The organism is Streptomyces sp. SM11, assembly GCF_002910905.1.
GTDB lineage: Bacteria > Actinomycetota > Actinomycetes > Streptomycetales > Streptomycetaceae > Streptomyces.
The window spans coordinates 57,219-150,281 of the sequence record NZ_NEUE01000228.1 but is presented as its reverse complement, the minus strand read 5'-3'; the positions used below and the strand labels follow the sequence as shown (position 1 = coordinate 150,281).

Below are 93,063 nucleotides of genomic sequence, written 5' to 3'. Positions count from 1 at the left end.
GGCTGGCGTGGGCCGGGGTCCGCGGGGCCCGCGGGCGGTACACGGACCGGCAGGGGACCGGTCCGGGCGGCGCGCTCGGCTCGGTCGGGGACTGGCTCGTGCTCATCGGCCTGCTCGCCGTGCTGCACACGGCGGCGGGAAGCCCGGTGGACCCGGCCACGGCCGTCGTGGCCGTCGCGCCCGGGCTGCTCGCCGCCATCGCGGTGGCGGGGCTGCGGCGGGGCCACCGGGTCCGCAAGGTACTGCTGGTCGGTGAGGCGGCGGGCGTGGACCGGGCGGCCGAGCTGCTCAACTCCCGTAAGGACCACGACTATCGGGTGGTCGCCGCCATACCGGTGGGCACCGCCCTCTTGGAGCAGGACAGTGTGCAGGTGCCGGGGCGCCTCGCGTCCTGCCCGGCCGACGACGACGTGACGACGGTGCTCGGCGGGGCCTACGCCCACGCGGCGGACCTGGTGCTGGTGACTCCCGGGCCCCGGCTGACCGGCGACCGGCTGCGCCGGCTCGGCTGGGGGCTGCACGACGGAGGTGTCGCCCTGTCCGTGGTCTCGGAGCTGTCCGGGGTGGCGGCCGAGCGGGTGCGTCCCGTCAGTGCGGCCGGGCTGACCCTGCTGCACCTGGCTCCGCCGTTGCGCGGGGGCCCACAGGCGGTGCTGAAGAGCATGCTGGACCGCACGGGCGCCCTGTTCGGACTACTGGCGCTGGCACCGCTGTTACTGGCGGTCGCGCTGAGCGTCCGGCTGTCCTCGCGGGGTCCGGTCTTCCACCGGCAGGTCCGGCAGGGGCAGCACAACCGGCCGTTCACCATGTGGAAGTTCCGCACGATGGTGGCGGACGCGGAGGAGCTCAAAGCACAGCTCGCCGCGGCCAACGAGGTCGATGGACCGCTGTTCAAGATGCGCAGCGATCCCCGGGTGACACCGGTCGGACGGATGCTGCGGCGCACCTCGATCGATGAACTCCCGCAGCTGGTGAACGTGATGCTGGGCCAGATGTCGCTGGTGGGACCGCGGCCGCCACTGCCGGAGGAGGCCTCGCGCTACGACGAGCGGGAGCGACGCCGGCTCGCCGTGAAACCGGGACTCACGGGCCTGTGGCAGGTGAGCGGCCGCTCCGACCTGAGCTGGCAGGAGACCGTCTCGCTCGACCTGTGGTACGTCGACAACTGGTCCGTGGCCGCCGACCTGGGACTCCTCGCCCGCACCGTGCGCGCCGTCACCGACGGCCGCGGGGCGTACTGAGGGCGGCGGGCATGCGGATGCGAGGAGCACCACCGGTGTGCCGCCGCGGGACATCGCCCGGCGGCGGCGAACGCTCACTGTCCGGACGGGAGCTGTCCGAGCCACCAGGCGTAGGTGCGGGCGATGCCGTCACGCAGCGGGATCCGCGGCGTGAAGCCGAGGGAGGAGAGGCGGGTCACGTCGAGCAGTTTGCGGGGCGTCCCGTCCGGCTTCGACGTGTCCCAGCCGATGCTTCCCGGGTAGCCCGTCACCTCCCGTACGGTTTCGGCGAGTTCGCGGATCGTGAGGTCCTCACCGCAGCCGATGTTGACGGGTTCGTCACCGTCGTAGGCCTCCAGCAGGCGTACGCAGGCGGCGGCGAGGTCGTCGACGTGGAGGAACTCGCGGCGCGGGGCGCCGGATCCCCACAGGGCCACCTCGGGGGCGCCGTCCCGCCGCGCCTCGTGGAAGCGGCGGATCAGCGCGGGCAGGACGTGCGAGGTCTCCAGGTCGAAGTTGTCGCCGGGCCCGTAGAGATTGGTGGGCATCGCGCTGATGTAGGAAGCGCCGTACTGCCGCCGGTAGGACTGGGTCTGGACGATTCCGGCGATCTTGGCCAACGCGTACGCCTCGTTGGTGGGCTCCAGTTCGCCGGTGAGCAGCGACTCCTCACGGATCGGCTGGGGCGCGAGCCGGGGGTAGATGCACGACGAGCCGAGGAAGAGCAGCCGCTCGGTCCCGGCCTCGTGCGCGCCGGCGATCACGCTGAGCTGGATGCGCAGGTTGTCCTCCAGGAACTGCACCGGAAAGGTGCTGTTGGCCATGATCCCGCCGACCTTGGCGGCGGCCAGCACCACGGCGTCCGGGCGGACCTCCTTCAGATACGTCCCGGTCCGCGCGGCGTCGCGCAGATCGAGGAGGTCGCGGCCGCGGGTGAGCACCTCGTGGCCGTCGTCGGCGAGGCGGCGGGCCACCGCCGAGCCGACCAGGCCGCGGTGTCCCGCGACGAATATGCGGGAGCCGGGCCGCAGTAGGGGACGGGCGGATTCCTCGGGCGGGACAGGGAGTTCGGTCGTCATGGCTCGGATTGTGCCAGCAGAAAGGGGCTGCGGTGACACTGTGCCGCAGAACGCCCCAATTCCGATATATCAGTGAACGTCGCCGAGGCGATCAGCAGAGAAGGGGGAATCGTGGCGAAGACCGCGCTCATCACCGGAGTGACCGGCCAGGACGGTTCGTATCTGGCCGAGTTGTTGCTCGACAAGGGGTACACGGTGCACGGGCTCATACGCCGTTCCTCCAGCTTCAACACCGAGCGGATCGATCACATCTACCAGGGCCCCGAGGAACCGGAGCGCTCCTTCGTCCTGCATCACGCGGACCTGTCCGACGGTGTGGCGCTGGTGAACCTGCTGCGCGACATCCAGCCCGACGAGGTCTACAACCTGGGCGCGCAGTCGCATGTGCGGGTGTCCTTCGACGCCCCGCTGTACACCGGTGACGTCACGGGGCTCGGCACCGTCCGGCTCCTGGAGGCGGTCCGGGCCAGCGGCATCCAGGCCCGGATCTACCAGGCCTCGTCCTCCGAGATGTTCGGCGCCAGCCCTCCCCCGCAGAACGAGAACACTCCGTTCCACCCGCGCAGCCCGTACAGCGTGGCGAAGGTCTACGCCTACTGGGCCACGGTCAACTACCGCGAGGCGTACGGCATGTTCGCGGTGAACGGGATTCTCTTCAACCACGAGTCGCCGCGCCGGGGCGAGACCTTCGTGACCCGGAAGATCACCCGGGGCGTCGCCCGGATCAAGGCCGGACTCCAGGACCGGCTGCACCTGGGCAATCTGGACGCGGTCCGGGACTGGGGGTATGCGCCGGAGTACGTGGACGCCATGTGGCGGATGCTCCAGTGCGACACCCCCGACGACTACGTGGTCGCCACCGGCGAGGGCGTCAGCGTCCGGCAGTTCCTGGAGTTCGCCTTCGAGCACGCGGGCCTGGACTGGCGCGAGCACGTGCGCTACGACCCGAAGTACGAACGCCCCAGCGAGGTCGACGCGTTGATCGGCGACGCGTCGAAGGCCGAGGAGCTGCTGGGCTGGAAGCCCGAGGTGAAGTCGCGGGAGCTGGCCCGCATCATGGTCGACGCCGACATCCGGCAGCTGGACGACCAGCTCACCGGGGCCGCCGTCCGGGTGGACAGATGACCGGGCCGGGCGGCGCGTCCGCCCGCGACCGCCGTGCGCGCGCCTCCGCTCCGACGGCCGGCTCCGCCGGCAGCCACCGTACGACTCCCCCACGGCGACCGGACCCGCGGGCCGCCATCCACACTTCCCGGCAGGCGCCCGACGCGTCCGTGCTCGGGACGGTCACCGGCGCTACCGCCGTCTCCACCGACCACTCTGTGGAGCTCTCCGCGCCGGCACTGGGCGGGGCCCTGGGCCCCGCCTACTCACTCGCCCTGACCAGCAGCGGGACGGACAGTCCGCGCGTCTGGTCGAGCGAGGCAGGATCCGCGGCCTCCCGGCCGCAGCTCGAACCTCACCTTCGGAGCTGAATGATGAACGGAAGTACGGGGCAGAGAACCGGAGGGCGCGGCCGTGTGCGGGCCGTCTCCGCCGCTCTCGGCCTACTGGCCGGAGCCCTGACCGCGACCGCGGCGGGGACCTCTCCGGCGACGGCGCTGACACCACCGGTCGCCATCACCGCGGACGACCTCACCACCTGGCAGACCAACGGCATCGTCTGGTCGATGGCCGCCGGCGACGGCGTCGTCTACGCGGGCGGCACCTTCTCCACCCTGCGGCCCCCCACCGCCGCTCCCGGCACCGACGAACAGCCCGCGGTGAACTTCGCCGCGTTCGACGCGGCGACCGGGGCGCCCACCGACTGCTCGCTGTCCTTCACCGTCTCCTCGGGCACCGCGACCGTACGGGCCCTGGCCCTGTCCCCGGACGGCGAAACCCTCTACGCGGGCGGTCGGTTCGGGGCGGTGAACGGGGTCGGGGTGAGCAACATCGCGGCGATCGACACCGCGACCTGCACCCCGCTGAACGACTTCAAGATCTCCGTGACGGCGACCGTGCGGGCACTCGCCGTCACCTCCGGCACGGTCTATCTGGGCGGCGACTTCAACAGCGTCGGCGGACAGACCAGGAGCAAGTTCGCCGCCGTCACGACCGGGGCCTCACTGCTGCCCTTCACGGCCAACGCCGACGAGGTGGCGCGGGCCGTCGAGGTGACGCCGGACGGGCGGCACGTTCTGCTCGGCGGCGACTTCTTCCGGATCAACGGCACGAGCACTCACGCACTGGCCGTGGTCGACGCCACCACCGGACAACTGACCACCTCCTACCCGGGGTTCATTCACAACAACTCGACCGTCCAGGACATCACCACCGACGCCACCGGCTTCTACACGGCCAACGAGGGCACCGGCGGAGGGGTGTTCGACGGCCGGATCGCCCTGAACCTCAGCGACTTCCAACAGCGGTGGCGCGACACCTGCCTGGGCGCCACCCAGTCCGTCGCGGTCTACTCCGGTGTGCTCTACAGCGGCAGCCACGCCCACAACTGTGCCAGCATGGGGGCGTTCCCGGACCAGCCGCGCAAGCACCTGCTGGCCCAGTCGGTCGACGACCCGAAACTGCTGCCCTGGTTCCCGGACACCAACGACGGCATCGGCGAGCCCGTCGGACCGCGCGTGATGGCTCAGACGAGCAGCGGCGGCCGCCACTACCTCTGGGTGGGCGGCGAGTTCACCACCGTCAACAGCAAGCGGCAGCAGGGTCTGACCCGGTTCGCGGACGGCCCGGACACCGGCGCGCCCTGGGTGCCCAACGTCAGCCTGTCCACGCTGACTCCCGGGCAGATCGACGTGAACTGGCAGACCAGCTTCGACACCGACGACGGTGAGCTGACCTACCGGATCTACAAGGACGGCTCCAACACCCCGGTCCACACGACGACCGGCTACTCGGTCTTCTGGGACCGGCCGCAGCTGACGTGGACGGATACCGACGTCGCCCCGGGCGAGACCCACTCGTACCGGATCACCGCGAGCGACGGCACCAACACCAGCGGCAAGTCCCCGGCCCGGTCGGCGACCGTGGCGAGCACGACGGAGACGTACCCGGCCCGGGTCAGGTCCGACGGGGCGAGCCTCTACTGGCGCTACGACGAGGGCACCTCCACGTTCGCGCACGACAGCAGCGGCAACCTGAACAACGGCTTCCTGCGCAACGGCCCCGCCTACCGGCAGACCCCGGCGGCGGTCTCCGGACCTTCGACGGCGATCGGCTTCAACGGGACCAACGAGTACGCGTACAGCAACCGGCAGCAGGCCGCACCGGACCGGTTCTCGGTGGAGACCTGGATCAGGACCACCACCACCCGGGGCGGCAAGATCATCGGCTTCGGGAACCTGACCCAGCAGAACAGCACCCGTCACGACAAGCACGTCTACATGCGCAACGACGGACGGCTCGTGTTCGGCGTCCGGAGCGGTTGGGCACGCACCGTCACCACCTCGGCGGCCTACAACGACGGCCAGTGGCACCACGTCGTCGCCACTCAGGGCCCCTTCGGGCAGGGTATGGCGCTGTACGTCGACGGGCAGCTTCGCGCATCGAACATCCTGGTCTCCGACAACGAGGACTCCCCGGGCTACTGGCGGGTCGGCGGGGACAACCTGTCCGGCTGGCCGAGCCGCCCGGACAGCAACTTCTTCGCCGGGCAGATCGACGAGACCGCCGTCTACCCGACCACGCTGAGCGCTTCCCAGATCAGCGCGCACTACGCCCTGAGGAACGGCTGATCTCATGAGGAATCCGTTCCCGGCCTGCGTCGCCGTCGTCCTGACGGCGGCGGCGCTGGCCGCCTGCGGCTCGTCCGCGGACGGGAACGGTCCGGAGGCCGCCGGCGCCCAGCGCCCCGCGGCCTCCGGGCCCGCCGTCCCCGGCACGCCCACGACACCCGCCACGCCCACAGCGGAGCAGCCGGAGGAGCCGGCGGCCGCCGGTCCGTCCGCTCCCGCCGCCACGGGCCCGAAGACACCGTCCGACGCGATCACCCCGGCCACCGGGACCTTCACGAAGAAGCAGAAGGAGTATCTGGCGGACCGGGTGCCGAAGGGCATGGACCCGGCCGCCGTGCTCCAGACCGGCCAGGAGACCTGCGACAAGCTCCGCTATCTGGTCAAGGCCGACCGGGACACCGCCGTCGGAGCCATCGCGACGGACGAGATCCCGGACGCGGCGGACGCGGTCGCCGGACTCTGCCCCCAGCACCAGGACCTGGTGGACGAGGCCACGTACGCCTACCCGGACGGCACGCACACCGGGAAGGCGCTGCGGCCGGGCGGTTACCGCTCCGCCTCCCCCACCGCGAGCTGCTCGTGGCGGATCACCGGGGCGGGCGACAAGGAACTGAGCTCCGGCACCTCCGGCTCCGGGGAGTCCCGGACGATCACGATCCCGAAGTCCGCCCGCACGTTCACCTCAACAGGCTGCTACGCCTGGCTGCCCGAAGGAGCCGAGGAATGACCGCAGGAAAGCCACTCCCCATAGCCGTGGCGATCCCCACCAAGAACGAGGGCCTGAACATCGCCGAGGCGGTGAGATCGGTGCTCGGCCACTTCGAAGCGGTCGTGGTGGTGGACTCCCACAGCACCGACGACACCGTCAGGATCGCCGAGGAGTGCGGGGCCGAGGTGGTCACGTACACCTGGGACGGCGGCCACCCGCGCAAGAAGCAGTGGTGCCTGGAGAACGTCCGCACCGATCTGGACTGGATCCTGCTCCTGGACGGCGACGAGCGGCTGAGTCCCGGGCTGCTGGCCGAGCTGCGGGAGACCTTCCGCGACCCGGCGGCCCCGAAGCCGGCCGCGTACGACATCCCGCTCGGCTACTGGTTCTCGGGGAAGCGGCTGCGGCACGGCTACACCATCCGCAAGCGGTCGTTGACCGACCGGACCCGCTCCCACTACCCGGAGGTCGGGGACCTGGACGCCCCGGGCATCGGTGAGGTCGAGGGCCACTACCAGCCGGTCGCGGCGACCGTGGGGACGCTCACCCACCCCATCGAGCACCAGGACCTCGACCCGGTGACCGCCTGGTTCGAACGGCACAACCGCTACTCGGACTGGGAGGCGTGGCTGGAGCAGCACCCTCAGGTGAAGGAGCAGGTGCGCCAGGTGAAGTCCCGTCAGGGGCAGTTGTTCCACAAGGCGCCGTTCAAACCGGTGGTGTCCTTCGCCTACATGTACCTCTACCGGCGGGGCTTCCTGGACGGCCGGGCGGGCTTCGACTTCGCGCTGGCGATGAGCTTCTACCGCTGGCAGATCGCCCTCAAGTCTCGAGAGAAGCACCTGCGTTGACGGCTCCGGCGCTCACCCTCGCCTCCGGCGGACCACGTCCTCGTAGGTCCGCCGGAGGGTGGTGGTGACGGCATCGATGGTGAAGCGGTCGTTGACCAGCTCCCAGGCGGCCTTGCCCGCCTGCTCGGCGGCCTCCGGCTCCAGGAGCTCCAGGATCGCGTCGGCGACCTTGCGGGCGTTGGCCGCGTCCTCGCCGACGCGGCTGTCGATCACCCGGCCCGCCCCCGCCTCCGCCACATCGGGGGCCTGCCCGCAGGTGCGGGTGATGACGACGGGGGTGCCGACCGACATCGCCTCCAGGACCGAGACCGGAAACGGCTCTTCGATCGCCGGCAGCACGTACACATCGGCCTCGCGTCCCGCGGCGAGGACCTCGTCGTGCTCCAGCGGCCCCACATGGTCCAAGGAGTCCATGACGCCCAGTTTCCGGGCGAGGGCGAGGGTGCCGGGCAGCGCGCCGGTGTCCGGCCCGGCCAGGACGAAGCGGGCGTCCGGGTGACGGGCGAGGATGTGCGGCATCGCGGCGACGAAGTCCTCGGGCCGCTTGCGCTGCTGGATCCGGGCGAGGTAGAGCACGGTCGGCGGCCGGCCGGGGGCGCGGGCGGGCTTGCGCTCCTGCGGGCGGACGCCGTTGACCAGCCGTACGGTGCGGGTGAGCGGGACGGGGGCGGCGACGGCGTTCACATCGAGCCGCTCCATCTCGGTGAGGTGCAGGACGGCGTCCGCACCGCGCAGCACCCTGCGCACCCCGAGCAGGTCGGTGAGCTGGGCGACCTTCTTCTCGGTCGGGTCGATCATGCCGTGGGTCTGGACGACCAGGGGGGTACGGGTCGCGAGCGCGAGGAGGGCGGCGGGCAGGGTCACCAGGTCCCGCATCAGATGGACGTGCACGAGGTCGGCGCCGCGCATCATGCGGCGGGCGGTGTTCAGCAGTGCGGCGGAAGTGATCCCGCTGACCTCGAACATCGGGAGCAGGTGCCGGGCCTGGAAGAGATGGACCGGAACTCCCTCGACGTGGCTGGGCAGCTCACCGTCCGGGAAGCCGTCACCGAGAGCCATGATGCGGGCGTCGTCCCCGGCGGCCCGCTGGACCCTGGACAGGTTGAGCGCCACCCGGGTCGGACCGCCGAAGGCGTGGTCCGGGGTGTGGAGCGTGACGACGTGCAGGATTCTCACCAGAGTCCCCTCGACTGCGGCCAATTGTTCACAGGGTAGCCATCGGCCCTCCTCAAGTGGGCTGATTCGTTAGAGTGTTCAGCGATTCACTGATCCCCGGGGGGCGCATGACGTCGGTGCACACGTCGGCGCACGGACCGGCCGACGACACGGCCGCGCGGCCGATCGCCTGGGCCATGCTGTCGCGTGCGCTGGCGGTGCCGCTGATCCTGGGTCTGGTCTGCTTCCTGCCCGCGGTGATCGCCGCGCAGCCCGGCAGCGGCGTCCGGGACACCGCGTACTGGCTCCAGCTGGTCCTGACCTGCTACGCGGGGGCCCGGCTCGCGACGATGATCCTCTCCACCCGGCGGCGGCTGCTCCAGGGCGTCATCTGGATGTTCGTGTACATCGCGATGGGAGTGGCCCCGTTCGCCCAGGTGGTGATCGGACAGACGCCGACGCCGATGGTGGGGCCGCGCCAGGACCTGGTCACGGCCGTCGCGATGGTCCTGGTGGGGTGTGCCGCCTTCGACCTGGGGGCGCTGCTGGCCTCACGGCGCCCGCTGCGGCGGCGCAGGCCCTCCCCGCGGTCCACCGGCGGGCCCGCACTGGCGCATCCGCTGCGACTGCGGCTGCTGGTGCTGGTGGCCTTCGCGGCGAGCGCGTTCTACGTGATGAAGCTGGGCGGGCCCGCGGTCTTCTTCTCCAGCCGGCAGGAGATCAACGAGACCGTGGCGGCGAGCGGGGTCGCCTCGGAGGGCTCCCAGGCCGGCTCGGCGTTCCTCAAGGGCTTCGGGCAGGTCCCGGCGCTGCTGGCGCTGCTCTTCTACACCCGCCGCCTGGCGACCTCCTACCGGGCCCGGCGCACCCCGTCGACGGTGCTGGTGTGGGTGGCACTGGCGGCGCTGAACCTTCTGGTGAACAACCCCGTGTCCAACGCCCGTTACTGGTTCCTGACGGTGCTGGTGGCGTTCGTGTTCACCGCGTTCCCGAGCAGCGCGGCGGTCTACCGCACGGTTCTGGCGACGGGGGTGGTGGGGGCGCTGGTGGTGTTCCCGTACGCGGACAAGTTCCGGTACGACGAGGGGGGACAGCGGACCGTGCAGTCGACCTCGGTCTTCGAGCCGCTCGTGACCAAGGACTACGACCAGATGGTGATGTTCGCCAACACCATCTCGTGGGTCGACACCCGGGGCCACACCTACGGCCGCCAGCTGACGGGCTCGGCCCTGTTCTTCGTGCCGCGCGCCGTGTGGAGCGGGAAGCCGGAGGACACCGGCGTCCGGGTCGGCCAGTGGATGGGGCTGCGGATGACCAACCTCTCGGCCCCGCTGTGGACGGAGTTCTGGGTCGACTTCGGCGCGACCGGGATGGTCGGCGGGATGGCGCTGATCGGCTATGCGGCGGCCCGTACCGACCGCCGGTACGCGCGGGCCGTCACGCGGGCGGGGCCCGGCCCCGGAAGCGTGCTGGCCATCGCCGCGCCGCTGATCGCCGGATACACCTTCATCCTGCTGCGCGGCCCGCTGCTCCAGGCGGCGGGGAAGCTGGCCATCGCCGCGCTGTGTCTCCTGCTGATCAGCACGTTCAGGGAGCAGGGGGCGAAGCGCCGGCGGTGACGGTCTCCTCCGGAGCCGGGGCGCGGCGGCGCAGCCGGGCCACCCTGATCCAGGTCGCGACGGCCTTGCAGAGCGACCCCAGGAACAGCCCCCAGGCGGCGCCCGGGACGCCCCCGACGACGTAGCCGCCCGCGAGGAACGCCACGGCGGTGAGCGAGAAGACGACCTGGATGGAGAGGGTGGTGCGCGGGTCGAGCATCCGCAGGGCGAGCAGTCCGCAGGTGCCGACGGCCATCGCCGCGTACTGGCTGCCCGTCGCCGGGAGCAGCGCGGCGGCCGTGGGCCAGGTGTCGCCGAGCAGCTCGCGCCCCGCGCTGTCGGGCAGCAGGGCGAGCACGGTGGCCCAGAGCGCGGCGGTCGCCGCGAGGACGGCGGCGAGGAGGGCGGTGGCCCGGACCCGGCGGCGCTCGTCGCCGATCCGGCCGAGCAGCGGGGGGCCGAAGGAAGTGGCCGAGGTGTAGAGCACGTTGAGCGGCCCGAAGAGGGTCGTCGCCCCGCGCAGAGCGCCGACCAGGAGCGGGTCGCCGACCGCGCCGAGGCCGAGCACGGACAGCTGGCCGGTCGCGTTGCCCACGCCGAACTCGACGGTGAAGCGCTGCCCGAGGTGGCCGCGCCGCAGCATCGGGCGCAGCCGCACCGGGGCCCCCGTCGTGGCCCGGTGGAGGAGGGCGGCGGACAGGAGCAGGGCGGGCAGGGCGGACAGGCCCCAGACGGCGGTCAGACGGGCCGGGGACGCCCCGTAGTCCTGGGCGGAGAGCGCCCCGACCGCGCAGCCGAGCCGCAACAGGTCACAGACCAGCGCGAGATGGGGCTGCTGGAGCGTGGAGAAAGCGTACCGCACGGCGTCCTGCCCCAGCACCACGGGGAGCACGAGGCCGAGCATCATCAGGGCGCGGGCGGTGTCGCCGGGGACGAGGACGCAGACGGCCCCGAGCAGGGCGCCGAGCGCGGTGGCGGCGAGCACGGTGAAGGTGACGGCGGACCGGCACGCGCCCCGGGTCTCCTCCCCCGCGCCGCGCTTGAGCACGAGGGGCTGCCCGGTGTACGCGCCCGAGACGCCGAGAAGCACCGTGAAGACCAGGTAGACCGCGGAGAAGCGGGCGAAGTCGGTGACGGTGGAGAGCCGGGCAGCTGCGACCAGCACCAGGATGTTGGTGAGCGCCGCCACGCCCTGGTCCATGACCGAGCAGAGGACGGCGGTGCGGGCTCTCACCTGCGCGCGGCCGGCAGGGTGACGGAGCGCAGGCCGAGGGTCTCGGCGGGATCGCCGGTGCGCTCGGGAGCGTCCGCCCCGGTCGCCGGGGCTCCGCCGCCCCCACCGCCGCCCCTGCCGCCGCCCCCACCGCCGTCCCTGCCGCCGTCCCTGCCGGTGGAGCGGCGGCGGGAGGACTTGGCGCCGCGGTCGGCCCCGCGCAGCCGGCTGCGGCCCGTGTGGAGCAGGGCGCCGAGCACGGAGCCCCCGGAGGCGCCGATGATCTCGCGGATACGTTCCAGGTCGCCGCGGTGCACCTCGCGCGGATCGCAGACGATCATGACGCCCTCGACCCGGTCGACCAGGGCGACCGCGTCCGCGTAGGACAGGACGGGCGGGGCGAGGACGATGACGACGACGCCGGGCCGGTCGGCCTCCGCGACGATGCGGCCGACGGACGGGGAGGTCAGGGCGCGCGGCACGTTGTCGACGGTGGTGCCGGGGATCAGCGCGAAGGCTCCGGAGCCGGGGACGTCGACGTTGGAACGGCCACCGGTGGGCCAGGGGCCGTCGCCCTCCTCGCCGGCCCAGCGCGGCGGGCGCACCTCGTGGGCGGCGGAGCCGAGGTCGTCGGCGAGGGACGGCGTGCGCAGATCGGCCTCGACGAGCAGCACGTCGCGGCCCATCTCGGCGAAGGCCGCGGACAGGTTGGCGGCCGCGGCGGCGGCCGCTGTGCTGTCGCCGCGCGGGGCGGTGACCAGCAGGCGGCGGCTCTCGGCGAACGACGGGTCGTAGGCGAGCCGGAAGGCGACGGCGCGGTACTCCTCGGCGAGCCGGGAGCCGCCCCGGCCGATGGCGAGCAGGCTGCCGGCGGCGGCACGTTCCCTGGGCAGGGTGCCGAGCAGGGGTGCGCCGAGCGAGTGGACGAGCTCGCGGGTGGAGCGTACGGCGGGGTCGAAGACGAGGCGCACCCAGGAGAGCAGCAGCCCCAGCGCGAGGCCGACGACGCCGCCGAGCCCGAGGAGCAGGGGCAGTCCCGCACCGGTGGGCGTGGTGGGGGCGACGGGCTTCTTGTTGAGGTAGCCGGGAGTGGTGTCCAGGGCCTTCAGCTCGGATATCTTCCGGGTCAGCTCGGAGATGGCGACGATGATGTTGGCGCGGGCGCTGCTGACGTCGTCCGCCGCGCCCGCGCCGATCTGCTTCTCCAGCAGGTCTCGTTTCTCCTCCAGCGGGTCGAGCTGGGCGCGGTAGCCGTCGGACATGTTCTTGATGCTGTCCTCGGTGCGTGCCTTGCGGTGGGTCAGATAGGCACCGGCGAGAGCTTCGGCGCGGGCGCGGGCCTGCTCGGGAGTGGCGCCGGTGTAGGAGAAACGGAGCGCGAGGGTGTTGGGCGGGTTGGTGACCTGGAGCCCGGCGAGCAGCTTGTTGGCGGTGACGTCGTCGCCCGCCTTGAGGAGGGTCCCGGCGGCCAGGGTGCCCACGGTGTCGCTGACGGCGGTCTGGCGCTCGGAGCCGATGTTGATGCCCTTGTCCGCCGAGGCTCCGGCGGCGAAGGGGTCGGAGATCGCGGACCGGACGAGCACCTCGCCGGTTGCGGTGTAGGTGTCCTCGCCGCCGAGGGCGAGGTAGCCGCCGCCGAGCAGGCCGATCGCGACACCGGTGGCCAGCAGAGGTCGGTAGCGCAGGAGTTGGCGGAACTGGTCGCGCAGGAGCGCCGGCTCGTCCTGGTCGTCCGGGGCGCGGTGCTGTGCCGTCATCGGCGGGAGCCCCCTTGTGCGCCCGGCAGGACCTCGCCGAGCAGGTCGTCGAAGCGGGCGAGGCCCGCCTCCCGGCTCAGATGGCGTGCGACGTAGCGCGGGCCCTCGGCCCCGAGGGCGTCGGCGGCGGCCGGGTCGGCGGCCAGTTTCCGTACCGCTTCGAGCAGGGCGGCCGGGTCCTCGGGAGCGACGAGGACCCCGGCCCGCGAGCGGCGGACCTCGTCCGCGGTGCCGCCCTCGCCGGCGACGGAGGCGATCACGGGGCGTCCCGAGGTGAAGTAGGAGGTGAGCTTGGAGGGGACGCTCATGTCGAGGACCGAGGCGCGCTGGGTGACCGCGAGGACGTCGGCGGCGGCGAGGACGTCGGTGAACTCCTCGGCCCGCGCCGGCGCCAGGAAGTCCACGTTGGGCAGCCCGTCGGCACGGGCGCGCAGGGCGTCGCGCTGATTGCCGTCGCCCATCAGGACGATGCGGACGTCCGGTGCCGAGCGGGCGGTGTCCACCAGGACCTCCAGGCCCTGCTTGAGGCCCATGTTGCCGGAGTGCAGAAGGACCGGTGTGCCCTCGGACCAGCCGAGCCGGGCCCGGGTCGCGGCCCGGTCGGCGGTGGGGGCCTGCACATGGGTCCAGTTGGGGACGAGGCGGATGCGGCCGGGGTCGACGCCGAGGGCCCTGACGCCGGGGACGAAGCTCTCGTGGATGACGCCGACGAGGGCGGCCCCGCGCAACGCGTACCGCTCGGCCGCCGCGGCGACGGCTGCGGCCCGGCCGCCGCCCCGGATGCCGCTCTGCGCGGCGGCGGCGCCCATCAGGTCCTGGACGACCGGGAGATGGGGGACGCGGTGGTGTCGGGCGAGGCGGGCTCCGATGACACCGCCGGCGAGACTGGGCATCTGGGAGATCACGGCGTCGGGCCGTCCGGGCGGTGGGGCGAACAACCCGGTGGCCAGGACGCTCGCCTCGAACGCGGCGCGCTTGAGGGCGGTCTGACGGATCGGCACGTAATGGCGGCGCCGGTGTACGCCGACACCGTCACGTATCTCCACCGTCCGCCAGACGCCCCGGTAGCTCTCCTCCAGCCGCCAGGCGGGGTAGTGCGGCATGCCCGTGAGCGCCCGGACGCGGGCTCCGGACGCGGCCCAGTGTTCCGCCAGCTGGGCGGCGTACGGGCCGATGCCCGTGAGCTCCGGGGCGTAGTTGGTCGAAACCACCAGAAGCCGGCGGTCTCGCAGCGGACCTGGCCTTGACGCTTCGGACATCGGACGATCGCCTTTCCCCCACGACAGCCGCTGTCCCACCGGGGAACAGCCCATGCCGAGCTTATCCGTTCACGGCCTGCACAAGTGTTCTTCACAGTAAGGTCGTTGAACGTCACCGGATCACGTTCACCGTGGGGGGAGAGATACGGATGGTGCAGCACAGGGTGGGTTACGCACCCGGGGTGTACGACCTGTTCCACGTCGGGCACCTCAACATCCTGCGGCACGCCCGCAGTCAGTGCGACTACCTGGTCGCGGGGGTGGTGTCGGACGAGATGGCCGCTCTCGCCAAGGGGCACACGCCGATGATCCCGCTCCGCGAACGGCTGGAGATTGTCCGCAGCGTGCGCTTCGTGGACGCCGCGTTCGTGGAGACCGTGCCGGACAAGGTCGAGACCTGGCAGCAGGTCCGCTTCGACGTGATCTTCAAGGGCGACGACTGGCGGGGCACGGAGAAGGGGCAGAAGCTGGAGCGGGACTTCGCCGAAGTGGGCGTGGAGGTCGTCTACTTCCCGTACACCGTGCACACGTCCAGCACCCAGCTGCGCCGGGCGCTGGACGTGCTCGTCAGCCGGCCCGGAGCGCTTTCAGCTCCCTGAACCACTTGGCGAGGAAGGCCGCCAGGAACAGCGTGTGCACCGCCGCGAGCACGGCGTACCCGGCGCGGAAGGCCTCGGGTGCGCCGAGCAGCAGGAACACCAGGCAGAACACCCCGTAGTCGGCGGGCAGCAGCGCCACGGCCCGCACCCGGGAGACGGGCGCCGCCGGGGGCTCCGGTTCCGCCCAGGACGGACTCCGGGCACCCGGGCCGTTCGCCTTGCCCAGATGCTCACGCAGCAGCCCCGCGCAGAAGGTGAGCACGGCGGCCAGCTGGAAGCCCAGCGGCAGCAACAGCCAGGCGTCCGACGGCAGCTCGCCGAAGCGGTGGAAGGAGATCAGGACGGCGGTGTGGACGAGCAGCAGTTTCCCGCAGTCCACGACATGGTCCAGCCACTCCCCGTCGGGCCCGCCCCGGCCGGTGAGCCGGGCGAGCTGTCCGTCGGCGGAGTCGAAGGCGAAGCCGACCGCGAGGGCCGCGTAGACCAGAACGGCGAGTGTCCACGACGGCTCGACGAGCGCGACCGAGGCCAGCGCGCCGTAGGTGAACAAGGCGCTGGTCAACGTCACTTGATTGGGTGTCAGGTGCGCCCGGTACGCCCCGGCCGCGAGCACCCGCCCGGCGGGCCGGTTCACGTACCGCGAGTAGAGCGAGACGCCCTTGGCGCTCTTCTGTGCACCGCGCAATTCGCGCAGCACCGTACCCGTGCTTCCCACTTGCCCCCCAGCGTCCGGCATTGCCCGCATCATGGCATGCGGACACCGGCTCGGGGCGTGTTTGCTTCCCTTACCTCCGGAGTAATCGACGCCTCCGGGGCCCTCGCGCCAGGGTGGGGACACCGCCCCGGACCGCCGGGGCGCCGGAGGAGAGGGCACACCATGACCGCGTACGACGAGGCCGTTCAGCGCTACTTCGCCGCCTGGAACAGCACCGGGGCCCAGGAGCGGGCGGAGGCGGTGGCCGCCGCGTTCGCCGCCGACGCCCGCTACACCGACCCGCTGGCCGAGGTGCGCGGGCACGAGGGGCTGGTGGCCGTGATCGGCGGCGCGCACGAGCAGTTTCCCGGTTCCCGGTTCACGCCCACCGGCACACCCGACGGGCACCACGATCTGGTCAGGTTCGCCTGGGAGCTGGTCTCCTCGGCGGACGGCTCCGCACCGGTGGCCGGGTTCGACGTGGTCCGGCTGACCGGGGACGGCCGGATCAGCTCGGTGAGCGGGTTCCTGGACCGGGTACCGGGGGCGTGAACACGGTCGGCCGCGCGGTCACTTGCCGTCGGTGAGCTGCTCGTCGAGCTCGTCGAAGAGCAGATCGCCGTGTTCGACCTGGCCGGTGCGGTACGCGGACCGGGCCACCAGGTGCGAGGCCACCGGGCCGGTGAGCATCTGGAAGAAGGCGATGAGGGCGAGGGTGGCGAGTTCCATGCCGCCACGCAGCCGCAGCGCGACCCCGGCCAGCACCAGGATCAGGCCGAGGGTCTGCGGCTTGGTCGCCGCGTGGCTGCGGGAGAGGACGTCGGGGAGCCGGATCATGCCGATCACCCCGAGCAGGCAGATCGCGGCGCCGACGAGAAGCAGCACGGCGCCGGCCGTGTCGGCGATCTGGTGCCAGAGATTCACCGCGGGCCCTCCTGGGTGGCGTCGGGGTTCGGGGAACGGGAGGTGCGGGGCCGGTCGCGCACGGCGATGAAGCGGGCGATGCCCACCGATCCGGTGAACCCGAGGAACGCCAGCACCAGCATGATCGAGAAGTAGAACGGGTCCCGGGTGAACGCGGACTTGGCACCCAGACCGGCGATGATCAGGGCGGCGCAGACGTCCAGCGAGATCGCCCGGTCCAGCATGGAGGGGCCGCGCCAGATGCGGGCCAGCAGCAGCCCCCCGGCGACGAGGATCAGCACGACGGCGGTGGTCAGCAGGATCCGGTCGACGTGTTCGGGTGCGGTCATGGTGCGGGCCTCCCGGCGGCGAGCTGGGGCGGTGGCGGGGGTTCGGCGACCCGGGCGATCTCGTCGGGGGTGCCGAAGGCCCGTACGGTCAGCTCCTCCATCCGCCACACCTTGCGCCGGGCGGCTTCGAGCTCCTCGGGCCGGTCGGCGTCCAGGACGTGCAGGAAGACGGTGGCGGTGGCCCGGCGCACCTCGATGATGGAGCCGCCGGGGACGTTGGAGACGGCGACGGCCGTGGCGGCGAGCATCAGATCGCTGCGGCAGCGCAGGGGGACGCCGATGACGGCGGCCCGGTGGGGCAGACCGAAGAAGATCTGCCGGGTGACCTTCACCCCCGAGGTGTACATGTCGTGGAAGAGATAGCAGGCCAGGCACAGGATGCCCCAGAGGTGGAGCCGCAGTCCGAGGTCGACCCGGGGCAGCGGGAAGGCGAGGCAGACGACGACGGAGACGACCAGGCCGGTCAGGACGTTGGCCCAGGTGAGGGTCGACCAGAGCAGGACCCAGATGACGGTGAGCCAGGCGATCAGTGGCAGGTCCAGCACCCGTCGGCGGCGGGTGCCGAACTCGCAGCTCAGCGGCGGCAGATCGGCGTTGCGGAACGAGAACCGCAGGATGCGTTTCACCGGCCGAGGACCTCCTGGATGTAGGGGGCCCGCTGGAGGAGTTCGGCGGCCGTGCGGTCGGTGTAGGCGGTGAGCGGGTCGGCGAACACCGTGAAGGCGAGACCGATCGCGATGGTCGCCGCGGTGGCCGCGACCATCGGGCGGGGCAGCCGGCTGGTGGTGATGACGGCGCGTCCGTGCAGGGTCGCGCCGACGGCCCGGCCCGCCGGGTGGTGCGCCGGTGCGATGCCTTCGTCACCCGTGCCGTGGATCCGGTCGGGGCCCGCGTCCGCGTCGTAGTCGCTGTCGTCTCCGGACTCCAGGACCGTGCCGGCGGCGGCCTGGCCGGGCGGGGCGGCGCGCCAGAAGGCCAGGTTCCAGACCTTGGCGACCACGTACAGCGTCAGCAGGCTGGTGGCCGCCGAGCCGGCGACCAGGACCCAGGCCCAGCCGCCGCCGTCGGCGACGCCCGCCCGCATCAGCCCGAGCTTGCCGATGAAGCCGGACAGCGGAGGGATCCCGGCGAGGTTCATCGCGGGGACGAAGAACAGCAGTGCGAGCATCGGCGCGGCTCTGGCCAGACCGCCGAGCCGGGTCAGCTCCGTGGTGCCGCCCCGGCGTTCGATGAGCCCGGCGACGAGGAACAGCGTCGTCTGGACGGTGATGTGGTGGGCGACGTACACGATGGCCCCGCCGTACGCCTCGCGGGTGGCGAGGCCGATCCCGAAGACCATGTAGCCGATGTGGCTGATCAGGGTGAAGGAGAGCAGCCGCTTCAGGTCGGTCTGGGCGACCGCGCCGAGGATGCCGATGACCATCGACGCCAGCGCGACGGCCATCAGGAGGTCTCCGAGGCGGTTGCCGGGGAAGAGCAGGGTCTCGGCGCGCAGCATGCAGTAGACACCGACCTTGGTGAGCAGTCCGGCGAAGACGGCGGTCACGGGGGCCGGGGCGGTGGGGTAGGAGTCGGGGAGCCAGGCGGCGAGCGGGAAGACGGCTGCCTTGATCGCGAAGACGGTCAGCAGCATGGCATGGATCAGTGTCTGCACGCCGATGGGGAGTTCGGTCAGCCGTACGGCGAGCTGGCCGAAGTTCGCGGTGCCGGTGGCCGCGTACGCCATGGCGATGGCGGTGAGGAAGAGCATCGAGGAGAACAGCGAGATGATCACGTACGTGGAGCCCGCCCGCATCCGGGGTCCGGTGCCGCCGAGGGTGAGCAGGACGAAGCTGGCGACCAGCATGATCTCGAAGCCGACGTAGAGGTTGACGAGGTCGCCCGCGAGGAAGGTGCAGGAGACGCCGGCGACGAGGATCAGATAGGCGGGGTGGAAGACGGCGAGCGGGGTCTCCTTGTCCCGGTCGGTCATGCCCTGGCCGAGGGAGTAGACGAGCACGCAGAGCGTGACGGCCGAGGAGACCGTCAGCATCAGCCCGGACAGCCGGTCGGCGACCAGGGTGATGCCGAGCGGCGGGGCGAAGTCGCCGAGGTGGACGGAGAGCGGGCCCTGCCGGTCGGCGGCGACCATGAGGATCGCCGAGAGCGCGGTGACGGCGGTGAGCACGGCCACGCTGATGAAGCGCTGGAAGCGCCCCAGGCGGGTACCGAAGGCCAGGCTCAGGCCGGTGGCGCACAGGGGCAGCAGCACCGGCAGCGGGACGAGCGCGTTCATCCGTCGGCTCCTCGGTCGCGGGGGTAGCGGTCGTCCGCCATGGCGTCGCCGTCGCGTGCGTAGTCCTCGGGGTCCGTGCCCAGCACGTCGTTCCAGAGGTCGCCGGAGGCGTCGCGGCCGCGGGCCTGGCGGGCGCGGTCGGCGCGGAGCCGGTCGCGGAGCCGGCGGCGCTCCTCCCGGTAGCGTTCGCGCTCCTCGGCGGTGGGTTCGGCTCCCGACCGGAACTGCTCGCGCAACTGGGCGCGTTCGCCGAGGACTTCGGCGCGCAGCACGATGCGCCGGTCCTCCAGGTCGTCGTGGACCTCGTCGGTGCCGGTGATCTGGTGGCTGCGGTAGGCCATGGCGAGCAGGAACGCGGTGGTGGCCAGGGTGATGACGATGGCGGTCAGCGCGATGGCCTGCGGCAGCGGGTCGGTGACCCGGCTCAGGGACACCCCGTACAGCAGGGGTGCGGCCCCGGCCCGGCCGGTCGAGGCGAGCACCAGCAGGTTGATGCCGTTGCTCACGACGACGGCGCCGAGCAGGATGCGGGTCAGCGGGCGGGTGAGCATGAGGATGCCGCCGACGGCGCAGAGCACGACGGCGGTGGCGATGAGAGAGGCGCTGACGGTCATCGCAGGGGCACTCCCGCCTCGGGCCCGCCTTCGGGGGTGAGGACGCCCGCCGCCCGTTCGATCTGCCGGTCGACCTTGGCGCCGAGGGCCCGCACGATGTCCAGGACGACCCCGAGGACCAGCAGGTAGACGCCGAAGTCGAAGAGGACCGAGGTGCTCAGGTGGTAGTCGCCGAAGACCGGCAGATGTCCGTAGTACGTGAAGGCGTGCAGGACGGTGCCTTCCGCGAGTCCGAGGAGCGCCACCCCGGTGGAGATGAAGAGGCCGAGGCCGGTGAAGAGGCCGGGTTGCAGGGGGGCGGCCTCGGCGAGTTCGAAGCGGCCGCCCGCGAGATAGCGGGTGATCAGGGCGACCCCGGCGACGAGTCCGGCGACGAACCCGCCGCCGGGCAGGCTCTCGGCGCAGAACAGCAGATAGACGGAGAGCACCAGGATCGGGTGGAACAGCAGCCGGGCCACCACTTCGAAGACGATCGAGCGGTGCTCGGGGGCGAGGGTGGCTCCGGCGGCCAGCCAGCTGCGTTCGGGGGCCGCGTCGTCGCCCAGCGGCAGCCGGGAGGAGTGGTGCGCCGAGAGGGACCAGGCGGTGCGGCCCCGCAGCTCCTCCTGGGCCATGGAGCCCTCGCTGCGGCGGTGCAGGTAGATGAGGCTGGTGACGCCGACCGCGGCGGCCGCGAGCACGGCGGACTCCCCCATCGTGTCCCAGGCGCGCAGGTCGACGAGGATGGTGGCGACGACGTCCTTGTACCCGTGGTCGGCGACTTCCTGGACCATGGCGGTGCCCGCCGGTTCGGCGGTACGCGCGGCGGCGACGACCCACATCCCGACGCCGACGGTGGCGGCCGCCGCGAGGGCCACCGGGACGCGGACGGCGCGCCGCCAGGTGCTCACGGTCTCCTGGAAGTGGACGGGCATCCGGCGCAGCACCAGCACGAAGACGATCATCGCGACGGTCTCGACGCAGAACTGGGTGAGCGCCAGGTCGGGTGCTCCCTGGACGACGAAGAGCAGCGCGGTGCCGTATCCGGTCAGGCCGGCCAGGACGACGGCCTTCATGCGCCGTCGTACCGTCAGGCACAGCAGGGCGGCGGCACAGGTCAGGGCGGCGACCGCGCCCTGGAGTGGGTTGTCCCAGAGCCGGGGGCGCACGGCCCCGTCCCAGGGGGTGTCGACCATGAGGACGGCGAGCTGTCCGCCGAGCACGACGAGCAGGGTGGTGGCCAGGTACACGGAGAGGGAGCCGCGCTGGATGAAGCCGGTGACCTGGAGGGCGAGGCGTTCCTGCCCGAGCAGCAGATGGCCGAAGACGCTGTCGGCGGTGGGCCAGGCGATCCGGCGGGAGAGCCGGGTGACCCGGGCGCGGCCGAGGAAGAGCACGGCGCCCGCCCCCCAGGCGAGGGCCGAAAGGAGCAGCGCGAGGCCGAATCCGTGCCAGAGGGAGAGGTGGTACGGGTCCGGGTCGGCCGGGACCGTGTCGGCGTACGCGCCCAGCAGCCGGTCGGTCCAGCCGACGCCGGGGCCGAGGACCAGGCCGAGGACGGCGAGCAGGGCGGGCGGGGCGAGGAAGGCCCATCCGACGCGGTGGACGGGGGTGTCGGGGACGCCGGGCTTGCGGGCGAACGCGCCCCAGACGAACCGCAGGGTGTACGCGGTGGTCAGCGCGGAGCCCGCGACGACGACGCCCAGCGCCCACCGGTCGGCCGCGGAGCCGTGCAGCAGCGCCTCGAACGCGGCCTCCTTCGCGGCGAAGCCGAGCAGCGGCGGCAGGGCGGCCATGGAGGCGGCGGCGAGCACCGCGACGCCGGTGACGTACGGCAGGGAGCGGCCGACCCCGGACAGCTTGCGCAGGTCACGGGTGCCGGCGGCGTGGTCGACGATGCCGGTGACGAGGAACAGCGGGGCCTTGAAGAGGGCATGCCCAAGAATCATGGCGCCGGCGGCGAGCGAGGCGTTGCTGGTGCCGATCCCGGCGATCAGGGTGAGGAAGCCGAGCTGGCTGACGGTCCCGTAGGCGAGAACGAGCTTGAGGTCGTTCAGGCGCAGCGCCCGCCAGCCGCCGAGCAGCATGGTCGCGCCGCCGAGGACGAGGATGACGGGTTTCCAGACGGGGACGTCGGCGAAGGCGGGGGCGAGCCGGGCGACCAGGTACACCCCGGCCTTGACCATCGCGGCGGCGTGCAGATAGGCGCTGACGGGGGTCGGCGCGGCCATGGCGTTCGGCAGCCACATGGAGAACGGCCAGATCGCGGACTTCGACAGGGCCCCGCACAGCACCAGGGCGACGGCGATGGACACGGCGAGCGTCGTCTCCGGCGGATCAGCGACGATCGCGGAGATCCGGTACGTGCCGGCGGCCTGACCGATGATCAGGAAGCCGACGAGCATGGCGAGGCCGCCGAACGTGGTGACGACGAGAGCCTGGAGGGCGGAGCGGCGGCTGTGCCGGTGTTCGCTGCCGTGGCCGATCAGCAGATAGGAGAAGACCGTGGTCAGTTCCCAGAACACATAGAGCGTGATCAGGTCGTCGGCGAGGACCAGGGCGAGCATCGCGCCCGCGAAGGCGAGCAGGTTCCCGGCGAAGCGGCCCAGTCGCGGGGTGTCGTCGGTGAAGTAGGAGGCGCAGTAGAGCAGGACGAGCGCGCCGACCCCGGCGGCGAGCAGCACCATCAGCTCGGCCAGCGCGTCCAGGCGCAGGCCGAGGGTGACGCCGTAGTCCGGGATCCACAGCCAGGACCAGGTGTCCGCGCCTCCGGAGGCGGCGGTGTTCCAGCGGGTGAGGGCCCAGACGGTCGCGGCCGCCGGGGGCAGCGCGAGCACGACGAAGGCCCGTCGGCCGATCCGGTGCACCAGCGGGCCCGCGCAGGCCGCCAGCGCGAAGTGGGCGACGATGAGCGCGATCACAGCGGGGTGTCCGGTTCGGGCGGCGGGGCATCCGGGATAGAGGGCACTAAATACAGATATATCCCCCACGCCGATTCACCCGACCGGCGCGCCGCGCACCTCCGGGCCGCTGTGCCCGCCTCAGCCGGGTCCGGCGCAGGGCCCGCTGTGGTCGCAGTACGGGGTGTTGCCGGTGGCGCCGCAGCCGCAGAGCATCACCCGGGTCTCCCGCCGGGGGCCGTGGGGCGTGGCGACCTCCAGGTCCCCGCGCACGTGGAGCACCCCGTCCGCGTGCAGCGACACACGGGTGGGGACGTCGGGACCTCGTCGGGCATGCCGCCGGTGCGGTGGTACTGGAGGGCGCCGCTCGGGCAGCGCCGGATGACGTCGGCGACCTCGTCGGCGGGGGCGTTGTCGGGCTGGACCCACGGGCGGCGGCCGGCGTCGAAGACGGCGGGGAGCCCGCGCACGCACTCGGCGGCGTGCAGGCAGCGGTGCGCGTCGAAGCCGACGACGATGCCCTCGCCGTCGTAGGACCGGGCGGCTGGGCGCGGGGGCGGCTGGCTGGGCACCGCTGACTCTCCTGGGCGGCTCGGCATCCGGACCCCTTCAGCCTCGCCCCGCCGGCCCGCCGCCGCTACTCGGGCTGGGCGGCGGGGCGGCGGGAACCGCCGGGGGAAACCGCCGGGGGAACCGGCTCACGGCAGGACCGCGACCCCGTCGATCTCGACCATCGCCTGCTCGTCCCAGAGCCGGGCCACCCCGATCACGGCCATCGCCGGGTAGTCGCGCCCGGCGAGCCTGCGCCAGATCCGGCCCAGCTCGGCGGCGTGGGTCCGGTAGTCGGCGAGGTCGGTGGCGTAGACGGTGACCCGGGCGAGGTCTGCGGGGGCGCCGCCGGCCGCCTGGAGAGCGGTGAGCAGATTGCCCAGTGCGACGGCGAACTGGTCGGGCAGGGTGGCCCCGACGACCTTGCCGTCCGGGTCGAGCGCGGTCTGCCCGGCGAGGAAGACCAGCTGCCCGCCGGTGGCGACGACCGCGTGGCTGAAGCCGGTGGGCGGGGAGAGTTCGGCCGGGTTGATCCGGTGGGACGGACTCATACGGGCGGCTCCTCGGTGAGGCCCACGGGCGCCACGGGCTCTTGGGCGGTGGGCTGCCGGGCGGCGGACGCCGTCCGCTCGGCGGCGTTCGCGTACAGCTCCTTGGCGATGATGGTGCGCTGCACCTCGCTCGCGCCCTCGTAGATCCGCGGCGCGCGGACCTCGCGGTAGAGGTGTTCGAGCAGATGGCCCCGGCGCAGGGCCCGGGCGCCGTGCAGCTGGACGGCGGTGTCGACGACGTACTGCGCGGTCTCGGTGGCGTACAGCTTGGCCATCGCCGCGCGACGCGGCACGCCGCTCTCCCCCGCGTCGTACGCGGCGGCCGCCGCGTACACCAGGAGGCGGGCGGCCTCGGTGCGGGTGGCCATCTCGGCGACCTGGTGCGAGACGGCCTGGAGGTCGCTCAGCGGGCCGCCGAACGCGGTGCGCCGGGCGGTGTGCTCCAGGGTCGCGTCGAGTGCGGCGCGGGCCATCCCGACGGCGAAGGCCCCGACGCTGGGCCGCAGGAGGTTGAGGGTGTTCATCGCGACCCGGAAGCCCCGGTCGGGCTCGCCGAGCACATCGTCGGCGGTGACCGGTACGCCGTCGAACTCCAGGGTGCCGATGGGGTGCGGGGAGAGCATGTCGAGGGCGGAGCCGGTGAGTCCGGGCCGGTCGGACGGGACCAGGAAGGCGGTGATGCCGCGGGATCCCGCGCCGGGGGTCGTGCGGGCGAAGACCACGGCGAAGTCGGCCTCGGGGGCGTTGGAGATCCAGCACTTCTCGCCGGTGAGCGCCCAGCCGGCCGGGGTGTGCTCGGCGGCCAGGCTCAGGGCCGCGGCGTCGGAGCCCGCACCCGGCTCGCTCAGCGCGAACGCCGCGACCGCCCGCCCGGCCCGGACCTCGGGGAGCCAGCGCTCGCGGTGGGCGGGGGTGCCCGCCTGGACGATCGGGGTGGTGCCGAGACCCTGGAGGGCGAGCGCGGTCTCGGCCTCGGTGCAGCCCCGGGCCAGGGACTCGCGCAGCAGGCACAGGTCCAGCGCACCGGAGCCGAACATCCGCTCCAGCAGACCCAGCTCGCCCAGGGCGGCCAGCAGCGGGCGGTTGACGCGCCCGGGCTCGCCCCTCTCCGCCAGTGGGCGCAGCTTCTGTACGGCGAGGGTGCGCAGCTCTTCGCACCAGGCGGTTTGTTCCGGTTCGAGGGAGAATGCCGTCATGGCGGCGCCTCTCTTGTCGCGTGTGGTCGCGTGTCCTGTCGCGTCGCGTGGCATCTCGTCGCGTTGCGTCGCACGTCATGCCTTATCGCGGACCGTTGACTACCGTCACCCAAACGATACGCTCCAGAGGCGACAAGGGGGCGATCCTTCATGGAGCCGAATTCCTCGCCGAACACGCCCACAGCCGCCGACGACGCGTCCGTACGCGTCCCCGGCGCCCATTCCGAGCCGTCCGGCCGCGCCGCGGGCGCCCACGCCGACACCTTCACGCGCGACCGTCTCCCGCCACCGGAACAGTGGCCGGAGCTCCTCCTGGAGGACCCCGCGCCGCGCTACCCCGACCGGCTGAACTGCGGGCACGAACTGCTGGACCGCACCGTGGGGGAGCGGGGCGCCGACCGCCCGGCGCTGCGCTCCGGCGACGGAAGCGTCTGGAGCTACGGCGAGCTGCGGGAGACGGTGGACCGTATCGCCCACGTGCTGACGGACGACCTGGGCGTCGTGCCGGGCAACCGGGTGCTGCTGCGCGGCCCGACCACACCCTGGCTGGCCGCCTGCTGGCTCGCCGTCATGAAGGCGGGCGCGGTCGCCGTCACCGTACTGGCGCAGGCGCGCGCGAACGAACTGTCCACGATCTGCTCACTGGCGCGCATCAGCCACGCCCTGTGCGACGCCCGGTCGGTGGCGGACCTGGCGAAGGCGGACGTGGACGGCCTGCGGGTCACCCTGTTCGGCGGCGCCGGGCCCGGGGACCTCACCCGGCTGGCCGAGCGCAGGTCCGGCCCGTACCGGGCGGTGGACACCGCCGCCGACGAGGTCGCGCTCATCGCGTTCACCTCGGGGACCACCGGGCGCCCCAAGGGCTGCATGCACCTCCACCGGGACCTCCTCGCCATCGCCGACACCTTCTCCCGGCACGTCCTGCGCCCCTCGGCCGACGACGTGTTCGCGGGCAGCCCGCCACTGGGCTTCACGTTCGGCCTGGGCGGGCTGCTGGTCTTCCCGCTGCGGGCCGGGGCCTCGACGCTGCTGCTGGAGCAGGCGGGCCCGCAGCAGCTGCTGCCCGCGCTGGCCCGCCACCGGGTCTCGGTCCTCTTCACCGCGCCGACGGCGTACCGCACGATGCTCGGACAACTGGACGGCCACGACCTCTCGGCGCTGCGGCGCTGCGTCTCGGCCGGGGAGAACCTGCCGGCGGCGACCTGGCGTGCCTGGTACGAGGCGACGGGGCTGCGCATCATCAACGGCATCGGAGCCACCGAACTGCTGCACATCTTCATCTCGGCCGCCGGCGACGCGATCCGGCCGGGCACGACGGGGGTGCCCGTGCCGGGCTGGCAGGCCCGGGTGGTGGACGAGCACGGGGACGAGCTGCCCGACGGCGAGGCGGGACTGCTCGCCGTGCGCGGCCCGGTCGGCTGCCGCTATCTCTCCGACCCGCGGCAGACGGAGTACGTCCGGCACGGCTGGAACATGACCGGCGACACCTTCGTCCGCGAACCGGACGGCTACTTCCGCTACGTGGCCCGCGCCGACGACATGATCATCTCCTCCGGCTACAACATCGCGGGCCCCGAGGTGGAGGACGCCCTGCTGCGCCACCCGGAGGTCGCGGAGGCCGCCGTGGTGGGCCGGGCGGACGAACTGCGCGGCGAGGTCGTGGTGGCGCACGTGGTACTGCGGGAGGGCTCGGAGCAGACGGCGGACTCGCTGCGCGCCCACATGAAGGCCAGTCTGGCCCCGCACAAGTGCCCGCGCGTCTTCGTCTTCCGCTCCTCGCTCCCCCGCACGGCGACCGGCAAACTCCAGCGGTTCCTGCTGCGGGACCGGCCCGACGCTCGCCCGGCCGGGCCTCTAGAGTGATCACGTGGCCGAGTTGCGCACCCCCCGTTCCCTGATCATCACGCTCTACGGCGCCTACGGCCGTCCACCGGACGGCGCCCCGTTCGCGGTGTCGGAGCTGATCCGCCTGCTGCACGCCGTGGGCGTCGACGCCCCGTCGGCACGTTCCTGCGTCTCGCGGCTGAAGCGGCGCGGGCTGCTGGTGGCCGCCCGCGCGGCGGACGGCTCGGCGGGCTACGCGCTGTCGCCGGACGCCCGGCAGCTGCTGGACGACGGGGACCGGCGGATCTACCGGCACCCCGCACCGCGGCTCGCCGACGGCTGGGTGCTCGCGGTGTTCTCGGTGCCCGAGGCGGAGCGCAGCAAGCGCCACCTGCTGCGCTCCCGGCTGGCCCGCCTCGGCTTCGGCACGGCCGCGCCCGGGGTGTGGATCGCCCCGGCCGGGCTGTACGAGGAGACCCGGCACACCCTGGAGCGGCTCGAACTCGCCCCGTACGTCGACCTGTTCCGCGGCGAGCACCTCGGCTTCGCCGCCACCCGCGAGGCGGTGGCCCGCTGGTGGGACCTGGCGGCGGTGGCACGCCTGCACCACGACTTCCTGGAACTGCACGAGCCGGTGCTGCGCGACTGGGAGGCGTCCGGGGAGTCCGACGGCGAACCCCGCCCGCAGACCGCCTACCGGGACTATCTGCTGGCGCTGGACTCGTGGCGGCAACTCCCTTACGCGGACCCGGGTCTGCCGCCGGAGCTCCTGCCCGGGGACTGGCCGGGCGGCCGGTCGGCGGAGGTGTTCGGCTGGCTGCACGAGCGGCTGCGGGACGCCGGGGAGCGGTTCGTGCGGGGGTGACCCCCGCACGGACGGGAAATCCGGGTGCCCCGGGGACGGCGCGCGGGCAGGATGAGGCATGACCTGGACCTTCACGCACGACACCGGCACGTTCCCCGCCGCGGCCGGCGCGTCACTCACCGCGCGGCCCGTCGAGCACACGGTGGCGCTCACGGTCACCGAGCGGCTGGGACGGGCCGGCGCACATCACTGCGGTGAGGGCGATCCGGTGCTCGGCTGGTGGCGCGGGGCGGACGGCGGGGTGGCGGGAACCCCGGTGCGCACTCCGCCCCGTCCGGCACTGCTGAACGCCGTGCCCGCGGAGGCGGTGGGACCGCCGGCGGAAGCCCTGGGAGCGGGTCCGGACCTGGAGGCCGTCAACGCGGACCGGGACACCCCGGCGCTGCCGGCCGCCCGACTGCCGGGCTACCGGACCGAGCGGGAGAAACGGCTCTACCGGCTGGGCGCCCTGCGGCCGCCGTCGCCCACGCCGGAGGGCCGGGCCAGGGCGGCGGCACATGCGGACCGGGCGGTGCTCGTGGAGTGGATGCACGGGTCCACCGACGCGACCGGGCGGTCCAGGTCGTCCGCACCCCGGCTGGTGGACGAGGGCACGGCACGTGGGGCGCTCACCCTCGGGGAGAGCGGCAGGGCGCCGGTGGCCCTGGCGGGGCGCTCCCGGATGCTCGCGGGCACGGTGCGGGTGACGTTGGTCTGCACGCCGCCGGAGCATCGCGGCCGGGGGTACGCGGCCGCCGTGACCGCCGAGGCCTCCCGGGCCGCCGTGGCGGCGGGAGCGGCGGAGGTCGTGTTGTTCGCGGACATCGCCAACCCGACGAGCAACGGCGTCTACCGGCGCATCGGTGGCGAGCCGGTGGCGGACCGGCTGCTGCTGAGGAGGGCCGCGTGACGGCGGAGGGAGACGTGACGGCCGAGGGACGAGGGACATCGGAGGAGGGCCCCGCGGCGCCCCAGCCGCTCTGGCTCGTCGCCGCGAACGTGGTGCGGTGGCGGCGGTACGGGGACGACGGGCAGGAGCTGCGGCCGGGGGCCATGTCGCACCGGGGCGGGGCCAAGGCGCACGTCGTGGGCACCCACCCGGGCATGGGGCACGAGCAGTTGACCACCGTCGGGCGGGGCCGTCACACCCGTGCGTACATCACCATCGACATGGCGACCCGCAATCTGCACACGTTCCGGCCGACGGCGGTCCACAGCCCGGCGGTGCTGCGCCGCACGGCCGCGGTGGGCATCGACGGGTCATGGGCCACGCGGGAGTACGCCGAGGAACTGGCCGCCCTGCTCGGGGGCCTGGCCGTGCGGTACCGCGAGGAGCACTGGGGTGGCGTGCCGCACCCTGTCCCGTGCCGCTGCCACGACTGCCTCACCCCAGGGTGAGCCGGGGTTTCGGGGCGTCCGTGCGGCCCGTCGGCGGGGGGCGGCTGCCCGCGCGGTACGGGAGCGGCCAGGGCGCGCCCGGTCCCGTGTAGCCCTGTTCGGCCGCCGCGTGCAAGGTCCAGTGCGGGTCGTACAGATGGGGGCGGGCCAGGGCGCAGAGGTCGGCGCGGCCCGCCAGGAGCAGGGAGTTGACGTCGTCCCAGGAGGAGATCGCGCCGACCGCGATCACGGGGACGTCCACGGTGTTGCGGATGCGATCGGCGTACGGAGTCTGGTAGGAGCGGCCGTACTCGGGGCGCTCCCCGGGCACGACCTGGCCGGTGGAGACGTCGATGGCGTCGGCCCCGTGGGCGGCGAAGGCGCGGGCGATCTCCACGGCGTCCGCCGCTTCCGTGCCGCCCTCGGTCCAGTCGGTGGCGGAGATCCGCACGGTCATCGGCCGTTCCCGCGGCCAGACTTCACGTACGGCGTCGAAGACTTCGAGAGGGAAGCGGAGCCGCCCCTCCAGCGACCCGCCATAGCCGTCGGTGCGGTGGTTGGTGAGCGGGGAGAGGAAGCCTGAGAGCAAGTATCCGTGGGCGCAGTGGAGTTCGAGGAGGTCGAAGCCGCTGTCGGCGGCGCGCCGGGCGGCGGACGTGAACTGCTCGCGCACGGCGTCCATCCCGGCCCGGCCCAGCTCCTCGGGGACCTGGCTGACGCCGGGCTCGTACGGGAGCGGGGAAGCTGCCGTCAGCGGCCAGTTGCCGCGATCGAGGGGCTGGTCGATGCCCTCCCACATGAGCTTCGTGGAGCCCTTGCGGCCGGAGTGGCCTAGCTGGACGCCGATGGCGGCGCCGGGCGCGGAGGTGTGGACGAAGTCGGTGATCCGCCGCCAGGCGGTGGCCTGTTCGGCGTTCCACAGGCCTGTGCAGCCGGGGGTGATGCGGCCCTCGGGGCTGACGCAGACCATCTCGGTCATGGTGAGTCCGGCGCCGCCGAGCGCACGGGCCCCGAGGTGGACGAGGTGGAAGTCGGCGGGGAGCCCGTCGACGGCGGAGTACATGTCCATGGGCGAGACGACGACGCGGTTGCGCAGTTCGAGGCCTCGCAGGCGCAGCGGGGTGAACATCGGCGGGGTGCCCGGCGGGCAGCCGAACTCCTCCTCGACGGCGGCGGTGAACGAGGCGTCGCGCAGCCGGAGGTTGTCGTGGGTGACCCGGCGGCTGCGGGTGAGCAGGTTGAACGCGAAGCGCCGGGGCGGCTGGTCCACATAGGTGGCCAGCTCCTCGAACCAGCGCAGGCTGGCGGCCGCGGCGCGCTGGGTGGAGGCGACGACCGGGCGGCGCTCGGCCTCGTACGCGGCCAGGGCGGCGGGCAGGTCCGGCTGCTCCCCGACACAGGCGGCCAGCGCGAGGGCGTCCTCGACGGCGAGCTTGGTGCCGGAGCCGATGGAGAAGTGGGCGGTGTGGGCCGCGTCGCCGATGAGCACCGTGTTCCCGTGGGACCAGCGGGAGTTGGTGACCGTACGGAAGGCGAGCCAGGAGGACCTGCTGCCGCGCAGGGGGCGGCCGTCCAGGGCCTCGGTGAAGAACTTGGCGCAGCGGGCGGTGGATTCGGCCGCGTCACAGGTGTCGAGCCCGGCGGCACGCCACACCTCCTCGCGCATCTCGACGATGACGGTGGAGGCGTCCGCCGCGTACGGGTAGCCGTGCAGCTGCATGACACCGTACGGGGTTTCGGCGATCTCGAAGCGGAAGGCTGCGAGCGCGAAGTCGGCGGCGAGCCAGATGTAGCGGTTGCGGTGTCCGGTGAGGGACGGGCCGAAGGCCTCGGGGTGGGCGGCGCGGGTGGCGCTGTGCACCCCGTCGGCGGCGATGACCAGGTCGTGGTGGGCGGCGAGCCGGCCGGCGGGCGGGGCCGCGGTGCGGAAGCGGAGGTCGACGCCGAGGCCGGTGCAGCGCTCGTGCAGGATCTCCAGGAGCCGTCGGCGGCCGAGTGCGGCGAAGCCGTGGCCGCCGGAGGTGTGGGTCCGGCCCCGGTGGACGATGTCGATGGTGTCCCAGCGGACGAATTCGCGGCTCAGCGCCCGGTAGACCTCGGGGTCGGCGTGCTCGATGCCGCCGAGGGTCTCGTCGGAGAGGACGACGCCGAAGCCGAAGGTGTCGTCGGGGGCGTTGCGCTCGAAGACGGTGACCTCACGGTCCGGATCGAGCCGCTTGAGGAGGGCCGCGGAATAGAGCCCGCCGGGGCCGCCGCCGATGACCGCGATCCGCCGCACGCGGTCCGGCACGGCGGCGTCCGGGCGCCGGGTGGTTTCGGGGCCCTGCACGGCTACCTCCCCTGCCATTTCGGCGGCCGCTTCTCGGTGAAGGCGGCGTGGAACTCGGCGTAGTCCTCGCCGTGCATCAGGAGTGCCTGGGTGTTGGCGTCCAGCTCGACGGAGGCGGCCAGCGGCATGTCCAGTTCGGCGGTGAGCAGGGCCTTGGTCTGGGCGAGGGCGAGGGCGGGGCCGTCGGCGAGGCGGCGGGCCAGCTCGGCGGCCCGCTCGTCGGCCTTCCCCTCCTCGGCCAGCTCGCTGATCAGGCCGATCCGCTCCGCCTCGGGCGCGCGGACGGCGTCCCCGAGCATCAGGAGGCGGGTGGCGTGGCCGAGGCCGACGACCCGGGGCAGCAGGTAGGCCGCACCCATGTCGCCGCCGGAGAGGCCGACCCGGGTGAAGAGGAAGGCGAAGCGGGCCGACGGGTCGGCGACCCGGAAGTCCGCGGCCAGGGCCAGCACGGCTCCGGCTCCGGCGGCGACGCCGTGGACGGCTGCGACGACGGGGAAGGGGCACTCCCGCAGGGCCCGGACGACCTGCCCGGTCATCCGGTTGAAGTCGAGGAGCTGTGCGGTGTCCATCGCCAGGGTGGCGCCGATGATCTCGTCGACGTCGCCGCCGGAGCAGAAGCCGCGCCCCTCACCGGCGAGGACGAGAGCACGGACGGAGCGTTCCCGGGAGAGCTCGGCGAGGAGGTCGCGCAGATCCGCGTAGCCGCCGAAGGTGAGTGCGTTGAGTTTCTCGGGACGGGCGAATGTGACGGTGGCCACACCGTCGTGGCGGGTCAGCCGCAGATGACGCCATTCCTCGGTGCTCGGGGCCGAGCTGGGAAACGGGCTCATGGAGGGGTCCCCTTCAGCGATCGGGCTGGTGCCGGCCGTGCGCGGGTCGCATTCCGCCTCCGAAGTTATCACCCTTACGTGACCGCCGTCACGAGGTCGCAATACAGCTTCCATGAGGCTGTTGTGGCGAAAGTCCCCTTTGCTCCGGCCGACCGCCTCTATGGCTGGACCGGAGCGGTTCGTAAGGTTGAAACCAGGAAGTCCCGACACGAGTACGACGTGAACGCCGCATGTCGAGACCTCCCGCTTCGAGGAAGACCCGCTCCCGAACGGAAACCCTGCCGTGCCGCCCGACGTCCCCGTCCCCGCTTCCTGGCGCATCGCCCTGCCGCACTCCACCGCGGCCGTGCCGATCGCCCGCGCTCTCATCCGTACGGCGCTGTCGGACATCGACGCCCCGGCCGACAGCGACACCGCCGAGCTGCTGACCGCCGAGCTGGTGGCCAACGCGGTCGAACACACGCTGGGCGGTGAGCCCATCGAGCTGGTCGTGGAGCTGCTGCCCACCGGCTGCCAGGTCGAGGTGCACGACCGCGACCCCGCCCCGCCGGGCGACCTGTCCCGGCCGCAGCCGGGCTGTGAGGTCGATCCCTGGCAGGAGCACGGCCGCGGCCTGCTGCTGATCCGGACCCTCAGCGCCGCGTGCGGTCACCGCACCACGGAGCACGGCAAGGCCGTCTGGTTCACGCTTCCGGCGATACCGGCGCAGCCGGGTCCGTCCCCGGGGAGCTGACCAGCCGGGAACGCTTGCGGCCGTAGCCGGCGTACAGCAGCGAGCCGACCGTCAGGAAGACCGCGAACTGGACCCAGGTCGTCCAGCCGGTCCCGTACATCAGATACAGGCAGAACACGACGCCCAGGAGCGGGCTGACCGGGTAGAGCGGCACCCGGAAGGTCCGCTTCAGCTCGGGGTTGCGGCGGCGGAGCACCACCACCGCGATGTTGACGGCGACCATCGTGGCGAGGGTGCCGATGGTCGTCAGGTTCACGACGACGTCGAGCGGGACGAAGGCCGCCGGGACCGCGAAGACGCCGGCGACGATCCAGGTGTTGGCGACCGGGGTGTGGGTCTTGGGCGAGACCCGCTCGAAGACGCGCGGGATGAGTCCGTCACGGGACATCGACATCAGGATGCGGGTCTGCCCGTACATCACGGCGAGCACCACCGAGGCGATGGCGACGACCGCGCCGAAGGCGATGATGCCGCCGCCGACCGTGGAGTCGGTGACCTGGTTGACGGCGATCGAGAGGGCCGCGCTCTTGTTCGCGACGGCGTCCGAGCCGATCGCGCCGATGGCTGAGAGGGCCACCGCGCAGTAGAGCAGCGTGACGACGCCGATGCAGATAAGGATGGCGATCGGGATGTTCCGCCGGGGGTTCTTGACCTCTTCGCCCGCGGTGGTGATGGCGTCGAAGCCGATGTACGAGAAGAACGCCAGCGAGGCGCCCGCGGTGATCCCGCCGAGCCCGTGGGTCGCGAACGGCATGAGGTTGTCGTCCTGGAACGCGCTGAACGCCACGGCGCAGAACGCGACCAGGATGCCGATCTTGAGGACGGCCATGGCGGCGGTGGCGGTGGCGCTCTCCCGGACACCCCGCACCAGCAGGGTGGCCGCCATGGCGATCACCACGACCGCGGGCAGGTTGATCACCCCGCCGTCACCGGGCCCGGAGGACAGGGCCTCGGGGAGTTCCCAGCCGATCACGCTGTTCAGCAGCTCGTTGACGTACTGGCTCCAGCCCACCGCGACGGCGGAGACCGATACGCCGTATTCCAGCAGCAGGCACCAGCCGACGAGGAAGGCGGTGCGCTCGCCGAGCGCCGCGTACGCGAAGGAGTACGAGCTTCCGGAGACCGGAATGGCGCTGCCCAGCTCCGCGAAGGACAGGGCGGTGAAGATGCAGGTGATCGCCGCGAGGACGAACGAGATCACGACGGCGGGGCCGGCCTCGGCGACGCTGTCGGACAGTCCGACGAAGATGCCGGTGCCGACGATCGCGCCGACCCCGAAGCAGACGAGCTGGAAGAGGCCCATCGTGCGCTTGAGGCCGTGACCCTCCAGGTCCCCGCCGGACTCGGCGATGAGCTGATCGGGGCTCTTGCGGCGCAGGCCCGGCTTCGAGGGGCCGGGGCGCTTCGGGGTGCCGGAACGCGGCAGACCGGGGCTCATGCGGGACGTTCTCATCTCTGGTGGCGCAGTGGGGGGACGTTTCCCTGTGCGCAGGGCGGCCGTGGGGGCCCCGGGCGACATGGGAAGGGGTCCGGGCGTTGCTAGGGGGTGTCTGACAATTCCCGTCTGCCTCACGACGCCATGCACGCACTCTCGCCGCACCGACTCCAGAGCCAAGTACGTCCAGTACGAGGGCCTGGGGCCGGCACCCCGAGAGCACGCACCTGACGCCGCGCGGCCGCCCTGCGGGCGACGACGGGAATTGTCAGACACCCCTAGCCCGAACCCCACCAAGAGGCGACATCGTAGCCACCACCGCGCATGTTCACCCAATCGGGTGTATGAGCATGCGAACCTCTGCCCCGTATGCGTACCGAGGGGCTACTTCAGGCGTACCGGGGGCTACTTCCCGGCCAACGTCGCCACCAGCACCGCCTTGATCGTGTGCATCCGGTTCTCCGCCTGGTCGAAGACGACCGAGTGCACGGATTCGAAGACCTCGTCGCTGACCTCCAGCTCGGTCAGCCCGTACCTGGCGTGGATGTCCCGGCCGACCTGGGTGCCGAGGTCGTGGAAGGCGGGCAGACAGTGCAGGAACCTCACGTCCGGGTTGCCGGTGGCCCGCAGGACGTCCATCGTCACGGCGTACGGCCCGAGGGCGGCGATGCGCTCGGCCCACACCTCCTTGGGCTCCCCCATCGAGACCCAGACGTCGGTGGCGACGAAGTCGGCACCCCGGACGCCCTGGGCGACGTCGCCGGTGAGGGTGATCGTCGCGCCGCTGATCTCGGCGAGCTCCCGGGCCCGCGCCACGACGGCCTCGTCCGGCCAGTAGGCCTCGGGGGCGACGATCCTGACGTCCAGGCCGAGCAGGGCGCCGGTGATCAGGTAGGAGTTGCCCATGTTGAAGCGGGCGTCACCGAGGTAGGCGAAGGTGCTCTCCGTGACGGGCCCATCGCCGTGCTCGGTCATGGTGAGCACGTCGGCGAGCATCTGGGTGGGGTGCCAGTCGTCGGTGAGCCCGTTGAAGACCGGCACCCCGCCGTACGCGGCCAGCTCCTCGACGGCCTGCTGGCTGTCGCCCCGGTACTCGATCCCGTCGAACATCCGGCCGAGCACCCGGGCGGTGTCCTTCACGGACTCCTTGTGGCCCATCTGGGAGCCCGAGGGGTCGAGATAGGTGGTGGAGGCGCCCTGGTCGGCGGCGGCGACCTCGAAGGCGCAGCGCGTACGGGTCGAGGTCTTCTCGAAGATCAGCGCGATGTTCTTCCCGCGCAGCCGCTGGACCTCGCCCCCGGTCTTCTTGGCCGCCTTGAGCTCGGCGGCCAGGGAGACCAGGCCGAGAAACTCCTCGGAGGTGAAGTCCAGCTCCTTGAGGAAGTGGCGGCCGGTGAGGTCTATGGCCATGATGACTGCTCCTGGGTCGGACGGGGATCGGCGCACTGCACGCGGCAGAACTGGAACCCTATACGATCCGCCGCATCTCTATACAGACCCTTGGGCTCGCGGTCGTCGGCCTCTCACGCCACGGGGCCGTTCTCTCATGCCACGGGGTCCCGCTCCACCGGGCAGCTCATACAGCGCGGTCCGCCGCGTCCCCGGCCCAGCTCGCTGCCCCGGATGTCGATGACCTCGATGCCCTGCCTGCGCAGATAGGTGTTGGTCGTGGCGTTGCGCTCGTACGCGACGACGACTCCGGGCTCGACCGCGAGCACGTTGCAGCCGTCGTCCCACTGCTCGCGCTCGGCCGCGTGCACGTCCTGGGTGGCGGTGAGCACCCGGATGGAGTCGAGGCCGAGGGCGGCGGCGATGGCGCGGTGCATGTGCTCGGGCGGATGGTCGGTGACCTTCAGATCGCGAGGGCCGCTGCCGGGCTCGATGGTGTACGAACGGAGCATGCCGAGACCGGCGTACTGGGTGAACGTGTCGCCGTCGACCATCGTCATCACCGTGTCCAGGTGCATGAACGCGCGCCCCTTGGGCATGTCGAGCGCCACGATCGTGCGCGCCGAACCGGCGTCGAAGAGGCCCCGGGCCAGCATCTCCACCGCCTGCGGCGTGGTGCGCTCGCTCATCCCGATGAGGACCGCCCCCTGCCCGAGGACCAGGACGTCGCCGCCCTCGATGGTGGACGGGTAGTCGTCCTGCCCCTCCGACCAGTGGTGGAAGGCGCCCGCCTCCGGGCCGGTGAAGAGGGGATGGTGCCGGTAGATGGCCTCGAAGTGGACGGTCTCGCGCTGCCGGGCGGGCCAGCGCATCGCGTTGATGGAGACCCCGTCGTAGATCCAGGCCGAGGTGTCCCGGGTGAAGAGGTGGTTGGGCAGCGGGCCGAGCAGGAAGTCGTCCAGGTCCATCACATGGAAGCGGACGGAGGTCGGTTCGCTGTGCCGCTCCAGGAACTCGCGCTTGGTCATACCGCCGACCAGGGCCTCCGCCAGCTCCTCCGAGGACAACTCCTCGAAGACCGCCCGCAGATGCTCGGTGGCGAGCGGGCCGTACTCCTTCTCGTTGAAGACCCGGTCCAGCACGAGCCGCCGGGCGACAGGAATGTCGAGGGACTCGCGCAGGAGATCGCCGAAGAGGTGCACGGCGACCCCCCGGTCGCGCAGGACGTCGGCGAATCCGTCGTGCTCCTCCCGGGCGCGGCGCACCCACAGGACGTCGTCGAACAGGAGCGCGTCCTTGTTCCTGGGGGTGAGCCGCTTCAGCTCCAGATCGGGGCGGTGCAGTATGACGCGGCGCAGCCGCCCGGCTTCGGAGTCGACATGGAATCCCATGCCTTCATCCTCACCGCGCGGAGCGCCGTTCACCCGGCGAACCGCCCATCGGTTCCGCAGAGGTATCCGCGATGGGTGATCCGCCGGTCAGAGCCGGGGGTCCACCGGCTCCGACTCCAGGGCCAGGACGGCGAACACCGCCTCGTGGACCCGCCACAGCGGCTCGCCCTCCGCCAGCCGGTCCAGGGCTTCCAGGCCGAGCGCGTACTCCCGGAGCGCCAGCGAGCGCTTGTGTCCGAGGAACCGGGAGCGCAGCCGCTCCAGATTCTCCGGGCGGGTGTACTCGGGGCCGTAGATGATGCGGAGATACTCCCGGCCGCGCACCTTGATGCCGGGCTGGACGAGCCGGTCCTCGGCGTCCCGGACGAGGGCGCCGAGCGGCTTGACGACCATGCCCTCGCCGCCGCGCCCGGTCATCTCCAGCCACCAGTCCACGCCCGCGCGCACGGAGTCCTCGTCCCCGGTGTCGACGACGAGCCGGCGGGTGACCTGGAGCAGCCCGGTCGGGTCGTGCTCCACGAGCCGGTCCAGCCAGGCGAGCTGCTCGTCGTGCGGGACGGCGGCCAGGGAACGGCCCTGGACGGCGAGGATCTGGAACGGGGCGAGACGCACCCCGTCCAGCCCCTCGGTGGACCAGCAGTAGCGCCGGTACGCCTCGGTGAACGCGGCCGCGTCCCTCGCGCGGGCACGCTGGAGCCCGGCGAGGTCCGCCACCTCGACGCCCCGGGCGACCGCCTGCTCCAGGGCGGCGACGGCCGGCGGGAAGACCGCGCCGGACGCGGCGCCGACGGCGGCGTACTGCGAGCGCAGCAGCCCGCCGGCCTTGAGCGACCACGGCATCAGTTCGGCGTCCAGGAGCACCCAGTCGGTGTCCCACTCCTGCCAGAGCCCGGCGGCGGTGACAGCGGCCCGGAGCCGGTCCAGGACCGCTTCCGTCATGGCCGTGTCGTCCAGGAACGGGCGTCCGGTGCGGGTGTACAGCGCGCCGGTGGGGCCCGCCGCGCCGAAGCGCGCGGTCGCGGCCCCGGCGTCCCTGCAGACCAGGGCGACGGCCCGGGAGCCCATGTGCTTCTCCTCGCACACGACCCGCTCGACGCCGTCGCTGCGGTACTGCGCGAAGGCCTCGGCCGGGTGCTCCAGGAAGCCGTCCGCGCGGGAGGTCGCGGTGGGGGCCATGGTGGGCGGGAGGTAGGCGAGGAGCTGCGGGTCGACGGCGAACCGGCTCATGACTTCGAGCGCGGCGGCGGCGTTCTCCTCACGCACGGCGACACGGCCCAGGTGCCGGGTCTCCACGACCCGGCGGCCCTGGACGTCGGCGAGGTCCAGCGGCCGGCCCTCCCGGCCCCCGGGCGCCTCGGTGACCAGCGGCTTGACGGGCTCGTACCAGACCTTCTCGGCGGGCACGTCGACGAGTTCGCGCTCCGGCCAGCGCAGCGCGGTCATCTTCCCGCCGAAGACGGCCCCGGTGTCCAGGCAGATGGTGTTGTTGATCCAGGAGGTGCTGGGCACCGGGGTGTGGCCGTAGACCACGGTGGCACGGCCCCGGTACTCCTCGGCCCACGGGTAGCGCACGGGCAGGCCGAACTCGTCGGTCTCCCCCGTCGTGTCCCCGTACAGCGCGTGCGAACGGACCCGGCCGGAGGTGCGTCCGTGGTACTTCTCGGGCAGCCCTGCGTGACTGACCACCAGCTTGCCGTCGTCCAAGACGTAGTGGCTGACCAGCCCGTCGATGAACTCCCGCACCTGCCCCCGGAACTCGGGGTGCTCGGCGTCCTCGCGCTCCAGCTGCTCGACGGTCTCGGCGAGCCCGTGGGTGAGCTGGACCTTGCGGCCCGCGAGATAGCGGCCGAGCTTGTTCTCGTGGTTGCCGGGAACGCACAGGGCGTTGCCCGCCGACACCATGGACATGACGCGGCGCAGCACGCCGGGACTGTCGGGCCCCCGGTCGACGAGGTCGCCGACGAACACGGCGGTGCGCCCTTCGGGGTGGGCGCCGTCCACATAGCCCAGCTTGCCGAGCAGGGTGTCCAGCTCGGATCGGCAACCGTGGATGTCCCCGATGATGTCGAACGGGCCGGTGAGGTGACGCAGGTCGTTGTAGCGGCGCTCCAGGACCACTTCGGCGCTCTCGGCCTCCTCCTCGGTGCGCAGGACGTGCACCTTGCGGAAGCCCTCGCGCTCCAGACCGCGCAGCGATCGCCGCAGCTCGCGGCGGTGCCGCTGGATGACATGGCGCGGCATGGAAGCACGGTCCGGGCGGGTCGCGTTGCGGGCGGCGCAGACCTCCTCGGGGAGGTCGAGGACGATGGCGATGGGCAGGACGTCGTACTTCCGGGCCAGCTGGACGAGCAGCTTGCGGCTCTCGGACTGGACGCTGGTGGCGTCGATCACGGTGAGCCGCCCGGCCTCCAGGCGCTTGTCGGCGATGTGGTGCAGCACGTCGAAGGCGTCGCGGCTGGCGCTCTGGTCGTTCTCGTCGTCGGCGACCAGCCCCCGGCAGAAGTCCGAGGAGAGCACCTCGGTCGGCTTGAAGTGCTTGCGCGCGAAGGTGGACTTGCCCGATCCGCTGGCGCCGATGAGGACGACGAGGGAGAGGTCGGTCACCGGCAGGGTGCGCACGGCGGTGCCGGCTGCGGCTGCGGCTGCGGCTGCGGTGCCGGATTCCGCGCCGGTGTGGCTGTGGTCGTTGTTCATGCGGCTTCCGCCTCCTTCGTCTTCTCGGTGTTCCCGGTGTTCCCGGTGGTTTCCGTGGTCCGGGTGAACACGGCCATCTGGGTCGGCGGCCCCACCTCGGGGTCGTCCGGCCCGACCGGCACATACCGGACGGTGAATCCGTGCCGTTCGGCTACCTGCCCGGCCCAGTCCCGGAACTCGGCCCGGGTCCACTCGAAGCGGTGGTCCCGGTGCCGGACGTGTCCGGCCGGGAGGGTCTCCCAGCGCACGTTGTGCTCGACGTTCGGCGTGGTCACGAGCACCGTCCCCGGTCGCGCCGCGCCGAACACCGCGTACTCCAGGGCCGGCAGCCGGGGCAGGTCCAGGTGCTCGACGACCTCGCTGAGCACGGCGGCGTCATACCCCGCCAGCTGCTTGTCCGTGTAGGTCAGCGAGCCCTGCCGCAGGGTGACCCGGTCGGCCTGGCGCTCCCCCATCCGGTCCAGCTTCAGCCGCCGCGAGGCGATGGTGAGGGCGCGCATCGAGACGTCGACGCCCACGATCTCGGTGAAACGCACTTCCTTGAGGAGCGCCTGCACCAACTGGCCCTGGCCGCAGCCGAGGTCGAGCACCCGGCTCGCCCCGGCGGCGCGCAGTGCGTCGAGGATCGCGGTGCGCCGATGCTCGGCGAGCGGGACCGGCTTCTCCTCGGTGTCGGTGCTCTCGTCCACGGCGTTGTCGACGCTCTCCACGTCGAGGTCGTCCGACTCGGCGAGCCGCACCAGCTCCAGGGCCTGGTCGGCCTGGCGGGTGAGTCCCCAGCGGTGGGACAGATAGCGCCGGGTGATCAGCGGCCGCTCGGGGTGGTCGGCCAGCCAGCCCTCCCCGGCCCGCAGCAGCTTGTCCACCTCGTCGGGCGCCACCCAGTAGTGCTTGGCGTCATCGAGCACCGGCAACAGGACGTAGAGCTGCCGCAGCGCGTCGGCGAGCCGCAACTCGCCCTCCAGCACCAGACGTACGTAGCGCGAGTCGCCCCACGCCGGGAACTCCTCGTCCAGCGGTACGGCCGTGACCTCGACCCGCGTCCAGCCGAGCGGCGCGAACAGCTTGTGCACCAGCTCGGCGCCGCCCCTGGCGGGCAGGGCGGGCACCTCGACCCGCAGTGGCAGCGGGCTCCCGGCCCGCTCGGGCATGGCCCGGCAGACCCCGCCGAGCGCGGACTTGAACACGGCGGCGAGGGCGACCGACAACAGCGAGGACGCCGCATAGGGGCGGTCGTTGACGTACTGCGCGAGCGCCGCGTCGGGCGCGCCTCCCCGGCCCTTGCCCTTGCCGCGCCGCATCAGCGCCACCGGATCCACCTCCAGCAGGAGTGCGGCCGTGCAGCGCTCGGCGGACGCCTCGGGGTAAAAGACGTGTGCGGAGCCGTGCGAGGTGGAGAACGTCTGCGCCTTGTCGGGATGCTTGTGCAGCAGAAAGCCCAGGTCCGTGGCGGGACATTCAGGGGTGCCGGTCGTACCGATTGTCAGGAACACCTGTCCGAGTATGATCCTCGCCCGCTGCCCCCACCAGGTATTTTCCCTCCTCTGCCTCTCCCTTGTCCCTCCCTCCCTATTGCTCCAGCCGCCCGGCCAGTTCCGTGATGAGGTCCGGCCCCACCCGGCAGCAGCCTCCGACGAGCCGGGCCCCGGCCCGGGTCCAGGCCCGCACCCGCCCCGCGTCGAAGGTGCTGCGTCCGGTCCACCCCCGCGCTCCGGCGTCCCAGCCCTCCCCGCTGTTCGGGTAGACCACGGCGGGCCTGCCCGTGACCGCCACCGCCTGCTCCACGGCGCCCTGCGCCTCTTCCGGATCGCAGCAGTTGACCCCTACCGCGAGGACGGAGTCCCGCCCCGCCGCCACCGCGAACGCCTCCTCCAGCGGCTGACCGGCCCGCGTCCGGCCGCCCGCCACGCTGTACGAGAGCCAGTACGGCAGTCCGGTCTCCTCGGCCACCCGGACCAGGGCCTCGGCCTCGTCCAGATCCGGCACCGTCTCCAGCGCGAGTGCGTCGGGCCCCGCAGCGGCCAGCGCCGCCACCCGGGGGCGGTGGAAACGCTCCAGCTCCCGGATGCTCAGCCCGTAGCGGCCTCGGTACTCGCTGCCGTCCGCGAGTATCGCCCCGTACGGTCCGACCGATGCGGCGACCCAGGTCTCCCGCCCGGGGTCGGCCCGGCGCGCCGCCTCGGCGGCGCCCCGGGCCAGCAGCACGCTGCGGGCGAACAGTGCCTCGGTCCCGGACCGGTCGATCCCGTACCGCCCGAACCCTTCGAAGGTGGCCTGATAGCTCGCCGTGATGAGCACCTGTGCCCCGGCCCGGAGGTAGGCGAGGTGGGCGGCCTCGACCTGTTCCGGCGCGTCGGCCAGCAGACGGGCCGACCAGAGCACGTCGGACAGGTCGCAGCCCTGAGCCTCCAGTTGGTTGGAGAGCCCGCCGTCCAGCAGAACCGACCCGGCGTCCAGCGCGTCGGCGAGCGTGCCGCCGATGCTCACAGCCATCACCTCCTCTTCTCTTCAGGTCAGGTCAGGTCAGGTCAGGTCAGGTCAGGTCAGGTCAGCTGGGACTGGATCTGCGAGGAGATCAGTTCCAGCTGGTCCAGGTCGTCCAGGTCGAGGATCTGGAGGTAGATCCTCGACGAGCCGATCGCTCCGTAGGCGCCGATCTTGTCGACCACCTCGGCGGGCGACCCCGCCAGCCCGTTCGCCTTGAGCTCCTCCACATCCCGGCCGATGGCCGCCGCGCGTCGGGCGACCTCGGCGTCGTCCTTGCCCGTGCAGACGATCAGCGCGTTGGAGTACACGAGGTCGTCCGGCGAGCGCCCGTACGCCTGCGCGGCGGCCCGGACCCGGCCGAACTGCTTCTCGCTGTCCTCCAGCGAGGCGAACGGGATGTTGAACTCGTCCGCGTACTGTGCGGCGAGCCGCGGGGTGCGGGTCGCACCGTGGCCGCCGACCAGGACGGGAACCTTGGCCTGGGCGGGTTTGGGCAGCGCGGGCGAGTCGGTGAGCTGGTAGTAGGTCCCGTCATAGCTGAAGGTCTTGCCGACCTCCGTTGCCCACAGGCCGGTGACGATCGCGAGCTGCTCCTCCAGGCGGCCGAACTTCTCCTTCGGGAACGGAATGCCGTAGGCCTTGTGCTCCTCCTCGAACCAGCCTGCCCCCAGGCCCAGTTCGACCCGGCCGCCGGACATCTGGTCGACCTGGGCCACCTGGATGGCCAGCACTCCCGGAAGCCGGAACGTGCCGGCGGTCATCAGCGTGCCGAGCCGGATCCGCCGGGTCTCGCGCGCCAGTCCGGCCAGGGTGATCCAGGCGTCCGTCGGTCCGGGCAGACCGTCGCCGGAGCCCATGCGGAGATAGTGGTCGGAGCGGTAGAAAGCGTCAAAGCCCAGGTCCTCGGCGGCTTTGGCGACGGTGAGCAAGGTGTCGTAGTCGGCCCCTTGCTGGGGCTCGGTGAAGATGCGAAGATCCATGCCTCCATCCTGCCCCTCCGACGCGCGGTCCTCGTGACCATCCCGGCCGACCCCCGATGTCTCCACCCCTCCGCCTCTCCGCCTCTCCGCCTCTCCCCCGTGCTCCTCAGGGCCCCGCCGCCGATGGCGCCGGGCCGCGTATGCCCCCGTAGGGGCCGTCGCGCTCCCTCTCCCGCTCCGCCAGTCGTCTCAGCATCCCGTGCACGCGGTCCAGCGATTCGTCGGCCGCGTCCATGGCCTCGATGCACTGCCAGTACAGACCGTCCTCCCCCGTGTCGCAGGCCACCCCGACCAGCGCGATACCGGCCTCGCCGAGCAGTAGCGCCAGCCCGGCCAGGGTCGGCCGCACATCGGCGATCCCGGACAACTGGGCCGCCCTGGCACCGCCGGAGAGCACTGTCGGGTGATCCAGGGACGAGCATCCGGCGCCGATCTCCCCCAGCGCCCGCGCCTCACTCCGTAATTCCATCGGGCCGTAGAGCGCCAGTCGGCTGCCGACCGCCCGCGCGAGCGTCTGGGCCTGCCAGGCCTCCGCCATGACGTCCAGCGCGCCCCGGCTGCCCGCCAGAGCCCGCCGTCCCGCCTCGATGAGTCGCTCCGCATCCATGTGTCTCCCCCGTCCGTACGAAAACCCGCTCACCTCATTCATTACCCACAGTGAGGTAGACAGCACCGTAAAGCCAGAGGAAATCGGAAATCTGTGGACACGAAGTCGACTGTGGATATCTCGATCACTCCGAAGAGTGACGATCGTGGGGTTCCGGAGCGCCCGGCAGGGGGAAACGCTTCTCGTTCCGCTCCAACTTGGCCGCCAGCGCCGCCACCGGGTCGATGGCCAGTACCTCGCAGAACTGCAGGAGATAGGCGAGCACGTCCGCCACCTCATCGGCGACCCGGTGGGCCGATTCAGGGTTCTCCATGATCCCCGCCGACTGTTCGGGCGTCAGCCACTGAAAGATCTCCAGCAGTTCGGAGGCCTCGACGCTGAGCGCGGCCGCCAGGTTCTTCGGCGTGTGGTACTGCCCCCAGTCCCGCGCCGCCGCGAACGCGGCCAGCCGCCGCTGGAGTTCTGCCACATCGATATCTGTCACGGCCCCAGGTCTATCACCGGCCACCGACAGCGGAGGAGTGTGCGGCCGGGGGCGGCGGTCCGAGCCGGCTGCCGCCCCGACTGCCGCTCCCTAGGACTGGGCGAGGCCCGCCGGCGTGACCCCCTCGACCTCCATGCCGACCGGCGCGAGCAGGAAGACATTGCGGTCGACGCGGTGCATGCCGCTGCCGAGGCCGAAGACCACGCCGCTGCTGAAGTCGAGAATCCGCTTCGCCACGTCCGTTTCCGCCGCCGTCAGATCGAGCAGCACCGGAACCTGGGCGACCAGGTACTCGGCGACCTCGCGTGCGTCCGCGAAGACCTGCACCCGCAGCACGACGAGGCGTCGTTGCTCGGCCGCGCGCTCGTCCGGGACGGTGCGGTGGTCGATCCGCGACGGCCACTCGTCACGGCCGCGCAGCGGTACGACCTGCGCGAGCCCCTCCCACTGTTCATCGGTGGCGTCGTATCTGTCATACCTGTCGTACCTGCTCACAGGGCCACCCCGTCGTCGAGCCGGTCGGATTCGCGCCGGCTGCACTCACTGTTCATCGGGCAATCCTCTCGCCCCTCACCCGTTCGGCGTACCAACGACACGGCGAAGTCTTCGTCCGAGTCGCTTCCGGTACCCGGCGGGCACCGGTTCAGACCGTGATGACCTGAACCCCCGCCTCGCCGAACCGGCCCTTCGCCTCCGCCGCGATGTTGGAGTCGGTGACCAGGACGTCGACCAGGCCCAGGTCGCAGACCCGGGCGAAGGCCCGCTTACCGATCTTCGACGAGTCGGCCGCCACCACCACCCGCTGGGCCCGTTCCGCGAGCAGCCGGTTGACGCTGGCCTCGCCCTCGTGGTGGACGTACGCGCCGCGTTCGATGTCGATGGCGTTCACCCCGAGAACCGCGACGTCCAGGGTGATCTCATTCATCACGCCGACGGCGAGCGGACCCGTCAGTTCGTAGGACTGGGGTCTCGCGACCCCGCCCGTCACGACCATCTTGATCTGCGGCCGGATCGCCAGCTCGCTCGCGATGTTGAGGGCGTTGGTCACCACGGTCAGCGTCGGCTGCCCGCCCGCCACCGTCGCCTCGCCCACGATGTCCTGGCGTACCGCCAGCGCCCTGGCCACTTCGGTCACGGTCGTTCCGCCGGTCAGGCCGACCACTTCGCCGACGGCGACGAGGCCCGACACCGCGCGGCCGATGGCCTGCTTCTCCGGCGCGTGACGGCCCGTCTTGTAGCGGAGCGCCAGTTCGTAGGAGACCCCGTGCGCGACGGCACCGCCCCTGGTGCGGGTGAGCAGATGCTGTTCGGCCAGCTGGTCCAGATCGCGGCGGATGGTGGCGGCCGAGACGTCGAGCGCCGTCGCCGCCTCCTCGACGTCCACCCTGCCGTGTTTGCCGACCAGTTCCAGCAGCGCGTCCCACCGGGCGTCCCTGGACAAGAGCGTCTCCTCACCGTCCGGAGCGGGCACCGCGTTTCGCTGGAACGCGGTCGCCGGTGGCCGGACCGTCGCAAGCGTCGCACAGAGGCCCCCGGGAGCCCTTCACCCACCTACACCTTGCTTGTTCTTGCTCGATAACTGCATGTAACGTGCAGAATTCTACATGTGGGCTTCATCGGCCCCGTCCCCCGGTCCACCTCGTTCCCGTGGAGTGCAGACGTGTCGTATGCCGAGACCGAGACAGCCAGTCAGCCCGAATGCTGGCGGCGTGCCGCCGCTCTGGCCGACGGCCCCGAGGCCGCCGTCCTGCCCGCCGCGGGCGAGCGGATCGCAGTCGTCGGCTGCGGTACCTCCTTCTACATGGCGCAGGCCTACGCCGGGCTCCGCGAGGGTTCCGGCCAGGGCGAGTCGGACGCCTTCGCCGCCTCCGAGTTCCCCTTCGGCCGCGGCTACGACCGGGTCGTCGCGCTGACCCGGTCGGGGACCACGACCGAGGTGCTGGAGCTGCTGGACCGGCTGCGCGGCACCGCGCGCACCGTGGCCGTCACGGCGGATCCGAAGACCCCGGTCAGGGCCGCGGCCGATGATCTCGTCGTCCTGGACTTCGCCGACGAACGGTCCGTCGTCCAGACGCGCTTCGCCACGACCGCCCTCACCCTGCTGCGGGCCCACCTCGGTCTGCACGCCGAGGACGTGGTCACGGACGCGGAGACCGCGCTCGCCGAGCCGTTGCCCGATGGGCTGCTGCGGAGCACCCAGTTCTCCTTCCTCGGGCGGGGGTGGACGGTCGGTCTGGCCCACGAGGCGGCGCTCAAGATGAAGGAGGCGTCGCTGTCCTGGACGGAGTCCTACCCCGCGATGGAGTACCGCCACGGGCCCATCAGCATCTCCACCGTGTCCACCGCGACCTGGATGTTCGGCGAGGCCCCCGAGGGCCTGCCGGAGCAGGTGCGCGCGACGGGCGCCCAGTGGGTGGACGGCGCCCTCGACCCGCTGGCCGACCTCGTACGCGTACAGCGCCTCGCCCTCGCCCGTGCTGCCGCACGGGGGCTCGACCCGGATCTGCCGCGCCACCTGAGTCGTTCGGTGGTCCTCGACGGGGCCTGAGGGATCATGGATACATGCACCTGACCCTGTCAGCCGCCTCGGAGCCGCAGGGGGGCATCGCCGGCTGGGCCGCCGGGCTGGTCGAGTCGTTCGGCGGTCCCGGCGCGGGGGCGGCCATCGCGCTGGAGAACGTGTTCCCGCCGCTGCCCAGCGAGGTCATCCTGCCGTTGACCGGGTTCGCCGCCTCTCAGGGCGCGCTCAGCATCGCATCGGCACTGTTCTGGACGACGCTCGGCTCGGTCGTCGGGGCGGCGGTCCTGTACGGGGCCGGAGCCGTGTTCGGCCGGGAGCGGTTGCACGCCTGGTGGGCGAAGCTGCCGCTGGTGAAGGCCTCCGACCTGGTGCGGACGGAGCAGTGGTTCGCCCGGCACGGCACCACGGCGGTCCTGCTGGGCCGCATGGTGCCGGTGTTCCGGAGCCTGATCTCGGTGCCCGCGGGCGTGGAGCGCATGCCGCTGCCGGTGTTCGTCGCTCTGACGACGGCGGGCAGCCTGGGGTGGAACACCGTGCTGGTGATGGCCGGATACTGGCTCGGCGACCAGTGGGACGTGGTCGGGGTGTACGTCGGCGTCGTGTCCAAGGTCGTGCTGGCGCTGGCCGCCGCCGCCGTGGCCGGCTACGTCGTGATGCGCGTCCGGGGCCGCAACCGCGAGCGGCCCTGACGGCAGGGCACGAAGCAGCACGGCACTGCGCACCCCGGCGCGACGCGGCAGCGCATCGCTCAGCACCGCACGGCACAGCACCGTGCGGCCCGGCCGGAACCGCCGTCCGACCCCGGCCCGGTCGACGAGACACCCCGCGGCCGGGGGTGCCTCACGGCCGACCGCTCAGGCCTCCTCGAAGTAGGCGTCCAGGACGGTGTCCAGCTCGGCCGGCCAGCCCTTGAGCTGTCCGCGGCTCTCCGCCTCGACCTCGGCGTTGAACCAACGGCGGGTCGACAGGTGGACGGTCACCGTGAACCTGCGGCCGAAGCGGGCCGGGGTGGTCTCCACGGCGCCGATCTCGTCCCAGCCGAACTCGGCCTCCTGGTCGTCCAGCCGGAACCGGAGGCCTTCCCGGGCGGCCCGGATCGAACCGCGCCGGTCGCTGACCTCGAATACGGGTCCCTCCTCGACATCATCGCCCTCGGCCTCGTTCTCCGCTTCGGCATCGCCCGCCGCCGATTCCGGATCCTTGTCGGCGTCGGCCTCCGCTGTCGCCTCCTCGGGCTCGTCGCCGCGTTCCTGCTCCGACTCCGGAGCAGCGTCCTTTGGACCGGACTCCGATTCCGGTTCGGGCTTCCGGGTCGCGACGGGCGCCGCCAGTCCGGGCAGGGGGATGAACGCCGGGTCGGTGCCTGCGGCGAACTCGGGCTTCTTGGTCGAATCTATGCTCTGCTCCACGGCGGGCAGTATGGTCGACGAACCTGTACGTGACCAGTCGTCACCGCCCCGGCACCGCCGTCGGCCCCCGCCCAGCAGGCGAACTCCCCTCCCCGGAACGGCCGAAACCCTGCCCAGCAGCGCGAAAAAGCAGTAGCGGGCCCACCTCCCCGAACAGCCCAGTCCATGATGGGGCCGCGCCGAGGTCCACCAGGAGGAGGCGCATGCCCAGCCGCACTCTGTCGGCATGTCGACAACCGGGACCCGCTGCTGCGCGCCGCGATCGAGCTGTTCGAGGTGCTACGGGCCGCCGCCGGGGCCTGCCGCCGCCTCAGAGCACGCCCTTGCGCCACTCCCGTACCAGCAGATAGCCGAGGTACGCACCGCCGATGGCCATGGTGTAGATCCCGACCGGCAGGTCGTCGAAGAGCGCCAGCTGCTGCGAGCAGAGGTCCGCGAGCACCAGCAGCAGACCACCGGTGAGGGCGGAGAGCAGCAGATGCGGACCGGAGCCGCGGGTGAGGCGCCTGGCGATCTGGGGTGCGGTCAGGGCGATGAAGGCGATGGGTCCCGAGACACTGACCGCGGCGGCCGAGAGGGCGACGGCCAGGAGCACGGCGAGGGTCTTGGCCTTCTTCGGCTCGGAGCCGAGCCCCTCGGCGATGTCGTCGCCCATCTCGCCGATGTCGAGCCGCCGGGAGATCAGCGCGGTCAGCGGGGCGGCGGCGAGCAGGACCAGCCAGACGGTGGTGGCGTCGGTCCAGGAGCGGGCCGTCAGGCTCCCGTTGACGTAGGCGGTGAGCACGGAGGCTTTGTCTCGCTCCAGGGCGTACACGACGTACTGGGTGACGGCCGCACCCATCGCGGCGACCCCGATCCCGGCGACGACGAGCCGGGCGGGGTTGCGGAAGCCGGTGCCGGTGGAGAGGTACACGACGGCCATCGCCACCACCGCGCCGATGAGCGCGCCGACGGGGACGGGGACCGTGTCGGGGAACATCAGGGCGCAGATCGCGGCGCCCGCGCCGGCTCCGGCGGAGAGCCCGATGACGTCCGGGCTGCCGAGCGGGTTACGAGTGACGGACTGGAACAGCGCGCCGGAGAGGCCGAGCGCCGCGCCGACCCCGATGGCGACGGTGAGGCGGGGGCCGCGCAGCCGGTTGAAGACGAAGCGGTCCTTGCCCTCGGCATCGCCGAGCAGCGCGGCGGGGAGGTCGGCGAGGTCGACGCCGAGGCGTCCCCAGGTCAGCGTCGTGACGGCGGCCGCGAGGAGGAGGACGAGGAGCCCGGCGCCCGCGAGCACGGAGGCCCGGCGCATGGGTATCGCCACGGTGCGGCCGACGACCAGATAGCCCCGGGGGGCCTTGCGGACGGGGGCGGTCCGGTCGGTGCCGGTTCGGTCGGTGCCGGTTCGGTCGGTGACGGTCATGAGGTGCCCCGCATCCTGCGGACGGCGATGAGCAGCGCGGGTGCGCCGATGAAGGCGGTGACGACGCCGACCATGAGTTCGGTGGGGCGCATGACGACCCGGCCCACCACGTCCGCGAGGAGCAGGAGAGTGGGGCCCATCAGGGCGGAGAAGAGGATCTGGGCACGGAAGTCGACGCCGACCAGGGCCCGCACGACGTGCGGGACGGCGAGGCCGACGAAGGCGATCGGGCCGACGGCGGCCGTAGCGGCGGCGCTGAGCAGCGTGGCGGCGAGCAGCCCGCCGCCCCGGGTGCGCCCGGGGTGCGAGCCGAGGGCGACGGCGGTCGCGTCACCCAGGGCCAGGGCGTTGAGGCCGGGGCCGAGCGCGAGGGCGAGCAGGAGACCGACGGCGGCGAAGGGCAGGACGGACCAGAACACGTCGAAGTCCCGGCCGCCGAGCGCTCCGACGACCCAGTAGCGGTAGCTGTCGAACACCTGCGGTTTGCTGAGGGTCACCGCCTGGATGAACGCCATCAGTACGGCGGTGAGCACGGCTCCGGCGAGCACCAGACGCACCACGCTCGTCCCCGTACCGGCGGAGCCGATGACATGGACGAGGACGCCGGCGACCAGCGCTCCGGGCAGCGCCCACCACATGGTGTCCGTGGCGCCGGAGGCCCCGAGCCAGGCGGTCGCGGCGACGATGCTCGCGGAGGCGCCGGCGTTGATGCCGAGGAGGCCCGGTTCGGCCAGCGGGTTGCGCGAGACACCCTGCATGAGGGTGCCCGCGACCGCGAGGCAGAGGCCGGCGAGGACGCCGAGGACGGTCCGGGGGTAGCGGCTCTCGACGATGATGGTGATGTTCGGGTCGGCGTTGCCCCCGAGGACGTCGACGACATCACCGAACGAGGTGCTGCGGCTGCCGAACATGACGCTCGCGCAGAGCGCGAGAGCCAGCCCTGCCAGGGCGAGGAGCAGGAGGAACGCCAGCCGAGCGGCACCGGTACGGGAGGTACCGGCGCCGCTCGGCGGTGCGACCGTGGTGGGTGCCATGAGAGTGGAGTGTGCCTTGTGGCCTCGGTGACGCGGGAGCCGGGCGGGTTTACTTACCGGCGGTCTTGACGGCCTGGTCGATGATCGGCAGGTAGCGCTCGATCGTCCACGGCACGGTCAGCGGGTTGATGATCGAGGAGGCGGTGACGAAGGAGTTGTCGTCGCTCGCGACGACGGCGCCCTTCTTGATCGCGGGGATCGCGCCGTACAGCTTCTGGCCCTCGATCTCCTCGCGGTTCTTCTCGTCCGTGTAGAACGTGAAGATCAGGTCACTGTCCTTGAGCTTCTCGGCGTTCTCCAGGCCGATGAGGGCCGAGTCGGTGCCGGGGGTCTCCTTGAAGCCGTTGACGACCGGGTCGACCTTCAGGCCGAGCGAGGAGACCATCTTGACCCGCTGCTCCTCGGGCTTGAAGACGCCGAGGGTGCCGGGGCCGGAGTTGTAGATGTACGAGAAGGTGACGTCCTTGTAGTTCGGCCGGGTGGCCGCGGCATCGGCGAGCTGCTTCTCGATCTTCGTCTTGAGGGCGCCGGTGTCCTTCGTCCGGCCGAGCGCCTTGCCGATGATGTCGATCTGCTGGTCCCAGTCGGTGCTCCACGCCTGGTCCGGGTAGGCGACCGTGGGGGCGATGTCCTTGAGGACGTCGTACTGCTTCTGCGTGATGCCCGACCAGGGGGCCAGGATGACGTCCGGCTCCAGCTCGGTGATCGCCTCGAAGTCGATCTCCTCGCCGCCGGTGAACTGCTTGGGCAGCTTGTCGCCGGACTTCTTGACGGCCTCGTTGATCCACGGCAGGTAGCCGGACTTGTCGCTGCCCCAGGGGTAGCTCTCGATGCCGACCGGGGTCTGGCCGAGGGCTATCGCGGTCTCGGCGGAACCCTGGCCGAGGGTGACGATGCGCTCGGGCTCCTCCTCGATCTTCGCGGTGCCGAGCGAGCTCTTGATCGAGACGGGGAAGGTGCCGTCGCTCTTCGCCGAGTCCTTGGCCCCGCCCTCGTCGCTGTCGCCGTCCGAGGAGCAGCCGACCAGGGCGACGGCGAGGGCGACGGTGGTGGCCGTGGCGGCGAGGGTGTGGCGGCGCACGCGGGTGAAGCCGAGCATGGAGGGTCCTCAGGTTTGGCCGAGCAGGTGAAAGTTAGGTAAGCCTAAGCCAGAGGGGTGGGCGCCTCCGACACCCCCCCTCCCGCACCACCGGGTACCGGTGTCGCGCCCTGGGACCGGCACCCCGATGGAGACCGCCGCCGGACGCACATGGAGCAGGAATTCAACACCATCGCGCGGCAGTCAATCCGATCTCAGATGATCTGCATACAGATGATGATTGCGTGCGATCGACCCTCATGCCTCACGTCGACGCATCGTCACGGGGGCGGCATGCGATCCGTGTACTGGCCCCCGGAACACCGCCGTTGCTCTTCGTCGGCATGACGGCAAGCTCCAGGAGCGACCCGGCCTCGCCGTGCGGCGGCCCGGCGGCCCGGCGGCCGACGGCGGGTCGTGTCTCCGGTCCGGCCCTTCCCGATGCGGTTCTGATCGAGGACGGCCCCACCGCCGCGGCGGCCGAGGCCGTCGGCGGAGCCCTCCGCCCGTACGGCGAGACGTGCACCGCCCGTGTGCTGATCGTTATGAACCAGCCGCACCCATCGTGCCCTCGACCGTCTCCGACTCCGCGTCCGGCAGCCGGGCCGGGCCGGGCCGACAGAGCGAGAACGCTCCGGGACCGGACAGTCCTGGAACACCGGATGGTCCGCCGCCCTGGACCGCAGGTGGAGCAGCCACGACCACCGCCCAGCCTCCCGCCCCGCCTCGCCCGGCCGCGAGCCGGAGGCCGGCGAACGCGAACGGCCACTTCTCCGAGCCGGCGCGGGAACGCCCCGGCATCGCGATGTGCCGGGCGACGGCCCTGGTGGCCCGCACGCTCGACGAAGTGCTGTCCGGGCACCGCCTGACCGTGACCCAGCGCCTCGCGCTGAAGATGCTGAACGATGTGGGGCCCTGTTCCCAGCAGGAGTTGAGCGCGCAGTTGCACATCGACCGCAGAGTGATGGTCGGCTGTATCGACGGCCTTGAGGACTGCGGTCTCGTACGGCGTGAGCGCCACCCCCGAAACCGCCGGGCCCATGCGGTGATGCCGACCCCGGAGGCGGGACCGGCGTCGGCGGCGACGGAGGGTGGGGTGCCGCGGCCGCTGGACCGGGCCTTCGGCGCGCTCACGGCCGCCGAGCGGCGGACCCTGACGCGGCTCGTGGGCGAGATCCTCGGCATGGGCTGAAGCCCACACGGGTCCGGTCGACGAGCGTCCGGATTCGGTCGACGAGCGGCTCGGCGACGACCGGCCGGCCGCCGGAGAGCGCGGCGGCCGGTTCAGTGCCCGTGACCGGCGGATTCCCCCTCCTCCGGCACGGACTTCTGGGGTGCCGATTCCCCGGCGTGCACGGTGAAGGCGGCCGTACGGACCTTCCCCTCGTGCCGGAAGTCGAGGAAGAGGCGGTAGGCCCCCTTGCTCGGAGCCGTCGCGGTGAAGGAGACCTCAGGGCCCGGCTTCGTCCGTCCGTCGCCCGGTTCGCCGTTCGGGTGGACGTGGAGGTACGCCAGGTCCCCGGCGCGCAGCGCGACGAGGTGGCCGTACTCGCCCAGGTAGGGCTGAAGGTCGGTGACCGGCCTGCCGTCCTTCTCGACCTCCAGCTCAAGCTCACTGCCCGCCCCGGGACGCAGCGCCCCGTCGAGTGTCACCTCGTACCCGTCGACGGTCACGGTCCGCTCCTCGCGCGGCAGCGGCTCGGGGCTCGCGTCGCCCGAAACGGCGAGGTCCGCGCCCAGGGTGAGGCCCTCGGCGTTCCTCACGTCCGGGGTGAAGTCGGCGAAGACCCGGTAGCCGCCGGCCTCGGGAAGCTCGACGGGGGTGGACCAGGTGCCGTCGGCGGCCCGCACGGGGTGCAGGTGCCGGTAGGTGGTGAGGTCGCTCGACGCCACGATCAGGTGCAGTTCCTTGCCGTGGTCGGTGCGGAACGCGGTCACGTTGCGGGAGGTGCCTTCGTCCACGACGGCGAACCGCAGCTCGGCGGGCTCGCCCGCCTCGACGCGCGGGGTTCTGAGGTCGAGCGCGTAGCCCCCCTCGGAGACCTGCAGACCACCGGGAAGCCCCGGACTCTCCCCCGCACTCGTCTCCGCCGCCTCCTTCTCCGCTGCCGGATGGTCCTTCGCGCCGTGACCGTCCTGCTGGGACGCGTCCTTCGCGGCGACGGCGGGGTCCAGAGTGCCGCCCACCGCGTACGCCGACCCGAAGGTCGCCGCAAGCCCTACGGCGAAGGCCGAGATCTTGAGACCGGTATGCATGACCCACTCCCTCATCAAGGTCGCTGGGTCGCGACCACACCCCAAAGATACCCCCCAGGGGTATGAAGTCAACCTGAGGGCGATCTTGCGGAGAGGGGCGGGGAGGGGTCGGGGACGAAGAGAACGAAGCCCACCGGTTCGGCCGAAGCGAAGGGAAGCGGGGGCTTCATGGGGGCATTCGTCGCACTGCCGGCAGGAACGGGCGGGGCGGCCGTGTGGCGTGCGGTGATGCTGGTCCTGCGCGGGCGTCGCGGGTCCACCGAGAACGCGGACGGATCGCTGATCGAGCAGGAGGCCCGCCTGCGGGCCCAGCGGATGCGGAGCGAAGGCCGGGACTGGCGGGCCCACCCTCACGGAAGGCGGGGCTCCGGCTCAGGGCCGCACCGCTCATGGCCCTCGTCGGCTCAGGACAGCTCCGTCACCGGCCCTCGCCATCCTCGCCGCCCAGCGCCGCAAGGGTGCGCAGCAGGGTCTCCGTCCGCTCGTCCATCGGGAAGAACGACTCCACCGCGAGCTCCGAGAGGGTCACGTCGGCGGGTGCCCCGAAGGTGGCGATCGTGCTGAAGAACGCCATGTCGCCGAGCAGCGTGCGGATGCGCAACGGGACGACGATGCCCGTCGGGTCCACCGGGCCGGGGTCGGTGTCGAGGTCCGGCGGGGCCGGGTAGGCGGACACCTCCTCGTACAGCTCCCGCAGGTCGCGATGGCCGGTGGTGTCGACCTGGTGCCACAGCCGGCCGAGGGCGTGGGCGCGGACCTGGGCGAAGTTCAGGCACCGGGAGGCGAGGCCCTCCGGGTGGAGGATCAGCCGCATCACATTGCCGCCCGACTCCGTCAGGTGCGAAGGCACGGTGCCCAGCAGGAGGGACATCGCGCCGTTGCGGTCGACGATGTTCCAGATCCGGTCGATCGCGGCGGCGGGGTACGGCTCGTGACCGGCCAGCATCGCCCCGACCGCGGAACGGACCATGGTCATCCGCTCGCTGTCGAACGGCGACTCCCGGTACGCGGGGGCGTAACCAGCCGCCAGCAGAAGGCCGTTGCGGTCCCTCAGCGGGACATCGAGGTGCTCGGCGAGCCGCAGTACCATCTCCCGGCTCGGCCGGGCGCGACCCGTCTCCACGCAGGATAGGTGCCGGGTCGAGGAGTCCGCCCTCAGCGCCAGGTCGAGCTGGCTGAGCTTGCGACGGCGGCGCCACGCACGGAGCAACAGGCTCACGCTGGGCGGCTCTTGGGTCTCCATGACCTCACCGTACCCATGACCTGGGAGGTCATGGAGTCCGGCCCCTTCCGCGTGGCACGGTGTCATCGAACCCGCCGGCCGAAGGAGATCCGAGATGACGTACACCCTCGCCCCGTCCGCAGCGATGGCCCCCGCACGGGACGCCGCCCGGTTTCTCCGGCTGGTGCTGCGCGTCGACAGCGTCAGCACCGCCGTGATGGGCGTCGTGCTGGTCGCGGCCGCCGTGCCGCTCGGCTCCGCGACCGGGATGCCGGTGGCCTTCGCCGTGGCGTTCGGGATCTTCCAGATCGGCGGGGCGGCCTGCCTCGCCCTGGTCGCGGGCTACCCGGTGATCCCGCCCGCCCTGGCCAGGACCGCCGTCGCGGTGAACGCCCTGTGCGCGGTCGGGTGTGTGGTGGCGGCCTTGGCCGGCTTCGTGCCGCTGAACGACTTCGGGGTGGTGTTCCTGCTGGTCGGCGCGCTGATCGTGACGGTCCACACCGCGCTCCAGTACACGGGTCTGCGGCGGATGACCGCGGCGACGGGCTGACGGGGCGCCGCCGGGGAGCACGGACTCAGTCCCCGGCCAGCTCGTCCGGTGTGGACCGGGCGAGGTCGGCGAGGGTCGCGAGGGCCCGGGAGAGAACCTCCCGGGTGGGGGACGCCAGGCCCAGGCGTACCGCGTGCGGTCCCCGGTGGCGGCCCACGGAGAACGCGGCCGCCGGGGTCACCGCGATGCCGTGCCGTGCGGCGGCAGCGACGAAGGTGTCGGCCCGCCAGGGGCCGGGCAGCTCCCACCAGCGATAGCACGAGAAGGGGTCGCTGCGCGTGCGGAAGTCGCCGAGGTGTCGGTGGGCGATCTCCTGCCGCGCCCCGACCTCCCGCTGTTTGGCCCGTACGAGGGTGTCTACGGCGCCGTCCGCCTGCCACTGCACCATCGCCTCCAGGGGGAACCGCATGGGCGTCCATCCACCGGAGCGCAGGGCCCCCGCGACCCGGCCCGCCAGCGCGGCGGGGGCCACGGCGAACCCGAGGGACAGCCCCGGGGACAAGCGTTTGGAAAGGCTGTCGACGAGGACGGTCCGCTCGGCGGCCCGCGAGGCGAGCGGTGGCAGGTCGTCCCGGAGGAAGGCCCAGACGGCGTCCTCGATCGCGTGGATCCCCGAGGTCAGCAGCACGTCGGCCAGGTGGTCGAGCCGTCGCGCGGGCATCGTGAGGGACAGCGGGTTGTGAAGGACCGGCTGGACGTAGACGGCGTGCAGCGGATCGGCGCGGTGCGCTTCCTCCACCGCCTCCGGGATCAGCCCGTCCTCGTCCATCGCCAGGGGCACGAGGGTGACGCCCAGCCGGGCGACGATGGCCTTCAGCACCGGGTAGGTGAACTCCTCGACGCCCAGCCGGGCGCCCGGCCGGGTCAGTGCGGCGACGGCGGCGGAGATGGCCTGCCGGCCGTTCCCGGCGAACAGGATCCGTTCCGGCACGGGCCGCCCGCCGCCCCGTGCCAGGACCGCGGCGGCGGCCTCCCGGGCGGCGGGGGTGCCGGCGGGCCCGACCGGGCGGAGCACCGACTCCAGGTGGTCGGAGCGCACCAGCTTCTCCAGGCCGGCGGCGAGCAGCCCGGCCTGTTCGGGGACGACGGGGTGGTTGAGCTCCAGGTCGACCCGGCTGTCGGTCGGCTCGGACAGGGCGGGTGCGGGGGCGGGGGCGCCGGGCGCGTCCGTGACGAAGGTGCCGCGTCCGACCTGGCCGACGGTGAGACCGCGGCGGGCGAGCTCCTGGTAGACGCGGACGGCGGTGGAGTTGGCGATGGCGTACCGCCGGGCGAACTCCCGCTGCGGAGGCAGGCGTTCACCCGCCCTGAGCCGGCCGGCCGCGATCTCCGCCGCCACGACGTCGGCGACGGACCGGAAGTCCTTCACGGGCTTCACCTCCCTGGTGAGCGACATCCGAGCACAACATTGAACCGAGTGCAATGCCCCCTATTGAACCGAGCAGGAACGCGAACCTAAGCTCACATTGCACTGAGCCGCGCGGCCGGAGCGTACGGCGCCGGGCCCTCCGGCGGAACAGGACCGGAAACAGGAACCGGACATGAGCCGGGACACCAGCCGGGGCATGAAGAGAGCGGCGGACAAACATGGTTGAACTGAGCGAGGTGCTGGGCGTCGCGTTGATCGCCCTCGGCATGGTGCTCACCCCGGGCCCGAACATGATCTATCTCGTCTCCCGGAGCATTACCCAGGGACGTCGGGCGGGAGTGGTCTCCCTCGGCGGCGTGGCCGTGGGCCTTCTGGTCTATCTGCTGGCCACGAACCTTGGCCTGTCGGTGGTCTTCCTCGCAGTGCCCGAGCTGTACGTGGCGGTGAAACTGGCCGGCGCCGCCTACCTGGGCTACCTGGCCTGGACCGCCCTGCGGCCCGGGGGCGTCTCCGTCTTCGCCCCCAAGGAGCTGCCGAACGACTCGCCGCGCACGCTGTTCACGATGGGCCTGATGACGAATCTGCTCAACCCGAAGATCGCCATCATGTATCTCTCCCTCATCCCGCAGTTCATCAGCCTGGAGGCGGGAAACGTCCTCCTGCAGGGCTTCCTACTGGGCTCCGTCCAGATCGCGGTGGCCCTCACCGTCAACCTCGGCATCGTCCTGGCGGCGGGAGCCATCGCCGTCTTTCTCGCCCGCCGCCCCTCCTGGCTCCGCGCCCAGCGCTACCTGATGGGCACCGCGCTGGGCCTGCTGGCCGTCTCGGTGGCCGTGGACTCCTCGGCGCCGGCGACGTCGGGCTGAGCCACCGGGGCGGGAGAGGAGGGGGTAGGGGGTAGGGGGCTTCAGAGCATGATGAGCAGGCGCGTATCGGCCTTGAGCTTCCTGTTCACCGAGCGGCTCTGCACATACACCTCCAGCGCGGGGTTGTTGCCGGCCTTCACGGAGACGGTCCCGCGGACACCGGCACCGAACAGGAGGTTGCGTGCCGCCTCACCCGTGTAGGCACGGTCGGTGTCCTTCTCGACCACGATGACCTCCTTGTCGGGCTGCACCTGAACCCGGGTGCCCAGCTGGTAGTAGCAGGAGCCGCGTTCATAGGTGACGCCCGGGTGCGAGTCGACGAAGGCGCGGATCTCCATCTCCTTGTCGACCTTCAGCAGGCGGTACTTGTCGGCCGCGACCGGTTCGAGGTTGGCCCGCACATCGTCGACCGATATGTCCTGGCCGACGGCGAACAGGTTCTTCGTGCCGCGCACCCCCTGCTCTCTGCCGCGGAGGAAGCTGGTGGCGGCGGCGCGCACAGTGCCGATCGCGTCCTCGACGCCCTTCTGGGAGTCCGCGTCCCAGATGGCGATGTTGCCGGCCGGGAAGCCGTAGTTCTGGGCGGTGCGCTTCGCCAGGGAGTTGGGAACGAGGATCGCGGAGGTCCAGTGCCCCGGGAGCCCGTTCATCTTCGCGGTGATCCGGTCGAGCCAGGGGCCGAGGATGGTCATGTCGCCGTCGTGCCGCCGGTCCCCGCCGGAGGCGTTCTCCTCGCCGTCCGTCACCACGATCTGGAGGAAGCTGTGCTCGCCGTACTCCTCCCAGATGTGCCCCAGGTCGTCCAGGGACTTCAGCGAGGCCTCGATGAGCGCCGTGGCACCGTTGTTGACCTTGTACAGCCCCCGCATGGACGGAAGGTGCTTCACATCCATGTCCCAGACCAGGTTCTCCACCCGGTGGTCGAAGGAGTAGAGGCTGATCCGCGTCTCATGACCGAGGCTGTCCGACTCGGCCTTCAGCCCCGCCACGAACTCGTCGACGACGCGGATGAGCTGACTCTGGTGCTGGTACATGGAGCCCGAAGCGTCCACGACCAGAGCGACGTGATTCACCTTGTGCTGGATCCTGTTGGCGGACATGGTTCTGCTCCTTCATCCGGTGCTCCCCGAGTGATGTCTTCGACTCTATGGGGAGGCACTGACATCGCCCTTCGGCCGACGATCACCTGCCCCGGGGCCCGTGGGACACCCTGCGGCCGAACGCTGTAGTGCCCGAGTAACGACCCTTGTCCAGCGTCCGGACTCCCCCGTCCCGTCCCTGGAGGAGAACCCTGTGCACCTGCCCCGACCGTCCTGGCGCAGAAGCGCCGGCTGGATGGCGACCACCTTCACCGCCAGCGCCCTGCTGACCGCGACACCGCCCGCCTCCACCTCGGCGGACACCGTCCCGCGGCCGAGTCCGCGAAGGTCGGCGCTGCGCCTCGCCCGCGCCGAGGTGGCACGGGCGGAGCGCACCGGGGAGCAGCTCGCCGAGGTGGAGGCCCGCACAGCGGTCGGGACATCGTTGTCGAAGCTGGCCCGGGCGCTGGAGGGCGCGCGGGAGCCGGCCCGGGCCGAGTCGCCGGCCGGGGCGTGCCGTACCCGGCGGGAACGCGCCGGGCGGTGTGGGCGAGGCGTTGCCGCGCGAGGTGCGGGGACCGTCCGGGCCGGACTCGTGTCCCGACGGCCCGGGAACACGGCCGAGCCGGGGCCGGCGCCGATGGCGCCGATCCCGGCCGGGCGGTGAACCGGCGGGTCAGTACTCGGTGGTGACGGTGGCGCCGCTGAAGGCGGCCACCGCGTGGAGGCTGATGTAGTTGGCGCCGGACGGCGGGTTGCTGATCGTCAGCGTATGGGAGTTGCCGGGCCCGGTGGCCCGGTTGGTGTGCGAGCCGGTGGTGGCCCAGTTGAAGTTGCTGTAGTAGAGGTCGGCGTCGCCGGTGCCGCCGCTGACGGTGATCTTCAGCTGCTCGGTGCCGGCCGGGATGTTCAGGTAGAGGTAGGAGTAGTCGCGGGTGGTGGCGGAGAGGTTGCTGCGGCGGCAGTCCTTGCCCAGCACGCGGGTGTCGGAGTCGGTGCACTCGCCGACGGCGGAGCCGCCGGCGACGGTGACCTCCCGGGTGGCGGTGTCCGTGGCGCCCTTGTCGTCGGTCACGGTCAGCCGGACGGTGTAACTGCCCGCGGCACTGTACGTCTTGGCGGGGTTGGTCCGGGTGGAAGTGGTGCCGTCGCCGAAGTCCCAGGCGCGGGAGGCGATGGTGCCGTCGGCGTCGGTGGAGCGGTCGGTGAGGGTGACCGTCAGATCCTTCACCGCGGCGGTGAACCCGGCGGCGGGGGCCTGGTTGCCCGGCTGGCCGCCGCCACCGCAGTCACCGGCGGCGCAGGCCGCCAGCCAGGTCTTCCAGTCGCTGTCGTAGCGGGTGCCGATGGTGCTGGTGAGGTAGGTCCGGGCGGCGCTCCACTCCCCGGCGCGGTAGTGGCCGAGCACCTTGTCCAGGTCGGCGGGGTGCTTCTCCAGCATGTACCGCACGGCGAGGTAGCCCCAGCGGTACACCCGTGTGGTGTCGTGGCTGTAGTCGGTGCTGAACAGGGTGCTCAGGGCGTAGGTGCTCTTGCCCGCCTCGGTCATCGCCGCGGTGTAGGGCTCCTCGCGGTAGTGGTAGGAGATGTACTCCGCGAAGCCCTCGACCCACCAGATGGTGGGGGTGGTCATGTTGGCGGCGAAGTCGCCGTACATGGTGAAGCGGCCGTCGAGGTAGTGGGTGTACTCGTGGTTGAGGTTCCAGATGTGGAAGTCGGGCCGCAGCCACTCGGCCTCGTAGGCGATGAAGCGGGGCTGGTTGCCCACGACGGAGGGGTCGCCCTCCAGGTACATGCCGCCGTTGTTGGTGTCGATCCCGTACATCGCACCGGCGTACGTCTGGTAGTCGGCGCTTGAGTCGTAGGCGATCACCTCGATGGCGGTGTTGTTGTCATCGGCGACCGGGCCGTTGTCCCGTGCGATCCGGTGGAAGTAGGCGTCCTGCTCGATGAGGCTGGTACAGCTGGCGTTCAGCTCGGCGGACGTCATCTGCTGGGCGAGGATGCGGATGCTGGGGCTACAGGTGTGGCGCACCGGCAGGACCTCGCGCTTGAGGCGTTCCTGGAGGTCGCAGATGCCGTAGGTGGAGCAGTTCGCCCTGTCGTAGTAGTCGGCCATCTCCGCTATGCCCACCCAGAGCGGGGCGGTGGGGCCGGTGATGGAGGTTTGCCGGAGCAGGGCGGTGGCCTGTGGGCGGACCTTGCTCCGCAGGCTCGGGTGCTGGAGGAAGCGGCTCAGCTCCCGTCCGGCGTTGGAGGTCAGATACGCCTGGTCGCCCTCCAGCAGGGAGAGGTGGTCGGCGGCGAAGCGGTACAGCGAGTCGATGAGGCTCGGGTCCGACTCGACGGCACTGACGAACGCGGGCACCTGATGGCCCCGGAAGGTCACCGTGTACACGTTGTTGACCGCGGCGAGCATCCGCGGGAACGCGTTCCAGGAGGAGTCGTAGTCCGCCAGCATCCGCTTGACGACGGAGATGTACCGGGCGTTCTCCGCGGCGCTGTCGATCAGGATGACCGCCTCGGACAGCGTCTCGCCGTTGTCGTCGGTGACGTCACGCGACCGGGGGCTCGCGAAGAAGCCGTCGAGGCCCGAGCGGATGGCGGTCCGCAGGGCGGGGCCGTACGGTCCGACGACGTCCGGGTTGTACCACTGCACGTAATACCCGGCCCGGAGGTAGAGCACGAGCTGCGGGATGCCGGTGCTCCCGTCGCCCGGGTAGTAGGCGGAGTTGTCGCGCAGCGCGTAGGCCACCGAGACCATCTGAGCCTCGCGGAAGGCCAGTCGGGCGTTGTCGCCGGTGAGGCTGAACAGGGTGTTCACGCAGCCCGTGGTGGACGCCTTGATCTGCCGCACCAGTTCGCTTCCGGTGCGGCCGGTGAAGTCGGCCGGGTCGCACGCGGCGGCCGCCTTCGTCGAGGACTTCCTGCCCGCGCTCTGCTTCCGCGGGGCGTCCTGGTGGCCGTAGGCCTCCTTGAGGGGGGACTTGTCGGCGCTCAGCGGAGGGAGCTGGGACGCCTTCAGCCGGCCCTTGAGCCGGTGACCGGCGTCCGAGGTGGGGGACTGCTGCGCCTTAGGCGCGGGGTCGGCAGGCCCGCCGGGGCGGGACGGTCGCGACGCGTTCGATGCCGTGGCGGCCGAAGGGGAGTTCGGCTGCGCCTGGGCCGGCTGCGCGAGCAGCGCGACGCTCATCGCCCCGGCAAGAGCCAGGGGCAGAACGGCACCCACACCTCGGCGGACGAGTGTGGTTCTCACGTTGTTTCCTCCCATGAGGGATCGGAGGCACGCACGTGCGTGACCGATGGGATGTACGGGGCGTGGGCCAGGGGGTGTTGTCGTGCCGTGTTGTCGTGCTGCCGGCCGGACGGATGGGGCCGATGCCCGGAGTTGACATGCCCACACCCTGTAGCATGTACAATTGCACAGGTCACACTTCACAGGGAAGACATATGACCGAATCCGATGCGACTTCCCGGTGAACGCCGCCCAGCGGCAAGGGGGCGGTCCGTCGGGGAGGGGCGGCCGGGGGTGCTCCGGGCCGCCGGGAGTCTCTCAGCCCGTCTCGGGGAAGTGGCAGGCCGCCGTGCGCACGCCGGAGCCCACCACCCGGAGCAGCGGCCGCTCGGTGCGGCAGACCGCCAGCGCCTTGGGGCAGCGCGGATGGAAGCCACAGCCGCTGGGCGGCGCGGCAGGGCTCGGCGGGTCGCCCAGCAGGATGATCCGCTCCCGGCGCCGCTCCGCCGCCGGGTCGGGCAGCGGAACCGCCGAGAGCAACGCCCGGGTATAGGGGTGCGCCGGCCTGTCGTACAGCTCGCGCTTGTCGCCGATCTCGACGATGCGGCCCAGATACATCACCGCCACCCGGTCGCACACCCGCTTCACGACGGACAGGTCGTGGGCGATGAAGAGGAACGACAGCCCCAGTTCGTCACCCAGACGCTCCATCAGGTTGACGACCTGGGCCTGGACGGACACGTCGAGCGCGGAGACCGGCTCGTCGGCGACGATCAGGCGGGGGCCGGTCGCCAGGGCGCGGGCGATGCCGATGCGCTGGGCCTGACCGCCGGAGAACTGATACGGGTGCCGGTCCAGGTGTTCGGCGCCCAAGCCCACCAGGTCGAGCAGCTCGGCGGCCCGGTCCCGGGCCGCCGCGACCGTGGATCCCTGCACCAGCAGTGGTTCGCCGATGATCCGGGCGACGGTCTGCCGCGGGTTCAGGGAGGCGTGCGGATCCTGGAAGATGATCTGGAGGTGCCGCCGGACGGGCCGCAGCTCGCGCGGGGACAGATGGGTGATGTCGCGGCCCTCGAACTCGACGGACCCCGCGGTGGGTTCCAGCAGCCGGACCAGCATCCGGCCCGTGGTGGACTTGCCGCAGCCGGACTCCCCGACCAGCCCGAGGGTCTCCCCCGCCGCGAGCTCCAGATCGACACCGTCCACCGCGCGGACCGGCGCGGCGGCCCGCCCCAGGACGCGGCGGCCGGGGAACGTCTTCACCAGATCGCGTACGGACAGCAGGGGCGGCGACGGGGCGGGCCCGGTCACCGGGGAGCCCCCGGTCGCCCTGCGCCTCCCGGTCTCCTCCGAACGGACCTCTGGGCGACGGGACGGGGGATGCGTGGGTTTCATCGGGCCTCCTCGGCCGGTACGGGGGCACCGCCGGGCGGACCGGGGTGCGGGGCGGCCGGCAGGGGGAGGTGGCAGGCGACCAGCCTGCCACCGCCGGGTACGTCCCTGGGGCGGGGGCTCTCCCCGGCGCAGCGGGCCCGCTCCGGGGCGGTGGCGGCGGCCGACCGGGGGCAGCGCGGCGCGAAGGGGCAGCCGGCGCGCGGCTCGGCCGGTGACGGCGGGGAGCCGGGGATGGCGCGCAGCGGTGCGTCGTCCGGGTCGTCCAGGCGGGGCAGGGAGTCCAGGAGGCCCCGGGTGTAGGGGTGCGCGGGGCTGTGGAACAGGTCGTCCACCGGGGCCTGTTCGGCGCCGCGCCCGCCGTACATGACGAGCACCTCGTGGGCGACGCGGGCCACCACTCCCAGGTCGTGGGTGATCATCAGCACGCCCAGTCCCCGTTCCTGCTGGAGCCGGGCGACCAGTTCGAGGATCTGGGCCTGGACGGTGACGTCGAGCGCGGTGGTCGGTTCGTCGGCGACGAGCAGTTCGGGTTCGCAGGACAGGGCCATGGCGATCATGGCGCGCTGGCGCATGCCGCCGGAGAACTGGTGCGCGTACTCCCCCGCCCGGCGGGCCGGTTCGGGGATGCCGACCTCGCCGAGCATGTCCACGGCGCGTCGGCGGGCGACGCGCCGGCCGCTGCCGAAGTGGTGCCGGTGGGCCTCCGCGATCTGTTCGCCGACCGTGTACGCGGGGTGCAGCGCGGACAGCGGGTCCTGGAAGACCATGGCCATCCTGCGTCCGCGCAGCCGGCCGAACCGGCGGTCGGACAGGCCGAGGAGTTCCTGTCCGGCGAGCGAGATCGATCCGCTCACCCGGGCCCTGCGGTGCAGGCCCATCACGGCGAGGGAGGTGACCGACTTTCCGGAGCCGGATTCGCCGACCAGCCCCAGGGTGCGGCCGGCCGCCACGGTGAAGGAGATCCCGTCGACCGCCTGGACGGTTCCGGCGGGGGTGTCGAAGGCGACCCGCAGGTCGTGGACGCGCAGCAGGGGGTGGTCGGGTTCGGTGGTGGGCGGCACGTCAGTTCCTCACCCTCGGGTCGACGACGGCGTACAGGAGGTCGATGGCGACGTTGGCCGCCACGATGAAGAAGGCCGCGAGCAGGGTCACGCCGAGCACGACGGGCTGGTCGGAGCGTTGCAGGGCGTCGTAGAAGAGCCTGCCGACGCCGGGGATGCCGAAGATGGACTCGGTGATGACCGCTCCGGCCAGCAGGGCCCCGAGGTCCATGCCGAAGAGCGTGAGCACCGGCATCATCGCGGAGCGCAGCCCGTGTTTCAGCACGACGGTCCGGGCGGGCAGGCCCTTGGCGCGGGCGGTCCGGATGTACGGCTGTCCCATCGTCTCGATCATCGAACTGCGGCTCTGGCGGGCGTACATGGCGGCGTAGAGGAGCGCCAGGGCGATCCAGGGCAGCAGCAGGTTGACCGCCCAGGCCAGGGGGTCCTCGGTGAGCGGGACGTAGGCGGGGTAGGGCAGCAGCCCGGTCAGCCGGACCAGCCCGTACAGGAGCATCACCGCGGTGAAGTAGACGGGCAGGGAGGCCGTGGCCACCGCGCCGACCATCAGGGTGCGGTCGAGGAGTCCTCCCTTGCGCAGGGCGGCGGTCACTCCGGCGCTCAGCCCGAGCACCAGCCACAGGCAGGCGGCGCCGAACGCCAGGGAGACGGAGACGGGCAGGCGGTCCATCAGCAGGTCCCACACCGGCAGGGCGTTCTCGTAGGAGTAGCCGAGGCAGGGGAAGCCGCACTGCAGAGCGTGGGGGCCGCTGCCCAGCTCGCGGCCGGCGAAGATGCCGACGAGGTAGTCGCCGAACTGCCGCCACACGGGCTGGTCGAGCCCCATGAAGTGGCGTACTTCCGCCAGGCGTTCAGGACTGCACGTCTTGCCGCAGGCCGCCGCGGCGGGGTCGGCGGGCAGCAGGTAGAAGATGACGAAGGTGACGGCGCAGATGGCGAGCAGGACGCCGGCCACGCCGAGTATCCTGCGGACCAGGTAGAAGATCACGGGCGTCCTCCCTGGGGGTCGAGGATGTCGCGCAGCGCGTCGCCGAGGACCGTGAAGGCGAGGACGGCGACGAACAGGAAGACGCTGGGGACGATGAAGTACATGGGGTCCGTCTCGTAGTACGCGACGGCCTCGGCGATCATCTGGCCCCAGGAGGGCGTGGGCGGGCGCACACCCACCCCGAGGAAGCTGAGCGCCGCCTCGGTGCTGATCATTCCGGGGATCAGCAGCGTGGTGTACGCGATGACGGGCCCGGAGATGTTGGGCAGTACCTGCCGGGTGAGGATGCGCCAGGGCCCGCTGCCGCAGGCGCGGGCGGCCGCGACATATTCGCGGTGGCGCAGGGAGAGGGCCTCGGCGCGCACCACGCGGGCGATGCCGGGCCAGCCGAAGACGCCGATGACGACGGTCATCAGCACGACCCGGTTGACGTCCTGGGCCACCGACATCATCGCGATCATGAAGATGAGCGACGGGAAGGACATGGTGAGGTCCATCAGCCGGCTCAGCACGGTGTCGACGCGGCCGCCGAAGTAGCCGGCCGCGATGCCGGCGACGGTGCCGGTGACGACGACGATCGCGGTGGCGGCGAAGGCGATCAGCAGGGAGGCCTGGGCGCCGTGGACGACGCGGGCGAACAGGTCGCGGCCGGTGACCGGTTCGACGCCGAGCCAGTGTTCGGCGCTGATGCCGCCGAGGGCCCCGTGGGGCAGGCCGCCGAGGTAGGGGTCGATGGCATCGGCGTCGAACGCGGTGGGCGACCAGCCGCCCAGCCGGCTGAGGAGGGGCGCGGTGAGCGCGACCAGGATGAGCAGGGCGGCGGCGATCAGGGCGGTCCGGCTGCCCCGGTCGCCCCACAGGCGGCGCCAGGTGGTCCGCCAGGGGGCGTCGGGCAGGGCCGGGGAGCCGGGTCCGCCGGCTGCCGGGGCGTCACCCGGTCCGGTGGCAGGCGTGCTGAGGGTGGTCATGGCGATGTGTCCTCGTCCCCTCAGCCCTTGCTCCGGGACGGGTCCTTCAGGCCGATCACCGCGAAGTCGAACTGACCGGTCCAGGAGGGGTGTCCGAAGGCGCCGGCGATGTTGTCGCCGACGAGCAGCGGTTTGCGCTCCCAGAGCAGGGGGATGGCCGGCGACGTGCGCTGGATCTCCTGGTCCAGTGCGGTCCACGCCTTGTTGGCGGCGGTCGCGTCGGGCATCGCGGCGATCTCGTCCATGCGCTTCTCCACGGCCTTGTCGCGGAACTGGGAGACGTTGCCCTGGTTGCCCTTGGGCTTGATGGTGCGGCCGTCGAAGACGAACGGCAGGAAGGTGGCGGCGGACGGGTAGTCCGGGCACCAGCCGCTGATGGCCATGTCGGGGGCGTTGGCGGTGTCGCCGATGGTGTCGTAGTAGACCGAGGGGTCGACGGTCTCGATCCGCAGCCGTACGCCGACCCGGGCCAGGCTCTGCTGGAGCGCCTCGGCGCGGGTCTTGTCGCCGGTGGACACGGTGATCGTCGTGTCGAAGCCGTCGGCCTCGCCCGCCTCGGCGAGAAGCTTCCTGGCCTTCTTCACATCTCCGGTGGCCGGTCCCTCGTGGACCGGGTCGGCGGGCCGGCCGCCCGTCAGGGACGGGGGCAGGTAGCCGGTGGCCACGTCGTTGAGGGCCGGCCCCCCGTTGGCGGTCACCTGGGCCTCCTTGTCGACGGCGTACTGCATCGCCCGACGGAGCTTCGGGTCGTCGAACGGCGCCCGGGAGGTGTTCAGCGCGAGCATGTCGGTACAGCCGGTGCGCTCGGCGGAGAGCCGTTGACGGATCTCGGGCTTCGGCAGGACCTTGGCGACGCTGGAGGGCTGTAGATCGGACCACTCGACCGCGGAGGCGTCGGCGCCCGCGCTCTCGATGATCCGGTCGTCGATCTGGCCGCCCTTCAGGCCCTGGATCACGATGATGCGGTCGGGGTACGCCTTGCGCACCGGGTCGGTCGCCGCGTCCCAGCGGGGGTTGCGGACCAGCACCAGCTTCTTGCCGCGTGCGTAGCTCTCGATGCGGTACGGCCCGGAGGAGAAGGGCCGCAGATCGTACTGGACACCCTTCTCCCGGGATTCGGGCACGGGCGAGAAGGTGGGCAGCGTGACGGTGTAGGAGAACTCGGCGACGGGTCTGCGCAGCGAGAAGACGATGGTCCGGTCGTCAGGAGTCCGGATCGAGTCGAGGTGCTCGCCGTCCAGCGGACCGGCGTACCCCTCGGTGCCGGCCAGATAGCGCTGGGCGTAGTCGGGGCCGCCGGCGAGGTCCGGGGCGAAGGAGCGCTCGACGTTGTACTTGATGTCGCGGGCCCGGATCGGGGTGCCGTCCTCGTACACGAGGCCGGGCTTGAGGGTGAAGGTCCAGGTGCGGCCGCCGTCGGAGGAACTGCCGAGGTCGGTCGCGAGGTCGGGGACGATCTCGCTGCCCTTCTTCCCGGGTGCGGCCCGGAAGGTGGTCAGGGTGCGGTAGATCAGCCGGGTGCCGAAGTCCATGGTCGGCATGACCCAGTTGCGGGCCGGGTCCAGATGGGCGAAGTCCTGGTTGGACAGCACGGTCAGGGTGCCGCCCCGCTTCGGAGTGCCGCCGATGACGGTGCCGGTCGCCACACCGGGCTGCCGCTCGTCCGGGCCGCGGTCGTCACCTCCCTGTGTGGTGCAGGCGCCCAGCAGGACCAGGGCGAGCGGGGCGGACAGGGATACGGACAGCGCGCGGGTGCGACGGGACATGGATGCACTCCTCGTACGGGGATGGGGCACGGCGAACGCGGAACAGGCCGGAGGAAGGAGAAGGGGCCCGAAGGACTTGGCGGTCCGGGCGGCCGGGCGGGCCGGAGGGCGGCTGCTTGCAGAACGCGAGGCGGAGCGGGCCGGAGAATGCGGCCGCGTCGGATCGCGTGACCCGTAACATAGTAATGTGAAATTGCACAGCCAAGGAGTTCGTCGCCCCGTTACCGAAACGTGTCCCCTCTGCCCCCGGAATCGCCCGCCGGCCTCCGCGCCCGCAGCGCCGTTCGGGGATGATGCGACGCCGAGCAACGTGACATTGTATAGTGCGGTGACAAATGATGTGAAGGGGAACGCATGAGTGAGCTGAAGTCCCGCAAACTCATCTCGGTGCAGGAGCATCTGCGCGACCAGGTGGCCAACGCCCTGCGTGCCGCGCTGATCGCGGGGGAACTCCAGCCCGGCGTGATCTACTCGGCGCCCACCCTCGCCGCCGAGTACGGCGTCTCCGCCACGCCCGTGCGCGAAGCCATGCTGGATCTGGCCCGCGAGGGCCTGGTCGAGGCCGTGCGCAACAAGGGGTTCCGGGTCACCGAACTCTCCGAGCGCGACCTGGACGAGTACACCGAGATCCGCGCGCTCATCGAGATCCCCACCATCGGCCGCGTGACCCGCACGGCCTCCCGCGAGCAGTTGGAAGCCGTGCGCCCGGTGGCCGAGGAGATCGTGACCGCCGCGCAGGCCGGCGATCTGATCACCTATCTGGAGTCGGACCGCCGCTTCCACCTCGACCTGCTCGCCCTCGCGGGGAACGCCCGCCTCGTCGAGACCGTGGCCGACCTGCGCAAGCGCTCCCGGCTCTACGGGCTCACCGACCTGTCCCAGGAAGGGTCGCTGGTGGGTTCGGCGCGGGAGCACACCGCGCTCCTGGACATCATGATCGCGGGGGACGCGGAGGGGGCCGAGGAGCACATGCGCCGCCATCTCGCGCATGTGCGGACCCTGTGGGCGGCCCGGAAGCGGGAGGCCGAACGCGCCGCCCCGGCCCGTAGGCTCGGCGCACGCTGACGCCGGAGTCCGGGCAGGGTCAGCGTGCGTCGACGTTCAGCTCGGCTCAACTCACCTCCGCACCCCCGACCGTCCCCTCCGTCCGACGGTAGGCCGCGGCGGCGACCACCAGGTCCTGCCAGCCCATCCCGCACGTCTTCACGACCAACGGGCGGTCGGCCGGGGCTGCGGCGGCCCGTGCACCGGCCAGGTCCGCCAGGGTGACCAGGGCGTCCGGGGCGAGCGCGCCCTCGCGGATCGCCATGACGACGTCGCCCGCCTCACGGAGGGCGGTCCCCCGGCTCTCCACCAGGACGGTGGCGCGCCCCATCAGCACGCTGTCCAGTTCCCGCGCGGCCGGTTCGTGCGAGCCGACCGCCAGCACCACCGCGCCGTCGCGCACCAGCCGCCCGTCGACCACCGGTGCGCGCGCGGACGTCGCGGTGACGACGAGGTCCGCGCGCCGCACCAGGGCCGCCACTTCCCCGTCGTCCGCCGCCACGTGCCGGTCCGCCCAGCGGGGAACGGGCCCCCCGCGCCGGGTGACGACGGTGACGTCGGCCACCGGGACATGGGCCCGTACGGTGGCGACGTGCCCCTCCCCCTGGGGGCCCGCGCCGTAGACCACCAGCCGCAGCCCCCCGCACCCGTCGGCGAGCGCGCGCAGCCGTTCCAGGCAGGCCGCGACCGAGACGGCGGGGGTGCGCAGGGTCGTCAGCGCCACCCCGTCAAGGAGAGCCACCGGCCTCAGGGTCGCGCTGTCGTGCAGCAGATACGTGGCGTTGATCCGCCGCAGCCCGCGCGCGGCGTTGCCGGGCGCGACGGTGGCGACCTTCACGCCGAACCAGCCACCGTACTCGGAGGGCATGAGCAGCCCCTGACCGTGCGCCAGCGGCAGGACCGCCCGCGGTACGTCACCGTCCGGGTCGAACCCTCCGGCCAGCGCCTCCCGGACCGCGGCGACGGCGCCGGCCGGGCCGAGCGCGAGCACGTCCTTCTCGTCGAGCGTCACCGTCATCGCAGCACGAACCCGGGTACGAGGGTGTCGTCGGGATCGACGGTGAAGCGGCTGGTTCCGATGGCGTACGCGGTGCCGGTCACGGCCGGGACGACCGCGGGGCGGCCGTGCACCGTGGTCAGTCGCTCGATCCGGGCGTGGAAGACCGACCCCACGACCGACTCGTGCCGCAGCTCGTCGCCGGGGCGCAGGTCCCCGGCGTCGGCGAGGAGCGCCACCCGGGCCGCGGTGCCCGAGCCGCACGGGGAGCGGTCGACCTGGCCGTCCGCGAACACCGTGACGTTGCGGTGGTGCAGCCTCCTTGCGCCGTCGGGCCGTTCGACCGGGGTGCCTGCCGCCTCGGTGAACACCGTGCCGTAGACGCCGGACAGCCGGGGATCCCCGGGGTGCTCGGCGGCGTCGGCGGCGTTCAGCGCGTCGCGGATCTCGCGGCCGGCCGCGACGATCGCGGTGACGTCCGGCGGCCGTACCCGCAGGCCGAGCCGGTCCGCCGGAAGCACGGCGTACATGGCACCGCCGAAGGCGATGTCGACGGTGAGGGTTCCGTACGAGGTCGCCACCTCGACGCCGCGCGCGTGGACATGGCCGGGGACGTTGATGAACGTCACGTCCGCGACCCGGCCGCCGGCCGTGCGCACGCTCGCCGTGACCCGGCCGGAGGGGACGTCGATGACGACGTCCGTGGTGCCGTCGGCCGGCGCCGGGACCAGGCCGGTGGTGACCGCCCAGGCGCCGAGAGCGATCGTACCGTGGCCGCAGGCCGTGGAGAAGCCGTCCCGGTGCCAGAAGAGGGCGCCGAGGTGGGCCCCGGCATCGTCCGGCGGGACCAGGAAAGCCCCGTACATGTCGGCGTGGCCGCGCGGTTCGCCGCACAGCAGGGACCGGGTCCACCGGGCCCCGGCGTCGGCCATGGCGACCGTGCGGCGCTCGGCCACGGTGAGCCCGGGCCCGGTCACGGCCGGTGGGGGCGCGGGCACGATGCGGAATGGTTCGCCGCCGGTGTGCCAGTCGGCCGCCCCGATCGGCCCGGTGTACGGTTCGGCCGTCATACGGTGAACCCCGCCGGGTAGGGGTCCGTGGGGTCGAGCAGATACTGCGCGGTCCCGGTGATCCAGGCGCGGCCGGTGACGGAGGGCAGGACGGCGGGCTGGCCGCCGACCGTGGTCTCCGCCAGGATCCGGCCGGTGAAGCGGGAGCCTATGAACGACTCGTTGACGAAGTCCTGCCCGGGCTCCAGCATTCCGCGCGCGTGCAGTTGGGCCATCCGGGCGCTGGTTCCCGTCCCGCAGGGCGAGCGGTCGAACCATCCGGGGTGGATCGCCATGGCGTGCCGCGAGTGCTCGGCGGTCGAGCCGGGGGCCTCCAGATAGACGTGGTGGCAGACGTCGATCGCGGGATTCTCCGGATGTACCACCGGGTTCTGTTCGTTGATCGCCTTCATGACGCCCAGGCCCGCGTCGAGCAGCCGTTGCTTCTCCGACCGGCCGAAGGGGATGCCGAGGTCCTCGGTGCGCACGATGGCGTAGAAGTTGCCGCCGTACGCCATGTCGTAGCGGACCCGGCCGAATCCCTCCACCTCGACGACCTGGTCCAGCGCGTGGCTGTAGGAGGCGACGTTCTCCAGGGTGACGGATTCCGCGCGGCCGTCGCGCACGGCGACCCGTGCCCTGACGAGACCGGCGGGGGTGTCGAGGCGTACGACGGTCTCCGGTTCGACCGCCTCGACCATGCCCGTCTCCACGAGGACCGTCGCCACACCGATGGTGCCGTGGCCGCACATGGGCAGGCAGCCGGAGACCTCGATGAACAGCACGCCGAAGTCGGCGTCCGGCCGGGCCGGGGGCTGGAGGATGGCTCCGGACATGGACGCGTGCCCGCGCGGCTCGCACATCAGCAGGGTGCGCAGCCCGTCGCGCTCGGCCATGAACCGCTGCCGTCGTTCGGCCATGGTCGCGCCCGGCAGGACGCCCACCCCGCCGGTGATGACCCGGGTCGGCATTCCCTCGGTGTGCGAGTCGACCGCGTGGTAACAGACCTTTGAGCGCACGTCAGTTCACCCCGGCGTCGATGAGGGCCTGGGTGGCGGAGCGGACGACGGCCTCGGTCTCCGGGTCCAGGGTCTGCCGGGGCGGACGGCAGGCGCCGCCGGTCCGGCCGATCATGTCCTGACCGAGCTTGATCGCCTGGACGAACTCGGTCCTGCTGTCCCAGCGCAGTACGGAGTGGAGCCGCCGGTAGAGCGGGAGCGCGGTGTCGAGATCGCCTGCCAGCGAGGCGTTGTAGAGGTCGAGGCAGGCGCGCGGGAAGACCTGGGGGTAGCCGGCGACCCAGCCCTTGGCGCCGGCGACGGCGACCTCCAGGAGGGTGTCGTCGGTGCCGATGATCAGGTCCAGGCCGGGGGCGAGCTCGTTGATGGCGTAGCACCTGCGGACGTCGCCGGAGAACTCCTTCACGCCCACGATGAAGCCCTCGGCGTGCAGCTTGGCCAGCAGCTCCGGACGCAGGTCGACCTTCGTGTCGATGGGGTTGTTGTAGGCGGTGACGGGAAGCCCGGCGGAGGCCACCATCGCGTAGTGCTCCAGGACGGCGCGGTCGTCGGCCCGGTAGGCGTTGGGCGGCAGGCACATGACGGCCTGGCAGCCGGCGTCCTTGGCGAACCTCGCGTGCCGCCGCGCCTCGATCGCGCCGTACGCTCCGACGCCCGGCATCACGGTGAAGCCCTCGGGGGCGTTCGCGACGGCCGTCTCCACGACGCGGTCGCGTTCCTCGTACGTCAGGGTCTGGTACTCGCCCAGCGAGCCGTTCGGGGCGACGCCGTGCAGGCCCTGTTCGGCGAGCCAGGCGACGTTGTCCCCGAAGGCGCCGTGGTCGACGGCGAGGTTCCGGTCGAAGGGGAGGCTCGTCGCGACGATGATTCCGTGCCAGGGCAAACGCGTGCGGGTGGAGGTGGAGGTGGAGGTGCGGTCCATGGGAACTCCTCAGGTGTGATCGGAAGTGGACTCGCCGGAATCGGCGAGCGCACCGAGGGTGACGGGGGTCGCGATCAGCCGTTCGGCGGGGGCGTACGGCTGGTCGCGGGCGGAGACGAGGCAGTGCACGGCGGGCCCGCACATCCGGCCCTGGCACCAGCCCATGCCGGCCCGGGTCAGCTGTTTGACCTGCCGGTGGTCGGATGCCGCGGCGTCGGCGCGGGCGGACCGGACCGCCCCCGCGGTGACCTCTTCGCACCGGCAGACCGGTGTGTCGTCGGTCAGCCACGTGGGCCAGGCCGGCGGCAGGGGGTGTGCCTGTGCCATCGCCCGGGCGAAGGAGCGGTGCCGGGCCACGGCCCGGCGCTCCGCGGCCGTGCGCCGGGCGTTCGGCCGGCCCGGCGCGGGAAGGTCGGTGAGCACCGAGACGGCGGCGACGCGGCCCTCGCTCACCGCGAGCGCGGCCCCGCCCACGCCGCAGGTCTCGCCCGCCGTGTACAGCCCGGGCACCGTGGTGCGCTGCCCGTCGTCGACGGCGGCGGCCATCGTGCCGTCGCCCGCGTCGGCGAGCTCGCAGCCGAGGGGGAGCAGGAGGTCGAGCTGGGGTACGAAGCCCCAGCCGACGCCCACGGTGTCGGCCTCGATCCGGCGCTCCGTACCCGGCAGCGGGCACCCGTCGGCGTCCAGGGAGGCGGTGCGCACGACGGCGACCCGCCCCGCCTTCTCCTCCTCCCCTTCCGCGCCGACGATCGCGGTGCGGGTGCGGACCGGGACCCGGTGCCGGGCGAGTGTGCCGGCGTACCGGGCGGCCTCGGCCCACTTGGCCGGGTTGCGCAGCAGCGGCACGGGATGACGCAGCCACGCCGAGGGCGCCGCCGCCTCGCACACGGCGACGACCTCGGCCCCGCGTGCGGCGAGGGCCGCGGCGACGGGCAGCAGGAACGGGCCCGTGCCGCCGAGGACCACCCGGCGGCCGGCGACGACTCCCCCGCCCTTGAGCAGCGACTGGAGCCCGCCGACGGTGAGCACACCGGGCAGGTCCCAGCCGGGGAAGGGGAGTTGGCGGTCGTAGGCGCCGGTCGCCACCAGCAGGGCCGGTGCGCGCAGCACGACGGCACGCTCCTCGGGCGCCCGGCCGCGGTCCACGGCATGGACGGTGAAGCCGTCCTCCTCGCGGGCCGTGGTCCACACGTGGTGGTTCAGCAGCAGCGTGAGCCGCCCGGTGCGCTCGTGGGCGGAGAGGGTGGCGCGTAGCGCCCGGTAGGTGCGCAGGCCGTGGTGCAGGTCGGCGGTCGGAATGGTCCCCTGCGCGTGGGGTGGTGGGTGGCGCCAGAACTGGCCGCCCGGGGCGGCGCCCGCGTCGACGAGGACGACCCGCAGCCCGCCGTCCAGGGCGGTGGCGGCGGCGGCCAGGCCGGCCGGGCCCGCACCCACGACCACGAGGTCACGGGGGTCACTCGGCGCCACGAGGTCACCGGGCTCACTCATCGTCGGCCTCCCCGGTCGTGACGGCCATGCCCGCACGGGCCTGCACCAGACAGGCGCGCTGCCCGCCCGTGCCGTCGACGGTCACCAGGCAGTCGTAACAGACGCCGATCCCGCAGAAGATCCCGCGGGGCCGCTGCCCGCCCCGGGTGGTCCGCCAGGCGACCCGGCCCGAGGCGACGAGCGCGGCGGCCAGGGTCTGTCCCGGTACGAACGGCAACGGCTCGCCGTCCACGGTGAACGCGGTCACTGCGGTCACTTCGGCACACCTCCGGTGGTGAGGAATCGGTCGGGCAGAAGGCCGGTATGGGCGGCCGGATCGGCGCCGCGCCACGGGCGGCCGAGCAGATGGGCGGTGACGAGGGCGCCGGTTCCGGGGGCTAGGCCGACGCCGGCGCCCTCGTGGCCGCACGCGTGGACGACGCCGGGGACGCGGGGGTCCGGGCCGACGACCGGAAGATGGTCCGGGCAGTACGGCCGGAAGCCCCGGTAGGCACGGATCAGGTGGACGCCGCGCAGGAACGGGAAGAGGCGGCACGCCTGCGCGGCGAGCGCGGTCACCACGGCCGGGTTCATCGAGGTGTCGAAGCCGACGCGTTCGCGGCTGGCGCCGATCAGGATCGTGCCCGCGCGGGTGCCCTCGACGACGCAGGAGGTCTCCAGACCCTCGTCGCTGGAGGCGACGTTGGCGACGTAGTCGGCGGAGTAGACCTTGTGCCGGATCATCGGCGGCAGCGGCTCGGTGACGAGGACGAAGCCCCGGCGCGGCAGGATCTCGACGGGCGCGCCGAGCCGGCGTCCGACCTCGCCGCCCCAGGTGCCCGCGGCGTTGACCACGGCGTCGGCGGGCAGCACCGTGCCCTCGGCGGTGCGCACTCCGGTGATCCGGCCGTCGGCTCCGGTGACCGCGGCGGCGGCCTCGCCGGTATGCGTCCGAGCGCCGCGCCGGACCGCGGCGCGCAGCAGTCCCGCCGCCGCGAGCACGGGCTGTACCTGGGCGTCCTGCGGGTAGTGGACGCCGCCGGGGAGGCCGGGCGCGCTGTGCGGTTCGAGATCGCTGACGCGTTCGACGGGTTCGGTGCGGACGCCGGACGCCGCCTGGCGCGCGGCGAACGCGTGCAGGGCGATGAGGGCGTCGAGCGTGCTCGCGACGACCAGGCCGCCCTTGGCGTCGAATTCGACGGTCTCCGGGCCGAGTTCCTCACCGGCCTCGTCCCACAGGTCACGGCTGAGCCGGGCCAGTTCCAGTTCGGGTCCCGGCTCCTTGTCGGAGAGAAGAATGTTGCCCTCCCCCCGGCTGGTCGTGCCCGCGCCGACGGGGCCCCGGTCGAGAACCGTGACGTCGAGGCCCGCCGCGGCGGCGTGGAACGCGCAGGCGGCGCCCACGATGCCCGCACCGACGACTACGACTTTCATGGCCACCCCTTAGTGCCTTTCACGGCCACCCCTTAGTGCAATGTCACATGCCATTGCTTAGGCTATACATCTGGACGACCCGAGGACAACGCCACCGCCCCGGTGACTTTTCACCCGGGCACCCGACGACGGCGCGCCGCCCGCCGGCGCGCACAGGGAGACACATCGCTGTGAATCCGACCGGAAACCCCTCTCCGCCCGTGGACTCGCCCCTGCCCGGGCACGCACCCCTGTCCGGACACTCACTCCTGGCCGGCCGCGAGGCCCCCGGCACCGGGGACGCCTGGCACGCGGTCGCCGCCGCGACCGGCGAACCGTTCGGCCCTCCGCACCGGGACGCCTCGGCGGAACAGGTCGCCGAGGCGGCCCGGCTCGCCGCGGCGGACGCCCGTGCCTACCGCGCGCTGCCGCCCGAGCGGCGGGCGGCCTTCCTCGACGCCTGCGCGGCGGAGATCGAGGCGCTCGGCGACGCCCTGCTGGAGCTCGCGGCCCGGGAGACCGGACTCCCGGCGGCCCGGCTGACCGGAGAACGGGCGCGCACCTGCGGCCAGTTGCGCCTCTTCGCCGACCTGGTCAGGAGTGGGACGGCGCTCGGTGCCCGGATCGACTCCGGCCCCTCGGGCACCGACGTACGGCTCCGGCGCATCCCCCTCGGCCCGGTCGCCGTGTTCGGTGCGAGCAACTTCCCGCTGGCGTTCTCGGTCGCGGGCGGGGACACCGCGTCCGCGCTGGCCGCCGGCTGCCCCGTGGTGGTCAAGGCGCACCCCGCGCACCCGGGCACCGGTGAGGCGGTGGCCCGCGCAGTCACGGCCGCCGCCGCGCGCACCGGCATGCCGGCCAGCGTGTTCTCCCTGCTGGTGGGCCGGGGCCACGACGTCGGCCTCGCCCTGGTCGGCGATCCACGGATCACCGCGGTGGGCTTCACCGGCTCCCGGGCCGGCGGGCTGGCGCTGGTCGCCGCGGGCCGGTCGCGGCCGGTGCCCATCCCGGTCCACGCCGAGATGTCCGCGGTCAATCCCGTGATCATGCTCGACGGGGCCCTCGCCGAACCGGAACCGGCGGCCGGCTCGTACGTGGCGTCGCTGACCAACGGCGCGGGGCAGTTCTGCACGAACCCCGGCCTCCTGCTGCTGCCGGCCGGACCGGCGGGTGACGCCTTCCTCCCGGCCGTGGCCCGGACCCTGAAGGCCGCGGAGGGGCAGGTCATGCTCACCCCGGACATCGCCCGGGCGTACACCGAGGGCGTACGCCGGTGGGAGGCCGTCGCCGGCGTACGGGAGGTGGCCCGGGGCACCGCCGGGCCCGGCCCGTACGCACCGGCGCCCGTGATCCTGGAGTGCGACGCGGCCACGTACACCGCGCACGAGGAACTCACCGGCGAGGTGTTCGGCGCCGCGGGGCTCGTCGTGCGCTGGTCCGGTACGGAAGAACTCCTGCGCCTGCTGGAGCAGTCGGAGGGACAGCTGACGGCCACCCTGCACGGGACGGACGCCGACCGGGCGACGGCCCTGGAGCTGCTGCCGGTGCTGGAGGAGCGGGCGGGCCGCGTTCTGTGGGGCGGCTGGCCCACCGGCGTCGAGGTCTGCCACGCGATGGTGCACGGGGGGCCGTGGCCCGCGACGAGTTCCCCCGGAACGACGAGCGTCGGCACCCTCGCGGTCGAGCGCTGGCTTCGCCCGGTCTGCTACCAGTCCCTCCCCGACACCCTCCTGCCTCCCGAACTCCGCGACGACAACCCCCTGCGGGTCCCCCGGCGGGCAGGGTCCGGCCTCACCCAGGAAGCTTGAACTCCGGCAGCACCACCGCCGCGTGGACCGGCCACCCCTCCGCCGGGGACCTTGGGCCGAGACCGCGCGGCAGGGTGTTGCGCTGCTCCAGCGCCCGGGCGACGCTCGGGAGGAGTACCGCGTCACCCTTGCCGACCCGGTCCCGGCCCTGTTCCTGATAGAGCGTCACGAACGTACGGGGGTCACGCTCGTGGGCGGTGGGGCCCGCGGCGTGAACCCGTTCGGCCGCCGGGGGCCGGCTGGCATGTACGCGCCGACGAGCACGGGCCGGAACCCTGGCCGTCCGGGTGACGGTCGGGCGTGTGGACACCACGGGCGCACGGCCGACGAGCATCCGCTCACACGCTTCTACGTTGCTGTCCCCCTGCCGCATGAGCTCGAAGTATGCCGCCCGCACAGCAACCAGCGTCCTGCGCCCCTGCGGTGCACGATCCGGACGAATCTCATGGCCCATCGCATCCCCTGAGCTGGAGTGTTGCAACGACCACGAGAACGGAAGAGAACGATGTGGGATCCGGCCGTGTCGGTGCTCACGCCGCCAGATCGGCCAGGCGCCGGGCCATGTAGTCCAGCGGCTCGCGGGGGGCTGTGTCGAAGAAGAAGTGACCGCCCTCGAAGACCTCCATCTCGAAGGGGCCGGTCGTGTACTCGCCCCACTCGCGCGCCTCGACCGGACTCACCTGCGGATCGTTGTCGCCGGTGAGTGCGTACAGCGGGCAGGTGAGCCGGGTGCCCGGCCGGTAGCGGTAGGTCTCCGTGCTGCGGTAGTCGCTGCGGATGGCGGGTAGCACCATGTCGGCGATGTCCGGGTCGTCCAGCGCGTTGTTGCCGCTGAGCTTCTTCACGTGCGAGATCAGCTGGGCGTCCGACGCCGAGTGCACCTGCTCGTCGACGACGCTCGCCGGAGCACGCCGGCCGGAGGCGAAGAACCCCAGCAGGTCCACGCCTTCCCGCTCCAGCCTCGCGGCCACCTCGAAGGCGAGTGTGGCGCCCATGCTGTGGCCGAACAGCGCGAGCGGGAGGTCCGGTCGCTGACGGAGCACCGCCGTCACGGTGTCGGCCAGCTCGTCCATGGACTCGGTGAACGGGACCGCCAGGCGGTCCTGCCTGCCGGGGTACTGGAGGACCTGCACATCGGCCACGGAGGACAGCGCCTTCGACACCGGGAAGTAGTACGACGCGGATCCTCCCGCGTGGGGGAAGCACACCAGCCGGACCGGGGCGGCCGGGGCGGGGTGGAACCGGCGTATCCACCCGCTCGTCTCCACGGGACTTCCTGACATGTCTGTTGACGTCCTTTCAGTAGTTCCGGGGTCCTTCGGCAGACCCCGGGCCCTGGCGAACTCCGGAACCCCCGCGGTACGCGGCGGGGCGGCCTTCAGCTCCAACGGCCTTCCACGGGCTGCGGTCGAGGAGCGGCTGCCACCCGTGACGGTTGTCGGCGTACCAGCGGATGGTCTCCTTGGCCCCCATTCTCGAAGGGGACGATGGCGGTGACCATCCCCTCGTAGCGTGGAGCCCGTGATTGCAGGGGAAGTTGGGATTCATGGGGTCCAAGAAGAAGCCGCCGTACGACGCCGAGTTTCGTGAGGGCGCGGTGCGGATCGTGGTCGAGACCGGGAGGTCGGCCGGCGAGGTCGCCGGGGAGCTCGGCATCAACCCGGGCACGCTGCACAGCTGGGTGTCGCGGTGGCGGCGCAACGGGACGACGTCCTCGGACCGGCCCGTACAGCCGACAGCCGACAGTGGCGGTGGCGGTCGGGTGCGGGAGGCCGAGCGTGCCGAGCTGGCGCGGCTGCGCCGGGAGATGGGTGAGAAGAACAAGCGGATCCGGGAGCTGGAGAGGAGCGTGATGTCTTCAAGCGATGCATGGCCCTCTGGGTGAAGTGACCGAGAACGCTCCGGAGGCGGTGGTCGCCTTCATCGGTAGCCAGAGGGTCGAGCATGGCGTCCCGCACCGGGTGTCCTGCCGGGTGGTCGGGGTGAGCGAGGCATGGTTCTACAAATGGCGCCGACGCCCCGGCGAGCCGACGAAACGCGAGGTCAGGAGGGCGAGGCTGGAGGAGCGGATCATCCACTTCTTCACCGAGTCCGGCGGCACCTACGGCTCGCCGAGGATCACCTCGGACCTGTGGGCGGAGAACTGGAAGGTGTCGGTGAATACCGTCGCCGAGATCATGGCCGAGCTCGGCCTGCAGGGCCGCAAGCCCCCGCCCAGGCGGCGGTCGCTGACCCGGCAGGGCAAGCGGAAGGCTGCCCCTGACCTGGTGAACCGCCGTTTCGACGCGGTCGCCCCGGACGTGCTCCGGTACGGCGATATGACGGGGTCGAGACCGGTGAGGGCAAGATCTGTCTGGCCACGGTCATCGATGCGTTCTCGCGCCGCTGCCTCGGCTACGCCATGGGCGAGCACCATGACGCGGCCCTGGTCGGGGCGTCGTTGAAGATGGCCACCGCGACGCGCGGCGGCCGACGGGACAGGACGATCTTCCACAGCGGCAGGGGAAGTGAGTACACGTCAGAGCCGTACAACACCCTGTGTGACCGCCTGGGCGTGGTGCAGTCCATGGGCCGGGTGGGGTCGGCGCTGGACAATGCCGCCGCGGAGTCGTTCAACTCGCTGCTCAAGGTCGAGTACATCCACCGGCACCAGTTCGCCACCCGCACCGAGGCCCGCCTGAGGATCGCCACCTGGATCACCGGGTTCTACAACCCGCGACGCAGGCACAGCGCGGCCGGCGACCTGCCGCCGGAGGAGTTCGAACGGACCATCACCGAAGCACGCAAGAAGAGCGACCAGAGGCGCAAGGCCGCATAGGAGAGGTCTCTACGGAACCAGGGGATTGACACTACTTCAACGTCGCCAATATCGACGGCAAGGTGGTATTTCTCGACTTCCAGTCAGGCAAGGCCAATCCAGCCGCGAAGAGATATCGCAACTACTACCTCATGAGGACCAACTGAAATGCTTGACAAGGAGCAGGCGGAGCGCAGAGCTGCGGAGTTCCTCGCGGGCGAAAGCCGTTCCTGGGGACCGTCCTCCTCTGTCCGGATCATCCCCGAGTATTGCTTCACCGACAGGGGGCAGTTCATCGCCCCCTACGACCACATCGACTTCCTCGACAACGGACGCGAGGACATGCAGCTCGGCGGAAACCTGCTGGTCGCGGTCGACCTGACCACCGGAACCTGCCGCTTCATCGACTGGGAAGAGGCGGACGCCCTCATGGAACGCGACCTGCTCTGAACAGGACTCACTCCCAGCATACAAAGCGGGCCTCGAAGGATCATCCCGGCGAGGCCCGCTCCCCGCCCCATCCGAGGCACCTTTCTCGGCGGGCTTAAGAATAGCCCCACACTCCACGTGCAGGGTTATCGGAAATATCGCCAAGGGCGAGGTCCATTCCTGAGCGGTGAGTTCGGCGCCAGCGCGCTTTCCCAGTCGAACGATTGTCGACGACGGCTGAATTCCGGTTTGGGAACACTTTCGGTGCCAGAGCTGCGGAGGGTCACCACAGCCGCGATCATGAACAGCCTCGAACTGTAAGCGGGGATCGTTTGCGAAGCGGATCGAAGCTGGCCCGGCCGAACATCTGCCGCTTCTGCATGGTGAGGTCGGCGACGCCGGCGTCGAGACCTTGGCCGAGGCCGTCGGCGAAGCCGTCCAGGGCCGGCAGGTCGTCCACCGCGAGCGCGGGACAGCAGGCAACGGTGCAGCCCTCGGGCCACCCCTGATGCAGAAAGGCGCAAGGAGACCCCCGTGCCGGAGCCCTCCCCTCGTGCCGATGATCCGGTCCGCAGGGCCGCAACCGGAGAGGCCCGGAGGGTTGAGACTTCCGCTTGGAGCGTCATCCGAGCGTCAAGAGTCTCCAACGAGACCCTGAAGGCGTCGCCGGCGCAAGCGCGCCTCCCTGATGAATTCGCAGGTCAGGAGGCTGCGAGGGGCAAGCCGTCCGCTCGACCCGCTGCAAGGAGGAAAACAAGTCGAGCGACCCACCCGAGCCACATAACCGCAGGTCAAGCAGCCTTCTCCGCAGGTTCCAGAATAGCTACGCACTCAACATGCGACGTCATCGGAAACAGGTCGAACGCCCGCAGTGTCCGCACCTTGTATCCGCCGTCCCGGAAGTACGCCAGGTCCCGCGCGAGTGCCGCCGGGTCGCACGCCACGTAGGCGATCTTGCGTGCGCCCAGCCCCGAGAGGTGCTTGACGACCTGCTTGCCCGCGCCCGCTCGCGGCGGGTCAAGGACGATCAGGTCGCACTCCGTGATGCCCGTGCGGGGCAGGACCTGGTCGACCTTGCCGTGTTCGATGCGGACCCGGTCGAGGTCCCCCAGGTTGTGGCGGGCGTCCTCGACCGCGCGCTTGCCGGACTCGATACCGAGGACCGCGCCCTTCTCGCCGATGCGCTGGCCGATGGCGCCGGCGAACAGGCCGACGCCGCAGTAGAGGTCGAGGGCGGTGTCGTTCTTGCGGGGCAGCAGGCCCTGCATGACCGCGCGGACCAGGGTGTTGGCCGCCTGCGGGTGGACCTGCCAGAAACCGCCGGAGCCGACGCGGTAGGTGCGGTCGTCGGCGCGTTCGCGGACGAAGGCGCGGCCGTGGACACGGTGGACGCCGCCGTCCTTCTCGTCGACGCGGAGCACGGAGACCGGCTTGTCGAGTTCGACCAGCGGGAGCCGGCCGCCGGGCTTCGGGGTGAGGATGACCTGGCGGTCGTTCGAACCGGTGGCGGTGATGGCCTCCACCGCGGCGATCTGGGGCCACTCGCGCTTCTCGACGCCGAGCTCGGAGACGCCCGGCGCGGCGATCAGGCAGCGGTCGATCGGCTGGACGTCGTGCGAGCGGTGCTTCCGCAGGCCCGCGCGGCCGTCGGCGTCGACGGCGTACTGCACGCGGGTGCGCCAGGCCGGCACCTCGCCCGCGGGGAGCTTGTCGCCCTCGGCCGGCATGACCGTGCCGTCCCAGCCGGCCTCTTCGGGGGTCAGGCCCGCCAGGCGCAGGAGCTGCTCGGCGATGACCTCGCCCTTGAGGCGGCGCTGCGCGCCCGGCTTGGCGTGCTGCCAGTCGCAGCCGCCGCACATGCCGGGGCCCGCGTACGGGCAGGGCGCCTCGACGCGGTCCTTGGACGGCTCGATGATCCGTACCGCGTCGGCCCGCAGGAAGCGGGAGTCCGTGTCGCCGTCGGTGACCCTGGCGATGATCTTCTCGCCGGGGAGCGTGTGGCGTACGAAGAGCACCTGGTTCTCGGCGGTGCGGGCGATGCAGTGACCGCCGTGCGCGACGGGCCCGACCTCGACCTCGTACTCCTCCCCGACCAGCGACGACGTGGGTTCGTTCTGCATGAGGGGAGGCTCCAGGGAGAAAGGGGGCAAACGGTCGGTCCTGCGGCCGGACGACAGCCCACCAGTCTACGCGGACGCGGTCAGGGTGCTGACCACGACCGGCCCCGCCGTCTCGTGCTTTCCGACCGGGCTCCTGCCGCCCGCACGTCACCGCCCCGGCCCGCCGTCCGTGGGGCGAGTGGTCTCACCGAGCGGTCTCACCCCTTGCGGTTCGTCTCCTTGTTCCCTCGCTCCACCAGGCCCCGGCGAACCGAACCCGGGGCGCTCCAGTCGGCGCGCTTGCGGGCCCGCTTCTTCGCCGCCTCGGAGGACTGGAGCTGGTACGGGACGGAGGTCACCATGACGCCCGGGGTGAAGAGCAGCCGCCCCTTCAGGCGCAGGGCGCTCTGGTTGTGCAGGAGGTGCTCGTACCAGTGGCCGACCACGTACTCGGGAATGTAGACGCTGATCACATCGCGCGGACTCTGGCGGCGCAGGCCCTTGACGTAGTCGATGACCGGGCGGGTCACCTCGCGGTAGGGCGAATCGAGGATCTTGAGGGGGACGTTGATGCCGCGCCGTTCCCACTCCTCGCGGAGCGCCTTCGTCTCGTCCGGGTCGACGCTGATGGAGAGCGCCTCCAGGTGGTCGGCGCGGATCAGCTTGGCGTAGGCGAGGGCGCGCAGCGTGGGGCGGTGGAGCTTGGACACGAGGACGATGGCGTGGACGCGGGAGGGGCGCACGCTCTCGTCCGCGGGTGTCCTGTCGGCGGCGATCTCGGCGGCGACCCGGTCGTAGTGCTTCCGGATCGCGGTCATCGTTCCGTAGAAGATGACCATGCCGAGCAGCGCCACCCAGGCGCCGTGGGTGAACTTGGTGGCGAGGACGATCACCAGGACCACGCCGCAGAAGAAGGCGCCGAAGGCGTTGATGGCGCGGGAGCGGACCATGCGACGGCGCTTGGCCCGATCCCCTTCGTCGGCCAGCAGACGGTTCCAGTGCCGCACCATGCCGGTTTGGCTGAGGGTGAAGGAGACGAACACCCCGACGATGTAGAGCTGGATCAGCTTCGTGGAGTCGGCTCCGTAGACCCAGACGAGCAGGATCGCCGCGCCGGCCAGCAGCACGATGCCGTTGGAGAAGGCCAGCCGGTCGCCGCGGGTGTGCAGCTGGCGCGGCAGGTAGCGGTCCTGGGCGAGGATCGAGCCGAGCAGCGGGAAGCCGTTGTACGCGGTGTTCGCGGCGAGGAAGAGGACCAGGGCGGTGGCGGCCGCGAGGACCACGAAGAGGAAGGAGCCGTGGCCGAAGACCGCCTCGGCGACCTGGGCGATGACCGGGTCCTGCGTGAAGTCCGCGCCGACCGGTACGCCGTCGCGGATCAGGTCGATCGCCGGGTTCTCGGCCATCTTGACGTCGGTGGCCAGGGCCAGGCCGATGATGCCGCAGAACATGGTGACGGCGAGCAGGCCCATCATGGCGAGCGTGGTCGCGGCGTTCCTGCTCTTCGGCTTCCGGAAGGCGGGCACCCCGTTGCTGATCGCCTCGACCCCGGTGAGCGCGGCGCAGCCCGAGGAGAAGGCCCGCAGGAGGAGGAAGACGAGCGCGAAGCCCGCCAGTCCCTCGTGTTCGGGTTTGATCACCAGGTCGGAGGTAGGGGCGTGCATCGTGTCGCCGAGGACCACTCCCCGGAAAGCGCCCCACAGGATCATGAGAAAGACGCCGGCCACGAAGAGGTAGGTGGGAATGGCGAAGAGCTTCCCGGACTCCTTGACGCCGCGCAGGTTCATCAGGGTGAGCAGGACGATGGCGCCGATGGCGCAGAGCGTCTTGTGCTCGATGACGAACGGGATCGCGGAGCCCAGGTTCTCGACGCCGGAGGAGATCGACACGGCGACGGTGAGGACGTAGTCGACGAGCAGGGCGCTGGCAACGGTCAGTCCGGATCTGGGGCCGAGGTTGGTGGTCGCGACCTCGTAGTCGCCGCCGCCGCTCGGGTAGGCGCGGACGTTCTGCCGGTAGGAGGCGACGACCGTGAACATGAGGACGACGACCGCGACGGCGATCCAGGGGCTGAAGTGGTACGCCGACACCCCCGCGATGGACAGCACGAGGAGGACTTCTCCGGGTGCGTACGCCACCGAGGACAACGGGTCGGACGCGAAGACGGGGAGCGCGATGCGCTTCGGGAGTAGGGTCTCCCCGAGCTTGTCGCTGCGCAGCGCCCGGCCGATCAGGATCCGTTTGGGCAGGTCGGTCAGTTTGGACACGGTGAGGATCGTAAGCGCAGCCCGTGGCCGAAACGCACGCCCTTTCGACGTGGCCCTGCAATCTCCTGCGGTCGGCGGAGAACGCCTCGTCATTCCTTAACGCGATCCTTGCGCCCACCCCTCCCTGCTTTGCTTTTCCTTTACCGGGAGTGCGCGAGGATACGGACACTCGGATGAGGCAGGGACTTCCCCGGCGCATAAGCTCGACTCCGGGCCGCACCGCGGGTGTGTGCCCCGTTGTTTGCCCAGCAAGCTGAGAGAGAAGTGTGAGCAGCGTGTTTTCGCAGGTCAGCCGGATGACCAGGATGGCGGGGTAGGCGCACAGTGCACATCGTCATCATGGGCTGCGGGCGCGTCGGTGCCGCTCTCGCACAGACCCTGGAACAGCAGGGGCACACCGTCGCGGTGATCGACCAGGACCCCACGGCGTTCCGTCGCCTCGGGTCCGGATTCGGCGGTCGCCGGGTCACCGGGGTCGGCTTCGACCAGGACACCCTCCGCGAGGCGGGGATCGAGGACGCCGGGGCGTTCGCCGCGGTCAGCAGCGGCGACAACTCCAACATCATCGCAGCCCGGGTGGCCCGCGAGATGTACTCCATCGAGAACGTCGCGGCGCGGATCTACGATCCGAAGCGGGCCGAGGTCTACCAGCGTCTCGGCATCCCCACCGTGGCGACGGTGCGCTGGACGGCGGACCAGATGCTGCGGCGGCTGCTGCCGTCGGGCGCGGAGCCGCTGTGGCGCGATCCGAGCGGGGGTGTGCAGCTCGCGGAGGTGCACACGACGCCGGCCTGGATCGGCCACAAGATCAGCACGCTCCAGGAGGAGACGGGGGTCCGCGTGGCCTTCCTCACCCGGTTGGGCGAGGCCATACTGCCGACCTCGCAGACCGTCCTCCAGGAGGGTGACCTGGTCCACGTGATGATGCGTACGGACGAGATCGCCAAGGTCGAAGAGGCCTTCGCCCAGGGCCCCGAGGAGGGCGGTCACTGATGCGTGTGTCGATTGCCGGAGCGGGCGCGGTGGGCCGTTCCATCGCCACCGAGCTGCTGGAGAACGGGCACGAGGTGCTGCTGATCGACAAGGCGCCGACCGCCATCTCGGTGGAGCGGGTGCCGATGGCCGAGTGGCTGCTCGCGGACGCCTGTGAGATCACGTCGCTGGACGAGGCGGCGTTGCAGCGGTGCAACGTCGTGATCGCCGCGACCGGGGACGACAAGGTCAATCTGGTCGTCTCGCTGCTCGCCAAGACCGAGTACGGCGTGCCGCGGGTGGTGGCCCGGGTGAACAACCCGAAGAACGAGTGGCTGTTCAACGAGTCCTGGGGCGTGGACGTCGCCGTCTCGACGCCGCGGCTGATGTCGGCCCTGGTCGAGGAGGCGGTGAGCGTCGGCGATCTGGTCCGGCTGCTGCGCTTCAGCCATGGCGACGCCAACCTGGTGGAGCTGACCCTGCCGCCGGAGTCGGCACTGGCCGGTACCCGTGTCGGGGACGTGGCCTGGCCCGAGGACACCTCGCTGGTGACGATCATCCGGGGTACGCGGGTTCTGACGCCGAGCCCCGAGGAGTCCCTGGAGGCCGGTGACGAGCTGCTGTTCGTGGCCGCCCAGGCGCGCGAGGAGCAGTTGGAGGACCTGTTGTCGGTCCGGCGCGATCCTTCGGGGAGCTGAACCGGAAGAGCTGTTACGTGAAGGGGCCCGGGACCGCTGAGCGGTTCCGGGCCCCTTCACGTGGTGCTACGGGATCAGGCCTCCGGTTCACGCGGTGCTACGGAATCAGGCCTTCGGGTCGCGGAGGGCCGCCGCCGCGGCCTTGCGCTCCTTCTCGGCCTGCTCCTCGGCCTCCATCTCGGCGAAGACGTCGATGGGCGCCGGCGCCTTCGCGAGGAAGACCCAGGTCAGATAGACCGCGAGCAGGAACGGCGGGATCTTCAGCGAGATGAGCACCCAGCCGAACTCGGTGGTGTCGGCCCACCAGTAGAGCGGGAAGAGGATCGCGCACTTGGCCAGCAGGATGAAGCCCCAGGCGTAACTGGCCTTGGTGTACGCCTTCTTCCGGCCCGGGTTACGGGTCCGCCAGGAGAGGTTCTCCTTGAAGACCGGGCCGAGGATCAGGCCGATCAGCGGCACCCCTGCCACCGCGGTGCCGATATAGGCGACCGCGAGGCCCAGGGTGTAGAGCATGCCCGGCAGGTAGAAGTCCTTGGCGTTGCCCGTCATCTTCGCGAAGACGACGCCGAAGGCCACCCCGAAGACGCCGCTGAAGGCGTGCTTGACGGTGTCCCGGCGGATCAGCCGGACGGCTACGAGGACCAGGGACACCGCCAGGGCCGCGATGGCCGAGGCGTTCAGGTCCTTGTTGATGGTGAAGATCGTGACGAAGAGCAGCCCGGGGAGGACTGTCTCCACCATGCCGCGCACGCCGCCGAAGGCCTCGAAGAGGGCGGCCTCGGTGACGGCCTTCGCCTCGTCGCCCTGCTGGGCGGCGTGCCTCCCGCCGACGTGCTGCGGGTCCGTGCGGTGGGGCTGGTCCGTTTCGGACGTCGGCTTGTCGAGAGACGTCACCGGCTACTCCTTGCCGAGCGGTCGGAGTTCGTATGTGGGGTTGAACAGCACCCGGCGGCCGTGGCTCATGGCGACCCGCCCCGAGGCGATGATCCTGCGGCCGGGCTCGATACCGACGATGGAACGACGGCCGAGCCAGACCACGTCCAGCGGCTCGGTGCCGTCGAAGAGCTCCGCCTCCAGGGCGGGCACTCCGGCCCGGGGACGGAGGGTGACGGTCCGCAACGTACCAGCCACCTTCACGATCTGCCGGTCGGAGCACTCGGAGATCCGGGTGCATCCGGTGACCTGCGCGTCCTCCTGCAGCTCCTGGGACTCCAGGTCCTCCTGGGAACTGGAGAGCCGGTCGAGCATACGGCGGAAGCGCCCGGAAGGTCTCGCCGCCTTCCCGGCCTTCCCGGCTTTCTCGGATCGGGGAACAGCACTCATACCCGAAGGGTACCGGTCCTGCGGGCTGTATACGGAGGTCCGGGATGATCACCCGAAAGGGTGAATCGTTGCCCGTCAGTCGTGCTCGAAGCGGTAGCCCATGCCCGGTTCGGTGACGAAGTGCCGGGGGTGTGAGGGGTCCGCCTCCAGCTTGCGGCGCAGCTGGGCCATGTAGACCCGCAGATAGTTGGTCTCGGTGCCGTAGGAAGGGCCCCAGACCTCCTGGAGGAGCTGCTTCTGGCTGACCAGGCGGCCGCCGTTGCGGACGAGGACCTCCAGCAGATGCCACTCGGTGGGAGTGAGGCGTACGTCGCGGCCGCCTCGGTGCACCTTCTTCGCCGCCAGGTCGACGGTGAAGCCGGCCGTCTCGACGAGGGCGACGGCCTCGGCTCCGCCGTCCTGGCCGACCGGTTCCGCCCGGCGTACCGAGGCACGCAGCCGGGCCAGCAGCTCGTCCATGCCAAACGGCTTGGTGACGTAGTCGTCCGCCCCTGCGTCCAGGGCCGCCACCTTCTCGTCGGAGCTGTGGCGGGCGGAGAGTACGAGGATCGGGACCCGGGTCCAGCCGCGCAGGCCCTTGATCACCTCGACCCCGTCCATGTCGGGCAGGCCGAGGTCGAGGAGGACGACATCGGGGTGGCGGGCGGCGGCGAGCTGGAGGGCGGTCGCCCCGTCGGGCGCGGCGTCGACCTCGTACTGGCGGGCCTTCAGGTTGATCACGAGGGCGCGGACGATCTGCGGCTCGTCGTCGACCACAAGCACCCTGGTCATCGCGGACCTGCCTTTCTGCTGCACGGGGAGGAGGGGGGAACGCTGCTGCACGGGGAGGAGGAGGGAAGAGCGCGGGGGCGGGCGTCGTAGGACCGGGGGCGTCCCGGCCCGCGGGGGCGTGTCATGAGGTGGCCCGGGCCGGCAGCTCGGCGTCGGCCCGGACGCCGCGCGGCGCCGCGGTGAGGGTCAGGACCATGGTCAGCCCGCCGCCCGGGGTGTCCTCGGCGTCGAGGGTGCCGCCCATGGCCTCGGCGAAGCCCCGGGAGACGGCGAGGCCGAGGCCCACGCCGGCGCCGCGCGGGGCGTCCCCGTACCGCTGGAAGGGCTCGAAGATCCGTTCCTTCGCCTCGTGGGGGACACCGCGGCCGCGGTCCACGACCCGCAGCTCGACCCGGCCGCCGAGGGCGCTGGCGGCCACGGCGACGGGCTCCCGGCCGGGGTTGTACTTGACGGCGTTCTCCACGACGTTGGCGACGACCCGTTCCAGGAGCCCGGGGTCGACGGCGACCATCGGCAGCGTCTCGGGGATGTCGAGGTCGACGCTGCCCTCCGGGACGCCGCCGAGCGCCATGGGGACCACCTCGTCGAGGTCGATCTCGCGGATCAGCGGGGTCACGGTGCCGGTCTGGAGGCGGGACATGTCCAGCAGGTTGCCGACGAGGTGGTCCAGCCGGTCGGCGCCGTCCTCGATGCCTTCCAGGAGCTCCGCCTCGTCCGCCTCGGACCAGGCCACGTCGGCGGAGCGCAGCGAGCTGACGGCGGCCTTGATGGAGGCCAGCGGGGTGCGCAGGTCGTGGCTGACGGCGGCGAGCAGGGCGGTCCTGATCCGGTTGCCCTCGGCGAGCCTACGGGCCTCCTCGGCCTCCCCGACCAGGCGCTGGCGGTCCAGGACGACGGCGGCCTGGGCTGCGAACGCGCCGAGCACCCGGCGGTCCTCGGCGGGCAGCACCCGGCCGGACAGCGCGAGGGCCATGTTGTCGCCGACGGGCATGTCCACGTCGGCCTCGTCGGGGCGGGCGGCCGGGCCCGGCCCGACGGATCCGGCGCAGGTCCACGGTTCGACGTCGCTGCTGCGTTCCAGCAGGGCGACGGACTCCATGGCGAAGGTCTCCCGGACCCGTTCCAGCAGGGCGTCCAGGGCGGTCTCGCCACGCAGCACGCTGCCCGCGAGGAAGGAGAGGATCTCCGACTCGGCGCGCAGCCGGGCGGCCTGGTGGGTGCGCCGGGCCGCGAGATCGACCACTGAGGAGACCGCCACCGCCACCGCGAAGAAGATCACGATGGCGACGAGGTTCTCCGGGTCCTGGACGGTCAGGGTGTGGGTGGGCGGGGTGAACCAGTAGTTCAGCAGCATGGAGCCGACGGCCGCCGAGGCGAGCGCGGGCCGCACTCCGCCGAGCAGGGCGGCGGCCACCGTCAGGGAGAGGAAGAGCAGGACGTCGTTGGCGAGGCCGGGGGCGTCCTCCATGCCGCGCAGCACCACCGCGAGCAGGACCGGGCCGACGACGCCGACGAGCCAGCCCCCGATGATCCGGGCGCGGCCGAGCCGGGCGCCGCGGGCCATGGGCAGACCGCGGCCCTTGGCGACCTCTTCGTGGGTGACGATGTGGACGTCGAGGTCGGGCCCCGACTCGCGGGCGACGGTCGCGCCGACCCCGGGGCCGTAGATGTACTGCCAGGTCTTGCGGCGGCTGGAGCCCAGGACGATCTGAGTGGAGTTGACGCCGCGGGCGAACTCCAGCAGGGCGGCCGGTATGTCGTCGCCGATGACATGGTGGAAGCTGCCGCCGAGATCCTCGACCAGGGTGCGCTGGACGGCCAGCTCCTTGGGGGACGCGGAGGTCAGGCCGTCGCTGCGGGCGATGTAGACGGCGAGGATCTCGCTGCCGGAGCCCTTGGCCGCCATCCGGGAGGCGCGGCGGATGAGGGTGCGGCCCTCGGGCCCGCCGGTCAGCCCGACGACGATGCGTTCGCGGGCCTGCCAGGTGGTGCGGATGTTGTGCTCGCCCCGGTACTGCTGGAGGTACTCGTCGACCCGGTCGGCGACCCAGAGCAGGGCCAGCTCGCGCAGGGCGGTGAGGTTGCCGGGGCGGAAGTAGTTCGAGAGGGCCGCGTCCATCTTGTCGGGCTGGTAGATGTTGCCGTGCGCCATCCGGCGGCGCAGCGCCTGGGGCGACATGTCGACCAGCTCGATCTGATCGGCCCGGCGCACCACATCGTCGGGCACCGTCTCACGCTGCCGGACACCGGTGATCGACTCCACGACGTCGCCCAGCGACTCCAGATGCTGGATGTTGACCGTGGATATGACGTCGATCCCGGCCCTGAGGAGCTCTTCGACGTCCTGCCAGCGCTTGGCGTTGCGGGACCCGGGGACGTTGGTGTGGGCCAGCTCGTCCACCAGGGCCACCGCCGGGGCGCGCTCCAGGACGGCGTCCACGTCCATCTCGGTGAAGACGGTGCCCCGGTACTCCAGCTGCCGGCGCGGCAGAAGCTCCAGCCCGTGCAGCATGACCTCGGTCCGCGGCCGGGCGTGGTGCTCCACGAGGGCCACCACGCAGTCGGTGCCGCGCTCGACCCTGCGGTGGGCCTCGGAGAGCATCGCGTACGTCTTGCCGACGCCCGGTGCCGCGCCCAGGTAGATCCGGAGTATGCCGCGTCCCATGGCCCCATTGTCTTCTTCCGTCCGGCGGCGTCCTGTCGACGGCCGGTGGCGCCCGGTGCGGCTGCCGCCCTCGACGCTACTCCGCCGCGGACCGTGGTCCGGTTCCTGGAGTGCAGGTGGGGGGCGTATTGACGGAACCCTGATGCGCGCCGGGGCCGGTGCGGAGGCGCTGGGGGAACGTCAGCCGTGTTCGACGATGTGGCCGTCGCTGAGCTCCAGGACCCGGTCGGCGAGGCCCAGCAGCTGCGGGTCGTGGGTGGCGACGAGGGCGGTGACGTTCTCGCTGCGGACGACCGCGCGGAGCAGTTCCATCACGGCGAGCCCGGTCTCGGCGTCGAGCTGTCCGGTGGGCTCGTCGGCGATCAGGAGGGCGGGGCGGTTGGCGAGGGCTCGGGCGATGGCGACGCGCTGCTGCTGGCCGCCGGAGAGTTCTCCGGGACGCTGCTCGGCGTGGTCGGCGAGGCCGACGAGGGAGAGCAGCAGGGCGACCCGCTCGTCGCGCTCGGCCGGGTCGGCCCTGCACAGCCGC

86 protein-coding genes and 1 pseudogene (1 of these 87 cut by a window edge) are annotated in these 93,063 nt (G+C 72.0%); 28 read left to right on the top strand and 59 right to left on the bottom strand.

Going from position 1 to position 93,063, the window contains the following annotated elements; translation table 11 throughout:
• Positions 1–1,241, top strand: a 1,241-nt coding sequence (locus B9S58_RS23785; RefSeq protein WP_258044944.1) for an exopolysaccharide biosynthesis polyprenyl glycosylphosphotransferase, incomplete at its 5' end; no start/stop codon positions are given.
• A 74-nt stretch (positions 1,242–1,315) separates the two neighbouring features.
• On the opposite strand, the gene B9S58_RS23780 is transcribed toward B9S58_RS23785, so the two are convergent.
• Complete coding sequence (locus B9S58_RS23780; RefSeq protein WP_103534097.1) at positions 1,316–2,299, bottom strand: GDP-L-fucose synthase; 984 nt, start codon at positions 2,297–2,299, stop codon at positions 1,316–1,318.
• A gap of 111 nt (positions 2,300–2,410) precedes the next feature.
• Between B9S58_RS23780 and gmd the strand changes: the two genes are divergently transcribed.
• Genes gmd through B9S58_RS23755 form a run of 5 tightly spaced genes read left to right on the top strand, consistent with a single transcriptional unit; the run spans position 2,411 to position 7,593 of the window.
• Positions 2,411–3,424 (top strand): GDP-mannose 4,6-dehydratase, encoded by a 1,014-nt coding sequence (gene gmd, locus B9S58_RS23775; RefSeq protein ID WP_103534108.1) that lies wholly within the window; start codon positions 2,411–2,413, stop codon positions 3,422–3,424.
• Positions 3,421–3,774: a hypothetical protein gene (locus B9S58_RS23770; protein ID WP_258044939.1), complete on the top strand. Its 354-nt coding sequence runs from the start codon at positions 3,421–3,423 to the stop codon at positions 3,772–3,774. The genes gmd and B9S58_RS23770 overlap by 4 nt, the downstream gene beginning before the upstream one ends.
• Positions 3,775–6,033 carry a LamG domain-containing protein gene (locus B9S58_RS23765; protein ID WP_103534096.1) on the top strand — a complete coding sequence of 753 codons (2,259 nt, stop codon included), beginning with the start codon at positions 3,775–3,777 and terminating at the stop codon, positions 6,031–6,033.
• Positions 6,034–6,037: 4 nt separating this feature from the next.
• A complete protein-coding gene (locus B9S58_RS23760; RefSeq protein ID WP_103534095.1) occupies positions 6,038–6,760 on the top strand; it encodes a hypothetical protein in 723 nt (240 codons plus the stop codon).
• A complete protein-coding gene (locus B9S58_RS23755; RefSeq protein WP_103534094.1) occupies positions 6,757–7,593 on the top strand; it encodes a glycosyltransferase family 2 protein in 837 nt (278 codons plus the stop codon). The genes B9S58_RS23760 and B9S58_RS23755 overlap by 4 nt, the downstream gene beginning before the upstream one ends.
• A gap of 12 nt (positions 7,594–7,605) precedes the next feature.
• On the opposite strand, the gene B9S58_RS23750 is transcribed toward B9S58_RS23755, so the two are convergent.
• Positions 7,606–8,769 (bottom strand): glycosyltransferase, encoded by a 1,164-nt coding sequence (locus B9S58_RS23750; protein WP_103534107.1) that lies wholly within the window; start codon positions 8,767–8,769, stop codon positions 7,606–7,608.
• 107 nt (positions 8,770–8,876) lie between these two features.
• Between B9S58_RS23750 and B9S58_RS23745 the strand changes: the two genes are divergently transcribed.
• Entirely contained in the window at positions 8,877–10,367 is a 1,491-nt protein-coding gene (locus tag B9S58_RS23745) for a hypothetical protein (protein WP_181009431.1), read from the top strand.
• Here the strand turns inward: B9S58_RS23745 and B9S58_RS23740 are convergent.
• From B9S58_RS23740 to B9S58_RS23730, 3 genes are read right to left on the bottom strand one after another with little or no spacing between them, the layout of a single operon-like run.
• Positions 10,336–11,580, bottom strand: coding sequence for a hypothetical protein (locus B9S58_RS23740; RefSeq protein ID WP_103534093.1), 1,245 nt, complete (start codon positions 11,578–11,580; stop codon positions 10,336–10,338). The genes B9S58_RS23745 and B9S58_RS23740 overlap by 32 nt on opposite strands.
• Positions 11,577–13,316, bottom strand: a complete 1,740-nt coding sequence (locus tag B9S58_RS23735; RefSeq protein WP_103534092.1) for a lipopolysaccharide biosynthesis protein — start codon at positions 13,314–13,316, stop codon at positions 11,577–11,579. The genes B9S58_RS23740 and B9S58_RS23735 overlap by 4 nt, the downstream gene beginning before the upstream one ends.
• Complete coding sequence (locus B9S58_RS23730) at positions 13,313–14,575, bottom strand: glycosyltransferase (RefSeq protein ID WP_103534091.1); 1,263 nt, start codon at positions 14,573–14,575, stop codon at positions 13,313–13,315. The genes B9S58_RS23735 and B9S58_RS23730 overlap by 4 nt, the downstream gene beginning before the upstream one ends.
• 149 nt (positions 14,576–14,724) lie before the next feature.
• On the opposite strand from B9S58_RS23730, the gene B9S58_RS23725 reads away from it, so the two are divergent.
• The gene (locus B9S58_RS23725; protein WP_030079843.1) at positions 14,725–15,174 is read left to right on the top strand and encodes an adenylyltransferase/cytidyltransferase family protein; all 450 of its coding nucleotides are present in this window, start codon (positions 14,725–14,727) and stop codon (positions 15,172–15,174) included.
• Here the strand turns inward: B9S58_RS23725 and B9S58_RS23720 are convergent.
• A complete protein-coding gene (locus B9S58_RS23720; RefSeq protein ID WP_103534090.1) occupies positions 15,143–15,889 on the bottom strand; it encodes a CDP-alcohol phosphatidyltransferase family protein in 747 nt (248 codons plus the stop codon). The genes B9S58_RS23725 and B9S58_RS23720 overlap by 32 nt on opposite strands.
• A 162-nt stretch (positions 15,890–16,051) precedes the next feature.
• On the opposite strand from B9S58_RS23720, the gene B9S58_RS23715 reads away from it, so the two are divergent.
• A complete protein-coding gene (locus B9S58_RS23715; protein ID WP_103534089.1) occupies positions 16,052–16,420 on the top strand; it encodes a nuclear transport factor 2 family protein in 369 nt (122 codons plus the stop codon).
• Positions 16,421–16,438: 18 nt separating this feature from the next.
• Here the strand turns inward: B9S58_RS23715 and mnhG are convergent, their stop codons facing one another.
• The 9 genes and pseudogenes from mnhG to B9S58_RS23670 all read right to left on the bottom strand — a co-directional run bounded on the left by mnhG (position 16,439) and on the right by B9S58_RS23670 (position 25,185).
• Positions 16,439–16,792: a monovalent cation/H(+) antiporter subunit G gene (mnhG, locus tag B9S58_RS23710; RefSeq protein WP_103534088.1), complete on the bottom strand. Its 354-nt coding sequence runs from the start codon at positions 16,790–16,792 to the stop codon at positions 16,439–16,441.
• Positions 16,789–17,121: a monovalent cation/H+ antiporter complex subunit F gene (locus B9S58_RS23705; RefSeq protein WP_103534087.1), complete on the bottom strand. Its 333-nt coding sequence runs from the start codon at positions 17,119–17,121 to the stop codon at positions 16,789–16,791. Before B9S58_RS23705 ends, mnhG begins: the two co-directional genes overlap by 4 nt.
• Positions 17,118–17,747, bottom strand: a complete 630-nt coding sequence (locus B9S58_RS23700; protein WP_103534086.1) for a Na+/H+ antiporter subunit E — start codon at positions 17,745–17,747, stop codon at positions 17,118–17,120. Before B9S58_RS23700 ends, B9S58_RS23705 begins: the two co-directional genes overlap by 4 nt.
• Positions 17,744–19,396: a Na+/H+ antiporter subunit D gene (locus B9S58_RS23695; protein ID WP_103534085.1), complete on the bottom strand. Its 1,653-nt coding sequence runs from the start codon at positions 19,394–19,396 to the stop codon at positions 17,744–17,746. The genes B9S58_RS23700 and B9S58_RS23695 overlap by 4 nt, the downstream gene beginning before the upstream one ends.
• The gene (locus B9S58_RS23690) at positions 19,393–20,010 is read right to left on the bottom strand and encodes a Na(+)/H(+) antiporter subunit C (protein ID WP_103534084.1); all 618 of its coding nucleotides are present in this window, start codon (positions 20,008–20,010) and stop codon (positions 19,393–19,395) included. The genes B9S58_RS23695 and B9S58_RS23690 overlap by 4 nt, the downstream gene beginning before the upstream one ends.
• Positions 20,007–22,910: a Na+/H+ antiporter subunit A gene (locus B9S58_RS23685; RefSeq protein WP_103534083.1), complete on the bottom strand. Its 2,904-nt coding sequence runs from the start codon at positions 22,908–22,910 to the stop codon at positions 20,007–20,009. Before B9S58_RS23685 ends, B9S58_RS23690 begins: the two co-directional genes overlap by 4 nt.
• A 120-nt stretch (positions 22,911–23,030) precedes the next feature.
• Positions 23,031–23,488: pseudogene (locus tag B9S58_RS23680) on the bottom strand ((4Fe-4S)-binding protein).
• Between the two features lie 99 nt (positions 23,489–23,587).
• Positions 23,588–23,989, bottom strand: a complete 402-nt coding sequence (locus B9S58_RS23675) for a RidA family protein (protein ID WP_103534082.1) — start codon at positions 23,987–23,989, stop codon at positions 23,588–23,590.
• A complete protein-coding gene (locus B9S58_RS23670) occupies positions 23,986–25,185 on the bottom strand; it encodes an acyl-CoA dehydrogenase family protein (protein WP_103534081.1) in 1,200 nt (399 codons plus the stop codon). Before B9S58_RS23670 ends, B9S58_RS23675 begins: the two co-directional genes overlap by 4 nt.
• A gap of 150 nt (positions 25,186–25,335) precedes the next feature.
• On the opposite strand from B9S58_RS23670, the gene B9S58_RS23665 reads away from it, so the two are divergent.
• From B9S58_RS23665 to B9S58_RS23650, 4 genes are read left to right on the top strand one after another with little or no spacing between them, the layout of a single operon-like run.
• Positions 25,336–27,048 carry an AMP-binding protein gene (locus B9S58_RS23665; RefSeq protein ID WP_103534080.1) on the top strand — a complete coding sequence of 571 codons (1,713 nt, stop codon included), beginning with the start codon at positions 25,336–25,338 and terminating at the stop codon, positions 27,046–27,048.
• A 4-nt stretch (positions 27,049–27,052) separates the two neighbouring features.
• Positions 27,053–27,874, top strand: coding sequence for a PaaX family transcriptional regulator C-terminal domain-containing protein (locus B9S58_RS23660; protein ID WP_103534079.1), 822 nt, complete (start codon positions 27,053–27,055; stop codon positions 27,872–27,874).
• A 58-nt stretch (positions 27,875–27,932) separates the two neighbouring features.
• The gene (locus B9S58_RS23655) at positions 27,933–28,763 is read left to right on the top strand and encodes a GNAT family N-acetyltransferase (protein WP_103534078.1); all 831 of its coding nucleotides are present in this window, start codon (positions 27,933–27,935) and stop codon (positions 28,761–28,763) included.
• 14 nt (positions 28,764–28,777) lie between these two features.
• Positions 28,778–29,251: a hypothetical protein gene (locus B9S58_RS23650; protein WP_103534105.1), complete on the top strand. Its 474-nt coding sequence runs from the start codon at positions 28,778–28,780 to the stop codon at positions 29,249–29,251.
• Here the strand turns inward: B9S58_RS23650 and B9S58_RS23645 are convergent.
• Positions 29,238–31,577, bottom strand: a complete 2,340-nt coding sequence (locus B9S58_RS23645; RefSeq protein ID WP_181009430.1) for a bifunctional salicylyl-CoA 5-hydroxylase/oxidoreductase — start codon at positions 31,575–31,577, stop codon at positions 29,238–29,240. The two genes, B9S58_RS23650 and B9S58_RS23645, sit on opposite strands and share 14 nt — an antisense overlap.
• The gene (locus B9S58_RS23640) at positions 31,562–32,389 is read right to left on the bottom strand and encodes an enoyl-CoA hydratase family protein (protein WP_103534077.1); all 828 of its coding nucleotides are present in this window, start codon (positions 32,387–32,389) and stop codon (positions 31,562–31,564) included. Before B9S58_RS23640 ends, B9S58_RS23645 begins: the two co-directional genes overlap by 16 nt.
• 283 nt (positions 32,390–32,672) lie before the next feature.
• On the opposite strand from B9S58_RS23640, the gene B9S58_RS23635 reads away from it, so the two are divergent.
• Positions 32,673–33,122 (top strand): ATP-binding protein, encoded by a 450-nt coding sequence (locus B9S58_RS23635; RefSeq protein ID WP_103534076.1) that lies wholly within the window; start codon positions 32,673–32,675, stop codon positions 33,120–33,122.
• Here the strand turns inward: B9S58_RS23635 and B9S58_RS23630 are convergent.
• The 11 genes from B9S58_RS23630 to B9S58_RS23575 form a co-directional block, all read right to left on the bottom strand.
• On the bottom strand, positions 33,073–34,560 hold the full coding sequence (locus B9S58_RS23630; protein WP_103534075.1) for an amino acid permease: 1,488 nt from the start codon (positions 34,558–34,560) through the stop codon (positions 33,073–33,075). The genes B9S58_RS23635 and B9S58_RS23630 overlap by 50 nt on opposite strands.
• Before the next feature lie 402 nt (positions 34,561–34,962).
• Entirely contained in the window at positions 34,963–35,967 is a 1,005-nt protein-coding gene (gene argF / locus B9S58_RS23620; RefSeq protein ID WP_103534074.1) for an ornithine carbamoyltransferase, read from the bottom strand.
• Between the two features lie 134 nt (positions 35,968–36,101).
• Positions 36,102–37,337 carry an arginine deiminase gene (locus B9S58_RS23615; RefSeq protein ID WP_103534073.1) on the bottom strand — a complete coding sequence of 412 codons (1,236 nt, stop codon included), beginning with the start codon at positions 37,335–37,337 and terminating at the stop codon, positions 36,102–36,104.
• An 87-nt stretch (positions 37,338–37,424) separates the two neighbouring features.
• Complete coding sequence (locus tag B9S58_RS23610; RefSeq protein ID WP_103534072.1) at positions 37,425–40,031, bottom strand: polynucleotide kinase-phosphatase; 2,607 nt, start codon at positions 40,029–40,031, stop codon at positions 37,425–37,427.
• Positions 40,028–41,524 carry a 3' terminal RNA ribose 2'-O-methyltransferase Hen1 gene (locus B9S58_RS23605; RefSeq protein WP_103534071.1) on the bottom strand — a complete coding sequence of 499 codons (1,497 nt, stop codon included), beginning with the start codon at positions 41,522–41,524 and terminating at the stop codon, positions 40,028–40,030. The genes B9S58_RS23610 and B9S58_RS23605 overlap by 4 nt, the downstream gene beginning before the upstream one ends.
• A 76-nt stretch (positions 41,525–41,600) precedes the next feature.
• On the bottom strand, positions 41,601–42,524 hold the full coding sequence (gene mmuM, locus B9S58_RS23600) for a homocysteine S-methyltransferase (protein ID WP_103534070.1): 924 nt from the start codon (positions 42,522–42,524) through the stop codon (positions 41,601–41,603).
• Between the two features lie 50 nt (positions 42,525–42,574).
• On the bottom strand, positions 42,575–43,498 hold the full coding sequence (locus B9S58_RS23595) for an LLM class F420-dependent oxidoreductase (protein ID WP_103534069.1): 924 nt from the start codon (positions 43,496–43,498) through the stop codon (positions 42,575–42,577).
• Between the two features lie 106 nt (positions 43,499–43,604).
• Positions 43,605–44,105, bottom strand: coding sequence for a DUF6099 family protein (locus B9S58_RS23590; protein WP_103534068.1), 501 nt, complete (start codon positions 44,103–44,105; stop codon positions 43,605–43,607).
• Between the two features lie 124 nt (positions 44,106–44,229).
• Positions 44,230–44,589, bottom strand: a complete 360-nt coding sequence (locus B9S58_RS23585) for a nucleotide pyrophosphohydrolase (protein WP_103534067.1) — start codon at positions 44,587–44,589, stop codon at positions 44,230–44,232.
• 90 nt (positions 44,590–44,679) lie between these two features.
• Positions 44,680–45,084, bottom strand: coding sequence for a cell division protein SepF (locus B9S58_RS23580; protein ID WP_006128240.1), 405 nt, complete (start codon positions 45,082–45,084; stop codon positions 44,680–44,682).
• 148 nt (positions 45,085–45,232) lie between these two features.
• The gene (locus B9S58_RS23575) at positions 45,233–46,030 is read right to left on the bottom strand and encodes a DeoR/GlpR family DNA-binding transcription regulator (RefSeq protein ID WP_103534066.1); all 798 of its coding nucleotides are present in this window, start codon (positions 46,028–46,030) and stop codon (positions 45,233–45,235) included.
• 219 nt (positions 46,031–46,249) lie between these two features.
• On the opposite strand from B9S58_RS23575, the gene B9S58_RS23570 reads away from it, so the two are divergent.
• Together B9S58_RS23570 and B9S58_RS23565 are read left to right on the top strand one after the other, a co-directional pair.
• On the top strand, positions 46,250–47,137 hold the full coding sequence (locus tag B9S58_RS23570; RefSeq protein ID WP_103534065.1) for an SIS domain-containing protein: 888 nt from the start codon (positions 46,250–46,252) through the stop codon (positions 47,135–47,137).
• Positions 47,138–47,151: 14 nt separating this feature from the next.
• Positions 47,152–47,799, top strand: a complete 648-nt coding sequence (locus B9S58_RS23565) for a DedA family protein (RefSeq protein ID WP_103534064.1) — start codon at positions 47,152–47,154, stop codon at positions 47,797–47,799.
• Positions 47,800–47,964: 165 nt separating this feature from the next.
• Here B9S58_RS23565 and B9S58_RS23560 read toward each other — a convergent pair whose 3' ends face one another.
• From B9S58_RS23560 to B9S58_RS23545, 4 genes are all read right to left on the bottom strand, one after another.
• A complete protein-coding gene (locus B9S58_RS23560) occupies positions 47,965–48,519 on the bottom strand; it encodes a hypothetical protein (RefSeq protein WP_103534063.1) in 555 nt (184 codons plus the stop codon).
• A 310-nt stretch (positions 48,520–48,829) separates the two neighbouring features.
• The gene (locus tag B9S58_RS23555) at positions 48,830–49,927 is read right to left on the bottom strand and encodes an iron chelate uptake ABC transporter family permease subunit (RefSeq protein WP_103534062.1); all 1,098 of its coding nucleotides are present in this window, start codon (positions 49,925–49,927) and stop codon (positions 48,830–48,832) included.
• Entirely contained in the window at positions 49,924–50,961 is a 1,038-nt protein-coding gene (locus tag B9S58_RS23550) for an iron ABC transporter permease (RefSeq protein ID WP_103534061.1), read from the bottom strand. The genes B9S58_RS23555 and B9S58_RS23550 overlap by 4 nt, the downstream gene beginning before the upstream one ends.
• A 49-nt stretch (positions 50,962–51,010) precedes the next feature.
• On the bottom strand, positions 51,011–52,060 hold the full coding sequence (locus tag B9S58_RS23545) for an iron-siderophore ABC transporter substrate-binding protein (RefSeq protein WP_103534060.1): 1,050 nt from the start codon (positions 52,058–52,060) through the stop codon (positions 51,011–51,013).
• A 544-nt stretch (positions 52,061–52,604) separates the two neighbouring features.
• Between B9S58_RS23545 and B9S58_RS23540 the strand changes: the two genes are divergently transcribed.
• The gene (locus tag B9S58_RS23540; protein WP_258044923.1) at positions 52,605–53,231 is read left to right on the top strand and encodes a MarR family winged helix-turn-helix transcriptional regulator; all 627 of its coding nucleotides are present in this window, start codon (positions 52,605–52,607) and stop codon (positions 53,229–53,231) included.
• A gap of 92 nt (positions 53,232–53,323) precedes the next feature.
• Here B9S58_RS23540 and B9S58_RS23535 read toward each other — a convergent pair whose 3' ends face one another.
• Together B9S58_RS23535 and B9S58_RS23525 are read right to left on the bottom strand one after the other, a co-directional pair.
• Entirely contained in the window at positions 53,324–54,295 is a 972-nt protein-coding gene (locus B9S58_RS23535) for a hypothetical protein (protein ID WP_103534059.1), read from the bottom strand.
• Positions 54,296–54,713: 418 nt separating this feature from the next.
• The gene (locus B9S58_RS23525) at positions 54,714–55,538 is read right to left on the bottom strand and encodes a helix-turn-helix transcriptional regulator (protein ID WP_103534058.1); all 825 of its coding nucleotides are present in this window, start codon (positions 55,536–55,538) and stop codon (positions 54,714–54,716) included.
• Between the two features lie 94 nt (positions 55,539–55,632).
• On the opposite strand from B9S58_RS23525, the gene B9S58_RS23520 reads away from it, so the two are divergent.
• A complete protein-coding gene (locus B9S58_RS23520) occupies positions 55,633–56,067 on the top strand; it encodes a hypothetical protein (protein ID WP_103534057.1) in 435 nt (144 codons plus the stop codon).
• A gap of 25 nt (positions 56,068–56,092) precedes the next feature.
• Here B9S58_RS23520 and B9S58_RS23515 read toward each other — a convergent pair whose 3' ends face one another.
• Positions 56,093–57,436 carry a PLP-dependent aminotransferase family protein gene (locus tag B9S58_RS23515; protein WP_103534103.1) on the bottom strand — a complete coding sequence of 448 codons (1,344 nt, stop codon included), beginning with the start codon at positions 57,434–57,436 and terminating at the stop codon, positions 56,093–56,095.
• Between the two features lie 218 nt (positions 57,437–57,654).
• Between B9S58_RS23515 and B9S58_RS23510 the strand changes: the two genes are divergently transcribed.
• Positions 57,655–58,302: a LysE family translocator gene (locus B9S58_RS23510; protein WP_103534056.1), complete on the top strand. Its 648-nt coding sequence runs from the start codon at positions 57,655–57,657 to the stop codon at positions 58,300–58,302.
• A 41-nt stretch (positions 58,303–58,343) separates the two neighbouring features.
• Here B9S58_RS23510 and B9S58_RS23505 read toward each other — a convergent pair whose 3' ends face one another.
• Positions 58,344–59,402 (bottom strand): vWA domain-containing protein, encoded by a 1,059-nt coding sequence (locus B9S58_RS23505; RefSeq protein WP_103534055.1) that lies wholly within the window; start codon positions 59,400–59,402, stop codon positions 58,344–58,346.
• A 193-nt stretch (positions 59,403–59,595) separates the two neighbouring features.
• Here B9S58_RS23505 and B9S58_RS23500 point away from each other — a divergent pair, with 193 nt between their 5' ends.
• Positions 59,596–60,048: a hypothetical protein gene (locus tag B9S58_RS23500; protein WP_103534054.1), complete on the top strand. Its 453-nt coding sequence runs from the start codon at positions 59,596–59,598 to the stop codon at positions 60,046–60,048.
• Between the two features lie 9 nt (positions 60,049–60,057).
• Here B9S58_RS23500 and B9S58_RS23495 read toward each other — a convergent pair whose 3' ends face one another.
• The 6 genes from B9S58_RS23495 to B9S58_RS23470 form a co-directional block, all read right to left on the bottom strand.
• Complete coding sequence (locus tag B9S58_RS23495; RefSeq protein ID WP_103534053.1) at positions 60,058–62,610, bottom strand: collagenase; 2,553 nt, start codon at positions 62,608–62,610, stop codon at positions 60,058–60,060.
• A gap of 324 nt (positions 62,611–62,934) precedes the next feature.
• The gene (locus B9S58_RS23490) at positions 62,935–64,011 is read right to left on the bottom strand and encodes an ABC transporter ATP-binding protein (RefSeq protein ID WP_258044919.1); all 1,077 of its coding nucleotides are present in this window, start codon (positions 64,009–64,011) and stop codon (positions 62,935–62,937) included.
• Positions 64,008–65,072: an ABC transporter ATP-binding protein gene (locus B9S58_RS23485; protein WP_103534051.1), complete on the bottom strand. Its 1,065-nt coding sequence runs from the start codon at positions 65,070–65,072 to the stop codon at positions 64,008–64,010. Before B9S58_RS23485 ends, B9S58_RS23490 begins: the two co-directional genes overlap by 4 nt.
• A gap of 1 nt (position 65,073) precedes the next feature.
• On the bottom strand, positions 65,074–66,060 hold the full coding sequence (locus B9S58_RS23480) for an ABC transporter permease (protein ID WP_103534050.1): 987 nt from the start codon (positions 66,058–66,060) through the stop codon (positions 65,074–65,076).
• Positions 66,057–67,028, bottom strand: a complete 972-nt coding sequence (locus B9S58_RS23475; RefSeq protein WP_103534049.1) for an ABC transporter permease — start codon at positions 67,026–67,028, stop codon at positions 66,057–66,059. Before B9S58_RS23475 ends, B9S58_RS23480 begins: the two co-directional genes overlap by 4 nt.
• Before the next feature lie 20 nt (positions 67,029–67,048).
• Positions 67,049–68,794, bottom strand: a complete 1,746-nt coding sequence (locus B9S58_RS23470) for an ABC transporter substrate-binding protein (protein ID WP_103534048.1) — start codon at positions 68,792–68,794, stop codon at positions 67,049–67,051.
• Between the two features lie 354 nt (positions 68,795–69,148).
• Here B9S58_RS23470 and B9S58_RS23465 point away from each other — a divergent pair, with 354 nt between their 5' ends.
• The gene (locus B9S58_RS23465) at positions 69,149–69,859 is read left to right on the top strand and encodes a GntR family transcriptional regulator (protein WP_103534047.1); all 711 of its coding nucleotides are present in this window, start codon (positions 69,149–69,151) and stop codon (positions 69,857–69,859) included.
• A gap of 46 nt (positions 69,860–69,905) precedes the next feature.
• Here the strand turns inward: B9S58_RS23465 and B9S58_RS23460 are convergent, their stop codons facing one another.
• From B9S58_RS23460 to B9S58_RS23430, 7 genes are read right to left on the bottom strand one after another with little or no spacing between them, the layout of a single operon-like run.
• A complete protein-coding gene (locus B9S58_RS23460; protein WP_103534046.1) occupies positions 69,906–70,856 on the bottom strand; it encodes an ornithine cyclodeaminase family protein in 951 nt (316 codons plus the stop codon).
• Complete coding sequence (locus tag B9S58_RS23455) at positions 70,853–71,905, bottom strand: proline racemase family protein (protein WP_103534045.1); 1,053 nt, start codon at positions 71,903–71,905, stop codon at positions 70,853–70,855. The genes B9S58_RS23460 and B9S58_RS23455 overlap by 4 nt, the downstream gene beginning before the upstream one ends.
• A complete protein-coding gene (locus B9S58_RS23450; RefSeq protein WP_103534044.1) occupies positions 71,902–72,903 on the bottom strand; it encodes a proline racemase family protein in 1,002 nt (333 codons plus the stop codon). Before B9S58_RS23450 ends, B9S58_RS23455 begins: the two co-directional genes overlap by 4 nt.
• 1 nt (position 72,904) lies before the next feature.
• Entirely contained in the window at positions 72,905–73,825 is a 921-nt protein-coding gene (locus B9S58_RS23445) for a dihydrodipicolinate synthase family protein (protein ID WP_103534043.1), read from the bottom strand.
• 9 nt (positions 73,826–73,834) lie between these two features.
• Entirely contained in the window at positions 73,835–75,313 is a 1,479-nt protein-coding gene (locus tag B9S58_RS23440) for an FAD-dependent oxidoreductase (RefSeq protein WP_103534042.1), read from the bottom strand.
• Positions 75,306–75,569, bottom strand: coding sequence for a (2Fe-2S)-binding protein (locus tag B9S58_RS23435; RefSeq protein ID WP_181009429.1), 264 nt, complete (start codon positions 75,567–75,569; stop codon positions 75,306–75,308). Before B9S58_RS23435 ends, B9S58_RS23440 begins: the two co-directional genes overlap by 8 nt.
• Entirely contained in the window at positions 75,566–76,726 is a 1,161-nt protein-coding gene (locus B9S58_RS23430) for an FAD-binding oxidoreductase (RefSeq protein WP_181009428.1), read from the bottom strand. Before B9S58_RS23430 ends, B9S58_RS23435 begins: the two co-directional genes overlap by 4 nt.
• Positions 76,727–76,896: 170 nt before the next feature.
• Here B9S58_RS23430 and B9S58_RS23425 point away from each other — a divergent pair, with 170 nt between their 5' ends.
• Complete coding sequence (locus B9S58_RS23425; protein ID WP_103534040.1) at positions 76,897–78,513, top strand: aldehyde dehydrogenase (NADP(+)); 1,617 nt, start codon at positions 76,897–76,899, stop codon at positions 78,511–78,513.
• Here B9S58_RS23425 and B9S58_RS37560 read toward each other — a convergent pair.
• Together B9S58_RS37560 and B9S58_RS23415 are read right to left on the bottom strand one after the other, a co-directional pair.
• The gene (locus B9S58_RS37560; RefSeq protein ID WP_146063555.1) at positions 78,497–78,682 is read right to left on the bottom strand and encodes a hypothetical protein; all 186 of its coding nucleotides are present in this window, start codon (positions 78,680–78,682) and stop codon (positions 78,497–78,499) included. The two genes, B9S58_RS23425 and B9S58_RS37560, sit on opposite strands and share 17 nt — an antisense overlap.
• A 361-nt stretch (positions 78,683–79,043) precedes the next feature.
• Positions 79,044–79,796 carry an alpha/beta fold hydrolase gene (locus tag B9S58_RS23415; protein ID WP_103534038.1) on the bottom strand — a complete coding sequence of 251 codons (753 nt, stop codon included), beginning with the start codon at positions 79,794–79,796 and terminating at the stop codon, positions 79,044–79,046.
• Between the two features lie 263 nt (positions 79,797–80,059).
• On the opposite strand from B9S58_RS23415, the gene B9S58_RS23410 reads away from it, so the two are divergent.
• From B9S58_RS23410 to B9S58_RS23395, 4 genes are all read left to right on the top strand, one after another.
• On the top strand, positions 80,060–80,398 hold the full coding sequence (locus B9S58_RS23410; RefSeq protein ID WP_258044915.1) for a transposase: 339 nt from the start codon (positions 80,060–80,062) through the stop codon (positions 80,396–80,398).
• 1 nt (position 80,399) lies between these two features.
• The gene (locus tag B9S58_RS23405) at positions 80,400–80,957 is read left to right on the top strand and encodes an IS3 family transposase (protein ID WP_181009427.1); all 558 of its coding nucleotides are present in this window, start codon (positions 80,400–80,402) and stop codon (positions 80,955–80,957) included.
• Positions 80,861–81,331, top strand: coding sequence for a DDE-type integrase/transposase/recombinase (locus B9S58_RS23400; RefSeq protein WP_103534036.1), 471 nt, complete (start codon positions 80,861–80,863; stop codon positions 81,329–81,331). Before B9S58_RS23405 ends, B9S58_RS23400 begins: the two co-directional genes overlap by 97 nt.
• A 147-nt stretch (positions 81,332–81,478) precedes the next feature.
• Positions 81,479–81,760: a hypothetical protein gene (locus B9S58_RS23395; protein WP_103534035.1), complete on the top strand. Its 282-nt coding sequence runs from the start codon at positions 81,479–81,481 to the stop codon at positions 81,758–81,760.
• Between the two features lie 277 nt (positions 81,761–82,037).
• Here B9S58_RS23395 and B9S58_RS38135 read toward each other — a convergent pair whose 3' ends face one another.
• The 3 genes from B9S58_RS38135 to B9S58_RS23385 all read right to left on the bottom strand — a co-directional run bounded on the left by B9S58_RS38135 (position 82,038) and on the right by B9S58_RS23385 (position 86,105).
• The gene (locus tag B9S58_RS38135) at positions 82,038–82,199 is read right to left on the bottom strand and encodes a hypothetical protein (protein WP_181009426.1); all 162 of its coding nucleotides are present in this window, start codon (positions 82,197–82,199) and stop codon (positions 82,038–82,040) included.
• 331 nt (positions 82,200–82,530) lie between these two features.
• Positions 82,531–83,859 (bottom strand): class I SAM-dependent RNA methyltransferase, encoded by a 1,329-nt coding sequence (locus tag B9S58_RS23390; protein WP_103534034.1) that lies wholly within the window; start codon positions 83,857–83,859, stop codon positions 82,531–82,533.
• 197 nt (positions 83,860–84,056) lie between these two features.
• Positions 84,057–86,105 (bottom strand): APC family permease, encoded by a 2,049-nt coding sequence (locus B9S58_RS23385; RefSeq protein WP_103534033.1) that lies wholly within the window; start codon positions 86,103–86,105, stop codon positions 84,057–84,059.
• A gap of 324 nt (positions 86,106–86,429) precedes the next feature.
• Between B9S58_RS23385 and B9S58_RS23380 the strand changes: the two genes are divergently transcribed.
• Positions 86,430–87,098, top strand: coding sequence for a TrkA family potassium uptake protein (locus B9S58_RS23380; RefSeq protein ID WP_103534032.1), 669 nt, complete (start codon positions 86,430–86,432; stop codon positions 87,096–87,098).
• Positions 87,098–87,775 carry a TrkA family potassium uptake protein gene (locus B9S58_RS23375; RefSeq protein WP_103534031.1) on the top strand — a complete coding sequence of 226 codons (678 nt, stop codon included), beginning with the start codon at positions 87,098–87,100 and terminating at the stop codon, positions 87,773–87,775. The genes B9S58_RS23380 and B9S58_RS23375 overlap by 1 nt, the downstream gene beginning before the upstream one ends.
• 105 nt (positions 87,776–87,880) lie before the next feature.
• On the opposite strand, the gene B9S58_RS23370 is transcribed toward B9S58_RS23375, so the two are convergent.
• The 5 genes from B9S58_RS23370 to B9S58_RS23350 all read right to left on the bottom strand — a co-directional run.
• A complete protein-coding gene (locus B9S58_RS23370; protein WP_103534030.1) occupies positions 87,881–88,669 on the bottom strand; it encodes a DUF3159 domain-containing protein in 789 nt (262 codons plus the stop codon).
• 3 nt (positions 88,670–88,672) lie between these two features.
• Entirely contained in the window at positions 88,673–89,098 is a 426-nt protein-coding gene (locus B9S58_RS23365) for an OB-fold nucleic acid binding domain-containing protein (RefSeq protein WP_181009425.1), read from the bottom strand.
• A gap of 75 nt (positions 89,099–89,173) precedes the next feature.
• A complete protein-coding gene (locus B9S58_RS23360; RefSeq protein ID WP_103534028.1) occupies positions 89,174–89,869 on the bottom strand; it encodes a response regulator in 696 nt (231 codons plus the stop codon).
• A gap of 121 nt (positions 89,870–89,990) precedes the next feature.
• On the bottom strand, positions 89,991–92,534 hold the full coding sequence (locus B9S58_RS23355) for a sensor histidine kinase KdpD (RefSeq protein WP_103534027.1): 2,544 nt from the start codon (positions 92,532–92,534) through the stop codon (positions 89,991–89,993).
• Positions 92,535–92,714: 180 nt separating this feature from the next.
• Positions 92,715–93,063: the end of an ABC transporter ATP-binding protein gene (locus B9S58_RS23350; RefSeq protein WP_103534026.1), read on the bottom strand. Its footprint extends 392 nt past the window's final position; the window shows 349 of its 741 coding nt (coding positions 393–741); its start codon lies beyond the right edge, outside the window; it ends in the stop codon at positions 92,715–92,717.

Coding starts and splice junctions, on each gene's coding strand:
- argF (WP_103534074.1), bottom strand. CDS start 35,967: ATGGCCATAGACCTCACCGGCCGCCACTTCCTCAAGGAGCTGGACTTC.
- B9S58_RS23760 (WP_103534095.1), top strand. CDS start 6,038: ATGAGGAATCCGTTCCCGGCCTGCGTCGCCGTCGTCCTGACGGCGGCG.
- B9S58_RS23725 (WP_030079843.1), top strand. CDS start 14,725: ATGGTGCAGCACAGGGTGGGTTACGCACCCGGGGTGTACGACCTGTTC.
- B9S58_RS23615 (WP_103534073.1), bottom strand. CDS start 37,337: ATGGGATTCCATGTCGACTCCGAAGCCGGGCGGCTGCGCCGCGTCATA.
- B9S58_RS23545 (WP_103534060.1), bottom strand. CDS start 52,060: ATGCTCGGCTTCACCCGCGTGCGCCGCCACACCCTCGCCGCCACGGCC.
- B9S58_RS23595 (WP_103534069.1), bottom strand. CDS start 43,498: ATGGATCTTCGCATCTTCACCGAGCCCCAGCAAGGGGCCGACTACGAC.
- B9S58_RS23745 (WP_181009431.1), top strand. CDS start 8,877: ATGACGTCGGTGCACACGTCGGCGCACGGACCGGCCGACGACACGGCC.
- B9S58_RS23470 (WP_103534048.1), bottom strand. CDS start 68,794: ATGTCCCGTCGCACCCGCGCGCTGTCCGTATCCCTGTCCGCCCCGCTC.
- B9S58_RS23415 (WP_103534038.1), bottom strand. CDS start 79,796: ATGTCAGGAAGTCCCGTGGAGACGAGCGGGTGGATACGCCGGTTCCAC.
- B9S58_RS23670 (WP_103534081.1), bottom strand. CDS start 25,185: ATGACGGCATTCTCCCTCGAACCGGAACAAACCGCCTGGTGCGAAGAG.
- B9S58_RS23395 (WP_103534035.1), top strand. CDS start 81,479: ATGCTTGACAAGGAGCAGGCGGAGCGCAGAGCTGCGGAGTTCCTCGCG.
- B9S58_RS23375 (WP_103534031.1), top strand. CDS start 87,098: ATGCGTGTGTCGATTGCCGGAGCGGGCGCGGTGGGCCGTTCCATCGCC.
- B9S58_RS23630 (WP_103534075.1), bottom strand. CDS start 34,560: ATGAGCCCCGGTCTGCCGCGTTCCGGCACCCCGAAGCGCCCCGGCCCC.
- B9S58_RS23390 (WP_103534034.1), bottom strand. CDS start 83,859: ATGCAGAACGAACCCACGTCGTCGCTGGTCGGGGAGGAGTACGAGGTC.
- B9S58_RS23550 (WP_103534061.1), bottom strand. CDS start 50,961: ATGGCACCCACCACGGTCGCACCGCCGAGCGGCGCCGGTACCTCCCGT.
- B9S58_RS23490 (WP_258044919.1), bottom strand. CDS start 64,011: ATGAAACCCACGCATCCCCCGTCCCGTCGCCCAGAGGTCCGTTCGGAG.
- B9S58_RS23565 (WP_103534064.1), top strand. CDS start 47,152: ATGCACCTGACCCTGTCAGCCGCCTCGGAGCCGCAGGGGGGCATCGCC.
- B9S58_RS23430 (WP_181009428.1), bottom strand. CDS start 76,726: ATGAAAGTCGTAGTCGTCGGTGCGGGCATCGTGGGCGCCGCCTGCGCG.
- B9S58_RS23640 (WP_103534077.1), bottom strand. CDS start 32,389: ATGAGCCCGTTTCCCAGCTCGGCCCCGAGCACCGAGGAATGGCGTCAT.
- B9S58_RS23460 (WP_103534046.1), bottom strand. CDS start 70,856: ATGACGGTGACGCTCGACGAGAAGGACGTGCTCGCGCTCGGCCCGGCC.
- B9S58_RS23505 (WP_103534055.1), bottom strand. CDS start 59,402: ATGTCCGCCAACAGGATCCAGCACAAGGTGAATCACGTCGCTCTGGTC.
- mmuM (WP_103534070.1), bottom strand. CDS start 42,524: ATGGCTGTGAGCATCGGCGGCACGCTCGCCGACGCGCTGGACGCCGGG.
- B9S58_RS23590 (WP_103534068.1), bottom strand. CDS start 44,105: ATGGATGCGGAGCGACTCATCGAGGCGGGACGGCGGGCTCTGGCGGGC.
- B9S58_RS23645 (WP_181009430.1), bottom strand. CDS start 31,577: ATGGCAGGGGAGGTAGCCGTGCAGGGCCCCGAAACCACCCGGCGCCCG.
- B9S58_RS23440 (WP_103534042.1), bottom strand. CDS start 75,313: ATGAGTGAGCCCGGTGACCTCGTGGCGCCGAGTGACCCCCGTGACCTC.
- B9S58_RS23780 (WP_103534097.1), bottom strand. CDS start 2,299: ATGACGACCGAACTCCCTGTCCCGCCCGAGGAATCCGCCCGTCCCCTA.
- B9S58_RS23610 (WP_103534072.1), bottom strand. CDS start 40,031: ATGAACAACGACCACAGCCACACCGGCGCGGAATCCGGCACCGCAGCC.
- B9S58_RS23690 (WP_103534084.1), bottom strand. CDS start 20,010: ATGACCGTCAGCGCCTCTCTCATCGCCACCGCCGTCGTGCTCTGCGCC.
- B9S58_RS23665 (WP_103534080.1), top strand. CDS start 25,336: ATGGAGCCGAATTCCTCGCCGAACACGCCCACAGCCGCCGACGACGCG.
- B9S58_RS23730 (WP_103534091.1), bottom strand. CDS start 14,575: ATGTCCGAAGCGTCAAGGCCAGGTCCGCTGCGAGACCGCCGGCTTCTG.
- B9S58_RS23770 (WP_258044939.1), top strand. CDS start 3,421: ATGACCGGGCCGGGCGGCGCGTCCGCCCGCGACCGCCGTGCGCGCGCC.
- B9S58_RS23520 (WP_103534057.1), top strand. CDS start 55,633: ATGACGTACACCCTCGCCCCGTCCGCAGCGATGGCCCCCGCACGGGAC.
- B9S58_RS23705 (WP_103534087.1), bottom strand. CDS start 17,121: ATGACCGCACCCGAACACGTCGACCGGATCCTGCTGACCACCGCCGTC.
- B9S58_RS23445 (WP_103534043.1), bottom strand. CDS start 73,825: ATGGACCGCACCTCCACCTCCACCTCCACCCGCACGCGTTTGCCCTGG.
- B9S58_RS23675 (WP_103534082.1), bottom strand. CDS start 23,989: ATGAGTCCGTCCCACCGGATCAACCCGGCCGAACTCTCCCCGCCCACC.
- B9S58_RS23735 (WP_103534092.1), bottom strand. CDS start 13,316: ATGACGGCACAGCACCGCGCCCCGGACGACCAGGACGAGCCGGCGCTC.
- B9S58_RS23655 (WP_103534078.1), top strand. CDS start 27,933: ATGACCTGGACCTTCACGCACGACACCGGCACGTTCCCCGCCGCGGCC.
- B9S58_RS23455 (WP_103534045.1), bottom strand. CDS start 71,905: ATGACGGCCGAACCGTACACCGGGCCGATCGGGGCGGCCGACTGGCAC.
- B9S58_RS23715 (WP_103534089.1), top strand. CDS start 16,052: ATGACCGCGTACGACGAGGCCGTTCAGCGCTACTTCGCCGCCTGGAAC.
- B9S58_RS23765 (WP_103534096.1), top strand. CDS start 3,775: ATGATGAACGGAAGTACGGGGCAGAGAACCGGAGGGCGCGGCCGTGTG.
- B9S58_RS23360 (WP_103534028.1), bottom strand. CDS start 89,869: ATGACCAGGGTGCTTGTGGTCGACGACGAGCCGCAGATCGTCCGCGCC.
- B9S58_RS23465 (WP_103534047.1), top strand. CDS start 69,149: ATGAGTGAGCTGAAGTCCCGCAAACTCATCTCGGTGCAGGAGCATCTG.
- B9S58_RS23510 (WP_103534056.1), top strand. CDS start 57,655: ATGGTTGAACTGAGCGAGGTGCTGGGCGTCGCGTTGATCGCCCTCGGC.
- B9S58_RS23410 (WP_258044915.1), top strand. CDS start 80,060: ATGGGGTCCAAGAAGAAGCCGCCGTACGACGCCGAGTTTCGTGAGGGC.
- B9S58_RS23755 (WP_103534094.1), top strand. CDS start 6,757: ATGACCGCAGGAAAGCCACTCCCCATAGCCGTGGCGATCCCCACCAAG.
- B9S58_RS23695 (WP_103534085.1), bottom strand. CDS start 19,396: ATGAACGCGCTCGTCCCGCTGCCGGTGCTGCTGCCCCTGTGCGCCACC.
- B9S58_RS23555 (WP_103534062.1), bottom strand. CDS start 49,927: ATGACCGTCACCGACCGAACCGGCACCGACCGAACCGGCACCGACCGG.
- B9S58_RS23365 (WP_181009425.1), bottom strand. CDS start 89,098: ATGAGTGCTGTTCCCCGATCCGAGAAAGCCGGGAAGGCCGGGAAGGCG.
- B9S58_RS23525 (WP_103534058.1), bottom strand. CDS start 55,538: ATGGAGACCCAAGAGCCGCCCAGCGTGAGCCTGTTGCTCCGTGCGTGG.
- B9S58_RS23475 (WP_103534049.1), bottom strand. CDS start 67,028: ATGACCACCCTCAGCACGCCTGCCACCGGACCGGGTGACGCCCCGGCA.
- B9S58_RS23355 (WP_103534027.1), bottom strand. CDS start 92,534: ATGGGACGCGGCATACTCCGGATCTACCTGGGCGCGGCACCGGGCGTC.
- B9S58_RS23535 (WP_103534059.1), bottom strand. CDS start 54,295: ATGCATACCGGTCTCAAGATCTCGGCCTTCGCCGTAGGGCTTGCGGCG.